This is a genomic window from Ereboglobus luteus (assembly GCF_003096195.1).
Lineage (GTDB): Bacteria > Verrucomicrobiota > Verrucomicrobiia > Opitutales > Opitutaceae > Ereboglobus > Ereboglobus luteus.
Window position 1 is genome coordinate 1584228 of sequence record NZ_CP023004.1, and the last position, 115343, is coordinate 1699570.

Genomic DNA, 115343 nt, shown 5'->3' on the forward strand with positions numbered 1-115343 from the left:
CTCGGACGCAGCTACGAAGTCGTTTTCACCAACGACGGCAGCGTGGATGCGTCCATCGAGCTGCTCACCGAGCAGTTCAACGCGCGTCCCGATGTCACGCGCGTGATCGACTTCAACGGCAACTACGGCCAGCACATGGCGATCATGGCGGCGTTCGAACGCGTGCGCGGCAACGTGGTCGTTACGCTTGACGCCGACCTGCAAAACCCGCCCGAGGAAATCCCGAAACTTTTGGAGAAAACCGACGCCGGCTACGATTGTGTCGGCGGCGTGCGCCAGAACCGGCAGGACAGTATTTTCCGCCGCTACGCCTCGATGTTCGTGAACTTTGTGCGCCGCAGCTCGACGAGCATTGAGATGACCGATCAAGGCTGCATGTTGCGCGCCTACAGCCGCGCCGTTGTCGAGGGCATCGTGCGCAGCGGGGCGATCAACACATTCCTCCCCGCGCTCGCCTACACGCTCGCCAAAAATCCGACCGAGGTGCCCGTCGCGCACGAGGAACGGCACGCCGGCGTGTCGAATTATTCGCTCGGAAAACTCATCCGTTTGAACTTCGACCTTATCACGGCGTTCACGACGGTTCCTCTTCAACTGTTCACCATGCTCGCGATGGCGTGCTCGGCGGGCAGCCTCCTGCTCGTCTGTGTGCTCGCCTTCCGCCGCATCTTTCTCGGCGCCGAGGCCGAGGGCCTGTTCACCCTTTTCGGAATTTTATTCTTCCTCGTCAGCGTCTGCATGGTCGGCATCGGAATCATCGGCGAATACGTGGGAAGGACGTATCAAGTGGTGAGGGGGCGGACGAGGTATCAGGTGAATCGGGTGCTGGAGAATAATCTGACGCATGAAGGAGGAAATTCCAAATTCCAGTGATCAAATTCCAATAAAATTCCAAAATCCAAATACCAAACCCTCTATGCCACATGAGTGAAAACCTTGAAGAACGCACGGAGAAATTTGCGGTTGCGGTCAGGACATTTGTGAGGGCGTTGCCGCGCACGGTTTCCAACATCGAGGATGTCAAACAACTCGTGAGAGCGTCGGGTTCGGTGGCTGCAAATTATATCGAGGCCAATGAATCGCTTGGAGGGAGAGACAAGCTGCTGCATTTCAAAATATGCCGAAAGGAGGCCAAGGAGTCCGGCCTTTGGCTGCGGCTTGTTCATGTGGGCGACAATAATGCACCACTTGAAAACCAACGACAGATTCTGCGCCAAGAAGCACGCGAACTCACACTGATATTCGCCGCCATCTTGAGAAACATGGAGTAATCTAATGCATGCATTGATAATTGGAATTTCGTTGGCATCTGATCACTGGAATCTGAAATTTCTCCCATGAAGCCTCGCATTCTCTTCCTCGGTTATAGCGAAGTCGGCTACGAGAGCCTCTCGCTCTTGCTTTCCCGGGGCGACAACGTCGTCGCACTCGTCACGCACGAAGACAATCCGGACGAAAAAATCTGGTTCAAAACCCCGGCTGTTGCCGTTCGCGAACACAAATCGACCATTCCCGTTTTTGCTCCCGCTTCCATAAACACCCCGAATGGCTCGCGCGCATACGCGACGAAATCCGGCCCGACCTGATCCTCTCCGTTTATTATCGCAATATGGTCGGCGAACGCATCCTCGCGCTTCCGCGCCTCGGCGCGTTCAACATGCACGGCTCGCTCCTTCCCAAATATCGCGGACGCGCCCCTATCAACTGGGCCGTTCTCAATGGCGAGCCGCGCATTGGCATGACGCTTCACAAAATGGTCGGGCGCGCCGATGCGGGCGACATCGTTGACCAGCAAGGCGTGGATATCGGCCCGCGTGATACCGCCGAGCAGGCCTTTCGCAAAGTCCTCCCTTGCGCGCGCGCCATTCTCTCCCGCCAAATCGACGCGCTCCTCGCAGGCACCGCCCAAGCCACGCCGCAGGACGAATCGCAAGCGACCTATTTCGGCGGACGAAAACCCGAGGACGGACGTATCCAATGGACGGATACAAGCGCGCAAATCTTCAACCTAATCCGCGCCGTCACCGATCCCTACCCCGGCGCGTTCACAGATGTTCGTGACGCGGGCGACCAGCCTGCGGATTCGAAAACTTCTCCCCGCCTCATGGTCTGGTGGGCCGAACAAATCGCCGCGCCGCGCCGCGCCGCGCCCGGCGAAATCCTCTCACTCTCCCCGCTCGTCGTCGCCGCCGCCGACGGCGCGCTCGAGCTCACCCGCACCGAATGGCGGGGCGCAGCCGCGGCCCCGTTGCAAATCGGACAAATCTTATAACAAGCTCGCCCCGCCCCGCGCCCTTGCCTTACTTTCTAATTCCTAATTTCTAATTCTTACTTTCCCATCATGCCACTCAAAGTCCTCATCCTCGGTGCCAACGGATTTATCGGAAGCTGCCTCACCGCCGCGATCCTCCAGCAAAAAGACTGGGAGGTTTACGGCATGGACATCGGTGACAACAAACTCATCGGCAGCCTCGGCAACCCGCGCTTTAAATTTGTCGAGGGCGACATCACCATCAACCGCGAGTGGATCGAGTATCACGTGAAAAAATGCGACGTCGTCATCCCGCTCGTCGCCATCGCGAACCCGAAGCAATACGTGCTCGCGCCGTTGCGCGTGTTCGAACTCGATTTCGAGGCCAACCTCGAGATTGTGCGCAAATGTGTTAAATACAAAAAGCGCGTCCTCTTCCCCTCGACCTCCGAAGTTTACGGCATGAGCCCCGACGCCGTGCTCGACGAAACGACCACGAACCCCGTTTACGGCCCCATCGACAAGCAGCGCTGGATCTACGCCTGCTCGAAACAACTCCTCGACCGCGTCATCTACGCCTACGGCATCCACGAAAACCTCGACTACACGCTTTTCCGCCCCTTCAACTGGATCGGCCCGAAACTCGACAACGTTTTCGAAGCGAAGGAGGGTAGCTCGCGCCTTTTCACGCAGTTCATCAGCAACGTGATTTTCAAGAAGCCGCTCCAGCTCGTCGATGGCGGCGCGCAAAGCCGCTCGTTCACCTACATCGACGACGGTGTGGATTGCCTGATGCGCATCATTGAAAACAAAAACGGAGCCGCCTCGCGCCGCATTTTCAACATCGGCAACCCGGCCAACAACGTCAGTGTCGCCGACCTTGCAAAAATCGTGATCGAAATCTTCCGCGAATACCCCGCCTGGCGCGAGCACGCCGATCATGCAAAAATCGAAGTGGTTTCATCCGGCGAATATTTCGGCAAACATTATCAGGACATCCAGACGCGCGTTCCCTCGATCAATGCCGCGAAGGAAGCCCTCGGCTGGGAGCCCAAAACCGACCTCGCCACGGCGATTCGCCTGACCCTCGACTACCACCTCGCCCAAAAAGACCACGACCTCGGCGCGCAAAATTGAGTTGGAAATGTGGCTCTACAGAGTCGCGTCATAAAATTTCGCATGCCCAAACTCGCCCTGAAAATTGATGTTGATACGGAACGCGGGACGCGTGTCGGCGTGCCGGCGCTGGTTGCGCTGCTGCGCGAGTTTGAAGCGTCGGCGTGTTTTTTGTTTTCGCTCGGGCCGGACAATACGGGCAAGGCGATCAGGCGCGTGTTTCGCCCGGGTTTTTTTAAGAAGGTCAGCCGCACGTCCGTTGTGAGCATGTATGGCGTGCGGACGCTGCTCAACGGCACGTTGCTGCCCGCGCCGCACATCGGGCGCAAACACGCGGGCGTCATGCGCGCGGTGCGCGAGGCGGGGTTCGAGACGGGCATCCATTGCAACGACCATTTTCGCTGGCAGGATTACGTGCGCACCATGCCGCTCGAAAAGGTGCGCGCGGAGTTCGGTGCCGCGCGCTCCGAATACGAGCGCGTCTTCGGCACACGCGCGCTCACCGCGGGCGCGCCGGGCTGGCAGACGTGCGTGAACGCGCGCCAAGTTTACGACGAGGCGGACTTGCTTTACTCAAGCGACACGCGTGGACGCGCGCCGTTTTTTCCGCGCATCGACGGGCGCGTTTTTAACACGCTCGAAATCCCGAGCACGCTGCCGACGTTCGACGAATTGCTGGGGCGTCCCGAGTTTCCCGACGACAAGATCGTGGCGCACTACATGAGCCTGTTGCGCGAGGATGCGTTGAATGTGTTCACGCTGCACGCCGAGATCGAGGGCATGATGAAGGCGCCGCTTTTTCGCGCGCTGCTCGAGGCCTGCCGCGAGGCGGGCGTGGAGTTTGTCCGCCTCGACGATTGCGCGCGCGAGTTGCTCAAAACCCGCGGGACAATTCCCGTGCGCGACATCGTCATGGCAGAGATCGACGGGCGCTCGGGGTTCGTCGCGACGGAGGGTGAATAGCGCGGTCGCGGTGGCCGGTTACTGGTTTCTCGGCCAGCTTATTTTAAATCATACCGAAGAAGCGCCGCGTTTTTGTTCTCCTCGGTTACGAAGATGGTTTTTCCGTCGCTCGAAAAACACGCGGCCTCGGCCTGGCCGAGTTTGTGCGGGGGCAGCACGAGCGGGTTGCGCACGAGCGCGGAGAACCAACTTTCGCCTTCGCGTCGCGCATATAAAAGCACGTTGCCGTAGGTCAGCACGACCGCCGAGCGTCCGTCGGGCGAAAAATCCATTCCGGTCGGTTGTCCGCGGAAGCGTCCCGTCGGCACGGGCAGCAGGTTTTGCACGGACGATGTTTGGGGCAACAGGGCGATTTTTCCCAACTCCCACGCAATTTGCGGCACGCCTGCGGCCTCCGGTTTTAGCGGCACGGAGAACAGGCGGTTCGGTGTTTCGCGTTTTGTCAGCAGGTAGATTTTTCCGTCGCTTCCGTCGCCTTTTGCGCCCGGATCGACCGCCACCGCCTCGCAGTCGTGCGGTTTGTCGGGATACAAGATCGGCACGTTCCACGCCACTTGCACCACGAGTTCTTTTGCCGGGGAAAGTTGCGCGATGTCCGGTTCCTCGATCACGTAGAGGCTGCAGTTTTTTCGCCTCGCGTTGTTGTCACCCGTGTCGGCCACGAGCAGATAGGCGCGTCCGCCGATTGTGAACGAGGCCATGTCCTCCCAGTCGATGTTGTCCGCGCCCGCGAGCCAGACTGAGCCGAGAAAACGGCCGTCGGTTCCGATCGCATAGAGCACGGGATCGTTGCCGCTGTCGTTGTGCGTCCAGAGCACGCCGTTTGTTTTTCGCGACGCCGCCAGCCCGCTTGCCTCGTTGATTTTCGGGTTGGCGAGTTTGCCGGCGCGCACGATCTCCGCCGATGTGAATTGGCCGCCCGCGGCAGTCGCAGCCGGAGCCGGCGCGCGCGGACAGCCGGCGTGTATCAACAAAATGGATACGCACATCGCGCGCGCAAAAATTCCGAGGCCGCGCGCGTGTGTGTTGCCCGAGCCCTCGTCTTTTTCCGCCGAAGCCATGCCCGTGGCGTTCACGATCAATACGCGCCCGGCGCCTTTGCCGCCGCGCCGCCCTTGAACTCGGTGAGCAGCGCGCCCGCGTTTGAGGTGCCGAGTCGTGACGCGCCCGCTTCGATCAGGGCGAGGGCGTCCGTTAGCGTTTTGATGCCGCCCGCCGCCTTCAATTTGATTCGCCAGCCGTTCAGGTCGCGTCGGTTTTTTGCCCACAGTTCGATCTGTTCGCGTTTCGCACCCGCGGAGCCGAACCCAGTGGATGTTTTGATAAAATCCGCGCCGGCATCCTCGCACATTTTCAGCGCCTCAAGCATTTGTGTTTCCGTGAGGAAGCAGTTTTCCGTGATCACCTTGATTAATTGTCCGTTGCCATGCGCGACGCGCGTCAGCTCGACCAGCTCCGCCAGCACGTCCGGGCCGCGGCCCGCGCGCAATGCCGCGTAGTCCATCACAATGTCCACCTCGTGCGCGCCCGCCCGCGCCATCGCGTTGATTTCGGCCTCCTTTGCGGCCGTGGTGAAGCGTCCGCTCGGAAAACCGACCACCGTGCCGATTCGCATTTTGGAGCCCGCGAGCACGCGCGCCGCGAGCGGCACGCTTGTCGGGTAAATCATCACGCAGGCAAACCCGCCCTCGACGGCCTCTCGGCAAAGCGCCTCGATGTCGGCCTCGGTGGCGTCGAGGCGAAGGTTGGTGGAATCGAGTGTGGCGGCAAATTCGGCGGGAGTCAGGCTCATGGGAAATGGGAAAAGCGGGTTTGTTTGTTGGATTGCGCCCGATTGAACCTTTTTGCCCATTAATCGCAACTCCAGCTTTACGCACGCGCCCCGCCCGCCTACGCTGCACATTTATTTTACAACCATGATTATTCCGAAACCCGCACGTCTGTCGCCCGAACAACTCGCCGAGATATCCGCAATCGTCGAGCCCTTTGGCTGCCGCATTCAGCCCATCATAGGAGCCGTGCGCAATATTTATGCCATCGTGGGGGATGAGCGCGACGAGCTCATGACCAACCGCCTCGAGGGGCTTCCCTACATTGAGCGCGTGGACAAGATGCAGTCGCCCTACAAGCTCATGGACCGGCGCTCCTCGCTTTCGGGCAACAAGATCAAAATCGGCAACCTCACCATCGGCGAGGATCTGCTCGTCATCGCGGGCCAGTGCACCATCGATCCCAAGAACCCGAATTACTTTTACGAAACCGCCCACGCCGTGAAGGAAGCCGGCGCCAACTCCATCCGCGGCGGCGTTTGGAAACCGCGCACCAATCCCTATTCGTTCCAAGGCGACAACAAGTCGCTCGACATCCTCATGGAGGCGCACCGTCGCACCGGGCTTCCCGTCGATGCCGAGGTGATGGATGAACACCAGCTCCATCTGGCCATTGAGGCCGGCGTGCACATGCTCCAAGTCGGAGCGCGCAACGCCCTCAACTATTCGCTTCTCCGCGCCATCGGCGGCGCCGTTGCCAGCCGCCCCTCGACCGTCGTGCTCCTCAAGCGCTCCATCCACATGGGCCCGCTCAACGAGTTTATTTCCGCCGCCGAGTATATCGCCGCCTTTGGCAACCCCAACATCCTGCTTTGCCCGCGCGGCACCTCGCCCGCCATTGACGGCTACCGCAATCATCCCGACGAATCCATCACGCCCCTGCTCAAGGAAAAAACCTGGGCGCCCGTCGTGGTCGATCCCTCGCATTCCGTCGGCAAGGCCGCCTATGTGCCCGCCTGCGCGCTTGCCGCCGTCGCCTACGGGGCCGACGGGCTTTGCATCGAATCGCACATCTCGCCCAGCAAGGGCATTGGCGACGATCCCAAGCAGGCGCTCACGCCGGAAATGCTCGCTTACACCATCCGCGAAGCCCGCCAGCTCTGGGCCGCGCGCCGCGAAGCGCGCGCTCACGCGCCCGAGGGGATTTCACCAGCAAAATAACAACACGCCCGGTCTGTCCGATCAATTTGGCGGCCGGGCCCGACCGATCATTATGACGTTCCGAAAACTTCCCGCGCTCATCCTCGCAACGCTCGCCATTTCGGCGCTTCAGCCTTTCAGTGTTTGTGCTCCCGTTGGGCCGGAGGGCGCCCCGTCGGAGCCGGCGCCCGCGCCTCGCGTCGCGGACGTTGCGCAGCCGCGCTCGTCAGCCTTTTCCCTCGGGCGTGTCAGGCTCAAGAACGGCTCCGCCATCCAGGGTGACATCATTGCCGAGCGCGCGGACCGGGTCATCGTCGATCTTGGATTTGATGTTGTTGCGATTCCCCGGGACGACATTGACAGCGTCACCACCGAGGCCGCGGACGATTTTTCGGACAACACCGAAACGGAAACCGGCGACTCCGCGCTCTTCCGCACCGCGCCCAACCAACCCGCCCTCACCGTCAAGGAAAACGTCTCCCGTGTCGGCGAAGCTGTTGTGCAAATCCGCACGCCCACGGGGCTCGGCTCCGGCTTCATCATCGATCCCGCCGGCTACATTGTCACCAACCAGCACGTCATCGCCGGCGAATACAATATCTCCGTCACACTCTTCCGCAGCGGACGCAATGAACTCGAAAAAGTCGTTTATCATAAAATCCGCATCGTCGCGCTCGACCCGCGACTCGACCTCGCCCTTCTCAAAATAGAGGACCTCCCCGCCGCCGTGACGCTCCCCACGCTTCCCCTCGGCGATTCCAACACCCTCAATGAAGGCCAGACTGTCTTCGCCATCGGCAGCCCGCTCGGACTCGACCGCACCGTCTCGCAGGGCATCGTCAGCAGCCGCAACCGCCCCCTCGGCGGCCAGCTCTACATCCAGACCACCACGCAAATTAATCCCGGCAATTCCGGCGGCCCGCTCTTCAACCTCCAAGGCGAAGTGGTTGGCGTGAACAACATGAAACCCATGATCACCGGTGTCGAGGGGCTCGGCTTCTCGATTCCCGCCGCCGTCCTCAAAAACTTCCTCCGCAACCGCGACGCCTACGCCTTCGACGCCCGCAACCCCAACTCCGGCTATCGCTACCTGGAGCCCCCGCGCATCCTCAAGACCAGCGGCACCGCCAACTCTGAACAGTGAGCACCATTCCAAATCCAAACCGCATGAAAAAAACATCCACCTCCGCCTTCCGCATCGTCCTTCTCGTCGCCTGCGGTTTTGTTCTCTCCGCCTTCCGCGTGACGGCGGTCGCATCCACGCCGCTCATCAACCTTGTGGGCGAGGACGCGGCCATTGTCATGATCGCGCACGACGCCCCTAAAATAGTGAAATCCTACAAGGACGGTCCGTGGCTCGAAATGTGGAACGACAATCAAATCAAGCGCTTTCTCGCGCCGCTCCACGCCAAATTGAAAAGCGAGGAATGGGATGAAAAAGTGAAAGCCAAAACCGGCCTCACGATTGAGGAGCTTTTGGGCCTTGTTCAGGGCGACTATCTCATCGCGCTCAAAAGCATGCCCGCAAACATCGACAAGGTTTCCAGTGAAGACATGCCCCTGATCATCGCCGCGGAAATCGGCGACAACAAAGCCAGGGTCGAAAAACTCATTGCCACGCTTGTTTCCGAAAAAAGCGCGTCGCGCACAACAGACTCCGAGGACTACGCGGGCGTCACCATCAACATCATCAAAAACACCGGCAAAGCCGACGGCGCCGAAAACACCGCCTGGGCCATTGTCGACAAGACATTCCTGCTCAGCCCCTCGAAGGCCGCGATCATCTCGACCATCGAGGCCATTAAAAACGGCGGCGCGGAAAACGCCTTCGGCAAATCCGAGCGCTACCTGCGCATGCGGCAGAGAACCGGCGACGCGCAAGTCATGTATGCGGTGAACTTCCAGGCGATCTACCCCGCGATCAACGATGCCTTTGCTAAAAAGGCGGCCTCCGGCGGTCGCGACGCCGCTTATATTGATTACACAACCCTCGCGTCCGCCCTCGGCTTCAATGCGCTCAAGGATATTTATTTCGGGGCCAATTACGGCACCGACAACGTCACCGCGAGCGGCGCCATCACTTACACCGAACGCCGCGGCCTCCTGAGCCTGCTCACATTCGGCGACGGCTCCGTGAAAATTCCCGAATACGCCTCCGCCGACTGGCCGACGGTCAATGTTGTCAACTACAGCATCCCGCAGGCGTTCACCGCGCTCGAGCAACTCCTCGAGGCCATCAACCCCGGCGTCTCGATGATGATTCAGGGCCAGCTCGAGAGCGCCAAGCAAGGCCTCGGCATCGACATCAAGCGCGACCTCATTGAAACCCTCGGCGAGCAAATCGTGAGCGCCAACATTCTCCCCGCCGGCGTGACGGCCAACGACACCGGCTTCAGCGAAAAAATCGGCGTCCTCTATGTGATCTCGCTCAAGGACGCGCGCACATTCCAGAATGCGATCGAAACCCTCAAGCGCTCCTCCGGCCTTGAGAATCACCCCATGCTCGTCCAGCGCGAATACCTCGGCAACACAATCACCACGATCAACACGGGCGCCAAGCAAGTCAGCTACACAATTGCGCGAAACCAGCTCGTCGTCGGAATCGGCTCGCCCACGATTGTTGAGTTCCTTGTGCAAAACCTAGCCAACGGCACCACCGCGCCCCTCGCCGAGCGAAACGACGTGCGCGAAAACTTCGCCGCCGCGCCCGCCGACACGGTCTCCTTCAGCGTGCAAAACACCGCCTTCACCTTCCGCCTGCTTTGCGACGCCTTCGCGGCCCTGCCGCAGTTGAGCGAATACGTGGATTCCTCCGCCACACCCAGTGTCGAGTTTTTTGAAAAACATTTCGGTAACAGTTACGGCTGGATGACCTCCGAATCCGACGGACTCTACTTCACGTCAAAGATGTTTTATAAAAAGTAATCCGCGGCCCAAAAGCACGGCGGCAGCCCGGAGGCGAACGCGCGCCTGAATGCCCGAAAATCTTCGACATGACATCAATAATCCCCAGTTCCCTCCGGTTCGCCCTGTGCGCGCTGGCGTTTGGCGCGGCCGCCTGCCTGGCCTCCGCGCCGGTCCGCGCCGCCAACCTCGCCGAAGTCCCGGATGAAAACGCGCCGGTCATCATCATGCTGCGCGACATCCCGGAAATCCTCCGCCTCTGGGAAAAAACTCCGATCGCCGCCCTGATCAACGATCCCGAACTCAGCCAGTTCAACGACCAAATGAACGCGCTGCGCGGCATCGCACCGCTTCCCCCCGACGCCGGCGGCATGGATGAAATCACCGCCATTATAAAACAGGTCTCGAAACTCGCGCCCAACGCCATTGTCGCCCTTGCGGACATCAACTTCACATCACCCGAAACACTATTGGGATCCCTGATTGTCGCGCTGGATCTCGGGACCGGGGCTCGCGAAACCGAAAAGCAAATTTCCATGATGCTGGCCGAAGGGAAATGGGAACGCCGCGTCGAGGATTATTTCGGTCTGCCGATCAACATCGAAGTTGTGCCGCAACCTTCCGGCGGCGAAAGCCTCACGATATACTGGGCCGTCCTTGACAGCACTCTGATCGCCTCCGGCAACCGCGAGCACCTTTGCGCCTCCATCGACCGGGTCAAACGGATCGGCAAAACCATCTCGTTCGCCATGTCGGCGCGGCACAGCCGCATGATGGGCACGATTGGCATGGCCCAGATCGCATACGCCGCCAATATCAAGTCGCTTTTCGCCACCGTCAAAAAAGCTGCGAGCGAACAACTCGCTAAGAACCCGGAAAGCGCCATGGTCAGCATGGACGCCATCGAATCGGCGCTCGGCATCGACGCATTCGGCGACGCCTTTTTCGGGGTTATTCTCGATAACAATGAAATGCAAATCGCGGGAGCCTGCACCCACGACAATCCCCACGGTTTGCTGCGGCTGCTCGCGCCCAAAGCCGGTTCGCTTCCCCGTCCGCCCTTCCTTCCCCAAACTCTTTCCAGCGTCTCCATATCCAACTTCGACGCCGCCGGCACCTTCGCCACGGTAAAGGCATCCGTCCAGCAAATCGCCCCTTTTGTCGGCGCGCTGATTGATGCGCAAATCAACAACCTCAATCAAAACATGGGCGTTAATCTGGAAAACGATTTGCTGGTCAACATCGACGGCTGCATGATCACGGGCATGTTTCCGCCCGCGAAAAACAGCAAGGAAACCAGCATGTTCCTCGCCTTTCCATTGAAAAAGCCGGAAGCCTTCACCGCCGCCCTCGGAAAACTTATCGCGGCCGGCGGCCTCCCTGAAAAAACGCGCCAGCTCGGCGATATCACCATTCGCAGTGTATCCAACGGGACCAACTATCCCGGCTCGAGGTTCGAGTATGCGATTGTCCGCAACTATTTTTTGGCGGCCGGCGGCACGGGCGGCATCGATCAAGCCGTGCGTTGCTGGGCCGGTCAAAGCGCATCGGTTTGGACGGATCCCCGGTTCGTTGAAATGGCGGACACCATGCCCGGAAATCTCTGCGGCATTTCCCGTTATTCCCTGCGCGACATGGCCCGCCTTTGGTTTGTCCCCGCGGGCACCGCCGTGCAGCGCGCGGCCATCGAAACCCGGCCCGCCGACGCCGGGCGCGCAAACACACCGGCCCCCCGCCTGCCAAGTCCTTCCTTTGACTCCCTGAAAGACTACCAAGTTTACAACTATTTCTATCGCAAAAACGACGGCACCTACTTCAGGACAAAAATCACACGCAATTAAAATGATCCCGCGCCTCCGCATCACACTTCTCCTCTTTTCACTTGTAGCCCTTCACTCCCCATCATTCGCGAACGGCGCGTCCGCGCCGCTCGCGCTCACCGGGCCCGAGGTTGTGAAACTCGACTGGGGCACGCGCTCGCTTCAAGTCGCCGACCTCAACGGCGACGGCCTGCCCGACATCGCCGTCGCGAACAATGACCGCTCCACCATCGAACTCCTTTACCAGCTCAAGCCCGGCGAGCCGCCTCCCCGCGTTCCCGCCTCGCTCAGTCCCAATCGCTGGGAGCCCGTTGTCGAGGACGCCCGCTTCCGCAAGGCCACCATCACCACCGGTGTCGTCATGTTCGACCTCTGCGCCGGCGACCTCAACGGCGACAAGCTTCCCGACCTCGTTTACACCGGCTCGCCCCAGGCGCTCACGCTCCGCCTCCAGCAAACCGATGGCTCGTGGGTTGAGAAAAAAATCCCCGAGGCTCCCGCGCCCAACCAGCTTGTTGGCTCGCTCAAAATCGCCGACCTCGACGGCGACGGCCGCGCCGATCTCGCCATGCTCGGCAAAAACGAACTCGCCGTTTTTTATCAAACGGATGGCGGCATCCTCGCCGCGCCCGAGCGCTACACGCTTCCCGACAACAACTGCTACGGCCTCGAAATTTGCGATGTCGATGGCGACGGGCTTGCGGACCTTGTTTACCTCTGCAACGGCGCGCGCCAGACAGTTCGCGTCCGCCTTCAAACTCCGTCTCGCCAGTTCGGCCCCGAGCTTTCCTACGAGATCAAACACTCCCGCTGCACGCTGCAAATCCTGCAACAAGCCGACGCCAAAACCGGCCGCCACGCCATCTTTGCCTTTGCGCAAGACGGCACCGGCCAGCTGGAGGAATTCACCCTCAAGCCCGGCGATGCCTCTTCCGGGAGCGTCGGGTTCCAGCCTGGCACCACGCCGCTTCCTTCCATCAACCCCCGCATCTTCAGCCCCCGTCCCGGTGCAAAAACCCCCGCCGCCTACGCCATCGGCAATTTCACCGCCGAGCCCAAGCCCCGCTCCTCGCTTCCCTCAAAATCAGCCTCGCGTTTTCCCGGTCCCGACATCGTCGTTTCCGATCCCGATGCCGCGCAAATTTATCTCTATGCGCGCCAACCCGACGGCGGTTTCACCACGGCAAAAAAATCACCCGTGTTTTCCGACGCGCGCGCCCTTGCCGCGGGCGATTGGTATGACGAAGGCCGCGACGTGCTCTTCATCGGCAGTCCCAAGGAACAGGCCGTCGGCGTTTCCCGCTACATTGACGGGCGCTTCGAGTATCCCAAGCCGCTTCCCGTCACCGGGCGCCCCCTCGACGTTGCTTACGGTGATTTCGACGGCCTTGGGCAAAAACTTCTGGCCGTTCTTCTTGAACACAAAGGCAAGCGTTCCATCGAACTCTGGTCGCGCGACGGCGACACAGCCAAACTCGAGCACACCATCCCGATCACCAACCTCAAGACCGACCCGCGCGCGCTCCGCCTCCTCGACGCCAACCAGGACGGCAAGCTCGACATCGCCGTATTCACTCCGCTCGACGCCATGCGCCTCTACGTGCAGGGAGACGGTCTCGAATTCACCGAGGCCAGCGCCGACTCCGGGTTCCGCCGCAGCCTTGTGGACAAACTCGAATCCTCCGCGCTCACTCTTGGCGATATCGACGGCGACGGCAAACACGAGCTAGTCACCGCTCATTCCGGGTTTGCCCGCGCACTCCGGCTCGACGCCTCCGGCGGCCTTCAAGTCATCGAGCAATTCAATGCCCGCGATCCCAACACCGAGGTCGCCGCAGTCCTTGCCATTCCCGACTCGCCCTCGCCTGTCACCGCCTCCGACTGGCAAAAACCCGGCCTTGGCGCGACGGTGTCCCAATCCAAAACCCAGGGGTCAAAATCCAGGATCACAGTGGTTCTCTACGATCGCAAATCCGAGCAATTTCAAATCCTGCGCTCCGACGAAAGCGGGTTGTATCAAATAGTGGATACGGTCCCCGCCGGAAAAATCGAGGTCACGGGAGCCGAGGTTCTTCCCGCCACCAACGAGGCGTTTATTTTCGGACGCGACCGTTTCTGGTGGCTTCCGCTGGGACGGCGCGACCTTGCCGTCGCGACACTTTCCACGCACACCACCGACCTCCCCAATATCAGTTATGCCGACGTCATCGCCGGCGACCTTGTTGGCGACGGCCGGCCCGAAATCATTTGCGTCGATCCCGCGAAAAACCTTCTCGAAATCCTGCGTCGCAACGACGACGGCATGCGCTGGGATAGCATCATGCACTTCAAGGTTTTCGAAATCGACCAGCACTACCAGGGCCGACGCGGCACACAGCTCGAGCCGCGCGAAACCGTGATTGCCGACATCACCGGCAACGGAAAAAAATCAATTATCCTCGTCGTTCACGACCGCGTGCTCATCTATCCGCAAGAGTGATCTCATGCCATTTCGAGCGTTAGCGACAGTCTGCCAGCCACCCTGCCGTTGATGGCGCCCAAAGAATAAATCTCCTTCTCGAATGGGCTCACAAAACGCCGGCGCCTGTTTCCCGCCGGCGAATTACGCCGGCGGAAAATCTTTTAACCGGGCGTGTCGGAGCATGCTCCGATCAGCGCCCGGGGGTTCTCATACCATCGCGAAATCCATCTGGCGTTTGAAGCGGTCCACTTTTTTCACAACGACGGTGATGTGTTCGCCAACCTTGAGGTATTTCTTGGTTTTGCGCCCGACGAAAGCCGTGTTGCTCGCGTTCGGGAAATAAACGTCACCCGCAAAACTGTCCTTGTTGATGAAGCCGAAGCTCATCGACTCGGTCAGCTCGATGAAGAGACCCGCGCCGCGCACGTCGGTGATGACCGCGTCAAACTTGGTTTTCTTTTTCTTGGAGAGTTCGCGCTCGAAAAATTCGAGTGTCTTGATCTTCACGCTCTCACGCTCGGCCTCGGCGCTGTTGGTTTCGGTGAGGCTGAGGTGCTCGCCGAGCGAGGCCATGCTGCCGGCGCTGTAGCCGAATTTGTAATCGGCGGGAACGGGATGCCCGGCGTGCTTGATGAGGTAATACGCGAGCACGCGGTGCACGACGAGGTCGGAGTAGCGGCGGATGGGCGAGGTGAAGTGTGTGTAGTCCTTTTTCGCGAGCCCGTAATGGCCGTCGGGTGTGGCGCGGTAGCAGGCTTTTTTCAGGCTGCGCAAGAGCTGGCTGCGGAGCACGTAGCCCTGCGGGTGTTTCTCGAGGGCGGCGAGCACCTTGACGATTTCCTTGCGCTGCGTGAGGTCGCCGGCCTCGACGCCGGCGGTGGCGAGAACCTTTTGGTATTCGATGAGTTTGTCCTCGTCGGGTTCGTCGTGCACGCGGTAGAGCGAAACGAGCTTGTGCGCGCGCGTGAGGCGCGCGACGGCTTCGTTGGCGGCGAGCATGAACTCCTCGATGAGCTGGTGGCTTTCGTCGTTCTCGATGCGCTCGAGCCGGTCGGCGTAGCCCTTTTCATCAACGAAGATTTTTGTTTCGGGCATGTCGAGGTCGAGCGAGCCGTGCGCCATGCGTTCGCGGCGGAGCTTGGCGGCGATTTTCCAGAGGCTGCGCAACCAGTGCTGCAAGTCCACGAGTTCGAGGTCGGTCAGTTCCTTGAGCGCGCGTCCGGTCGAGCCGGTCTGGTGCGCGGGCGGAACGGGGAGCGCGCGGATTTTCGCAATGCTGTTTTCAAACATGAACGCGTAGGCCTGTTTGTAGGTGAGGCGCTTGCGCGAGCGGATGACTGTGCTGGCAAAGGTTGTGTTGGTGATGCGGAGTTTTTTGTCGAAGGTGAGAAAGACCGCCTTGCAGAGGCGGTCCTGCCCCTCGACGAGCGAGCAAAGTCCGTTGGAGAGTTTTTGCGGCAGCATCGGGATGACGGTGCCGACGAGGTAGGTGGAGTTGCCGCGTTTCCGCGCCTCGCGATCGAGCGAGGTGCCGGGGCGCACGTAGTTGGAAACGTCGGCGATGTGAATGCCGACGCGCGTCTCGTCGTTGTCGAGCGTCTCGATGGAGAGGGCGTCGTCGAAATCCTTCGCGTCGTCGGGGTCGATGGTGAACGTCGGCGTGTCGCGGTAGTCGAGCCGCCCGGGAAGTTGCGTCGCGGCGACCTCGGAAGGAAGCGCGGCGACTTCGCGCTCGACGTCGGCGGGAAACTTCGGGTCGAGATTATGTTTTATGAGAATGCCCGCGAGCTCCGCGCCCGGCTCGAAGGTTTTGCCGAGGCATTGCGTGATTTTGCCCTCGAGCGGTTTGTGGCGCGCGGTCCATTCGGCGAGTGCGACGACGACTTTGTCACCCGGTCCGGGCACGGGTTTGATGCCGCTCGCGGCGGGATCGCCGACGGCGATGTCCTGCACGAAGCGCGGATCGTCCACGTTGACATAGAATTTGTTGCGGATGCGCGTGAGGTTGCCGACGACGGTGTTGCTCTCGCGCTCGGCGACGCTGACGACGCGCCCGGTGGGCTCGGGCGGACGGCCGTTGCGCGCGCGCGACATTTGCGGCGAGATTTTCACGAGCACCTTGTCGCCGTGGAGCGCGACGCCGGTGTCCTCGGGCGCGATTTGGATGGCGGGTTCGTCGATGGCGTTTGCGCCGGCGCGTCCGGGCAGCGGGTCGAGAATGACAAATGCCGAGCCGCCCTGCCGGAACATGATTTTGCCCGTGCGCGTGTCGTCCTCGCCCGCGAGCGCGAGCCGGTCGCCCTGCACGTGAACGATGCTGCCCTTGGAGAGGAGCTGGCGGATTTCAAATTTGAGCGAGTTGCGCTCCTTTTTATTGAGCGCGAGCGAGTGCCCGAGCGCCTTGATGTCCTGCGGCCTGTAATGGCGCTGGCGCAGATGTGCGAGTATGCGGTCGCGAAGTTTCATATGAATGCGTAATGTGGATTGTCAGGCTACTTCGTAAACGGAGTGCGGGATGAAGGGGATGCGAATGATTCAATTGCTTGTTGGCGTTTTTTCCCGGGCCAACACTCCCGAATGGATGGAAAAGGATTGGCGCTGGTAACAAGGAATCAGCTCTCATGCGTTGTCACCATGAAAATCTTTCCGGCCCGCCGCGAAAAGGCGCGGCTTGCGAACTGCTAGCGGGCATCGCGCAAACATTCATGCTGGCAAAAACGGCCGCAATCCTGCTACTGCTTTTTTTCATCTGCTGCCCGAGTGGCGGAATGGTAGACGCTGGGGACTTAAAATCCCTTGTCTGAAAAGACGTGCGGGTTCGAGTCCCGCCTCGGGCACCAGTTGTGAAATAAGTGTTGTTTCGCGCGGGCGCGTTATAGTTTTTCCCTGGCGAGGGCGGGGATGTTTTCGCCGCCTTTCAGCGGGCGGAGACGGTATTTGTATTCGAGCGTCCACTGGCCGAGGAGGTGTTCCTTGTGCGGCATGGCGCGCCAGGAGTTGTCACCGCCGAGGCCGCGCTGGTGCAGGTCGAGGTTGAGTGTGACCGTATCGCGGTCGGGGAGCTGGTAGGGATAGAAGTTGTCCTTGTGCGCCGCGCTGAAGAGGTCCTCGGTGGCGGAGTGCAGCGCGTTGGCGCCGAGGCGCGGCGTGACGGCCACCGCAAGCAGGCCGCGGCCGTTGTCGTCGGTGAGCGCGAGCCAGCGCACGTTTTCCTTGTTGCCGGTTTCCTGCGGTTTTATGTAGGGGAAAAATTGGTCGCGCACTTTGCCATTGTAGATGCCGACGCGGGCGTCCTGGCGGTCCCAGTAGGTTTCGTGCGGGCCTTTGCCGAACCAGGCGAGGTTGTCGAAGCCGGCGCGGAGCGTGGTTTGCATGCCGAAGCGCGGGGGCTCGGCGGCGCGCTTGGCGGGGTCGGCAATGAGTTCGCTTTCAACCAGGATGTCGCCTTCGGGGAAGACCGTCCAGGTGAGGCGTTGCGTGCGACGGACGGCCTCGACTTGCCCTTCAACCGAGATCACGACGCGTCCGTCGGCCTGCCTGGCGTCGATGTTGGTCACGCGCCAGGTTTCGTGCGCGTGGCGCCACTGGCCGGGGCCGTTGGCGGGCTTTTTGCCGGAGGGTTTGCCGAGGTCGGTCATTTTGTTGCCGCGATCGTTGTCAACGGGCGCGCGCCAGTAGTGGGGGCCGAGCGGTTTTTCCAAGAGCTCGGTCGAGCCGGTTTTAAGCGAGGCGAGGAAGCCGGTTTTGCGGTCAAAGGCGACGGTGAAATCGGAGCCTTCGACGATGAACCGGTCGGCGGTTTCCTTTAGCGCGGGGGATTTTTTGGAGGAGGTGATTCTTTTCGCGGGGGCCGAGACCGGCAGCGGAAATTGCTCCCATGCGATTTCGTGGCCGGCTTTTGCCCAAGGGGTGTCGGCGCGCAGGGTGAAGATGACTTCGAGGAAATATTCGACGCCGGGCTCGGGCGCGATTGACGCCATGGGAATGCCGGCGCGTTTTGTCTCGCGCGGGGAGACGGTGAGTTTGTCGAGCGTGCCGCGCTGGATTTCAACGCCGTCGGCGGTCACGCGCCACGAGGCTTTGAGCCAGTCGGCGGTGTTCTGGAAATCGGCCCAGTTGGTGATGTCGATTTCGGGGGATTTTTTTGCGAGGCCGCCGGGCGCGGCGTTCATCTGGACGGGTTGGTAAACTTTTTTGACCTCGGCGAGTCCGGGGTGGGGAGTGCGGTCGGCGCTGATGAGGCCGTTGGCGCAGAAGTTGCCGTCGGAGGGGAACTGGCCGGGCGCGCCGAAGGTGCCGCCGTAGGCGAAGAAGGTGCCGAGCTTGGGGTCGAGCGGGATGGATTTTGGGTTTTCCATTTGCACGATGGTGCGCGAGGCGGGGACGGGGGTGCGCAGGCCTTGGTCAACCCAATCCCAGATGAAGCCGCCCTGAAGGTGCGGCGTGCCGGCGTAGATGGGGCGCCAATAGGCCCAGATGTCGCCGTTGCTGTTGCCCATGGCGTGGGAATACTCGCACATGATGAAGGGTTTTGAGCGTGGGAGGGCGGCGTAGTTGAGCACGGTTTCGGGGGGCGGATACATGGGGCAAACGACGTCGGTGAACTCGTTGCTGTGGTCGGATTCGTATTGGACGGGACGGGTGTCGTTTGCCTTGAGCCAGCGGTAGCCGGCGCGGAAGGCTTCGCCGAAGGCGGATTCGTTGCCGAGCGACCAGCCGATGACGCAGGCGTGGTTTTTGTCGCGTTGATACATGCGCTGGATGCGCTCGACGTGGGCGGCGTGCCAGTCGGGTTCGTCGGCGAGGGCGCGCTGGCGTCCGGCGTTGGTTTCGTTCATCTGGGCGTGCGACTCGATGTTGGCCTCGTCGATGACGTAGAGGCCGTATTCGTCGCAGAGCGCATACCATTCGGAGACGTTGGGGTAGTGGCAGGTGCGGACGGCGTTGATGTTGTTTTGCTTCATCAGGCGGATGTCCTCGATCATGCCTTCGCGGGTGAGCGTGTAGCCGTGGTCGGGGTCCCATTCGTGGCGGTTGACGCCGCGCATGAGGGCGGGTTTGCCGTTGACGAGGAAGCGGCCGTCGCGGGTTTCGGTGGAGCGGAAACCGACGCGCCAGGGGATGGTTTCGAGTGTGCGGCCGGCGGCGTCTTTCACGGAGATGAGCAGCGTGTAGAGCGCGGGGATCTCGGCGGACCATTTGGCGGGATTTTTGATGGTGGCGGATTTTTCGAAGCGCGCGGCGGCGGATGCGGCGAGGTTTTGCGCGGGGATGGAGAGGACGGCGATTTGTTTGCCTTGGGGTGAGAGAAGGCGCGCCTCGATGGCGGCGCCCCGGGGTTGTCGGTGAGGTTTTTCAGCTCGCCGGAGAGCGTGAGGGTGGCGTCGCGGTAGCCGGTGTCGAGCGCGGTGGTGATTTTGAAATCGCGCAGGTGCACGCCGGGCGCGCTCCAGAGCCAGACGTCGCGGAAGATGCCGCTCAGGCGCCAGAAATCCTGGTCCTCAAGGTAGGAGCCGTCGTTCCAGCGGATGACTTCGACGGCGAGGATGTTTTCGCCGCCGTCCGTGCGCAGGTGCGGCGTGACGCGGAAGGTGGAGGGCGTGCGGCTGTCCTTATTATAGCCGAGTTTTTTGCCGTTGAGCCAGACGGTGAACAGCGAGCTGACGCCGTCGAAGGTGAGAAAAATTTCACGGCCGCGCCAGTCGGCGGGCGTGGCGAATGCGCGGCGGTAGCTGGAGACGGGGTTGTAATCGCCGGGGATGACCGGCGGTGTCACGTCGCGCCACGGGTAGGTCTGGTTCGAGTAGGTGGGGATGCCGTGGCCCTCAATTTCGACGCAGGAGGGCACGCGGATGGAGCCCCATTTCGCGTCGTCGAAATCTGTTTTCCAAAAATCGAGCGGGCGTTTTTCGGGATGCGAAACCCAGTGGTATTTCCATGCGCCGTTGAGCGTGCGATAAAAGGGCGAGTCCTCGCGGCGCAGCTTTTTGGCGGAGGCTTCGTCGGCGAAAACCGTCATCGACGCGAAGGCGGGCTCCTGGCCCTCGCTTTGCCTCGTGGGATCGGCCCAGAGGGGCTTGGCATCGGAGGCGGCGTGCGCGAGCGGATTGATTGAAATTGCAAGAAGGGCGAGGAGGGCCGGGAGGTGTTTTCTCATGGGTAAAATGACGGAGCGATTGTCTTTCGGCGATTGTTGCAAGGTGGGTTGGGCGGACTGCAAATATGACGATGCCATTGCATGATGCGCCTGAATGTTTGTCACAACATTTCTTCATGGTTTGGTGATGTGACCATGCGCGCGCCCGTCCCGCATTGATGGAGGGATTGACAAAGGCGGGTGTTGTGCCCGCCAATAAAACACCCTCACAACCGAAACCGCCCAAACACGCCGCCAACATGTCCCCATCGTCACGCCGCTTTACTTCGTTGCCCGCGCAGGTTGCCGACGCGCTGCGCCAAGGCATCGATCAGGGGGCGTGGAAGGACTGGTTGCCCGGCGAGCGCACCTTGGGGGAAATGTATCAGGTAAGCCGCAAAACATTGCGCAAGGCGCTGGCGCAGTTGCAGGCAGAGGGGCTCGTGAAGGCCGAGCATGGACTGGGCAACCGCATCATGGCGCCCAAGTCCCGCAAATCGCGGAAGGCCGGGACGGAGCAGGTGGTGGCTTTGCTCACGCCCGATCCGATGGAATACATGCGGCCGCACACGCTGCTTTGGATCAACCGGCTCAAGTCGATGCTTATCGAAAACGGCTCCAAGCTGATCACGCTCGACGGGCGCAAATACTTTGGAAAACAACCGGGCGGCGCGCTGGCGAAGCTCAATGCGCAGCAATCGATCGCGTGCTGGTTGCTGGCCAATTCGACGGAGTCAACGCAGCGCTGGTTTCACGATCACAAGGTGCCGTGCGTGATCGCGGGCTCCTGCCATCCGGGGATCGATTTGCCGCATGTCGATCTCGATCATTATGCGATGTGCCGTCACGCGGCGGGCGTGCTGCTTGCGGCGGGGCACACGCGTGTGGCGTTGTTGAACGAGCGCTCCGGGCGCGCGGGCGACGCGGAAAGCGAGGCGGGATTCATCGCGGGCGTGCGCGATTCGCGCCGCGAGGCGGCGGTGCCGCTGGTGCTTTACCACGACCACACGGCCGCGAGTTTGTCGCGCGCGATCACCCGTTTGCTGGACATGCCGAACCCGCCCACGGCGTTGCTGGTTTCGAACAGCGCGAGTTATCTCACGGTGATCAGCGTGCTCGCGCAACGCGGCTTGCGCGTGCCGGCCGACATGTCGGTGGTGTCGCGCGACGACGAGCCGTTCCTGAGTTTTCTCGTTCCCACGCCGTCGCGATACACGGCGGGCCCCTATACATTTGCCAAAAAAATCCTGAGGCCGCTCATGCAAATTTTGCACGGCGAAAGTGTCACGACGCGCAGCATCCGCATCATCCCCGATTATCACAAGGGCGGCTCGCTGCGTGTGCTTTAGGATGCGGGAGCGCCCTGAAAAGTTTTCGCAAGTTCCTTGAGTCCCAAGTTCAACGTGCGCAGGTCGCCGCCCGGGCCTATGAGCTGCGCGCCGAGTGCGCGAACTTTTTGGTAGTGATCGGGGCCGATTCCAAGCGTCCCCCAAAACTTGCCATGCTGTTTGCAGGCTTCGTCCACGCGTTTCATCGCGGCGAGAACATCGGGATGCCCGATCTGGCCGAGCTTGCCGATGCGGTGCGCGTAATCACCCGGGCCGAAGAAAATGCCGTCCACGCCCGGGGTCGCTATGATTTCGTCCACCTTGCAAAGCCCGAGCTCGGTTTCAACCTGGCAGAGAATCGCGGTCTCGCGGTTTTGATAGGAAACGTATTCGGTCGCGGGAATCGTGCCGTAGCGCGCGTCGATGCCGCCGCCATTCCAGCCGCGCAGGCCCGTGGTTTCACCCGCGGCCGGCGAGGGGTTGTTGAACTTGGCCCAGCTGACGATCCGGGCGGCCTCCTCGGCGCTCTCGACCATGGCGCACATGATGCCGCCGACGCCTGTTTCAAGGACGCGCTGCACGGTCTGGTAGTTCGACGCGTGAAAACGCGCGAGTGTCGTCACCGGGTGCGCGCGGGCGACGAGGTTTAGCACCGCAAGCTGGTCGGTCGGGATGTCGAAATGCTCCAGGTCAAACCAGAGTGTCTCGAACAATTTGCTGTTGCAGATAAAGTCGACATAACGCGGGGTCGCATGGTTGCCGAAACTATAGCAATGCTCGACGCGGCCCGCGCGAACATTGGCCAGAAGTTGGTTGGGTTTTAAAGAGGGCATGGTTTGAAAATTATAATACTTTCGGGACTAAAAGGCGTCCTGCTGATTGTTCTGTGGCATTATTTTGTTCGCAACACCAATGAACTCTGGTGGATTCCTCCGGGTGCCAGTTATACTTGATTGAGCGAATAATGCGCGAAAGATTGTTTTATTTTAATTCAATTTGCGTGTGATTGGCGCAACCGAACCCATGATAAAAAAAATCCCCATTCTGATGACCTGGCTGGCAGCCTGCGGCGTTTGCATGCTTTCGTGCAGCCGCGGGGAACCCCGGGGAGCGGCGCGGAATCGGGAATATAAACAGGGCGTGATTTCATGGGAGCGGGTCGCTGATTTGCCTGATCCAGTTGGACTCAAGGGCATGTTTTCAGGTGTGAGCAACGGGCGGATCATACTGGCCGGCGGCTCCAACTTTCCAACGCCGAGGAACGAGGGCGGCAAGAAGACATTTTCGAATCGCATATTTACCTGTTCGCCCGACAAGGCGCGCGGGGGCGGCTGGGTCGTTGACGCGACTGTGTTGCCGGAGGGGCTGGGCGAAGGCGCATCGGTCACGACCGGGCTCGGTGTAATTACGATAGGCGGAGCCGGCGCCCATGGCGCATCGGCTGATGTGTGGTTGTTGCAATGGGATTCCGCGGCGGCAAAAGTCACCCGCCGGGCATTGCCATCGCTGCCGATGCCGCTGGCAAACGCCGCCGCCGCCTGCCATCAGGGAAAACTCTATGTGGCGGGCGGAGAAAACGCCGGGAAAGTGTCCGGAACGTTTTATGTAATTGATATCGCCGCCGCCGCGGATGCGACAGTCAAAACTGAATGGATGCAGCTGCCTGCGTGGCCGGGGCCGGCGCGCTTTGGCGCGGTGATGGCTGTTCTGGAATCGGATGCGGGAGCGGCTTTGTATATGTTCGGGGAAGGGCCGAATCGAGCGGCCCCGTGAAAGAGACGGATTATCTTGCGGATGGGTTTGATTATAATTTTTCGACGCAAACCTGGGGCATTGCTCCGGCCATGCCGCATCGCGCGCTTGCGGCAACGGGCGCGCGCATCAATGAAAACCAATTTATAGTCATGGGTGGCTCGGACGGGCACGACCTCGATAAGATGAGGGAGCTTGGCGAGCGTTATCGTTTGCCGGACCACATAATGCTCTATGATGCGAGGTCGAACCAATGGCGCGAGATTGGCAAGTTGCCGATCGGCGTGGCGGGTGCCTCGGCAATTCGGCTCGGAAAACAGTGGATGGTTGCGGGAGGAGAGTATTCGCCGGCGCTGCGAACCAATCATGTGTATATGGCAACCTTTTCGGATTACAATTAATGAACACGCTCGATTATATTATTCTTGTTGTATATTTCCTCATGGTGTGCGGGGTCGCCGCCGTGTTTGCGGGAAAGCAGAAGTCGCTGAAGGACTATTTCCTCGGCGACCGCAACGTGCCCTGGTATGCGGCGATGTTTTCCGGAATCGCGACGATCGTAAGCGCGACGTCGTTCATCGGCGGCCCGGCGGTGGCGTTTACCGGCAACCTGCAATTTTTGCAATACCGCCTCGCGCTGCCCATCGTTCTAGGCATCATTTGCGGGTTGATATTGCCGACGTTTTTTCGACAGCAGATTTATTCCATTTATGAATATTTGGAGCGGCGCTTCGATGTGAGGGTCAGACTCGTGGCGAGTGTGCTGTTTCTGCTTTTGAAGAGCATATACCTTGCGATTTGCATATATGCGCCCGCGCTCGTGCTGGCCCGGATGACCGGTCTGCCTGTTATTGGCATTGTTTTGGCCGTGGGCGTGGTGACCGCATTGTATACAATGGCGGGAGGCATAAAGGCGGTCATTTGGACCGACACGCTTCAGCTGGGAATCTTCATAGGCGCGATCGGTTTTGTGCTGTATTTAGTGTGCAGCAGGGTCGAGGGCGGCGCGCCCGCCGTCTGGCAGATCGCCGGCGAGCACGGGCATCTGGATTTCTTTAATTTTTCCACAAGCTTGAAGGAGCCTTATACATTTTTGGGCGGGTTGCTTGGCGGGACTGTTTATACATTGAGCCAATTTGGCGTCGATCAGGCGGAGGTGCAGCGCTACTTGACGACAAAGAACATACGCCAGTCGAACCTTGCGATGATAACCTCCATGCTGGCGGCAACGGTTGTCGGGTTCGCTTTATTTTTCATAGGCGCGGCCTTGTTTGCCTTTTATCAAGCGTATCCGCAAAAACTGGGCGAGGGAGTTGGGCCGAATGATATTTTCCCCAAGTTCATAATCGAGGAACTGCCGCACGGCATCAAGGGCGTGTTGATCGCGGCGATTCTGGCCGCGGCCATGTCAACCGTCAGCGCGGTGCTCAACTCGATGGCGACCGTGACGCTGTCCGATATCTGGCCGCGAGTTTCGCAACATAAACCCGGCGTGCGCGCGGGGCGCATTTGCACACTGGCCTTCGGCGCGATGGCAACGGTGTTCGCATGCTTCGGTAATCACTTTGGCAACATATTGGAGTTGTCACTGATGATCGGAAACCTCTTTGGCGGCAGCTTGGTGGGGACGTTTTTGCTCGGCATGCTGACACGCCGGGTCACCGCACGGGCGGCTTTGGTTGCCATGATATGCGGTTTCGCGAGCGCGCTCTGGCTGGCATTTTTCACAGACGTGGCTCGCATGTGGTATGGCTTTTTCTCAATGCTGGTCGTGTTTGCCGTCGGGTTTGCCGTCAGCTTGCTGGGCCCGAAATCGAGCACCAGGGCGCCCGCAAAGAATTAGGGAAAGCGTTCTTGCGGGCGACGCGGGTCTTTGGTCTAAAAGCGCGGACCCTGATAATTATGAAACTCCCCGCCAGTCTCCATTTTTGTTTGTATAATATATTTCGCGCGGTGCGGCCGCGGCCTTTGTTAATGATCGCTTTGATGGCGGCATGCGTCGCGCAAGCCCAGAATGCAAGGCCGACAGGGGCGCTGATTTCTCATGTCGTGGAAACACGAGTGGAGTTTAATACAAGCGATTCTTTTCTCGGCGATCTGTATGCGGAGGCCGTAAAAGTTTCCAAAACCAACGAAAAGGATTTTTCCGGGCGTCCGGTTTTGATCGAGGGGGGCGGCTACAATGGCATTTGGATCGAAACCCAGCCGATGGGCGGGGAGATGAACGCCAGGCGCAATATGACCACCGCCTTCAACAACACACTGCTATTCATGGAGCATCAGCTCCCCAATGGGCGTTATCCGGGGCTCATCCGTTATCGCGGCGGGAAAATGCTACCGGTTTATTCGCACACGCAGGGCTACAGTTTTCCGTTTCATGCGCTGAATCTTTATTATTGGAATAAAAAACGCGACGACGCCTATCTGCGCCGGCTTTATGATTCCATGGAAAAATTCGATGACTATCTCTGGCGTTATCGCGATTCCGACGGCGACGGATGCCTTGAGACATGGTGCGTTTGGGACACCGGCGAGGATAATTCCAACCGCTTTGCCGGCACCAAGCTCAATCACGGCGGCTGGTCCGGCGAAGCCCCGCCCGACGATCCTGTTTTTCCCGTGGAGAGCATGGACGTCATGGCCTACTCTTACGATACCCGGGCCACGCTCGCGCGGTTGTCCGTCATGCTGGGCAATGGAAAGGAAAGGGAATGGCAGGCCAAGGCCGCGACTGTGCGCGACAAGCTCCGCGAATATTTGTGGGATGAAAAACGCGGCGCCTGCTTTGACCGCGACCGTGATAATAAAGTCATGCCGGCCCTTATACACAACAACCTCCGCGTGATGTATCATGGCATGTTCACACCGGAGATGGCCGGGCGCTTTGTGCGCGAGCACTTGCTCAACCCGGAGGAATTTTGGACGCCCTTTCCGCTGCCTTCCATCGCCATCAACGATCCGGCTTATCGCGTTGGCTCGAACGACTGGAGCGGCGAGCCCATGGGGCTTACTTACCAGCGCGTTATACGCGCGCTTGAGAACTACGGGTTCAACGCGGAGCTTGTTCTCATTGGCGAGAAACTCATCGCCGCCACCGGACGCGACAAGTTTTTCACACAGCAATACGACCCTCGCACCAGCGCGGCGTCGCCGGTCAAGGGACGCAATGATTACGGTCCCACGCTTTTGGCGGCGCTCGAATACATGACGCGGTTTTACGGTGTTAATGTTGAGCTCGATGAATTGCACTGGGGCGCGCTCGGGCGCGAAGGTCACACGACAAGCTATACCCAGCACTGGGCCGGCGACGCCTACACAATCGAAAGCAAGGATGGATCAACCGTTGCGAGCATCAACGGACGCGAAATATTCCGAACCGATTGCGGTGTGCGCGTGGACACCGACTGGCGCGGCACGGTGTTGCGTATCGTCAACCTGCGCCCCGATCCGGTGCGCGTCCGTTTCCAGGCAAACGGACGCGAAACAACGCTCAATTTGAAACGCAACGAAGCGTTTGCCTTTTCCAGCGCGGACAGCGCCGTCGCCTCGCGGCGTGATTTTTAGAAAAGGCCGCTGGCGACGACGCCGACGGCGGTGATGGGGCCGGAGTCGGAGAAGCCGTCCATGGCGCGGTCGACTTTGCGCAGCGTCGCCTTGGCGTCGCGCACGAGGTTGTCGTTCGTGATGAGCTGGCCGAAGCTGCTTTCGTCGCTGTTCATCTTGTTTGTGATGTCGCTGATGTTCTTGACGGCGACTTTCAGGTTTTGCGCGGTGGCCTCGTCGTAGATGAGCGTGCCGATGGCGCCGCGGCCGCTTTTCACGTCGGCTATGATTGTCTGCGTTTCGCCGATGAAACCCTTGGCCTCGGTGGCGGCGTTTTTGATTTCGGTGACCGCGGCGAGGAGCTGGTCGTAGGCCGCGGGGTCGTTGATGAGCTTGGCGAGGGTGCCGTCGCCGGCGCGGATTTTTTCGGTGATTTCGTTGAGGTTCGCGATGGAGGAGTTGAGGTTGGCGCGGTTTTCGTTGACGAGGTTGTTGACGTTGGTGATGAGGCCGGGGGAGCCGTCGGGGTTGTCGCTGAAGGCGGCGCCGATTTTGCCGACGGCGACCTTGATGTCGGCCCCGAGTTCGCCGAGGTCGGACATGATTTTGTTGAAGTCGGGGACTTCGTGCGTGCGGAGGGTGTCGCCGGGCGCGACGATGCCGGAGGCGGGGGAGCCGAGGTCGAGCGAGATGTAGTTCGAGCCGATGAGGCCGGAGGTGGCGATGGTGGCGACGCAGTCCTTGTGGATGGGGACTTCCTTCTTGATGCTGAGGACGGCCTCGGCGCGTCCGTTGTTGATGCGCACCGCCGTGACGGCGCCGATGGTCACGCCGGCCATGCGCACTTCGTTGCCGACTTTGAGCTCGCGGACGGATTTGAAGGGGCGGTGACTTCGTAGCCGTCCTTCACATTGAAACTGCCGGTGTGCAGCGCCTGGAATGTGATCCAGAGCAGCGCGATGCCGAGGACAAAAAAGATGCCCACGCGGGCGTTTGTTTGAGCTTGGTTCATGGTGAGTTGGTTTGCGTTTGGTGTTTAGAGTTGTGTGTGTGATGAAAGGGCGGGGCGGGGGAGCGCGTCAGGCGCCCATGGTTTTGTAGCGCGGGTTTTCGAGGTCGATTTTCGGGTGCATGAAGTCGGCGATTTCCGGGTTGTCGGTGTGCTGGAGTCCGTCGGGCGTGGTGAGCGAGAGGAGTTCGCCGCGCATGAGGATCGCAACGCGGCTCGATATGGTGAGCGCGAGTTCGCGGTCGTGCGAAACGACGATGCTTGTGACTTGATACTGCTCCTTGAGCGTGGCGATGATTTCGCTGATGGTGGCACTCATCACCGGGTCGAGCTCGGAGGTGGGCTCGTCGTAGAGGAGGAGTTGCGGCTCCATGACGAGGGCGCGGGCGATGGCGACGCGTTTTTTCATGCCGCCGGAGAGTTCGGCGGGGGATTTGTTGACGGCGTTTTCGAGCGAGAGGATTTTGAGGGCGCGCATGACGCGGTCGCGGATTTGCGCGTGCGTGCCGATGCGGTGCTCGAGCGGGTAGAGGGCGAGGTTGTCGTAAACGGAGAGCGAGTTGAAGAGCGCGCCGGCCTGGAAGACGAGCGCGATGGCGAAGCGGTCGCGCGTGTCGGGGTCGTGGGGGTCGTGACCGTTGATGCGGATGGTGCCGGAGGTGGGTTGCTCGAGTCCGGCGATCTGGCGCAGGAGCACGCTTTTGCCGGAGCCGGAGGGACCCATGATGGTGAAGATTTCGCCGGGCTCGACTTTTAGCGAGATGTCGGTGAGCACGGTTTGCGGGCCGTATTTTTTGAAGACGTTGGAGACTTCGACGCCCACGGGCGCTCGCGCCTGGCCGATGCTCGCGGGCTGGTGCGGCTCGGATTGGAAGCGTTCCTTTTGAATTTCTTTTTTCATCGTGCGGATGCGTGGTTGTCAGGAGCCGCCGAGGGCCTTGGTGATAAAGTAGTCGAGGCCGAGGATCGCGATGAGCGAATAGACGACCGAGTTGGTGACGGCGAAGCCGATTTCGCGCGGGCCGCCCTTGGTGCGCAGACCGGTGTTGCACGCGATGAGGATGATGACGAAGCCGAAAATCTCGGCCTTGAGGAGGCTGTCGACCATCTTTTGCGTGGTGAGAAAGGCGCTCACGCTTTGGAAATATTCCGCGGGTTCGACGCCGATCACGCCGACGTATTTGCAGACGACCGCGCCGCCAATCCAGCCGATGACGATGCCGACCATCGTGAGTATCGGCATGTAGGAGAGGACGGCGAGCAGGCGCGGCAGCACGAGGAATCGCTCAGGCGGAATGTTCATGGTCACGAGCGCGTCCACTTCCTGGTAAACGCGCATCGAGGCGAGCTCGGCGGTGGTGGCGGATGCGACGCGGCCGGCGACGAGGATGGCGACAAACACGGGCCCGAGTTCGCGCACGAGCGCCTCGCCGACGAGCGTGCCGATGAGTTGTTTCGCGCCGAAGTCCTGCAAGGTGAGGCCGGCCTGGAGCGCGAGCACCGCGCCGATGAAGAAGCTGAGGATCGACACGATGGGCAGCGACGCGTAGCCGCCTTGAAGCACGTGCTCGAAGGTGCGTTTGAGGATGCGCGGCGCTTGCGGCAGCATTCGAAAGGCGCGCAGCGCCATGATAACGGCGCCGCCGAGCCAGTCGAAAATTGTGATGATGCGGTTCATTGGAAATGCGGAGTTCGGAATGCGGAGTGCGGAATTGTGCTTAGCGGCGGGTGCGGACCTTGGGGTAGGTTTCCATCGGGGGCGTGGTGGAAACGCGCGCGGGTTTTGCGGGCGCGACGGCGGCGGGGTTGGCGGCCTCGGCGAGCTGTCGCTGGAGACTCTTGAAGCGGAAGGCGAAGGGGCGCCAGCCGATGCCGGGTGTTTTTAGCGCGCCGACAACGCCGCGGAAGAGCGCGCGGCGTTTGTGCTCGCCCACGCGCTCGCCGCTGTAAATCGGGCCGACGTGAAACTCGCGCAGGCCGGGTTCGCGGCGGTGTGTGATGAAGTTCCAGAGGAAACCGTGACGCGTGCGGCCGGGCGCCTCCTGCTCGTAACGGTAGAGCGCGAAGAACGGCGTGTAGATCAGGCGCGTGGCTTCGTTATTCGGGAGGAAAACCTCGAAGGGGCTGAGCGTTTGGAATTGTTTGCGGCCGCGTCCGTCGGTCCAGTAGGTGTAGAACGGCCAGAGGGAAACTTTGCGCGCGGGCTTGATGGCGTCGATGGCTACTTTTTGCTCGGGCGTGGCGCCGGGCGGGACGAGCGGTTTTTGCGCGACGCTGTGATAGAGGAAATAGAAGAAGCGTTTTCTCACGTAGCTGTTGACCGTGTCGTCATTGCGCTTGTGATTCCAGAGCGGCCACATGACCCAGGTTTTTTCGCGTCCCTTGTGATTCGAATAAGTGTAGAACGGCGCCCAGCGGTTCACGCGATGCTCGGGGCCGCGGCCTTGGACGAAGAGCGGCCAGAGGTATCGGTTTTCTGAATACACATAGGGCTCGACGCGGCGCGAGCGGCCCCAGAAAAGCATGTAACTGTCGGAGCGAAAACCGGGCGCGGTTTCGCGATAATAAAATGGAAACACGGCGAGGGCGCGCGCGGGATCGGCGGCGGGATTGTCGCGATTCCAAGTGGTGTTGTTAAAATAAAACGGCCAGAGGACGAAGGTGTTTTTGTAGAGGGGCGCGCCGGTTTCGATGTCGTTTTTTGTGTCGCGCCCGAAGAGCGGCCACACTTTCACGCCGTCCGCGCCGCCGCCCGTGGTGCGGCGAAAGATGGGCCAGAGAACGGCGCGCGACGTGGTGCCGTTGCGCTCGGACCAGCCGTAGATCGGAAACAAAAACCAGCCGAGACGATCCTGCAAAAGTCGTCCGCTGACATTGCCGTAAATCGGAAAAACGGCGCGATAGCTGGTCGCCGGATCGCCGGTGTTGTTGGAAAAATAAAACGGCCAGAGGTTGAATTGGTTATCGGCATTGTGCTCGGGCGACGGGCGCGTGGCGGGGCCGTGCTCGTGGTTGATGAGATTAAAAATGTCCCAGCGATAGCCGTCGTTTTTCACGGCGCGCCAACTGAAGAGCGGGTAGAGAATGTGGAAATGGGTGCGGCGTCCGGAGGCGTCGCGCTTCTCGACGTAGAATGGCCGGAAGCCTTGGGCGACGACCGCGCCATCGTCAAAGCGAGGCCGCGCGACGAGCGGCTGGCGAAAAATCAGCGGCCCGATCGCATTCCACGAGGCGGCGGGAGCATTCGCGTCGGAAAGCGGATTGTTTGGCTCGGCGCGCCCAACCCAGAACGGCGCGAAGTTGTTTTCCGCGCCGAAAACAAAAGATTGGGACGCGGCGGGCGGTGGCGAAGTATCCGCCCGAGCCGTGGTTGCCGTCTGTCCGGGCGCGCGAATGCCCAGTCCCGCGAGGACTGCAAAAAAAACGAGGGCGGTTGCGCGCCGAGGCTGCATATTGGTGATGGTGCGGATGCGGAAAGTAGGCTTCAGAAGGTCGGACAGAAAACGAATAAACTGTAACACGACGCGCCGGGCAAATGTTATTAAACCGCGACAGGCGGTCAAAATCCCAGTCAGACGGTCGGGGATTCGCCGGGTTCCAAAAGTTTTGGGGATTTGTTCGCGGGCTTGCCGGCGGCACACAGTTTCCCGATGTGCGGAAATGCGATAAGCGGTTTGGGTCGTTTCGGCTTGGCCGGCGGTTTCGCCCCACAAAAAACCACGGAGCGGTTGGGCTCCGTGGTCTGGTGAAAACAGGATTATGCGCGGTTGCCCGCTTACATTGCGATCTGCGGGCGGTTTGCCTTCGGCCAGTCGATGTGGAAGAACTTGCCGCGCTTCTGGTCAACACGCTCGTAGGTGTGCGCGCCGAAATAATCGCGCTGGCCCTGGAGCAGGTTGGCCGGGGTGCGCTCGGCGCGGTAGCCGTCGTAGTAGGCGAGCGCGGAGCTGAAGGTTGGCACGCTGATGCCGTTTTGCACGGCGAGCGCGACGACTTTGCGCCAGTTGTCCTGCGCCTTCTGGATCGTCTTGTTGAAATACGGGTCGAGGAGCAGGTTCGCGAGTTTCGGGTTTCCGCGGAACGCCTCGGTGATCTTTTGCAGGAACGCGGCGCGGATGATGCAGCCGCCGCGCCAGATTTGCGCGATCTGGCCGAAGTTGAGTTTCCAGCCATACTCTTTTTGCGCCTCGCGCATGAGCTGGAAGCCTTGCGCGTAGGAGCAGATTTTCGAGCAGTAGAGCGCGTCGTGGATGGCTTCGAGAAGGGCTTTTTTCGAGCCGGTGTATTTTTTCGCCTTCGGGCCCTTGAGGATTTTCGAGGCGGCGACACGCTCGTCCTTCACCGCGGAGAGGCAGCGCGCGAAGACGGACTCGGCGATCGTCGGCGCGGGCACGCCCATGTCGAGCGCGTTGACCGAGGTCCATTTGCCGGTGCCTTTCTGGCCCGCCGTGTCGAGGATGATGTCAACGAGGGGTTTTTTCGTGACGGGGTCCTTTTGCTTGAGGATGTCGGCGGTGATTTCGATGAGGAAGCTGTCGAGCGCGCCCTTGTTCCATTGCGAAAAGACTTCGCCCATTTCGGGGGCTTTCATGCCGAGCACGCCTTTCATGATGGCGTAGGCCTCGCAGATCATCTGCATGTCGCCGTATTCGATTCCGTTGTGGACCATCTTCACGTAATGGCCGGCGCCGTTTTCGCCGATGTAGGTGGCGCAGGGCACGCCGCCCTTGACGGGTTTGCCGGCGGTGGCGCCGAGGAGGGGTTTGCCGGTTTTTTTGTCAACCTTGGCGGCGATTGCGTTCCAGATTTTTTCGAGCTCCTTGTAGGCGGCCTTGTCGCCGCCGGGCATGAGGGCGGGGCCGAAACGCGCGCCTTCCTCGCCGCCGGAGACGCCGGAGCCGATGAAGCGCAGGCCTTTTTCCTTGAGCGCCTTTTCGCGGCGGATGGTGTCGGTCCAGAGGGCGTTGCCGCCGTCGATGACGATGTCGCCCTGGTCGAGGAGCGGCACGAGGCCGTCGATCACCGCGTCGGTGCCCTTGCCGGCCTGCACGAGGATGATCATCTTGCGCGGCTTGGCGAGGGACTTGACGAAGTCCTTGAGCGTTTTTGTGCCGACGATGCCGCCGGGCGTGGCGGGATTTTCGGCGACAAACTTGTCCACCTTTTCGGTGGTGCGGTTGTAAACCGAAATCTGGAAGCCGTGGTCGGCTATGTTGAGGGCGAGGTTTTGACCCATGACGGCGAGGCCGATGAGTCCGATGTCCGAGTATTCTTTAGGCATAAATGAAAAAAGTGAACAGGTGTGCGAATATTTATGATTTTATGGGAAAACTGAATCTTAAAATAGCGCAACTTTCGTTTTTTTGCCGGGGCGGTTTTTTGATTTTTTAACAATTACTTTCCCGACGGAGCGGGTGCGGCGGGTTGGGCCTGCGGAAAAAAACGCGCCACAAAATCCACAATCGGTGTCATGAACGCCGGCTCATTTCTTTGGCGCACCCATTTGTAGCCGATCACGCCCAGAATGAACAAAACCAACAGCAGCGTGACGATCTGCCCGAGGCGCGCCGCTTTTTTGACCACCGTGAACAACAGGAACAGCACGCCCGCCGCGATGAGTGTTTTTACCCAAAAATCCACCGGCATTTCCATGAAGGTTTGGAAAACATGTTTGACGGTTTCGGACATGGTTTGTGCAAAATTGAAACGTGCGCGAAGTGAAAGCCCGCATACATTGCGCAAAGGGTCCGTTGAAACAAGACATTGCGAACAGAAAACCTCCGCGCCATCTTCCCCGTCATGAGCACCAACCCGGCCGCCGCGCGCCGCACGCAGCACAAAAAACCCAGCTTCCCCATCGGCGAGGAGTTGCGCCGATACCTCAAGCGTTACCGCCGCGAGCGCGAGTTGCCCGTCACCTACGAGCGCCTCCGCCGCTTCACCGAGTGCGCGCCCTACACCGACCCCGAGGGCAACATGACGCTCTGGGAAACCGTCGTTTACGACCACATGGAAATGGAGTCCATCCACGAGGGGCTGAAACACATTTACGCGCTCCTGCGCACCGACGGCGACATGTCCGTCATGCAGCATCTTTACGTGGACCGCATCGACTTTTGCGCGTTCGGCAACTCCGCGCCCTTCCGCGTGCGAATCGTCAACGCCTACAACGACAACCCCGACCACTTCTACGTCAAGAAGGGCGACGCCTCGCGCGTTTACGGCCTCGAGCTCGAGCATCTCCTGTCACCCAACCGCATGCACTTCATGACATGCGGCAACACGCTCGTCGAGGAGCACGTCGCGGGCATTCCGGGCGACATCTTTGTCGAACGCTGGCTCGACCAGCGCTCCGAAATCAAGCCCATCCGCCTCGCCAAGGAACTCGTCAAGTTCAACGAACGCTGCTTCGTGCGCCTTCTCGGCGACATGCGCAGTTATAATTTTGTCGTTGTCATCACACCCGATTTTGAGGGCGCGCAAATCCGCATCCGCGCGATGGATTTCGACCAGCAATCCTACGAGGGCCGCATGAACCTCTACCGTCCGCAGTTCTTCAAGGAAAACCAGTCGCTCGCGCTCTACTGCATGAAGCACCTCAATGTGGCCAGCGCGCGCCAGTATCAACGCGAGGAGCAGGCGCTCATGCTCCAGCGCGCCGACACCGGAGAGGAGCGCCTCAACGCCCTGCTCAGCGCCATGTCGCAAGCCGAAATCGCGCCGCATTCGCACGTCGTCGAACTGCGCGAGGGTTTGGCCGCGCATTACGGCCGCCCGTCCTATTTGCACTGCAACACGATGGGCGAGCTCGTCATCGAAAACCTCACCTCCATCCGCCTCAATGTCGCCGCCCCCATTCCCAGCGAAACCCCGCGCAGCGACGAAGTGGAGTGATGCGGCACGTGGCGCGGACTGCCAAGTCTGCATTCCGGGAATCGTTCGCATCATCGGCGCGGGATACTGGCGAAAAGGAAAGGATTATTATGAAAACTACTGGAAAACGAATTCACGCCAAGCCCGCATTCGATGCGGACGGCTATCAGACCGGCATGAACACGCTGAACAACGAGGCGCTGCCCGCGCTTGATGGCGCGTCGTGGCGTCCGCTTCACGGCGGGGCGAGGCCGGGTGCGGGTCGCAAGCCATCCAAGCGCGAGCCGATCACGCTGCGGCTGCGTCCGGTTGTGGCGCGCAAACTGCGCGCGGCCGCGAAACGTGAAAAAGTTTCGACCTCCGACTTTGCCGAGCGGTGGCTTGTGGACGTGTGAACGGTGTTCGCTTCCTTTGCGATCAAGGGAAAAATCAAAAAACAGCGATCTGTCATCTTCAAAAAAATACTCTTCTCAATCCTTCAATCTTCACGCGACAGCCCGTATAAACTTCCTTGGTATGTTTCCACGTCGAAAAAATTTATCTCTACAAGCTCGTGTCGGAAGCAGTCATGCAGGTCATTTGTTTTCAAGACGTCAAACACAACTTCTCGCAAGTGTAACAAAGCACCGTGTTTTTTTATAAGATCAACTTCCCGCTTCGTAGAATATAAAACATACACACCCGGCACTGAGCCTACGAAAACATATTTTGGTGGGATGTAACCGTCAAATATTTTGATAGACAAGCGATTGATTAGTTCTTTTTTACATGCCCTTATTAATCTATTTAGTAAGTGAGCTCCGAGGTTGTATATGAAAACATACATGTTTGGAGAAAAGTATTTTTCGTTGATGCCGTTGCGAACGCAACAGCGTGTCCATAATGATTGAATCTCCGCTGTTAAAGGGAAGGATCCATTCCAATTGCTATCATGTTCACTTACGGACAGCGATACGAATGCCTCATGTGTGGAAACATAAAGTTTAAGACAGGGCTCGCATTGCCCTGATGTCTTACTGACGGCCCGAGAGTCGGTTTGCGCGACACTTGACACATATTTCACAAAAACCCCAAGACTTTTCAGTGAATCAATAAACTCATCAAAAATAATATGTTGGCTTACCCTCGTTTTAACTAAAACTTCGAGTTCCTCGTATATAAAAAAATTCTTGCTGAATATACCGGGCATATATTTTTTAATATTAAAGATGTGCTAACCACAACTGGCGATATTAAATTGTATAAAAATAAAACCCAAGGAGATCGGTGTTGATTCTCCACATTACACCTTACAAAACATCATACAGCGGCGGCTTGCTCGACTTGGTTTCTGGCGTTTTGGAGCATGAAGTGGAGGCGGTTCATCATGTTGGCCTCGCTGGCGCCGCTGTCCAAATCCAGGAAGAGGAGGCTCATGTCGGGATAGAGGTCGCGAATTCGTTTTTCTATTCCTTTTGACACGAGGTGGTTCGCTATGCAGCCGAAGGGTTGCAGGCTCACGGCGTTCATCACGCCGCGCTCGGCGAAGCCCGCAAGCTCCGCGGGGATCAGCCAGCCTTCGCCGTATTGCGAGGCGATGTTGAGCACGCGCGAGGCCGACTTGGCCTGCTCGTAGGGGTTGTGCGAGGGGTGGAAATACGCGAAGGACGAGGCGGCGCGGTCGAACTTTTTCTCGACGCGGCGGATGAGCGCGAAGGCCGCCGTGTCCAAAAACGGGATGCGCGGCTTGTGCTTGAGGTGCTGCTCAATGTTGGTGCGGTGATTCGGGAATTCCTGGAGGAAGAACGTGGCGACGGAGGGCACCACCGCCTCGGCGCCCTGGTCGATGAGCCATTGGACGACGTTTTTGTTTCCGATGGAATTATACTTCACGTAGATCTCGCCGACGATGCCGATGCGGGGGACGCGGCGGTCGTGGTCGCAGATGGCGTTGAAGTCGGCGGCGGCCTCGGCGAGGAGGCGGTAGAGCGCCTTGGTGTCGCGCACCGCCACGCGGGCGATGGCGGCCTGGATGTATTCGTCGCGGAGGCGCGCGGCGGAGCCGGGTTCGCGTTCGCGGGGCACGGAGGCGTAATACATCTGCGAGATGCGGTCGGCGTAGAAGACCGAGCCGATGATTTCGCTGAGGTTGCCGAGGAGCTTGAGCTTGAAACCGGGCTGGGTGTTCGAGACCGCGCCGCTCGATGTGCCGAGCGAGACAACGGGGATGTTGCCGTGGCCGGTGGCGATCATCGCTTTTTTGATGAGGGCGATGTAGTTTGACGCGCGGCATTGTCCGCCGGTCTGGCTGATGCCGATGGCGATTTCGTCGGGTTTGTATTTGCCGCTGTTGAGCGCGCGGACGATGTCGCCGACGACGAGCGTGGCCGGGTAGCAGACTTCGTTGTTGGCGTATTTGAGGCCGAAGTCGATCGAGGCGGCGTCGCTCGGCGGCATGACTTCGCATTTGTATCCCATGTGCCCGAGGAGCATCGGGATGAAGGGCGAATAGACTTCCGAGAAAAACGGCAGGAGGATCGTGCGATGCCGGTCGGCCTCGGTGAAGATGGGCGTGGTGAGGGGCGTCGTAGCCGTTGCGGCGGAGTTTGAGGTTGTGGAGGCGGGGGCGAGCGATATGCGGTTTTTCTCGCTTGGCTGGACGCGGACGAACGTGCTGGCCGAGTCACTGTTTGTTTCGTCACACGCTCCGTTGCATTCGCAGGGTTCGGCGCGACCGCGGTAGGCGAGGCTTTCGACCAGCGAGCGGATGCGCAGGCGGAGCGAGCCGAGGTTGCTGATGTCGTCGATTTTTAGAATGGTGTGGCTCTTGCCGTTGCGGCGAAGGATGTCGCCCGCCTCGTCGATGATGAACGCGTCGGGGCCGCAGCCGAAGGAGGTGAGTTGCACGAAGTGCACGTTCGAGGGCGCCTCGGCGACCCAGCGAGCGGATTTGAGGATGCGGTTGGTGTAGGCCCATTGGCGGACACTTCCGGGGCCGCCGGCGTCGGTGTCGTCGTCGAGGCGCACAAGGTCTTCGCTGATCACATCGACGCCGAAGCCGGCGATCATGTCGGCGACTTTGTGCTGGATGAGCGGGTCGGCATGGTAGGGGCGTCCGGCGAGGAGGATGGTGATGCGGTTTTCGGCGGCGGCGCGCGCGGCGATGGCGCGGGCTTTTTCGGCGAGGGTGCGGAAGTGTTCGGTTTGCGCGGCGAGCGCGGCGGCGAAGGCGCGCTCGAAGACGCGCGGGGCGACGCCGAGCGTTTTTGTCATGTATTCGCGGCAGGCGCGTTCGAGGAGTTTGCGGTCGCGGAAGCTGAGCGTGGGCGCGTCGAGCGGGATGCCGTGCTTGCCCTCGGGGTTGATGGCGCTGCGGATGACGTCGGAGTAGCCGGTGACGATGGGGCAGTTGTAGGTGTTGACGGCGTTCTTGTCCTCCTGCTCCTCGTAAACGACGAAGGGCATGAGGATGCGGTCAACTTTGCGCTCGATGAGGTCGTAGATGTGTCCGTGGACGAGTTTCGCGGGGAAACAGATGTTGTCCGACATGACGGTGTGCACGCCTTTGCCGTAGAGGTCGAAGGTGGAGCGCGAGGAGAGCGTGACTTTCATTCCGGCGTGCGTGAGGAGCGCGTGCCAGAAGGGATAGTTTTCGTAATAATTGAGCGCGCGGGGAATGCCGATGGTGATCGGCGCGCCGCTGCTGTTTTTTGGGATTTGGGATTTGGGATTTGGGATTTCCGACGAAGTCGGCGCGGTGCGTCCGAAGAGTTTGCTGTATTTGAAGGAGTAGATGCTTTCGCCTTTGCGGGTGTCGGCTCCGCGGTTGGTGAAGATTTTTTCGCACTTGTTGCCCGAGAAAAATGTGTTCGCGTTTGCGAAGGTGTATTTGCGGACAACGCATTTGTTTTCACAACCGGGGCAGGTGCTTTCCTCGGTGGTGGATGTGGCGGGATGGGCTAAAGAAGAGAGAAGAGTGAAGGGTGAAGGGTGAAAATCCGATCCTTTGGAATTTGGAACTTGGGATTTGGGATTTGCGCGCGAAGCGTGTATGGCGGCTCCGTAGGCGCCCATGAGTTCGGGCATGTCGGCGAAGGCGACGTCGCGGCCTGTCAGGTGCTCGAGCGCGCGGACGACGGCGTGGTTTCGCATGGTGCCGCCCTGGACGACAATGTGCGCGCCGAGGTCGTCCACGTTTTTTAATTTGAGAACTTTGTAGAGGCAGTTTTTGACGACGGAGTAGGCGATGCCCGCGGCGATGTCGGGCAGCGTGGAGCCTTCGCGGAGCGATTGCTTGACCTTCGAGTTCATGAACACCGTGCAGCGCGTGCCGAGGTCGCAGGGATACTCGGCGGTGCAGGCGGAGGTGGCGAATTGCGCGGCGGTCTGGCCGAGGGTGTTGGCGAAACTTTCAATGAAGGAGCCGCAGCCGGAGGAGCAGGCTTCGTTGATGTCGAGGCGGACGATGGAGCTGTTCTCGATGAACGTGGCCTTCATGTCCTGCCCGCCGATGTCGAGGATGAAGGTGACTTCGGGGTTGAGTTTGTGCGCGGCGAGGTAGTGCGCGATGGTCTCGACGAGGCCGCTGTCGAAATTGAAAGCGGCCTTGATGAGGTCTTCGCCGTAACCGGTGACGGCGGCGCGGGCCAGGCGGAGCGAGGCGCGTCCGGCGGCGATGGCGGCGTCGTTGAGCCCGGCGAGCCCCTTGGCGACGACGGCGAGCGGATCGCCGGCGTTTTTCTCGTAGAAGGTGTAGAGGACATTTTCGCGCGCGTCGGTGGCGACGATTTTTGTCGTCGTGGAACCGGAGTCGATGCCGAGGTAGATTTCTCCGTCCTCGGGCAGGTCGGCGAAGTTTGCGCGCGGGAGCGCGTAGCGTTGCTTTTCGATTTTCCAGGCTTCGTGCCCGGCGGTGCTGTCGAAGAGCACGCGGAGCGGCTGGCCGTTGAGGAGCGGGCGGCCGGAGCGCGTGGTGTTGGCGAAGCGCGCGAGGAGTTCGTCGATAGTGATTGCGAGGCGCGGGGTGTCGGTCGCGAGCGCGCAACCGAGCGCGGGGATGAGCGCGGCGGCATCGGGCACGACGCAATCGTCGTCGGTGAGGCCCATGACCTTGAGACACGCCTTGCGCAGCTCGGGGATGAACGCGAGCGGGCCGCCGCACAGGAGCGTGAGCGGCGCGATTTCGCGTCCACGGGCGAGCGAGGTGACGAGTTGCAGCGCGACGGCGTGAAACACGGACGCGGCGATGTCGGCCTTGGAGACGTTGCGAGCGAGAAGATTCTGGATGTCGGTCTTGGCAAACACGCCGCAGCGCGAGGCGATGGGATGCAGGGCGGTTGAGTTTTTGGCGAGTTCGTTGAGCTCCGAAACCTCGCAGCCGAGGAGCGTGGCCACCTGGTCGATGAACGCGCCGGTGCCGCCGGCGCAGGAACCGTTCATGCGGATGTCGGGCGCGCGGCCGGGCGAGAAGAAAATCATCTTCGCGTCCTCGCCGCCGATGTCGACGAGCGTGCGGATGTCGGGATAACGGCGCTGGGCGACCTCGCCCGCGGCGACGACCTCCTGGATGAACGGGATGCGGTAGGTTTCCGAGAGGCCCATGCCCGCCGAGCCGGTGACGGTGAGCGAGACGGGCGCGTTGCCGATGCGCGTGTCGCGCGCCTGCGCGAAGGCCGCCCGCAACGCGGCGGGCACGTCGGCGTTGTGCCGGCGGTAATCGGTGAAGAGGATTTCGCCCGCGGAATCGGTGATGACGATTTTAAGCGTGGTCGAGCCGACGTCGAGGCCGGCGAAAAGCGATGGGGATGGTTTGTCTGCGGGTGCAACTGTGTTAGCCGTGCTCATGGCTTGGATACAGATGTGGTTGTTTTGGGGATTAGGCGGCGGCGCGGGCGACCTTGCGTCCGGAAACTCCGGCCTTTGTTTTTTTGCGCGCGGGTTTGCTTTTTGCGGAGGAAGACGCCGGTGCGGATGCGACCGCGGCGCGCTTCATCGACGCAAACAGGGTTTGCATCATTGAAACGATGTAGGGCTTGCGCTCCATCATGAACGCGCGGAAGGCGTCGGGGTTGTTGTCGAAGAAAACCTCGTCGAGCGCGGGCTTGGCGAGGAAGGGGAAAATGAGCATTCCGTAGAGGCTCGTGAAAATGTGCGCGAGCGCGACGTCGGTGTCGCCCTCGATGCAGAGCTCCTTGCCGATTTGGGCCTTGAGGCGCGAGATTTCGCCGAACTCGCCGCGCTTGTCGCGGAAGAGCTGCACGAGCACGCGCGGGTCGCGCTGGATTTCCATCACCATGAAATGCGGCAGGAGCGGGTCCTCGAGCAGGAGCGCGAGGTAGCCGTCCACGAGCAGGCCGGCTTTATCGATAAGCGGGATGTCGAGCTCGATGAGCATGGCGACCTTGGGGATGAACTCGCCGACGGCGCTGTCGAGGATGGCGCGGAAAAGGGTGTCCTTGTTGCGGTAGTAATAGTGCAGGAGCGTGCGCGAGATTTTCGCCTCGGCGGCGATATCCTGCATGGTGGTGGCGCCGAGTCCCTTGCGGAGAAAAACGGTCTTTGCGGCGTGAAGTATGGTCTGTTCGGTCATCCGGTGCTTTTGTAAAGAGGTGGCGAAGGAGACGCATTTTGACAGATGTGTCAAACACGTTTGTCAAACAAATCTTGCAGGCAAAAAACGCGCCTTTTGGCTCACTTTTCGGGCTTATTGCCCTTGAGGACGAACCGCCACGGCTTGGCCGACCAGACGGGACCGGCGTAGTCGATGCCGATGCGCGGAGTGATGAGTATTTGTTTTTTGGGCACGCCCGGCGCGTCCTCGATCCAGAGGCCGCCGGCGGGATCGCAGGCGCTGGCACCGTTGAGCGCGCGGTTGATTTTGAGCGCCTTGGTCAGGCGCCCGGGGCCGGTGACTCCGCCCGCGGCGCGGATGAGAATTGCGCTCGGAAAATCTTCGGGGCCGGTCACGAGGTTGAGCATTTCGTGCACGCCGTAGCAGAGATAAACATACCAGACGCCGCCGGCGCGATACATGACATCGGTGCGCGCGGTGCGGCCTTTCGATGCGTGGCAGGCGAGGTCGGTTTCGCCGTGGTAGGCCTCGGTCTCGGTGATGATGGCGCGTTGAGTTTCGCCGCCGGGCAGGCGACGGGCGAGTGTTTTGCCAATGAGGCGGCGGGCTAGGGCGACGGTGTTTTTGCAACGCAATGCCTCGGGAGACATCACGTTGCCTGTCCGGTTTGGTTTCGCTTTGATTAATTTGCCCATGCGCGTTCAGTCCACTGATTCAGTCACATTTTTGCGTCAACGCATCCTTCATGTCAAAACGCGCCCGTGTTTCAACACCGACGCGATGCCCGGGCTTGGCTTCCTCGTGAAGCATGTCTTGTATTGCCCGCAAAAATCGGCGTCGCGCCGCGCAATAATTCCCAATGATCATCACGCTTACCGGAAACCTCCTTGCTGAACGCACTTTTGAATTTGCCTCGTGGCAACCGGGCGGAACGCAGCGTGCCACGGCGGAGTCGTTTCAGGTCGGAGGGAAGGGCATCAATGTCTCGAAAATGCTCGCGAACCTCGGCGCGCCCACGCTCGCAGTCTGTTTCGCCGGAGGCGAAACGGGCGATGAATGTCTGTGCTGGCTGGAGGCGCGCGGCCTTCCGCATCATGCGTTTCGCGCGGGCGCTCCGACGCGCAGCGGCACGGTGGTGCGCGCGCCCGATCGCGCCGAGACGACTTTTCTCGGCGTCGATGTCGAACCCGGCGAGGCCGCGTTTTCCGAATGCGCCGCGTGGCTCGACGCGCAACCGCCCTCGCACTCGCTCGCCATTTGCGGCAGTTTTCCCGGTTTGCTCGCGCCCGCGGGCGCGCTTTTGCGCGAGGCGATTGTCCGGCGCGTTGCGCACGGCAATGTCTTTGTCGATACCTACGGCCTGCCGCTCGCGTGGCTCGTCAATGAGCCGGTCGCGCTCGTGAAAATCAATCGCAACGAATTCGACCAGCTATGCGCCTCCGTGAAAAACCCGGAGCTGGCGCGCGCGCTTTCTCCGTCCAACCCGATGCCTGACCGGCTTGCCGCCGCGTGCCGCAACTGGCCCGTTCGCGCCTGGGTGATTACCGACGGACCCGGTCCGGTGTGGCATGCCGGCGCCCCGGCGGACGGGCGCGTCCCCGTCCCCGTTTCGCACCAACCGCCGGCAATCCGCGAAGTTTCGGCGACCGGTTCCGGCGACGTGCTCTTTGCCGTGTTGCTGCATAATCTCAAAAACCGTCATTTTTCACTCGCAGACGCGGTTGCAAACGCCATACCTTACGCCTCGGCCAACGCCTCAACCTCAACCCTTGCAGAGATAAACGAAAAACAGGACTGAACCAACCGCCGACTTTCTGGTCTGACACAAAACCCGGGCAAACTTTAAATTCTCACCAACAACCAACACTCAACCGTTAAAAAACAGCCATGAACAAAGCCGTAATCGCAGCCGTCATCATCATCGCCCTGCTTGTCGGAGGCTACTTTGGTTACCAAAGCCATCAGACAAAAAAGGAGAAAGCACTTATTGAACAACGCATCGCGGACGAACAGGCCGCCCATGAGCGCGCCCTCGCCGAGGCCAAGAAAAACGCGGAAGCCGCCGCCGAGGCCGCCCGTCTCAACGACCTCAAGGCCAAGCAGGAAGCCGAGGCCGCCCAGCGTGAAATCGCCCGCCTGCGCGCCGAACAGGCCGCCGCCGAGGCCGCCCGCCGCAACGCCGAGGAGCAAGTCCGCCTTGCCGCCGCCGAGCGCGCCCGCCTTGCCAAGGAAAAGGAGCAGGCCATCGGTGAAGCCCGCCGCATTGCCGAGCAGCGTGAGAGGGAAGCCGCCGCCGCCGAGGCCGCCCGCAAGGCCACCCTCGAAAAGCTTGCTGCCGCCGAGGCCGCTCAGCGCGCCGCCGCCGACCGCGAGGCCGCCCGTCTCGCCGCGCTTCAGGCGCAGCAGGCCGTCGAGCGCGAACAGGCCCAAACCGTGGTCGCCAAGACCCGGGCCGAATACGAGGATCGCGCCGTTTACAACACCGACTACAAGCGCCGTTCGCACTACAACCTCAGCGTTGAAATGAAAAACGCCGAGGGGGAAGGCCAATAAACCGCAAACGCGACCGGTGTTGAACCCGGCAGGGGCTCAAAAATTGCCCGAAAAGCCGCCGCGCGCCCCGCAAAAAGGGGTTCGGGCGGCTTTTCTGATGTTTTTGGCAAATAATCCTTGCTACCGTTTGCGTCGGGCTTCTTATTCCGACCTTTTATTTTCACATGAAAGCCATTATTAAAACGCAAGGACAGCAGTTCGCCGTGAGCGAAGGCGACATCCTCGTCGTCAACCGCTATCCCAAGACAGAAGCCGGTAACACGGTTGAGATCAAAGAGGTGCTCTCCGTCGGCGAAGGCGATTCTTTCCGCGTTGGCACGCCCCTCATCGAAGGCGCAACCGTCACCGCCAAAATCCTTGAAAACAAGCGCGGCGATAAAATCGTCGTCTTCAAGAAAAAGAAACGCAAGGGCATGGAGCGCAAACAAGGCCACCGCCAGGAACTCTCCGTGATCAAAATCGAATCAATCAAAGCATAAGGAACAGTCATGGCGCACAAAAAAGGTCAGGGAACATCCTCCAACGGACGCGAGAGCCATTCGAAACGACTCGGCGTGAAGAAATTCGGCGGCGAGTCCGTCATTGCCGGAAACATCATCGTCCGGCAGCGCGGCACCAAGCTCCACGCCGGCCGCAATGTCGGCACCGGTCGCGACTGGACGCTCTTCGCCCTCAAGGACGGCAAGGTCGTTTACGACAAGCCGCACCGCAAGGTCTCCGTCGAATAAGACGCGAACACGAAACGTCTGCGCAACACGCGCAACCCATTTCAAACGCAGCCCTCGGGCTGCGTTTTTTTGTTTTGGCGGGGTCGGCTCGCCGGGCTTGCGGGTAGGGCGGTTTCGCCGTTTCGAGCGATAACGACAGTCCGCCAATTGCCGCGTTTTGTGTTTCCCGCACCCGGCACCCGCGATTCTTGGAGCGCTTGGCGAAACGACTCGACTTCGCGACAATCCTTTCCATTCTCGGGGACAACCCCGCTTCCCCATGCAAATACCCCCGCTTCGTCTGCTTGCGTCCAAATTGTCGCTGCTGTTGTTTGTTTTCTTGCTCGCTCCGTTTGCTCCCGGTGCCGGCGATGACGCCACTCGCATCGAGCAACTTCGCGTCGAGATCGCGCGCCACGACGACCTTTATTACAAAGCTGCGGCGCCGGAAATTTCCGATACCGAATACGACGCGCTCAAACGCGAGCTGAGCGAACTTGAGACTGCCAATCCCGGGCTCGCTTCCAGGCAATCGCCCACGCGCCGTGTCGCAGGCGACGGGCACGACAATTTTTTCAAACGCCGCTCGCACATCGCGCCCATGCTCAGCCTTGAAAACACCTATGATGAGAACGCCGTTCGCGCCTTCGACCGGAAAATCCGCAAGCAGCTCGCGTCCCCGCCCGCCGCGGTCGCCACGCTTCAATATGTCGTCGAACCAAAAATCGACGGCGCGGGCATCAACATCGTTTATGAAAACGGAAAACTAACCCAGGTAATCACGCGCGGCGACGGCGCGGAAGGGGACAACATCGTCGCCAATGTGCGGGCCGCCCGCGCGCTGCCCGAGCAGCTCGTTGACGACGGCAACGGCCTGCCCTCATTCATCGAAATACGCGGCGAAATCCACATGCCGCTCGCCGATTTCAACCGCATCAACGCGCAACGCGCCGCCGAGGGTCGCCCGCTTTATGCCAACGCGCGCAATCTCGCCGCCGGAAGCATGAAGCTGCACGATCCCGCCGAGGTGGCGCGACGCGGTTTGCGTGTTTTTGTCTTTGGCATCGGCGCGTGCGAACCCGGCACCGAGATGCGCAAGCCCATTGCCAGCCAAGGCGAATTGCACGCGCGTTTTCGCGCGTGGGGTTTGCCCGTTATGGAAAAAACATGGGTTGCCGACTCCCCCGAAAAACTGCTCGCGGCAATTAACGAGCTTTCCGCCATGCGTCCGCAACTCGCGTATCTGATCGACGGCGCGGTCATCAAGGTTGACAGCTTTGCGGCGCAAAACCGGCTAGGCTCGGGCTCCACCGCGCCAAATTGGGCGATCGCTTACAAATACTCGCCGCGCAGCGCCGAGACGCGCGTGCGCGCCATCACGCTCCAAGTCGGACGCACCGGCGCGATCACTCCCGTCGCGGAGCTGGAGCCCGTGATGCTCGCGGGCACAAAAATCACGCGCGCCTCTCTCCACAATCCGCGCGAAATGGTGCGCAAGGGCATCGGCGTTGGCGACATTGTGGTGATCGAGAAGGCGGGCGAAATCATCCCCGAGATTGTGCGCGTGAAAACCGAGGCGCGCTCGCCGGAGAATCCTGTCGCGCCGTTTTCGTTTCCAAAAAATTGCCCCGAATGCGGCACGCCTCTTGTCGGTTCGGGCGACGCCGGTGATGAAATTGCGAACCGCTGTCCCAACACACAGTGCGCCGGGCAGGTGAAGCGCCGCATTGCGCATTTTGCGTCCAAGCAATGCGTCAACATCAGCGGACTTGGCGAGGCGACGATTGGGAAACTTGTGGACGGCGGTCTCGTGCGCGACGCCGCCGACCTTTACGAATTGGAGGCGGCGCAAATCGCAAAAATAATCAGAAGCGAAAAAAACGCCGCGCGTTTGCACGCCTCCATTGCCTCCAGCCGCCGCGCGGATTTGTGGCGAGTGATTGCCGGGCTCGGCATTCCCGACGCGGGCGCGGCAACGGCAAGGGCGCTCGTCAAAAAATACAATTCACTCGCGGCATTCATCGCGGCGGACGAGGCCTCGCTTGTTGCGATTTCCGGCGTCAATAAAAAGTCGGCCGCCAGCATCGCCGCATGGCTTGCCGACCCGGCCAACCGCGCGCTTGTCGAGCGACTCGACAAGCACGGACTCGGTTCGCGCAAACGGTAGGGCGGTTTCGCCGAAACGTGGCGCGGACTGGCACGCCTGCCTCGGGAAAAAATTGCACGATAGACGGAAGGCAGACTTGGCAGTCCGCGCTACGTTACAGCTTGTTTGCCATCCGGTTCTTCCTACGCACTCCGGCTTGGAGCGGTGCCGGCGGCGCGCGCAATCGCATCCGCCATGAACTTTTCTTGCGCGGAAACGAGCGCGGCGTTTGGCGCGTGCGCGACGGGCGTGTAGTTTCCGTTTGAGCGCAACTCGCGCGCGTTTTCGTTGTCGGCCATCTCGGTCGGGAAAAAGCGGCTGGTTATCCATTCGCGAATCGCGGGCGCGTCGATCGGATAAAGCACCTCGACGCGGCGGAAAAAGTTGCGCGGCATCCAGTCGGCGCTGCCTGCGTAGATGAGCGGTGCGGAATCGATGTCGTCGCCGTTGTTGTTCTCGAAATAAAACACGCGGGCGTGCTCGAGGAAGCGGCCCACGATGCTGCGCACGCGGATATTTTCGCTGCGGCCCCGGATGCCGGGCACGAGGCAGCAGATGCCGCGCACGATGAGGTCGATCTTCACGCCCGCGCGCGAGGCGGTGTAGAGATTGTCGATCGTCTCCTGGTCAACGAGCGAGTTCATCTTGGCCATGATGCGCGCGGGGCGGCCGGCGGCGGCGTTGGCCGCCTCCTGGAGAATGAGTTCCTGCATGCGCTCGTGCATTCCGAAGGGCGCGACGATCAACCGGTCAAACGCGGGCGAGCGGCTGAAGCCGGTGAGCGTGTTGAACAGGTTTGCGGCATCCGCGGTGATGGTTTCGCGCGCGGTGAAAAGGCTGAGGTCGGTGTAGAGGCGCGCGGTGTTCGGGTTGTAATTGCCGGTGCCGAGGTGGACGTAGCGGCGGAGCGCGTCGCCCTCGCGCCGGACGACGAGCGAGCATTTGCAATGCGTCTTGTGCCCGACCAGGCCATACACGACGTGCACGCCGGCGTCCTCAAGCTGGCGCGCCCACTGGATGTTGTTGGCCTCGTCAAAGCGCGCCTTGAGCTCGACGAGCGCGGCGACTTGCTTGCCGTTGCGCGAGGCCTCGATGAGCGCGCGCACAATGGGCGAGTCGCCGCTGGTGCGATACAGGGTTTGCTTGATGGCGAACACCTGCGGATCGCGCGCGGCATACGAGACAAAGTCGACGACCGGCGCGAAGCTGTCATACGGATGATGCAGCATCACGTCCTGCTCGCGCAGGATTTCGAAAATGTTTTTGCTGTCGGTGTGATTGGCCCTCGTGTTTCCGGCGGCGGGGATGTCCGGGTTTGCGAGCGCGAGCGGCGAGCAATTCACCGGTGTGAAGGAGGGATACTTGAGCTCGGGCCTGTCGATGGCGGTGAGGCTCATCAGGCGGAAAAGGTTGAGCGGGCCGCGCAGACGGAAAACGTATTCGGGCGCGATTTTCAGGTGCGAGCAAAGGATGCGGTAGATGAAATCGGGCGCGTGGTCCTCGATTTCAAGGCGCACGGCGGCGCCGCGTCGCAGGTTGCGGAGTTGCTCCTCGATGTGTTTGAGCAGGTTGTCCGACTCCTCGTCGTCGATGTAGAGGTCGCTGTTGCGCGTGACGCGAAAGGCGCATGTGTCGCTGATTTCGTAACCGGGAAAAAACGAGGACGCGCACAGCTTGATGATTTCGCTCAGGAAAATGTAATTCTGCGAGTCATCGTCGGCGAGCTTGATGCGCACGAGCCTCGGCAGGATGCGCGGCACGGGAAGGATTGCGATGCGCGGTTCGTTGTCGTCGGGCTCCTCGCCGTTGGATTCCCCGGCGAGCGTGACAAGGACGTTGAGAGTCTTGTTGCCGAGCTGCGGAAATGGATGCGCCTGGTCGATGGCGAGCGGCGTGACAACGGGCAAAACCTGCTCGTAGAAATACGCCTGTATCCACGCGAGCTCGGCGGGGCGTAGGTCGCGCGCGGTTTTTATGACGATGTCGTTTTTTGCGAGCGCGGGGACGAGTTCCCGGCGCCAGCAGCGGTATTGGTCCTCGACGAGCGCGGCCACGAGCGCGTGGATGCGGCGCAACTGCTCCTTCGGCGAAAGGCCGTCGGCCGTCGGCTCGGTGATGCCGGACTCGACTTGCTGGATGAGGCCGGAGACGCGAATCTCAAAAAACTCGTCGAGGTTGGAGCTGACGATGGCGAGAAACTTCACTCGTTCGAGAAGCGGATTTTTCGCGTTGCGCGCCTGGTCGAGCACGCGGCGGTTGAAGGCGAGCCATGAGAGCTCGCGGTTGAAATACGCGCCGCGCCGGGTCGTGCGTTTGCGCCCGGTCGATTTGCGCTTGCGGCGCTTGGACGCGGCGGCGCCCGCGGCGGACTGGCCCGTCGCGCGCGAAGAGTTTTTGCGTTGTGCGTTTGTCTGCATTCCGGCGTCTGGTGAAGTTAAGTGAACTGAGGCGGCAGGTTAGTGATCGCGCGCGCCCAATCCACACAAAACAAACCGCGCGCGCGAATCGTGCGCTGTCGCACAGACATGCAAACGCCGCAAAAGTGCGCATTGTTCATGCGCGGCAAAAAAACACCGCCGACTTGCGGTCGGCGGCGTGGAAAACCAGGCGGATGGATTTAAGAATTTATCTAATTTGCCTTGTTCTTTTTATCCCCCTTCGACGCTTTGCCGCCTTTCTTTTCCTGCTTGGCGACGATCCGATCCTTGATCGCCTCATAGGCATCATTGGTGATGATATTTTTGCTCTTGAGCTGGGTCTTGTTGTTGTAGGGACGGCCTGCGATAATTTTGTTCGCGGTGGCGGCATCGATTCCGGGCAGCGAGGCCAGTTGTTCTGCGGAGGCGCGGTTGATGTCGATTTTAGCGGGCCCCTTGGCCTTTCCGGATTTCTTTTCGGTTTTTGCGGGCGCGGCATTTTGCGCATTGACCACGACCGGCGTGGCAACCAAGGCAAATGCAAAGCAGATCGAGGCGAGCTTGATGAGGAGTTTCATGGTGGGTAATGGGTTGACTGAAGCAATGGCATCAATGCCACAGATATTGTGTGTTTGAAAGAAAATTAAGCGCTGCCCGAAAAGCGGCGTTCCATTTGAAAAAAAATGCCGCTGATGAATTGTGTGAGATATCTGCAACGCGCGCGTGTTTTTTGACAGTGTAGCGCAAAAAACTTGTTCGATTTTGCTAAGCTTTGGGATTATATGGGCAAAAGAACATGCCGACTGATGCTGAACTTCTTTGTGCGTATGCCGGAAAACATTCCGAGGCGGCTTTTACCGAATTGGTGGAGCGGCGCGTCGGCTTTGTTTATAACGCGGCGCTGCGCCAGCTGGCGGGCGATGCGCACATGGCGCATGATGTGACGCAAATCGTTTTTTCGCTTGTCGCCAGAAAGGCGGCGGCACTTGCGCGTCACGAGTGTTTGTCCGGCTGGCTTTACACGACGACAACGCATGTGGCCCGGCGCGCACTGCGCGATGCGCGAAGCCGGCAAAAACGCGAGCAGGAGGCGGTTATCATGAGCGAGATCCAAAAAAGCGAGCCGACCATGCCGGAGGCTGAGTTTGCGAAGTTGCGTCCACTGCTCGATGATGCGCTCGGCGCGTTGAGGGAGAGTGAGCGCGAGGCGGTATTGTTGCGTTTTTTCGACAAATGCAGTTTTGGCGAAATCGGCGCAAAACTGAAAATGTCGGAGGACGCCGCGCGGATGCGCGTGACGAGGGCGGTCGAAAAAATGCGCACTGTGTTTGCGAAGCGCGGCGTGACATCCTCGGCCGCGGCGGTGGGGACGCTGATGACGGCGGAGGCGGCGGCAGGCGCGCCTGCGGGCCTCGCGGTGACGGTGTCAGCGGGCGCGGTTGCGGCAACAGGCGCGAGCCTTGCGGTTGCCGCCGTATGGGGAGGCGTCCTGTCTTTTATGGGCTCCGCAAAAATAACAATGATCACCTTGGCCGTGTTGTGTGTTGCAGGCGGCACGGCATTTTGCGTGACACACCAAGAGCGCGCAGCCGGGGCGAGACTGCGGCAGGCAAAGGATAAAAACAGCAAACTGGTCGAACAACTGGCCGCAGCCAAACGAAAGGTAAATCTTCAAAAAAATCGTGCGCCCGCCGATGTTCGACCACCGCCGTGGGACTCGCCTGAATACGCCGAGGCCGCGCGCATCGCCGGGGAGAAACTTTTGGCTGAGCATCCAGAGATCAGGATGAAATTGGATGCAGTGGGAAGATCATCGAATTATGCCAAGACGTATCGCGTGGCGGATGAGCTGGGATTGACCGCCGGACAGCGTGCCGCGCTGATTGATGCCTGCACCCCAGGACTTAGCATGTCGTTGCGTGATGTGCCGGGATATGGGGCGGTTATAATTGGAGGTAGAAATTCTAGCGATTCAGGAAAATCGGGGGAGGAAATGGCTGGCAGGATTCGCGATTTGTTGGGGATCGAAGGTTTTGAGAAATACAATGAGATAGCGGATCGGCATTTTAAATACGCGAGATATTCGCGCACGATGGCGTCGGCGCTTTATTTTACGGAGATGCCTTTGGCGGGCGAGCAAGCGCGGGCGCTGGAGCGGGTTTGTTCCGACCTGCGGGAGGCGCAGGACGACCCTGTTGACAAGGCGGTTTGGTGGGATGCCTTGGAGTGGCAGTCACAGTCGTTTTTATCGGAGGCGCAGATGGTCGTTTTGCGCAAAATGAAAGAACGCCTTCAGTCAAATTATGAGGGGCAGTTGCGACAGGAAGAGCAATCGAAGCGGCGGAAGAACCGGATAAAATGAAAAGACGCGCTCAAATAAGAAACGCCGTTTTTGTAGTATTCGCTGTTATCGCGATTGCAGTCGCGAGCGTGTGGACAAAGCGCGCGCTGCACGCTGGGCTTGCGCATAACGCGGCGCGCAAAGATTTGGAGGCAAAGAATCTCGCGCTCATTGAGCAAATCCGGCAGATCGGGGTTGTTCGGACGGCTACCGCTTTGGGTGCGGATCCGGCGCAATCGGATGAAGTGCGCAATGCTCGGGAGGAACGACGTCGGAAATTGCGCGAGAGCGCCCAATCGCGGGTCAAGGCACTCAACGAACGGCTGGAAAACGACAGGGTGTTTGCGATCAATTATTACGCGGAAAAACGCGCGGATGTTGATATCAACTACGGACCGTTTCTTCACAGTATTCGGGTGACCGCCGCGCAGCGCGACGCGATTGCCGAGGCTTTGTTTGCGCGCGACATGCGCATTGATTTGCTGATGGATCGAGTGCGCGTTGGCGAGGTGGTTCCTGATGGCGCAGCTTCTCGAGAGGCAAGGGAGACTGCCAACAATGAGTTGCGCGAGAGCGTCGCGGCGATTGCCGGCGAGGACACGGCGCAGGCCTTTGACCGCTACGAACGGGCGCGGCCTGCGTGGAATTCTGTGAATCTGCTTGCGACGGAGCTGGCTTTAACAACATCACCCTTGAGTTTGGAGCAGGCCGCGAATTTGGCGTCGGCGATTGCGGAAGGTAGCGAACCTTATCGAAACGGCGACAAGATGTTGGCGCATAAAATTGACTGGGAGAGTGTGGACGCGAAGGCGCGGGCATTTTTGGACGACACCCAGTTCGAATATTTCTCCAAGGCGCAAACCATGGTGCCCGGCGGCGTGGCAAGGCAGCAAGACGAGTTTACTCAGGCAATCGACAGTCTTCGCGAGAAGGTGAAGAGCGAATGAATAAAAAACGCGAACCGTTGCGGGTTCGCGTTTGGGAAAGGGCCGGCGCCGAGCTGGTGCTCGGCGTGGCCGGCTTACTTTGCCGCGGCTGCGGCGTTGATGAGTTCGAGGAAGCTGCGCGATTCGAGCGCGGCGCCGCCAATCAGGCCGCCGTCGATGTCCTTTTGCGCAAGGAGCTCGGGCGCGTTGGCGGGTTTCATCGAGCCGCCGTAGAGGATGCGGATTTTTTGCGCAAGGGCCTCGCCGTAGAGTTTGGTGAGGAGTTCGCGGATGAAGGCATGGACTTCCTGAGCCTGCTCGGTGGTGGCGACTTTGCCGGTGCCGATCGCCCAGACGGGTTCGTAGGCAATGACTACGTTTGTGATGTCGTCATTGGACACGCCCTCGAGCCCAACTTCGACTTGGGTTTGCACGACTTTGAGGGTGGTGCCGGCTTCGCGCTCGGCGAGGGTTTCGCCAACGCAGAGGATGGGCTTGAGCTGGTTCTTCAGCGATGCGGTGACCTTCTTGTTAATGAAGGCGTCGGTTTCGCCGAAGTAGCTGCGGCGTTCGCTGTGGCCGAGGAGGACGTAGGAGGCGAAGAGGTCGCGGAGCATGGCGGCGGAAATTTCGCCCGTGTAGGCTCCGCTGGCTTCGTGGTGCATGTTTTGCGCACCGAGTTTGACGCTGGAGCCGTCGACGATTTTGCCGACGGTTTCAAGCGCGGTGAAGGGCGGGCACACGACGATGTCCACGTCCGTGTTGCGGCCTGCGGCGGCGACGATTTCCTGCGCGAGGGGCGCGGCTTCGGTCGCGGTTTTGTTCATTTTCCAATTTCCGGCGATGAGTTTTTTGCGAATCATGATGGTGTAATAATTAGGAGTCAGGAGTTAGAATACAGGAGTCAGGAGATTAAAACAGGGGATGGTGGAGTGGCGATAAGTGGAAAGGATGTCAGGATTCTCGGAGTTTTTTAGGATGACGAAGTGGTTTCTTCTGACTCCTGTCTCCTGAATCCTGACTCCTTTCCCCGAAAGCGTCAGCTTTCGAGGAACACGACTCCGGGGAGAGCCTTGCCTTCGAGAAATTCGAGGCTGGCGCCGCCGCCGGTGGAGCAGTGGGTGACTTTGTCGGCGACGCCGAATTTCTTCGCGGCCGTGGCGGTGTCGCCGCCGCCGATGACGGTGGTCGCCCCCGCCGCGGTGGCTTCGGCGATCGCGGCTGCCTGAGCCTTGGTGCCGTCGGCGAATTTATCAAATTCAAACACGCCGGCGGGGCCGTTCCAGACGATGGTCTTGGAGGCTTTGATCGTTTGCGTGAAGAGTTCGTTGCTCTTGGGACCGACGTCGAGGCCCATCCAGCCGGCGGGGATGCCGGTTTCGTCGGTGGCGGTTTGCACGCTGGCGTCGGGGGCGAACTTATCGCCGCAGACGTAGTCAACGGGGAGCACGAGTTGCACGCCTTTGGCCTTGGCTTTCTCGACGAGTTCGGGGACGAGCTTGGCGCCCTCGGCGTCGAAGAGGCTGTTGCCGATTTCCATGTTTTGCGCGACCTTCTTGAAGGTGAAGGCCATGCCGCCGCCGATGATGATGGTGTTGGCTTTGTCGAGGAGGTTGTTGATGAGGGGAATCTTGTCCGCGATTTTCGCGCCGCCGAGGATGGCGAGGAGCGGGCGCTGCGGGTTGTCGAGGACCTTGGCGAAGGCGTTGAGCTCGGCCTCCATGAGGAAGCCGGCGGCCTTTTCCTTGAGCGCGACGCCGACCATGGAGGAGTGGGCGCGGTGCGCGGTGCCGAAGGCGTCGTTCACATAGACGTCGCCGAGTTTGGTGAGGCTGGCGCGGAAGGCTTCGACGGCGGCCTTGTCGGCCTTGACGGAGGTGCCGTCCTCCTGCTTGGCCTTGCCCTCTTCTTCGATGTGGAAGCGGAGGTTTTCGAGGAGCATGACGTCGCCGGGCTTGAGCGCGGCGGCTTGCTGCTCGACAACGGGGCCGACGCAGTCGTCCGCAAAGAGGACGGGTTTGCCGATGAGTTTTTCGAGTTCGGAGGCGACGGGTTTGAGCGAGTATTTCTCGACGCGCGCGCCGTTGGGGCGGCCGAGGTGGCTCATGAGGACGACGGACGCGCCTTTTTCGAGGGCGTATTTGATCGTGGGGAGCGCGGCGACGATGCGCTGGTTGTTGGTGATTGCGCCAGTGGCCTTGTCCTGCGGGACGTTAAAGTCGACGCGGATGAGAACGCGTTTTCCGGCGAGGTCGAGATCACGAATGGTTTTGAATTTAGGCATGGTAGGAAAAAGAACCTCCAAAAAAGAACGGGAATGGCGGTGCTGGCAAGAATTGGTTGCGGTTTGCTAAAAATGCGGTGGCTGAAACTCAGAGGTTATCTCGGGGTAAGATTTTCTGATTTTTCAACCACGGAGGACACTGAGAGGCACGGAGAAATTCATGAAAGCGCATTGGTGAACTCACCTCTCCTTGTCAGATCAAGTCCTGTCTACTACAAGTTAGATATCCTCAAGCAGTGTCTTTCTGGCAATAGTTCCTTGCATATCGCCAATCATGTTTTGTGATTTTCAAGAAACTCGTAAGCGTTTTAGAAAAATTGACGTCTTTTTATGTGCCATAGTCAGAATGGTGTCAGACTGCTCACCCCAGCAGCCGGAAAATGCCATGATATCCGAACAGTTTCGGCTCAACCGGAGGCTTCGCCCTACCATTTGGCTTTCGCATCACTTTCGACAGTGCCGGTGCCTCTCGCGTTGCTGTCATTTTTTGACGCGCAAAAAAAAGACCGGGGCGTTTGCGCCCCGGCCTTGGAAGTAAATCGTGTGCGTTTTTTCGTCCGCCGTTATCAGAGCTTCTCAGCCATTTTCTGGGTGAGCTCGACGACGCGGTTCGAATAACCCCACTCGTTGTCATACCAGCTCACGAGCTTGAAGAACTGCGGGTTCAGCTCGATCGAGGAGCCGGCGTCGAAGATCGACGAGAGCTTGTCGTGGATGAAGTCCGACGAGGCGACTTCGTCCTCGGTGTAGCCGAGGATGCCCTTCATGTAGGTCTCGCTGGCCTTCTTGAGCGCGGCCTTGATCTCGGCGAGCGAGGTGGGCTTGGCGGTCTTGAAGGTGAGGTCGACAACCGACACGGTCGGGGTCGGCACGCGGAACGACATGCCGGTGAGCTTGCCCTTGACTTCGGGGAGCACGAGGCCGACGGCCTTCGCGGCGCCGGTCGTGGAGGGGATGATGTTGATCGCGGCGCTGCGGCCACCCTTCCAGTCCTTCTTGGAGGGGCCGTCCACGGTTTTTTGCGTGGCGGTGTAGGAGTGGATGGTCGTCATGAGACCTTCGGTGAGGCCGAAGCCTTCCTTGAGCATGACGTGCACGATCGGCGCGAGGCAGTTCGTGGTGCAGGAGGCGTTGGAAATGATGTTGTGGTTGGCGTAGTCGATCTTGTCGTCGTTGACGCCGAGGACAACGGTGATGTCCTCGCCCTTCGCGGGGGCGGAGATGATGACCTTCTTCGCGCCGGCGGTGATGTGGCCCTTGGCTTTTTCGGCGTCGGTGAAGAGGCCGGTGGACTCGATGACGAGGTCAACGCCAAGCGCCTTCCAGGGAAGGCCGTCCGGGGTGCGGGCGGAAACGACGAGGATTTCCTTGCCGTTGACAACGAGGACGTCGTCCTCGGCCTTGTCGGCGGCGGATTTCTTGGAGGAAACGGTGCCGGCGAAACGACCCTGCGTGGAGTCGTATTTCAAAAGGTAGGCGAGGTTGTCGGCGGGAACGATGTCACCGACTGCGACGACGTCGAGTGTGGTGCCGAGCAGACCCTGCTCGACAAGTGCGCGGAAGACGAGGCGGCCGATGCGGCCGAATCCATTGATTGCAACTTTGATTGCCATGATTAGCTCCGATTTCTTTCTGAGTGTTGTATTACTGTTTGACTGATGCGGTTTGCGGAAGCGCATCCCGTGATGTGAAACGCAGATAAAATAGCCGCTCGCGCCGCTTGGCAAGGGTTTTGGTTTAAGGATATTTATTCGCGTTTCCACGGTTTGGCGGCGTTTGGCGGCGGCTCCGGCGCAGTTGGAATATCCCGTGCTGTTTCCATTTTGCCAACGCATGCTTGCATTTTTTTTACATGGCGTGCGTTTTTGCGGGCATGCGAAAAAATATGTGCCGACCCTTCGATTTGTCCCCTGCGATTGTCGCGGTTTTGCTATTGTTGCTCGCCCCCGGATTCACGGCGAACGCGGCGCGGGCGGAAACCGCCGGCGGCAAATCCGACTACGAGCTCGATGTCGAGGGAATGATCGCGGTCCGCTTTTATGATTCCGTGCACGAAATTACCCGCGGTGTCCTGGAGTCGCTCGAGCGCGTTGAGAAAAACATAAGCGACGCGGATCGTTACATTCCGAACGCCGACCGCTATAAATCAGGCTACTCGAACTGGCGTTCCATGAGCATCGAGTCGCGCGCCGCCGGCGCGTTGCGCGTTCCCAATTTCTACGAGAAAAAAACCATCGCGGAGTTTCGCTCCGTGCACGAGAATCTCATGTCCTCCCTCACCGAACTGGCGACGCTCAACGACTCGCTGGTCGAGTATTTCAAGGGCGAGGGCGCGAAGGCGGAGAGCTTCAAAAAATACACGGACGCAAAACCGGGGCTCGATGAGTTCGTTTCCAAAACCCGGGACATGGCCAACTGGCTTGATTCCCTCGCGCTGAAAATCGCGACCGCCGGCGAGGCGCGCACGCTCGCGAAAAATCCCCGCGGCGTGTTCATCGTCAACATGCGTGAAGTGCTCGCCGTCGCCGAGTCGGTGATCCCATTCGTCAGCGATCCCGCGCTCAAACCGCGCGATTCCCGCGGTGGCCGTCCGCCGGAAACGGACGACGAAAAAAGCGTGCGCATGGCGCTTGTCGCCAGGACCGCGGAAAAACTCGACACGATCACCGCCCGCCTGAAGGAGCTCGCGGTCGCGCACAAACAAACCGCCACGGACGTGATCGCATACGAAAACAAATCCGCCGTCGAAACGAGCCTTCGCGCGCTGGGCCGGTTTTACGACGACGATATTCCGTCGCTGGTTGAAAACATTGAAAAAATCTCAGCCGAGCTTCGCGAGAAAGGCGCCATTCGCGATTACTCGCGCGTGGAAAGCCACGTGAGAAATCTCAATTATTATCACGACGAATTTGTCGGCATGTTCAACATCTGGGCCGGCGGCACGCGGGCGATGAAACGCGCGCGGAATTAACCATCAAAGCATCATTTTTATGAAATCATTCCGCTATTTTTCCGGCATCATCCTGGTTGCGGCGCTCGCCTGTCTGTGCGGCTGCGACCAGTTGTTCAAGGCGGGGTCGAGAGGCTCCGAAACCGGCGAGCGCAAGTCCGGGAAGCACACGGTGACCACGGGCTCAAAAAAGTCCGCGAAACCGTCCGCCGCCAAGATGAAGGACAAGGCCGAGAGCGAAGCCATCGAGTTTCACAACATCCTCTACGGCGTGCTCGCCGCCGCCAACAAACCGCTCGAAAAAATCTCCAAGGAAATGACCGGGGCGGTGGGCGACGCGCATCGCGATTACCTCTCGGACCGCACGCGCTGGCGCTCGCTGCGCAACTCCGGGCTCGGCAAGGGATTCCCGAAAATCCCCGGCTTCGACCTCAAGCCGCCCGAGACGTTCAGCTCGGAGGACAGGGAGTTTTTCAACGCCGGCATCACGACGGTGCGCGATTCCGTCCGCGAAATCATCGCGCTCATCGACGAGCTCGAAACGTATTACGCCGCCGAGGACTACAAGGACGACTGGTTCAAGAAAGTTTACATGACCGCGCCGCGCATGGAGGCGTTGATCGCCACGATCCGGGACGCCAGCGATCCGCTGCGCGAGCGCGTTGACGAGATCACGGATGAAATCGACGCGCGAAATGTAGCCAAGATTCCCGTCGGCCAGTGGGTGCTCAACATGCGCGGCTTCATGAAAAAATACCGCGCCATGACCGCGTGCCTGTTGCGCGCCGAATTCGCCGATCCCTCGCACGGCACCGGCATCACCCCGGAGCAACGCCGCGCGCGCATCGCCGCTGCCGAGGAATGGGCCGCAAAAGCGGAGGCGTTGTGCGCCGAGCTCGACGAACTCGCCGCCGAGCAGCGCGCGCACGCAATCGCGGATTACGAAGGGTCGCGCTACGAAAAAATCTACCACAAGTTTTACGCCGAATACGACGAGTCAAAAATCGTGATTCGCCGCGTGCTGCGCGGCATGCGCGAGAAGGGTTCGATCTACGATCAAAACAGCATCAAGAGCGACCAGCGCGACATCGCCCGGCATCTCGGCGAGTTTGTCCGGCTGTGGAACGAAAAAGGAAGCCGCGGGAAATAAGATCGCGCGCGAAGTGTCGGGCGCCTTGTTTTGCGAACAAGGCGCAATGTGTGTGGTTAAAATCGTTGCCAGAAAAGATGGTCTCTGCGGATGGGCGCGCTCGCCGGGCGTGCCTGGAATTACGAGGGACAAACACGATGGTTGGAGGAATGTCGCCGGCGCTTGGAACGCGAAACCATCCTGCCCGCTATTCCAGTCACATTTTTAGTAACACTGGCGCAATAAGGGACGTCATTTAGTGCGCACGCGCGGCGTTGGTCGCGTGGATAATCTGCAAAAAGTTTCCTTTGAGTTTCCGGTTTTTTGATTTCTGATTCCGGGGCTTTTTTGAAACAAAACACATCCATGTCCCCGCTCACGCCCATTGCGATTTTTCTTGGTTCGGCCCTGTTGTTTTGCCTGCAACCGATGGTCGGGCGCACATTGCTGCCCGCGTTTGGCGGATCGGCGGCGGTGTGGTCGGTGTGCCTGGCCGCGTTTCAAGTGTTGCTCGTGGGCGGTTATGCGTATGCGCACGGGTTGAACAAGTTGGGCGCGCGAAAACAGCGGCGCGCGCATGTGACGCTGCTTGGCGTGGCGGCGGCGTGGACGTTTGTCACGGCCATGGCGGGGCTGGCGTGGGTGCGCGGAGGTTTGCACGCGGGGGCGCATCCTGCGCTGGGGGTTTTGGGTGTTGTGCTCGCGGGCGTGGGCGTGCCGTATCTGGTTTTGTCGGCGGGCAGTTCGCTGTTGCAGGCGTGGGCAAGCGAGACGGCGCGCGAGCATGGCGGGCGCGGGGTGTATCGGCTGTATGCGGTTTCCAACTTGGGATCGTTTTTCGGATTGTTCGCCTATCCGTTTTTGCTGGATCCGTTCGTGTCGTTGCGCGGGCAATGGCTTGGATGGTGCGCGGGCTTGGTGGTGTATCTGGCGCTGGTTGCGGGCGTGGCGCGGGGGAAGCGCGGGGGCGGGGCGGAGGCGTTGAGCGATCTTGACGCGGCGCTGGCGGCTTCGCGGCAGCCGAAAAAGACGGAGCCGGTGGTGCTGGCGCGCGGGCTTTCCGGCTCGGCGTGGTGGTTTGTGCTTCCGGGCTTGAGTTCGTTCACGCTGGTGGCGACGACGAACCATCTGTCGATGGATGTGGCGCCGATGCCGTTGTTGTGGGTGATTTTGCTGGGCGCGTTTTTGCTGAGTTACGCGGTCGGGTTTTCGCGCGCGGGCGAACGGTGGCTTCCGGTGTGGCGGTTGCTGGCGCTGGGCGCGTTGATCGCGTGCGGGTTCGCCGCGCAGGAATCGGGCGGCGACGCGTTCACGGCAAACATTCTGGCGGGCGTGGCGCTGGTGTTTTTCGGGGGCGTGTTTTTGCACGGATGGCTTTATGCAACGCGGCCCGAGGGCGCGCGGCTGACGCGGTTTTACCTGGGAGTGGCCGTGGGCGGGGCGGTTGGCGGGATGCTGGTGTCGTTTGTCGCGCCGGTGGTGTTTTCGGGATATTGGGAGTATCAGGTCGCGTTGATCGCGTGCGCGGCGGCGTCGCTGGTGTTCTCGGTATTGTCATGGGAATTGGTTTGGCACGCGCGGCTTCTCAACGGCGTGACGGCGGTGGCGAGTGTGTGCGTGTTCATGCTGGTGTGGACGGCGATGACCGTGGAGTCGCGCGGGATCGTGTTGCGCGGGCGCAATTTCTACGGCGCGTTGAAAGTGGGGCAGTCGGACATGATGGTGGCGGGCGACTTGGCGCGCGTTTATGCGCTCACCAACGGCGGCACGATGCACGGGCAGCAGGCGCATGGGCGAAACCCGGAACTGGAAAAAATGCCCACTTCCTATTACGGGTCGCTGGCCGGCGGCTTGTCGGTGATGCTGCACAAAAAATGGACGGGCGGGGCGCGCGGTAAAATCAATTTGGGCGACATGACCAAGCCGGTTTCCGGCGAAAACGGATCGCCGATGCGCGTGGGTGTGATCGGGCTCGGCGTCGGCACAATGGCGACCTGGGCGAGGGCGGGGGACGAGTGGCGTTTTTTTGAAATCAATCCGCTTGTGGACAAGGTCGCGCGCGACGAGCAGTTTTTCACCTGCGTGACGCGGTCGGCGGCGGCTCCGCGCACAATCCTCGGCGACGCGCGCCTGATGCTCGAGCGCGAGCAGTCCGCGGGCGAGGCCGTTTATGATGTGTTGATAATTGACGCGTATTCGGGCGATTCGATTCCGCTGCACCTGGCGACGGCGGAGGCGTTTCAGTTATACGCAAAACGCCTGGCGCCGGACGGGATACTGGCGATGCACATTAGCAACTGGCATCTGGATTTGCTGCCGTTGTGCAAGGCCGCCGCGCGCACGCTCGGCATGTCCGCGCTGGGCGTGCAATCGTTTGACAATCCAAACGAGTTGACCGAGGGCGCGATGTGGGTGTTTTTGACCCGCGAGCCGCTCGATGTGTCGTCGGGCGCCGTGGTGGAGTTGGTGGATTTTTCGCGCGTGCGCGACATTCGCCTGCCGACCGATGAGCGAGGAAGCTTGCAGGGGCTGATTCGTTTCAACTACAGCGCGCCCGTGCTGATCGAGGATGGGTGGCGCGATTATTTGGAAACGGAAACGCGCGCCGACGGGGAATGAAAAGAGTGCCGAAAAAACGGCTGTTTATCACTCCGCCGCCTGGGCGGGGGCTTCCGCCTCGGGGACGATTTGTTTGATGAATGCCATCAGCGGCTGCACCTCGGGGGGAGGCGGAACGAAATTTCCGTATAGCAGCTCGGGCATTGTGTATTCGGTGTTGTAGAATTTGCGGTTGGCGTCGTCGTTGCGGCTCATGTAACCGGCCTTGACGGTGGCGCCCGCCATCAGGCCCTTGTTCTTCACATAAACGAGCACGGGCACCTTGAGGATTTCCTTGCTCACGCTTTCGGCCTCGGCGTATTTCGGTCCGGCAACCGCCTTGGCATCCGCGCCGACGTTGAGGCGTTTTGTGAAGAGCACCTTTGGCGTGGCGTCATCGGTGATGATATAAACGGTTTCGATCGACTTTCCGCCGACTTGAAGTCCGACGCTGGCCTCGCCGGCGCGGATGAGGACGGGAATACTCCAGGTGCCGTCGCCGCGCTTGACCATGATCACGCCGTAGCCGCCCTTCATGCCGAAGATGAGGCCGGCCTCGAACTGGCTTGTGATGACAATGGCGCGCGCCTCCCTCAGCACAGTGTCGGGAATCGCGTGGTTTTTGTCGGCCATGAATTCGCGGATGATGGCCTCGCAATTCTCAATTTGTTTCACGTAGTCGGAGCGACCGTCGGCGCGCGCAAGGGGCATGGCGGCAAACAAGGCTGTCAGGGCGATGAGGATGATTTTTTTCATGGCAAAAAGATAAGGATGGATGCTGCGTTTTTCAAACGGAACACTGTGGAAAAAACGAGGGCATTATGCACGGACGACGCCTGTTGAAAAGCGCGTAGTGAAAAAACGTTGGGACGGGCGCGTGAGGTCCCTTCAAATTTTGAGCAATATCCCGAATTGACGCGGGAGCATTGCGACAAACGCGGACAATTCCGGTGCATGAATCATCGTATATTTCCCCTGTAAATCGCACTTGCCACCGCGCGTCGCGCCGTAAAACTCTTGCGCTTTAATCAACACACAAACCACCGCACCCTTTTGCAGTTACCTCCACGGGCCTCGGCCTTTTTTCATCGATAAAGTCTAATCATGGACGACCAAGCATCCAAAGAGAATCCCTCCAAGGATTTTAACAAACTCGATCTCAGCCAACTCCAAGGGTTCAGCTTCGGCACCCAATGGACGCAGGACAAAACCTCGTCTTCACGCCAAGGCGATTCACGCCGCTCCAGCGAGGGCGGCGAGCGTCCCCAGCGCAGAAACGGTGGCGATGCCCGGAGGGATCGTCGCGGTTTTCGCAAGCCCGCGACCCCCGCGGATGGTGCGGATTCACCCGCCGGCGCCGATGCGCAATCCCGTCCGCGCCGTGATGACCGGGCGCCTCGCCGCGACCAGCGCGAAGGCGACCAACGCGGCCCGAGGCGCGATTTCCGAGGCCCGCGCCGCGACGACCGCCGTCCCGGCGGCTACCAGCGCGAAGGCGCGCGCGAGTTTACCGGACCGTATTTCAGCCCGTATTACACCGTCACGTTTTATCCGGAGGACAACGGCTTCGCCGCGCTCGTGAAAGCGATCCGTGCTTCGTGCCGCACCTACGAACTTTTTGAAATCGCGCGCGTGGTCATTGGCAAAAACGATCGCTTCGTCGCCGCCATCCAGCGCAAGCAACCCGACGCGCACAAGGCTCCCCGCGTTTCCCGTCCGCAGGCCGACGCGACGGATGAAAGCGGCGAGGTCGCGGCGGAAATTCCCGCCCGCGCGAAACTCGCCCCGTTCGCCATCTCGATTCCGGACGGGCTTCCCTTCGATAACGAGGATGCCGCCATCGCGCATGTTCTCAGCAAGCATCTCGACAAATTTTTCGACACCTCCGAGGTCGAAGTCGAGCCCCCCAAGGGCAACTATCAAGTTATCAACAAATGCGGTGTCACAGGCGAGCTTTTGGGGCCGCCGAACTACCACCTCTACAACCAGATTGTCCAGCAGCACCACGCCTCGCGCCTGGGGCGCATGAACATGGACGCATTTCGTTCGCGCATCGAAACCGTGCGCGATCCTGAGGTCGTGAATCAGTGGCTTGAAAAAATGAAGAAAGCCACCCGCTACACGTGGAAACTTGCCCCGCCCGCCGAAGGCGCGACTCCAATCAGTTTTGATTCCTTCGACGACGCGCGCGCCTATTTGCTCGCCAATGCGCGCGACAAAGTTGTCCGCACTGTCGAAACCGCGCGCATGCACGGCAAGCTTTTGGAAATTATGCCGCAGGGCGAAATGCGCCGCGCGGTCGAAAGCACGCTCGAGCGCCAGCGCCGCTTCCCGCTCGACACCGCCAACGCGCTCCGTGGGCGTCTCCGCCGCGAAGGCTTCACCATCTTCAAGAAGGGATCCAAGGGCATCTCCTACGTTTGCGCCGTGAAGCGCAAGTTCCGCGTTCCCGGGCAGACATTTGCCGACAGCATTGACGCGCTCATTGCCTTCATCGAGGCCAATCCGATGGTCAAGGCCAGCGAGCTTCCCGCGAAATTCCTCGGAATCAAACAACTCGAAACGCACGCCGCCACAGCCATCGCCGCGCCCGAAGTCGCCACGATACCCGCGCCGCTCGAAAAAGCGGTTGCGGATGAAACCGCGCCAGCCGCCGAATCGCAACCCGCTGAAACCGCGGTCGAGGAGGTCGTGGCTGCCGAGACTGCATCCGCGTCAACGGAGGCGGCGGAAGAAACCGTGTCCGCAGCTGCTGAGGAAGCACCTGTGGGAACTGTGCCGACGGAGACGTCCGCGCCCGCTATCGAGGCCGCGCCGGAAACCGAGGCGGCACCCGAGTCTGCGCAAACCACTCCGCCGATTATGTCGCCAGCCAGCGGCTCCGTTGCGCCATTCCCGACCGAACCGCTTTCCGCCGAAGAGCAGGCTCGCCTGCACCGGCTCACCGGCGATCTGCGCTGGCTTGTGTCCGAGGGTTACGTCACCGAATACATCGACGGTTCGCTATTCACTTATCCGCCGATGTCCGAGGCCCGCAAAAAGGAGGTCGAAAATGAGGATCGCGACGACCTTCCAACCGCGGAAGCGCACACGGCTTCCGAGAGCGCGTCCGGGCAATCCGAGTCGCCTGCGGAACAACAGCCCGTGGAGACCGATGCTCAGGCACCGGTTGAGCCTTCGGTCGCGTCCGAGCCTGAAATCGCTTCGGAACCGGAGTCCGTTTCCGAGGCGGACGCCGCTTCCGCATCCGAACCGGTTGCGGATTCGAAGGAGGAAAATCCCGGCGAACCCAAAAACGAAAGCTAAGCGCTTGCGCACAGGAACGGCGGTTTTCGGACCGCCCTCCTTGCGGGCGCGCGCCTTCGCGATGTGCTTTGAAGCGGGTTTTTGAGACCAATCACGATGAAATTATGGGAAAACAGGGGGCAATTCTCGAAAAGAGTTTGACACTGAACCTCAATCACGAGGTATTTCCCAATTCTCATTTTTTGGCTTCCTAGCTCAATGGTAGAGCAGTTGACTCTTAATCAATTGGTTCAGGGTTCGAGTCCCTGGGGAGCCACCAAGTTCTTTTCCGCATGTCTGATTTGCGATTGTCCGGGTTAAATAAAAAAATGCCGGACCTTGCCGATGCAGCACAGGCAGTCCGTTCTTTCCCACTCCAACAGACCATGAATGACGCAGAAACGCCGCGCAGGTTTCGCGCAGGGGCAGATTTTTTTGCCGACGTAGCTCAACGGTAGAGCACCTGTTTTGTAAACAGGCGGTTACAGGTTCGAATCCAGTCGTCGGCTCCAGTTTTTCCAATCGCCGCCCGATTCTTGCCCTTTTCGCCCTATTCTCTCTGCCCTCATTTCCTTTTCTTTTTTTTCCACTGCCCGATGGTGTAATGGTAGCACAGCAGATTCTGACTCTGCTTGTCTAGGTTCGAGTCCTAGTCGGGCAGCCAGCAAGATATTGAAAGGAAACATCTTAAGTCGCGTTCAATAAAAAATAAAAGAAGAGCGTTGACTAGGAAACCCGCTGACAGACAAATTCCCGAATTTCTTCACCTTATTTTCACCCAACAATACCAAACCCGCCAATCGCCCTTACACCCTTTTTCCCCTCTCCCAAGCCAAAGGCAGTGAATCCGCCGCATCGCGTGCGTAGTTCCAAGCTGCCGGAAGCACCAAGACAGGAATCCTGAATATTTTTCAAACGAAGATTAATAAATTCCGTCCAACCACGTTATCCAATACAGCTCCCTCAAAAAACAGTAGATTTGTAAAAATATTTCCCTTTAACTCTCACTCCCAAACGAAATCACAAATACTATGATTACAGCAGTCCTCAGCAGCTCACCGCTCGCGTTCTTCAAGCTCATGAATCAGACCCCTATGGAGCTTTTTCTCCATGGCGGCCCAATCATGTGGCCTATTCTTATCACGGCTTTTGTCGGCATCACGGTATCTGTCGAACGCACGATCTTTCTCGTCCGCTCGGCGATGAGCCGCCAGCCGCAAGTCCTTGAGGCCATTTACAAGAAGATTCAGGACGGTGATTTCGAGGGAGCCAAGCAGATCGGCCTCAAGAGCAAGGATCCTGTTGCCAAGACAATTTCGGCGGCTCTTGCCGTGCCTTCTGCCGGTATGATGAGCGCCTTCACTCGCGAGGCCAACAGTCAGCTCCGCCTTTATCAACAAGGCAGCGCGGTGCTCGACACCGTGGTTACGGCGGCCCCTTACCTCGGCCTTCTCGGCACGGTCACGGGCATGATGGAAACCTTCGGCGCCCTTGGCACCGGAGCGGACATCAGCCAGTCGTCCGCCAAGATCACCGGCGGTGTGGCCGAGGCCCTTATCGCCACCATGTGCGGTCTCGCCATCGCCATCCTCGGTCTTATTCCTTACAACACTCTCAATGCGAGCATCGAGCAGGTCAAACACGACATGGCGGATGCCTCCAACACACTGACCATTTACAAGGTAAACAAGGCGGACAAAGTTCACGCCTGATTCGTCCGACGATTTCGTTTGAAACCGCCCGGAATCAATACCCGGGCGGTTCCCCAAAAAAATCATTACTAGATAACAATAAAAAACTTATAAAACTATGGCAGGCGGCGGCTCACATAAAGGCGACGGTCCGAAAAAAGCGCGCATTGAGATCATTCCCCTCATTGACGTTATCTTCTTTCTGCTTGCCACCTTCGTATTGTTCACCCTTTCGCTGAACAAATCCAACGGTTTGTCCGTTCAATTGCCCAAGGTTGAGAACAGCGGACCCCGCGACCCTTCAAACTCGGTCACCATTTCGATCACCGACAACAACGAAATCGGTTGGGATAAAGACACCATATCGCTCGAGGAGTTTGTCACCCGCATTCACAACTACGCGATTCAGGTCGGTCCCGAAAACGCCCGCATATTTATCAATGGCGATGAAAACGCCAACTACTCCTCGGCTCGCTATGTGATCGATCAGATCAAGCGCACGCAAATCCAGAAGATCATGATTGAGACGCGCATCGTCCCCGATGCCGAGCGTCAGAATTAATCAAATCATTTTAAAATACTAGACACCCATGGCTGAAAATCCTGACACACCAGAGTTGGGCACAGGCGGTTCCAAAAAAGCGCGCATTGAGATCATTCCCCTCATTGACGTTATCTTCTTTCTGCTCGCCACCTTCGTATTGTTCACCCTTTCGCTGAACCGCATCGAGTCCATGGAGACCAAGTTGCCGGTGACCAGCAAGGAAAAGCCAGATAGAACCGACGACGAACCACTGATTGTTCAGGTTTCAGACGGAAACACTGTCTATATCGCTCGCGAGCCATCCGATATGGCCGATGTGTATGCGCGTATACTGCATTACAAGGAATCGACAGTCAATCAGGGTAAGGTTCCCCGCGTGCTCATTTCAGGGGATGACCGCGCCAAATACGGTGCCTTAATCAAGGCGCTCGACTATGCGAAAGCCGCCGGCGTCGAGGAAATATCATTTGAAACCAACTATCGCCTTTCCGGCAAATAACCAAAGGAGACCCATACCATGAGACGCGACTTGATTATCGGCACACTGGTTTCCTGCTTTGTCATTGGTGGATTGGGCTGGGGCGAAACCGCCTACGGCAAAATTCGCGACGCACTTTTTGGCCCCAAAAAAGTGGTTGCGGCCCCGCAAACATCGACCGTGGAAGTGGAAATATGGGAGGCTCCTGAAATGCCCGAAGTGCCGCCCGATCCCACGGATACAGTGGATGAGGAACCGGCGGTTGACGTGGCCACCATCGCCCCGCCCAGCCTCATGGACGTCCCCGGCAATGTGCAGGTGGACTCCTTCACGCAGCAAATGCAGCCCCCCCCGCCGCCTTCGCTCGGTCGTCCTGATGGCGGCACGATGACCATTCCAAAGGGTCCCCCGGGCTCGGGTGTGAAAAACACCATGGGTGCTATTTTTGACCTCAAGGATCTCGACCAAAGACCCACGCCGAGAGGCATGCGCGCCGAGCCTCAGTATCCCTACGAAATGAAACGTCAGGGAATCCCAGGGGAAGTGATACTCCAGTTCCTCGTTGATGAGCGTGGAGATGTCCGTGATGTCACGGTCACTCGCTCCTCACATCGCGAGTTTGAGGCACCCGCAATTCAAGCTGTTCAGAAATGGAAATTCCGCCCCGGTAAAAAAGGCGGCAAGGCAGTCATCACTCGCATGCAAATCCCCATCGCATTCAATCTGAACGACGACGAATAATCTCGCCCATCCCATGTCCCGCAATAGACGAACACTTTCATCCTTTCCGGCCAAGCTCGGCATGTTGCTGATCGCGGCCATCACATCCATTTCCCTTGTTGCGCAGCAGGCGCCCAAGCCGGAGCTTTCTGAAAAGGTCTCTGAAAGCATTCAGGCCATCGGCAAAAAAATCGTCGAGGAGCCCCGCGATTTGGATGGTGCGATCAACGATATCAACGCCCTCCTTGTTCAAGTCAAACCGGACAGCTACGATACCGCTTATCTTACGCAATTGAAGGCGCAGGCCTATATCAATAAGCAGGATTACGCCTCCACGATTCCTCTTTTGGAGACGGTCTACCAGCTTTCCAAGGAACACAAGTATTTCGGCGTTGAGCAGGAACTGGGGATTATGTGGATGCTCGCCCAGTTGTATGTGCAGGACGCTGGCACGGAAAAAAACGCGGAAATTCAGAAAAACAAGTTCGCCAAGGCGCTTTCCATGGTGCGCGAATGGCTCTCAAAAACAAAAAAACCGACATTTGAAGCCTACCACTACGCCGCGTCCATTCTCTACCAACAGGCGACAGGCGGTGGTTCTGGAGCGGAGGTTGACAAGGAACTTTTGAAGCAGGCTGCGCAGGAATGTCAAAACGCCCTTACTATGAGCATCAGGGCGAGAGAACAAATATATCAACTGCTGGTTGCCATCGCACAGGCGGCCAACGAATATGAGACCGCTACCAAGTATTTGGAACTCATGGTCGCCGCCAATCCCAAGAGCGCCCAGTATTGGACAATGCTTCTCTCAATGTATCTCGGTTCCGCCGAAGGCCTTCCCGAAGGTTCATTCTTGCGCAACGACGCCTATGCCAGGGCTGTTTACACCATTGAGCGCGCCCAAGCCAACGGCTTCATGACCGCACCGCAGGACTACCAGCGCAAGCTCGCCTGCTATTTTAATTCCGGCCAGTTTGAAGGCACGGTCGATATCCTTGAGGATGGGCTTCGCAACGGAAAAGTTGAGAACACTCAAAAGAACTGGGAGCTCCTTTCAAGTTGTTATCTTCAGCTCAACCGAACCCAGAAGGCCATCGACACGCTTGTTGACGCATCCAAGATTTTCAAGGACTCGGGCGACCTCGACATGCAAATCGGCTATCTCTACTACGGCAACGAACAATACCAAAAGGCGCTTGAATTTATGAAAGTGGCGCGCGACAAGGGCGTGGATAAAAACAGGACGGCGTCGCTTTTGTTCTTCATCGGATATTTGCACTTCGAGCTCAAGGAGCTGGATGAGGCTCTCGCCTCGGTGGAAAAAGCCCTTGAAGTTGACGCCAACAATCAAAACGCCCGCGAGGTTCATCGCGCCATCAAGGAGGCCATTGATGACCGCAATCGCAACCTAAAGAAGGACGAGCCAGCCGAGAAAAAGAAGGCGACGCCAAGGCTGGGGAACAAACCAAGAACGCACAGCAACCCGCCAAATAATCCCGAAAATTACAGGCCATGAAAAAACTCACAGCCCTCTACTTCATAGTCCCGATAATCGGTGTCATCTGCTTTTCCTTTTTCTACACAAGCGTCAAGGCCGAGCTCCACGAACGCGAAGTTCAGCGTAAAAAAGAACAGGAGCAGGCACAGGCATTGCGTGCGCAGAAAGACTTGAAAGACCGCCAGGATGCATATGCACATGCGCGTGCTGAGATTGATCTTCGAATCAAGAAAATCGAGGAACGGAAAAAAGAGGAGGAACGCAAGGCCGCCGAAGTGCAAGCAGCCAAGGATTCGCGTGACCTCGTTTATCGTGAACGCGAACGCCAAAGCAAGCGCCTCACCGATCTTTTGGACAGCCGTTCCGTTGCGAACGATCAACTGGCGGCGGTGCAGGAACAACTCAAACTGCAACGCATCCAATCGGAATATTACGGAACAGCGGCCAGTGAGGTTAGCCAAAACAAGAGGCTCTACGAACAGGCGCTGGCTCGAATGGACGCCGCCGCGGCCGCCGCGATCAAGCAGGCAGAAGCATTGAAAGCACAGGCAAAGAAAAGCTGACCCAACATATTTCGATTTCAAAATGAGAAAACTCTATTTCATTATCCCGATCATACTGGCGAGTATCTTTCTCTTTTTCTATCTAAGCGAGAGAAAGGTTATTCATCAGAGAACCGAGGAGGCCAACGCCAAACAGCAGGCCGAAATTCAAGCCAAGATAAAAAAGGACAAGGAAGACCGTGACCGTGCCCGTGCGATAGCGGTGGCCCAGTCCGAGGAGCGTGCCGCGGAACGCGAAAAAAAGCGTCTTGAGGAAGAGGCGCAAAAAGCCCAGATACAGGCGGCGCGCGATGCGCTCGCGGACGCCTTGCAGGAACGCGAACGTGCGTATAAGCAGAAGCTCAAACTCACGGAAGATCGCAGCACGGGGGATGCCCAACTGCGCCGTGCCCGGGAGCAAATCAAACTGCAGCGCGCCCAGTTCGATTACATCAAAAACTCCGTCAAGGAAGTCACCGCTAAAAAGTCAATTTACGAACAGTCATACGGAAAACTGGAAGCTGCCGAGCGCATTGCCGCGGCCAACGAAGCCGCGCGCCTTGCCGCCGCCACTCCTAAAAATAACCCTTTAAATCACACGTAACATGAATCGTTTACTCTATATCGGAATCCCCGTCGTATTAATGGTCGCCTTCCTCTTCATCTATGCGGACAGCAAGAAGAAGATTGAGGCTGCGCAAGAGAAGGCTCGCATCGAGAAAGCGACGGAAGATAAACGAATCGCCGACGAAAAAGAGGCGCTTCGCATACGAAATAAGGAAAATGCTGATAAGGCCGACGCAAGACGCAGGGCGGATGAGGCCGAAAAGGAACTGAAAAAGAAGCAGGAATATGAGGCCGGCCTTCAGAAGATCCGTGACGAGGAAGCCACTTTCACCGCAGACCTGAACAAATACAAGAAGGAGATTGCGGAGCTTGAGACGGAACTGGACAAGATTCGCGCGGAAAAGGAAAAGCTCAGTCGCGAGTCGATTGATCTCAGCAAGGAGATCGCGGCCGCATACATTGAGCGCCAGAACGCCGAGATGGAAGTCCAGCGCTACGCCGCAATGGTCGCCCGTCGCGCCAACGACAGCCCGCTCGCTCGGCCCCCCGCCGTTGCGCCGGCCCAGTAATTGCCGGGTATTGCGCATCAAAAATTTCAAGCCGCCGGGTTTCTCCAGGCGGCTTTTTTATTGGTGAGATCGCAGAGACTGCGATCGGCAACTGACTGTGATAATGGCCTTTTCTATGGCGTTGAATATCACACCAAGCTCTTACGCACTTGCGCGGCGGCGTCGGCCCAGGTGGGGAGCGGGCGCGCAAGGACCTCGGAACGCAGACGGGTGAGTTCGGTTTCGTCGGTGAGGATGCGGCGCAGCACGGCCTTCCATGCGGCGGCGTGATTCACGGGCGCGGTTACGCAACCGCCGCTGTTGGTGTATTCACGCAGGACGGGCAGGTCGCTGCACACGCAGGGCAGACCCATCCAGAGCGCCTCGAGCGGGGGCAGGCCGCAGCCTTCGGCGATCGTCGGGAAGAGCGCGGCGCGGCATTTGGTGTAGAGCGCCAGCATCGCGTCGTCGGACGCGCTTTCGTGCAGGTGCAGTCCGCGATATTTTTTGCGCATTGTCTTGATGCGGCTCTTGATCGGCTCGCCAAACTCCTCGTTCACGCGACCGACAAAGTTCATTTCAAATTGCAGGCCCTCGTCCCAAAGCGCCTCGCACACATCAAGCAGGAAGTTCTGGTTTTTGCGCGGTTCGAGCGCGCCGACGCACAGGAACGCGGGGTTGGCCGCCGCGGGCGTGTTTGCGGCGCTCGCCCGCGGTGTGTATTTTTGGAAATTTGCGCCGAGTGTGATGCGTTCCACGGTCGCGCGCGGAGCGATGCCCTGGAATCTCCAAAACTCGTGAAGGTCGTTTGCGCTGTAATTGGAAACGGCGAGGATGCGGTCGAAGTTCGAGAGCATCTTCATGTAGTCGGGCGCGCGCAGCACGCTGTTGCGGCGCGTGATCTCGGGATACTTCAGCGGGATGGCGTCATGAAAAACGGCGGCGAGTTTGCATTTGCCCGATTCGATGAATTCGCGGAAGCCCTCGCGCTCGCCCTCGCTGAAAAGCTCGACGGTTAAAAGCCATTCGTTGCGCGCCTTTGAAAAGGTGATCTCGCGGCCGGTCTCGGAATTGCGCCAGCCGCCTTTTTTCCAGACGACCGCGGTGCATCGTTGCGAGGCGAGTTCGTCGAGCAGGCGATGACTCACACGGGTAAGACCGGAACTGTATTTCGCGGGACCTGTTTTGGTAACGTCGAAGTAGATCATGATGCTTCAGGGTGGTGGGAGCTTGCAGTGTTGTCGATTGTTGTTTGCGCGGCCAGTTCAAAGCACGCGTGAAGTTGCGAGGCGTTTTTGTGCGCGTCGAAGTTTTCCTCGACCCAGCGGCGGGCCTCGGCCCGGAGCGATTCGGCGAGAAGGTCGTCGGTTGCGAGGCGCCGCATATCGGTCACCCATGCGCTAATGTCCTCGACATCGGCAACGAGCCCGGTCTCGCCGTGGTGGATGGCCTCGGTGGTCGCGGCGGCGGGCGATGTGATCACAAGCACGCCGGCGGACATGGCCTCGGGGATGACGTTGGGCAGTCCGTCGCGGTCGCCGCTGCGCGCAACCACCCCGGTGTGAATGAGCACATCGGCCCATTGGAGCTGCCGCCAGACTTCGGGCAGGGCGAGATGCCCCATGAGCGTGACCTTGTCGGCGACTCCGTTTTTGGCGGCGGTTTGCTCGAGTGTCTCGCGAAGCGGTCCGTCGCCGATGATGCGCGCCTCGAACGCGACGCCCGCGTCGCGGAGCGCGCCGTAGATTCGCATTTGATGCGTGAAGCCCTTTTTCTCAACGAGGCGGCCAACGCACACGATGCGAATTGGCGAGCGGTCGGGACGCAGCGGATTCATGATGGGGAACGCGTCGAGTCCGCGACGAATCAGGCGGACCTTGTCCGCGGGCACGCCGCGCTGAACGAGCGTGGCCCGTCCCATCGCGGTTGATGTGTGGATGAAGCGCGCGTCCGCCAGTTTTTCGAGAAGCCACCAGTCCCCGCCGTGTTCGTAAATATCATAGGCGTGCGCGGCCGCCGAGTAGGGGATTTTGTTCAAGCGCGAAAGGCACCACGCCGCCGTGGCCGGGGCGCCGCTCCACGCGGCATGAATGAGCGAGGGCGGATCTTTTTTGAATGCGCGGTAAAACACACCCGCGAAGCCCGCGCCGAGCATGTTTTCCCAAAAATTAATCCACGAGGGCGCGCGCCGTGTGAGAAGCCCGCGCAGCAAAATGCCAAACACATCCCAGCGCGTGAACGCGACCCATGGGATGATCCAGAACAACTCCAGCAGCCGCCACTTGTTGAAGGCGCGCACGGGCAGTCCGCAAAATGTCCCGCCGCCACCCCAGAACGAATAAATGCGCAAGTCGGCGCCGAGCCGGTGCATCGCGATGATTTCGCGTTGAAGGAACGTCTCCGTGTTTTTCGGAAACGTCGTGAAAAGATAGGCGATTTTGAGGCGAGGATTGTGCAAGGCTCGACAGACTGGAAAACCTGCCCGCGCAGGCCAAGCAGAAGTTTTTCGCGCATGTTAATTGGCGTGTGATGAACCCTAGTGAAGAACCCCGAAAAAAACGACCATTACTTTTTCCTTGCGCACCCCGATGCGAAAAGTCCTTACTCTGCCCCTCAAAATTACGGACCCTTAGCTCAGTTGGTTAGAGCGCTTCCTTGACATGGAAGAGGTCGATGGTTCGAGTCCATTAGGGTCCACCACTTTTCCGGCCAAAGCCGCTCTTCATGGGGCGGCTTTTGTTTTTGCCCGAATTGTTTGCGACGGTTTGGGGTAACTATGATGCCGGATCGTTTGCGTGTGTTTTTTATCCCTTCCCAAACGTTTGCCCTTTCGTTTAGTTTTCCAGCTTTTCAAAACGCCCAAACCTCTCACCATCCACACCCGCACATTCATCAAACTTCTCATTCCCTCCCGCATTCATCCCATGGCCACACCTGAATTCTTCTACCAAGACACATTTCCGCTCGGCGCGGACGAAACCGAATACCGCCTCCTTTCCAAGGAAGGCATCTCGACCACCACGCTCGACGGCAGGGAGATCGTGAAAGTCGCGCCCGAGGCGCTCGCGTTTCTCGCCCAGCAGGCCATGCACGACTGCTCGTTCATGCTCCGCCCGAAACACCTCGCGCAAGTCGCCGCCATCCTGCAAGACCCCGAGGCCTCGGCCAACGACCGCTACGTCGCGCTCACCATGCTCAAGAACGCCGAGATCGCCGCGCAGGGCATCCTCCCGTTCTGCCAGGACACCGGCACCGCCACCATCGTCGGCAAAAAGGGCGAGCAAGTCTGGACCGGCGCGGACGACGCCGAATTTTTGTCGAAGGGCGTTTACGAGTGCTACACCAAGGAAAACCTCCGCTACTCGCAGACCGCCGCGCTCAACATGTATGAGGAAGTCAACACCGGCACCAACCTCCCCGCGCAGATCGACCTCTACGCCACGCCCGGCTCCGAATACAAATTCCTCTTCGTCGCCAAGGGCGGCGGTTCCGCCAACAAGACCTACCTCTATCAGGAAACCAAGGCGCTCCTTAACCCGAAATCGCTCGAAAAATTTGTGACCGAGAAAATGAAATCGCTCGGCACCGCCGCCTGCCCGCCCTACCACCTCGCGTTCGTCATCGGCGGCACCAGCGCCGAGACCTGCCTCAAAACCGTCAAGCTCGCCTCGACCAAATACTACGACTCGCTCCCCACCACCGGCAACAAGCACGGCCGCGCCTTCCGCGACCTCGAGATGGAGGAAAAGATTCTCAAAATCGCGCAGCAATCCGGCATCGGCGCGCAATTCGGCGGCAAATATTTCGCGCTCGACGTGCGCGTCGTCCGCCTTCCGCGCCACGGCGCCTCGTGCCCCGTCGGCCTCGGCGTCTCCTGCTCCGCCGACCGCAACATCAAGGCCAAGATCAACAAGGACGGCATCTGGCTCGAAAAAATGGAAACCAACCCCGGTCGTTTCATCCCCGAAAGCGAGCGCGTTCTCAAGGACGACAACATCGTCAAAATCGACCTCAACCAGCCGATGGACGCCATTCGCGCCACGCTCTCGAAATATCCCGTCACCACGCGCGTCGCGCTTAACGGCACCATCATCGTCGGACGCGACATCGCCCACGCCAAGCTCAAGGAACGCCTCGACTCCGGCCAGGGCCTGCCCGACTACATCAAAAAGCATCCCATCTACTACGCCGGCCCGGCCAAGACGCCGCAAGGTTACGCCTCCGGCAGCTTCGGCCCCACGACGGCGGGTCGCATGGACAGCTACGTTGACCTCTTCCAATCCAACGGCGGCTCGCTCGTGATGATCGCCAAGGGCAACCGCAGCCAGGCCGTCACCGACGCGTGCAAAAAACACGGCGGCTTCTATCTCGGCAGCATCGGCGGCCCCGCCGCGATCCTCGCCAAGGACAACATCAAAAAAGTCGAGCTCCTCGAGTATCCCGAGCTCGGCATGGAAGCCATCTGGAAAATCGAAGTGGAAGACTTCCCCGCGTTCATCCTGGTGGACGACAAGGGCAACGACTTCTTCGTAAGCGGCTGCGCCGCCTGCGGCACGGGCGCGCCGGAGAAAAAGTAAGCCTTTCAATCGACAACACAAATCTCATCAAAACGCCCGGCGTGTAATAGCGACGGGCGTTTTTTTTGCGCGCGTGGAATCCGATAAACTTTCGCAAGCCTTGCGCGTGGAATCTCAAACCTTCCGCTCATTTTTATCCATCGGCTGATCAAACCTTGCCACCCGGCCGTCTCCAAACAGGCGATTCGGTAAAAGGCATGTTTAGAATTTCGGTTTTCGCGAATGTCCAAAAGTTGGCATCCGCGCTGCTATGACTGATGCTGTTCATATCAGCCCTGCTCCGGCAGGGTTTGGGGTAACATGGAGTCCAGCGTGCATAACTGGACAAAGAAAATAAAGGGCCCGCCGTTAGGGGTTATCGGCGGGCCCGCTTCTTTTTTGAAATGTGGAATCAACGCGGACGTTTTGCCCTGATTGCTTTCGCGTTCCACTCCGCCGTCACGGTCGACGTGAAACCGCCGCGCGCTTTCCATCTCGACACGATCGTGAGCGAGCGCGGTTTCATCACGCGTCCGAGGTCGTCGCAAATCGTGTTGGTCACCGCCTCGAAAAAACTGCCCTCGTTGCGAAACGCGTGGAAATACAGCTTCAGCGATTTCAACTCTACGCACACCTTGTCCGGCACGTAGCGCACCGTGATGTCGGCGAAATCCGGATGTCCCGTCATCGGACACAACGAGGTAAACTCATGATGCGTGTGCTCGATCACATAATCGCGCCCGGGCGCGGGATTGGGAAACGTCTCAAGAATCTTTGGGTCAACCATGACGCAAAACCTACCAACCGCCGTCGAGCCGTGTCCACTCGCAACCGTGCGCAAATCGCACCCGACCCCGAAAGAGGGGAGCGAAACCCTCACATGAACCACGCCTCGGGCAGCTCCAGCTTCCGGCGTTTTGCACCGCGATCCCTTGGATCATACAAACCAAACACCGCGCGTCCCGAGGATTCCAGCGCGCGCAGATATTTTATTTTTCCGGACGCGTGCGATGCGTATGAATAAACGCCGTCGTCCATCGCATCATCCACGCGTTCGCACTCGGCGCGATAACGCAGCTGCTTGTTGATTTTCACATTTGTGGAAACGATTTTGCGCACGCGAAACTCACCCACCATGCCGTTTTTTAACATCCACTGCCGCCGCAAGGGAACGTGGATTGAAACAACCACGATGATCGCGCCGACGAGTGGAAAAATCAGGACAAACAATGTTGCAACCGAACCCGCGCTCAAGCGGGAGCCTTCGATGCGCGCGGTGGATGGATTCCCCTCAATGTATAACACGCCCACCTTGTCGCCTTTGTTCCATGCCCGCCCGGTTGTGTAGCACACACCTTGAACGACCTCGCCGCTTTCACTTGCCGTGAACTCAAAGGCATAACGATAAACTGGTGTTTCATTTATCGACATATTGCTCTTTTCAGCCTCCGAGACGCGTCCGGTTGTCACCAAGTGGCTTCTGTCAAGCTGCCAGTCCTTTCGCAGGTTGTATGGGAAAAATATCCATGTGAAAACTCCGCCCAAAACTAGAAAAAACAGGCCGAATAAAAAAAGTCCGACCGCTTGGGTTTTCATTCCCGCCGCGCGTTTTATCACAGGCGGAATTTCCCGTCTCGGCACAGGCGCGAGCAGGAACGCCGTTAGCGACTCCCCGGCCTCGCGCGTCAAGCTCGGCATCGCATGCTCCGGCTTATTGCCGGAAACATCGCGCGCGCTGTCGCCAAAGCTGCCGTTTTTGTCCATGCCACAAGGCATTCCTCCCCGCCCTCATCGCGTCAACCAACAAAGCGCCGCGCGTCGCCGCAAATCGCGCCACACTCAGAAAAACATTTCCCTGTCCGCGCCCATGCCTCAGCGTCTGGGTTTCTCACGCCATGGATTCCCCGTTCGACTCCGAAGAAACCGACACACCCTTCAGCCCGCCGCCGCAACCCGCGCAGCCGGTCCGCCTTTCCACGTCCACTTTCTCCGCCATTCCGCAATCCGCCGTCCCCGCCATCGACTTTCGCGCCTCGCTCAACGACGAGCAATACGCCGCCGTCACCGCCGAGCCCGGCCCGCTCCTCGTCCTCGCCGGCGCGGGTTCCGGCAAGACGCGCACGCTCACCTACCGCGTCGCCTACCTGCTCTCCAAGGGCGTGCGCCCGGGCGAGATTCTCCTGCTCACCTTCACCAACAAGGCCGCCAAGGAAATGCTCCACCGCGTCAACGACCTCACCGGCGTCGAGCCCAATCGCTTTTGGGGCGGCACGTTTCACTCCATCGGCCACCGCGCCTTGCGCATGTTTGGCGAGGATATCGGCCTGCCGAAAAACTTCACCATCCTCGACGCCGACGAAGCCGAATCGCTTCTCAAGCAAACCGTCGATGCCGAGAGCAAGGGCTTCTTCAAGGACAAGACCAACCCGAAACCCGGTCCGCTCTTCAACGTCATTTCCCTCTCGCGCAACACCCAGCTTCCGATTGGCGACACGATCGAAAAATACTTTCCCCAATACAAGGACATCGCCTACCTCATCCCGCCCTTTGCCGTCGCCTATGAAAAAAAGAAGCGCGAGCAAAACGTCTGCGACTACGACGACCTCCTTGAATACTGGCTGCGGCTCCTTCAAAAATCACCCTCTGTCACCCAGTATTTTTCCGAGCGATTCCGGCACATTCTTGTCGACGAATACCAGGACACCAACACCGTGCAGGCGCAGATCGTTGACTGCATCGCCACGCATCATCGCGTGATGGCCGTGGGCGACGACGCGCAGTGCATCTACTCATGGCGCGGCGCGGATTTCGAAAACATCGCGACATTTATGGACCGGCATCCCGGCACCGCCATCCACCGCATCGAAACCAATTACCGCTCCACGCCCGAAATACTCAATTTTGCCAATCGAATACTCGACGCCCAGCCCCACCGGCGGGCCGAGCTTGCAAAGGAGCTTCGCGCCGCCCGGGGGCACGGCATGCGCCCCCAAGTCGTCCAGACAATGGACGACCGCGAACAAGCCGATTTTGTCATTCGCCGCATTCGCTGCCTTGTTGACGAGGACGGCGTCTCCCCCTCGGAAATCGCCGTGCTCTACCGTTCGCACTTCGTGGCGATGGAAATGCAGCTCGCCCTTTCCCGCGCCGGCATGCCCTACCACATCACCAGCGGCGTGAAGTTTTTCGAGCGCCAGCACATCAAGGACATCGTCGCCTTCGTCCGCTTCGTCTACAACCCCGCTGACGAACTTGCATGGCAGCGCATCGCCTGCCTCCTCCCGAAAGTCGGCGAAAAAAGCGCGCAAAAAATCCACGCTGTCGCGCGCGAACACGCCGCGCTCATGCGGCAGGACTTGATCGCCGTCCTCGAAACCGACGACGTGAAAACCAAGGTGCCCAAGGGCGCGCTCGACGACTGGCCGAGCTTCTGCGCCTCGCTCTCCGAAGTCGCCGAAACCATGCGCGCCGCGCCGCCCGCCAAGGCGTTCGACATGGCGGTCAACGGTTGGTATGGCGATTATCTCCGCGGCGCCTTTGCCGACTACATTGACCGCCTCGAGGAGTTGAAGGCGCTGGTCGGTTTCGCCTCGCGCTATGAAACGATGCAGGACCTCCTCGCGCAAATCGTGCTCCTCAACGGCGAGACAAGCGACCGTCAGGTCGATCCCGACGCCGAGGCGATCAAGCTCACCACCGTGCACCAGGCGAAAGGCTTGGAATACGATGTCGTGTTTGTGATTGGCGTTGCCGACGGCTATTTCCCCGGACGCCGTGCGATTGAGGACGGCGATGTCGAGGAAGAGCGCCGCCTCTTCTACGTCGCCTCCACGCGCGCGAAAAACGAATTGTATCTGTGTTATCCGAAAGTTGCGACCCGAGCCGGCCCCGGCGGCATGCTCCTCGAACCCAGCCGCTTCCTAAAAGAAATCGACGCCAGCCTCTACGACATCCTCAAGCCGCCCCGGCGGAGTTATTGGTAGGGGGGAGCGAAAGAGTTGAGGAAATGTGATGTGCGAAAAGGAATGAGCAGAATAGCGGAAGAAAGTGAGATATTAGGGAAAATCGTTCTTCCGTTAGTAAGCCAACATCCGAGGATTTCACGATCTGCTTAGAAAGGATTTGAAACTCGGTTTTTATCTAAAAAACTTTTGCTAAAACCAACGAAGTTCCTTCACTTTGAATCGAACACCCAAATAACCACCCTAGCTGCAGAAGAAGGAAAACCTCAATCAATGGCCGACGATACTTCACTGTTTTCAGCATCCGAACCCGCTCTCGGTTATTTATATCAAATCCGTTATGCGTTGTTGGAGATTCTTCGTCAACCTGAGGAAATCGCCTGCTATATTGAAAAAGATGACGATGTTGATTTTACAGATCCAGAGGAAGGTCGCATACTGGCTTCGCTTAAACATAAAGCTCCGGGCGATACGCTCACCGATTTATCGCCGGATTTTTGGAAATCAGTGCGCATTTGGCTGACCGACTACCTGAAGGATAAGAATTTGATAATCCCGACCCGTTATTTTCTGGTTACCACCGGGCAAGTGCAGATTGGGTCACTGTTGGCCGCATTTTTGCCGAGTGCAAAAACACCCGACGATCTCCTTTCCCGGATCAAAGCGACGCTTTCCCGCTCTACATCAAAAACGATAAATAAGACTAGCGATCTACTGGCCACACTTCCCAAGGATAAATGGAAATCCTTCTTTTCTCGGATTACCATTTTCGATCATCAAGAGAGGATATGTGATATTCCCGCATTAATAATGGATCGTTTCCGCTCTGTGCGGACACGATTTCGCCGTCCAGTATATGAACGTTTGGAGGGATGGTGGTATAACCAATGTATTGATCTCCTGACTGCTGAGCGAAAAGAGCCCTTTTACGGTAGAGAAGTGTCCGAGAGGCTTAGCTCTTTCTCAGAACAATTTCGCGACGACAACCTCCCCATCGATTTCGAAAGAGCCGAACCCAAGGATGGAGTTCATCCCGACTCTGATGATCGTTACTTCGTCAAGCAACTGCGAGCGATCGGCCTCAGATCTGATCGCATCACCAGAGCTATTCTAGACTATTACCGTGCCTCCGAACAAAGAAGCGCTTGGCTGCGAGAAAACGCGACTCTTGATGGAGAGGTTGAACGATATGAAGAACGTCTTGTGGATGAGTGGGCACGCATTCGTGAGATAATTTTCGAGGACTTAAGCAGCGATGCGCCTGAAGAAATCCTTCAACAATCAGGCAGGAAGCTCCTAAACGATCTTTCAACGCGGGATCATCCCAATCTCCGCATTCGTCGAGATGTTACGGCGAGCTTCGTTGCAATCGGAAGCTACCACATTTTGGCAAATGACGAGCGCCCGCGGGTGCACTGGCATCCTCGCTTTACCGAACGGATCGCTGAGATTTTCCACGGAGGGAAAGCATGAAAACGTGGAGCCAGCGACCTCGAGAAATTCGTAATCTCTTCAACCCCGCATTTTGCGGTTTGGTTTTAGCCAGAGCGATTGAAGGATTCACTGCTGAAGGAAAGCGATCCATGCCATTTTCCCTCACCTTACTGATCCTTCCGCTGTCCCTTCACCAACGCACCCGTGGCATACTGAAGGACGCTAATCGATCTTATCTTACGAGCATTCTACAAGAACATCCGGAGATACGTGTTGATCTGGCTCAAAGAGTTTACGGCCTATTTCCTTACACGATGGAAGCTTTTGCCTACCTTGCGACCTATGGAGTTATAGAGGCCGACAACGACGGAGGAATTACCGTGCGAGAAGGTCGAGTGAAAAAAGTAATCTCCGGCTCACAAGAAACCAAAGACTGTCAAACCGTGGCTCGCGCATTAGGCGGAAAGTTCGCTCGGATAAATGATCGTGCAACCATTTACACAACACTGGGAATCAGACCATGAATATACGTGATATCATAATCTACAGTCACTCTGGGGCCATTAGAAAAATCTCTTTTAAAGTTCACGGCTTGAACATCATCACCGGCCGTTCATCGACTGGCAAATCGGCACTCTCGGAGATTGTCGAATATTGCATGGGACGGAGCGATTTTAACATTCCTGAAGGTCCCATTCGGGATAAAGTTGCCTGGTATGCCGTCATTTTTCAGTTTGCCGGTGAGCAAGTGTTCATCGGCAAACCAGCACCTGCGGCCAATGCGGCAAGTTGCTCCAGAGCGATGATCCTCCGCGGAGCGGCGATTGAGCCGCCTCCACATGAAGAGTTGCAACAAAATGCTGATGACGATACCGTTAGTTCCTTGCTGTCGGAGTTGCTTGGAATACCCGTGGTAAAGACCGACGTTCCTGAGAAACAGAGTCGGGACTCCTACTTCGCATCAATCAAACACACCCTATTCTATCTTTTTCAAAAGCAAGGACTCATCGCCAACAAAGAGCAGCTTTTTTATAGGCAAAATGAGCCATTTATGCCGCAGGCAATTAAGGATACGCTTCCCATCCTGCTGGGCCTAGCAGCGGACAATCGACTAGAAACGGATCAGCAACTCAGAATTGCCCGTCGAGACCTCAAGATCGCACAAAAGCAATTAACTGAGGCTGAGCAATTCAGTGAACAACTCAATATACGGGCGATCTCGCTTATTTCGGAAGCGCAGCAGGTTGGTATTTTGGCCCGTCGACCACCGCCTGAAAATTCCATTGAAGCGTTAGAGATTCTCACTGCCATTACACAGTGGAAGCCTACCGCAGTCCCCGAGGAGGACACCCATAGAATCGCAGCGTTGGAGGATGAAATCGCCGTTCTGCGAAAAGCGAGAGCCGGTGTCAGTGAGACGCTACGGGCAACTCAACTGTTTGTCGATAAAGAGGCTGGATTTACCAACGAAGCAAACGAGCAAAAAAAACGGCTGGAATCCATCCGCGCATTACCTGAGAATCCTGATACCGGAGAATGGCAATGGCCCTTTGCCCCTCAAAATATTGGACTCAATACACCGATTGGGACCGCATTGCTTCGCGAACTTAAGTCGTTAGATCAAGAGCTTAGCACCGTTCAGGGAGAAAAACCGCATTTAGAGCGTTATACTCTCCAAGTGAGGGCGCGGAACGATGAGCTGAATAAGCAGTTGAATAGTAAAAATGAAGCTCTCGCGGCGGCTATTGCGGCCAATGCTGCCATCGCAGAAATGGGAAATCGAAATGCGGCGGCAGCAAGAATCGTGGGACGCGTAAGCCTATTTCTGGAAACGTATCATCCCGACGATGATCTCACACGGTTGAACACACGGGTGGATGAACTGCAGGAAATCGTAAAACGCTTGGAAGCCGCCAACGGAATGGATGACAGTGCGGAGCGCCTCGCATCTACAATCAATATCATCTCGAACCGTATCGGGCACTACGTGAATGAACTAGAGGCCGAGTTTTCAGAGTTTCCGTTTCGTTTTGACTTCGCGCATCTGACAGTGGTTGCAGACCGTCCTGATCGTCCGGTTCCCATGAGTAAAACTGGGGGCGGAGCTAATCATCTGGCCTACCATTTGGGAACTCTGCTAGCACTGCATCACTTTGCGACGAATAATCACAAGCCTATGCCATCATTCCTCTTTTTGGATCAACCGACACAAGTATATTTCCCCTCCGAGCAAGTTTACAAATCGGCAGCGGGAACGATTGAAGAGACGGAGCGTGACTCAGACTTGGAGAAAGTGCGAAAGCTATTTTCCATGCTTTACAAGTTTGCCACTAATGAGGTGCCGGGCTTCCAGATAATCGTTACAGAGCATGCAAATCTTCGCGACCAGTGGTTTCAAGAAGCCATTGTCGAAACTCCTTGGACTAAACCGCCGGCCTTGGTTCCTAGCGATTGGTAAATCATCATGCTTCGGATTCTCCAAAACGATGGACGACGCAACCATGGTCAGCTTTTGAAGAACTGGTTCACCGGTAGTTCGGATGTTTTTATAGCTGTAGCCTTTCTCAAGGCTACTGGCTGGCGAGTCCTTGCAGAGAACATAGAATCGTTTCTTGGGCGTGGGGGGCGGATGCGTCTGTTGGTCGGCACCGACTTTTACCTTACCGAACCTGCTCCTCTGCGTGAATTATTCACCCTTGGCACGGAATTCCCGGCGCTTGATTGGCGGTTGGTTGATTCGGTAGCCACATCCACTTTTCACCCCAAATACTATCGTTTCAGATCAGAAAAATGGCTTTGGGTGATGACTGGATCGGCTAATCTTACCGCAGGGGGACTCACCCACAACATCGAGACATCGGTAATTATCGAGGATGGAATTGATGGGGCGCTGGCGAAAGAGTGCGAGAAGGCAGAGGCGGCGCTTTGGTCACATCCGCGCAATCGGCTGCCGAACGAGGTGCTTATTGGTTCCTATGCGGCTGCATTTAATGTGGCCCGACAATGTGCCGAAGATGCACGTGATCGTGCAGAAAAAACATTGATGCATCAACCGAAGGTAGAGGGTAAACGACTCGAAGATGAACTCGCTGCCTATCGAGGCAACCAAAAGCATCAGGCAGACTTACGTAGTAGGCACTCAAACTATATGGAGGCGATGCGATTGATTCGCAATCTTCTCTCTGAACGAGAGCCCGCATTCGAGAGTTTTGCGGCAATTTATGGGAAGCTGGTGGGCGAGCGTCAGGGCGATAAGCTTTGGCATTCGGGGAGTGTATACCGGAGCAAAACCAAGGTGCTTAACCAATGGCAGGAAGTGATGTCGATGTTGCGCGAGATCGAGAGCAGTGTGAAGTTGGCTCCGGCGAAAATGTATACCATGGGTGAAACATGGATAAAAAAGATACATGGCATTGGGCCGAACATCTTCACAGAATTCTGCCACACTCTTGATCCGAAACGGTTCTCGCCCCTGAACAACAACCCTGTGACCAGTTTACGTTGGCTCGGTGTCGATTATTTTCCACATCCGTCTGCCTTCAACCCTGAAGACTATGGTCGTTTCTGTCGATGCATGGATCGATTGCGTGAGCGCTGCGACCTCGCCAACCTCGGCGAGGCAGATCATTTTTTAAATTTTATATATTGGCGTCATAAGGACGAAGCAGAAGATGTCCCCGCTAACTGATCTCCCAAGCGTCGAGGTAGAAGAGGGTGGATTGTCACGATCATTCGTGTAATCGAACAACCTAAAAAGCTGGCAGTTGACTGGAGCAAGTAAGCGACGAATAGCACTCACCGCCACCAGCGTTGGTTTTCTTTGCGGCGTTGGGTGGCTTCCTCGGATTCGGTGAAGAGGATAGGGGCGTCGGGGCGGGAGTCGTCGCGGATTACGGGGCGCGTGGGGCGGTCGATCATTCGGTAATAATAGGTGCCATCGTCGTCGTTGCCTCCGATGCGGAAGACTTCGACGAAGACGGAATATTTGTTGTCGGCCGGGTTCCAGAAAACCACCTGCGTGGTGTTGTATTCCCACATGGCGTTGACCGACCATTGACGGAAAATCGCGTCCATCACCAGAAGGCTCATGTATCGGGCGTTTTCGGGCGGGGGAGGGGTGTCGGATGGTTTGGGTGTGTCGCTGCCGGAGGCGGTGGCGTCCGGTGCGGGAGATTGCTGGTCGGTTGCGGCGGTGTCGGTTGGTTGCGCGGTGCCGGAGGTTGCCGAGCCGGAGCTCTGTGTTCCTGAAGGGGCGGATGGTTGCTCTTTTTCGGGACGATTCAGGTAATCGCTGACTGTGTAGAAGGTGAGCGCGCCGAGAATAAAACCGACCATGATCCACGAGGGAATTTTCGAGGCCTTTTCGCGCGGCGAGCGCAGGTCTTCTTCGGTGTTATTGTCGGGTTCGGACATATGAAAAGGAGTTGGGAGTCAGAATGCAGGAGTCAGAAGATGATGAATGAGGAAAAGTAGTGGGTGGGTGAAGAGCGGGGATTATTGTTTTTCTGTGTTTGCTTCTGGCCTCTGGCTTTCTGACTTCTGACTCCTGACTCCTGACTCCTGTATTCTGTATTCTATGTTCCATATTCTACATTCTTGCGCGTGTCACGCGCGCACCAGCACCGCGACGGCCATGGCGACGGTGTGGGTGTGCGAGAGGGTGATGAGGACATGCGTCGCGCCGACGCGGGTGAGGAGGTCGCGGGCTTTTTCGTCGAGCTGCACGAGCGGTTCCTGGCGCGTGCCGTGATAGACGGAGACGGAGTGCCAGCCGATTTCGGCGCCGATGCCGGTGGTGAAGGCCTTGGCGACGGCTTCCTTGGCGGCGAAGCGCGCGGCGAGGTGCTGGTGCGGATCGCCCATGCCCATGCAGTAGGCGATTTCGCTCGGCGTGTAAACGCGCTCGAGAAAACGGTCGCCCTGTCGCTCGTGCACGGCGCGGATGCGCTCGATGTCGATCACATCGGCGCCGAGCCCCACGAGCACTCCGCCTTGCGGCATGTCGGGGAAGGGGACGTGCGGGCCGGGCTGCGGGCGTTCGCGAAGGGCGTTAAGATCAGTGTCCATGGGAATTTTTTAAGCCAATGGCCGCAAAGAGGCGCAAAAAAATATCAGCGAAACAGGAGGCTTTTCTTTGCGCATTTTTGGGCCTTTTTGTGGCTAATATTTCTCAGCGGTTCATTCGGGTTTTCATTTCGCGGACGGCCTCGTCGATTCCGGTGAAGAGCGCGCGGCTGATGATGCTGTGGCCGATGTTGAGCTCGTGCAGGTGCGGGAGGTCGCGGATTTGTTCGATGTTGACGTAGTTGATGCCGTGGCCGGCGTTGACGCGGATGCCGCAGTTGTGCGCAAGCGCGGCGCCGGTGGCGAGGCGCTTGTATTCGGTGTCGCGGGCGGTGTCGTCAAAATAGGCGTTGGCGTAGGCGCCCGTGTGCAGCTCGACAAAGGGCGCGCCGAGTTTGGCGGCGAGTTCGATTTGCGCGGCGTCGGGATCGATGAAGAGGCTCGTCTTGATGCCGGCGGCGGTCATCGCGTCGATGGTGGCTTTTACGCGGTCGCGGTTGCCGGCGACATCAAGGCCGCCCTCGGTGGTGACTTCCTCGCGGTTTTCGGGAACGAGGCAGACGTATTCGGGTTTTAGTTTGAGCGCGAACTCGGTCATGGCAGGCGTGCAGGCCATTTCGAGGTTGAGACGCGTGGCGATGGTTTCGCGGAGCCGCCACACGTCGCGTTCCTGAATGTGGCGGCGATCTTCGCGGAGGTGGACGGTGATGCCGTCGGCGCCGGCGCGCTCCGCGAGAACGGCGAGCGTGACGGGATCGGGCTCGACGTTTCGGCCGACGGTGGACGCGGCTTGTTTGTAACGGGCCTGGCGGAGCGTGGCGCAATGGTCGATGTTGACACCAAGGAGAATCATGCGAGCGAGCGTGGCAGCATTGGGGCTGGCAGGAAAACACTAAAGTGCGTTTGTCCCGATGGCGCGCCGGCGCCTTGTTTCCATTTTTTCCTTTCTGAACGGCGGCGTTTGCATAAGCAAGTGGGCGCATGTCCACACCAGATGAGAGCCAGCCCGTCGTTCCCGCAGCCGCATCGCCCGCGTCCGGGGCGTCCGCCAAACCCGCGCCGAAAAAGGAAAACATGCTGCTTAACCTCATCTGCAACATCGCGCTTCCGACGTTGATTTTGATGAAGTTCAGCTCGGACAAATGGCTCGGCCCTCTGTGGGGGCTGCTCGTGGCGCTGGCGTTTCCGGTTTGCTACGGCGCGTGGGACATGGCGACGCGCAAGCATGCCAACATGATTTCGGTCGTGGGGTTTTGCGGCGTGCTGCTCGGCGGCGGACTCGGGTTACTGAAGGTGAGCGGCTTCTGGTTTGCCGTGAAGGAGGCGCTCGTGCCGTCGATCATTGGCATCGCGGTGCTCGTCTCGGCGCGCCTGAAAAAACCGCTTGTGCGCGCGCTCATCTACAACGACCAACTCATCGACACGGCGCGCGTGAAGGCGGCGCTTGAGGAGCGCGGCACGCACAGCGCCTTCGAAAAATTGCTCGCGGGCGCAAACAAGTGGCTCGCGCTGACGTTTTTCGTGAGCGCGGTGCTGAACTTTTTTCTCGCCCGCCGACTGATCACGGCGACACCGCGCACGGAGGAATTTAACTCGCAACTCGGCCAGATGCAGCTCTGGAGCTGGCCTGTGATCGTGCTCCCGAGCATGGTCATGCTGATGGTGATTTTGTGGAAACTGCTTGGCGGTCTGCAACGACTCACCGGCCTGGAGCAGGACGCGATTTTCCGCGGCGGAGAGAAGAAAGCTCCGCCATCATAGTCCGCCCTAGCCGGACGGTTTTTCTTCGGAATCGATTTTCGCGCCCTCTCTCCGAAGCAACGGGCAATAGATCAGCCCAATCGCAAAGCCGACCAGCAGGCCTGCGATATGCCCCGCATTGTCGATGCCAGATCTGGTAAAGCCGAACAGTAGATTGAGACCGACAAATACAAATATGCTCACTAGGACTGCCGTCCCCAATTCATGAACGACGGTTTTCGTGAGTCTCAACGCGAGGAACAAGCCATACATACCGAAAATCGCGCCTGACGCCCCTACGCTGACTATGTCTTCGTTCCACCAATTACTCGCGCAACCCGCAAGAATGCCGGATAGCAAATACGCAATCCAAAATCTCGCCCCTCCAAGCATGGGGCCCAGAAATAAACCAATGAATATCAATCCATACATATTACCGAACAGGTGTATGAAGCCGCCGTGCAAAAACATGCTTGTCAGTAACCGCCATCCTTCGCCCTCCGCTACCAGTGGACGGAAGTTTGCGCCCCACGCCAGCAGATCGCACGCATTGAATGACAAGAACCCGAGTCCGCAGGCAACCATCGCCGCAAACAACAAAATGTTTATATATAATATGATCAACGTGGCAGGGTAGTTTTTACTCGGCCTGACAACAGAGACAGCATTTCTCAAAAAAGAGTCACGATCCTTTGTATAAGATCTATAACGTATCTGTGTCATAGCGTCCTTTCCCATCTTTGGGAATAGAAGCATTATAAACCAAATACCGGAGCCTATCGAAAAGGAGTAGAATATCCATCTGAACGACGACGCTCCTCTTTCGATAAAGGGCGTTTCCCTGGGTATGAGCACGATGTTGTTTTTGCCTTTGAATCTCGGGCTTTTTTTTAGTGCATTCTGAAATCCGTCAGCCGCGGGCGTGTAGCCGGGACGTTCGAGATACTCAAATTGGGCCAGATTTCGGGCGAGAATCTTTTCATGGCAATCCTTCGCAAAAGCGCGGTATGCCTCGTCCTTTTTTACATTAGACCACCTGTTATCTATTGCCTTGCTGTATTCAATGCCCAGCCAGGCAGGGCTGGTTTCCCTCCGCAGTGCGCTGGCAGGGTCTTCCAGAATCGGGAAAACAAAATACAGGTGCATAGTGAAACGCTCGTTGTTCTTGCCACCCGTATCAAACACCGTATGGCGCCCTATGTCGGCTCTGCCTATATGAATTTTTTTTAAAATATAAAATTTCGTTTTTTCTACCGTGCTAATTTCATGAATGCTTTCAAGCTCGATAAGCTCTCCCGCCGACTTGTATAACCAATTCTGGGCGACAATCGTTGGCGTAGAGATTGCAATAACGGCGGCACCCCAGTATGCAAACACGGCATTTTCAGAAAGTTTCAGTAATTTAATGCGTGGCACCAACCAATACCAAACGGGAAGAAACGGGAAAAAACACGGCAGCCAAAATGTGAGCACCTCCTCATGAACCGGCAGAATATCGAGTTTGATAAAAAGAAGCCAGTCGAGAAATGTATATATAGAGATGAACCCCTGCGCTATTACAAAAAAAGGCAAATAAATATGGCGCAGTTTGACGACAAGGGCTCTCATTTCAAAATAACAAATAACGTCATATCATCAGGTTTTTGCGTAAAGGCTACATTCTACTATTGTTTCCCAGGCTTGCGTCTCCGAGCCAATTGTAATGCCGCGCACGAAAACGGCGGGTCATGAATTTGCGCGCAGAACGGTTCATATACGAGTATGGGACGTTAATGAACGGCAAACTATGCTCTGCCGTTCGTGCGCGAGACGCAGATCGCTCAGATTGGAACTGGTCAACAGGCGGCATGCTAAAACTGTGCCTAGCGGAGTGGGTTCGCGCAAGAAAAAGCCTGAGACTAATCATCCCCGCGAAACAAGCCCGCCATCTTGCGCAGGCGCGCGCGGTTTGTGCCGCTGCGGTGCGCGCGGATTCTTGGCAGCGACCAGTTGAAACGCACCGCGATCACGCGCAGTGCCACGATGAACACGATGCACGCCACCGCCTGCCAGTGCCACGTGAGCCGGTCGGACGCCAGCGCGCGCAGAAGAAAATAAAACGCGCCGCCCGCGATCGACACCGACGCGTAGAGTTCTTTTTGAAACAGCATCGGACGCTCGCCCGAAAGCACGTCGCGGATCACGCCGCCGCCCGCGCCCGTGATCGTGCCGAGCAGCACGCACACGAGCGGTGAAAGCCCGTGGTCGATTCCCTTTTGCATGCCCACGAGCGTGAACACGCCCAGCCCCGCGCCGTCGAAAACGATGTTCCACCAGCCGAGCTTGTGGATGTATCCAAGAAACAAGGACGACACGATGATCGCCACCAACACCGTGATGATCGTCGCATAGTCGGACATCCACGAAACCGGCCCGACGCCCAGCATCATGTCGCGCAGTGTGCCGCCGCCGATCGCCGTCGCGAAGCCGAGCACCGCGATGCCGAACAAGTCGTAATCCTTGCTGATGGCGACCGACACGCCCGACACCGCAAACATGAACGTGCCAATGATATTGAGAACGACAAAAAACAGATGGTCCATTTGCGAGAAAATCGGCGACGCTGTCCGATGGACCGCGTCTGTGCAAGCGCGCTTGAATCCAATATTTCAAACTACCCCAACGATGGACGGTTGTCAGAAAAAGCGCACCGACTCCGCTATCACGAACGTCGTTTGTTATTTGCGGACCGGACAGAGTCGGTCCTATCAGCGCCCGCAGTTCTCCAGCGTATTCACAGGTGTGATAAAAAAGCGTGACCGAAAAGGGTGGGGCGCGCTCGCCGAGCGCGCCGAGAATTGCGAGGGACGAACGCGGCGGTTGGCAGAATTGCGCTTTCGCTCAAAACGGCGAAACCGAACTACTCACAGTTCCTGTAACACTTTTGAGCACACCTAGTATTCACTTAGCTTTGAGATTTTTCTTTACTAAGTTAGTAAATTACTAAATTAGTAACGAACTAATTTATGGAACCACTAAAAATACCAACCACCCTCAAGCACAAACCTGTCGTCGTTGCCGAGGATTATGCAAATGTCGACGGTCGTTATGCTTATGATACGGACACACAAGGACTATCGCTTGGCCTCGCCCAATGGAATGACCGTGGCAAAGTCGATATCTCTGCGAAGGTTTGGCGGCACACCGGCGAAAAGTGGTCGCGCCAGTCCGAGGAGCTTCCCCTTCATCGGGTGCTTGATCTCGCGATTTTTGTGTGTCGCGCAAAGCAACATTTTAAGGACGCCTACCGTTTTCCGAAACTTTACGACGAGCAAAATCCCGTCATCGACCGCGTGGGGCTTCAAGGCGACGCCATGACGCTGAAAATCTGCACCGACAACGAAAACCTCGAAGAAGACATTCACCTGTTCCACCAGGCGCTGAGCAATGACGACGAACTTCTGGGCGAACGCCTAAAGGCGCTGGCGGGCATCCTGCGCGAAATGGGCTACTGAAATCTTTGCGAAAAGCCGCGGGCGTTTGTCGCGATTTTGCCGTGTCTGCAAACCGGCGCATCATTTCTTCTGTTGAAAACCCTGGTGTTTGCCGAAAAATCAGCGGCATGAAATCCCATCGCAAGGAACTCTGGTTTGAAGTCCCTCAACGCCGCGGGCTCGTCAACATCACGTCGCAAGTCGAGGCGGCCCTTAAGGAAAGCGGCATTCGCGAGGGCTTGTGCCTTGTGAACGCCATGCATATCACCGCGAGCGTTTTCATCAACGATGACGAATCTGGTTTGCACGCCGACTACGAACGATGGCTCGAAAAACTCGCGCCGGAAAACCCCCACTCGCAATACGCCCACAATGGCGCCGAGGACAATGCCGACGCGCACCTCAAGCGCACAATCATGGGCCGCGAAGTCGTCGTCGCCGTGACCAATGGGCGCCTCGATTTCGGCCCGTGGGAACAGATTTTCTACTACGAGCTCGACGGCCTGCGCCGCAAACGCGCGTTGATAAAAATCATCGGCGAGTGATTCCGAAAAACGGCATGGCTGTTTTGGGGCAGGGCGAACCCTCCGGGTGAGTCGGGAATGTTGGCGCGCACCCGGAGGGTTCCTCCCTACCGCTTTTTTATTTCGAGCATGCCCGTGTTTTCGCGATCGAAAAATCCGGGCACAAAAAAGCAGGCCCCGAAACCTTGGCGGTTTGCGGGGCCTGCGTAAATTGAGAAACAAGAGCGTCGCCGGCTGTGCCGGTGCAAACGCGCGCGGCGATTTTTATTTGGCCTGCGCGTATTTTGCGGCGTGGGACTTGGCGCGAGCCGCGGCGTTCTTGTGAACGACGCCGGACTTGGTGGCCTTGTCCATCGCGGACGCGTAGGCGCTGGCGGCGGACTTGGCGGCGGCTGCGTCGCCTGACTTGGCGGCGGCTTCGAATTTCTTGTGGAGAGTCTTCAGACGGGTCTTGACGACTTTGTTGCGCGCGGTGAAACGCACGGTTTTGCGGGCTGCCTTGATGGCGGATTTAGTGTTGGCCATGACTTATGAATAAAATGTGTAAGTCGCGTAGAAACCCAAACACGGGCGGGCGAGTCAAGGTTTTCTTTGCCGTGCCCAATGCGGGGCGCTTTTCGCCATTCTCCAATGGCGGAAATTAACAAGCAGTTTTTCGCATGGTGTTTTTCGATTTTTTTGAAGTTTGCGTGCCAATGTATTCGACTTGCAAAAGCCAGCTTCGACTTGAGATGTGGCATGTGTTCTGCTCGCATTGTGTCATGAAAGTCGCATTTGTCAGCGGAACCAGCATTGTGAACTCCGATCTTTTCTCGGAATGGGAGGCGCGTTCGGCCACGACAAAATACGGCACGGTTGGTTACAAGGCGCGCGGCGAACATGTGATTTTGAATCGTCACGGCACCGGTGTTCCAAAGCCGCCGCATGCGATCAACTACCGCGCAAACATTCGCGCGCTGGCCGATCTCGGTTTCACGGATGTGGTGTCGTTGAACTCGGTCGGCTCGCTGCGGCTGAACCTGACTCCGGGCACGATTGTCTCGTGCGGCGACTATGTTTGTTTGCAGGACGGGCCGCGGACATTTTTCGACGACGAGTTGAGGGGCGGCTCGGCGGGCATCGACAACAACCTGATTCCGATGCTCGTGGAAAAACTCGCGCCCGAGTTCGAGATTCAGACGGGAAAGGTTTATGTGCAGATGCGCGGGCCGCGTTTCGAGACGAAGGCGGAAATCCAGATTCTCAAAAACTGGGGCGACGTGGTCGGCATGACGGCGGCGCACGAGGCGGATCTGTGCAGCGAGATCGGGCTGCGTTACAACTCGCTCGCGATCATCGACAATTACGCCAACGGGCTGGCGGGCGAGGAAATCGATTTCATTAAATTCAAGGACCTAGTGCGCGACAATCAGATCAAGGTAAACCGTCTCTTCGCGCGGCTTCTGGAGGTCTTTGCCTGAGCCCATGCGGAACTCGCCATACAAATGGTTGATCTTGCTCGCGGTCACACTGATTTGGTGTGGAATAAATTATTTTGGCCTGCTCGACTTCATCGAGGAGGAGACGATTGACTGGCGGTTTCAATATCGCGGCGAGCTGCCGGGGCAGGGGAAGATTTTCTATCTGGATGTTGACGCAAAATCTATCGCCGACATCGGCAACCTGGCGTGGGATCGCGCGTATTACGTGGATGTGTGCGAAGCGGCGTTGAAGGAGGGCGGGGCAAAGGCGGTTGGCATCGACTATGTGTTTTCGGACCGCGGCATGCCGGAGATCGCGGATCGCGATCGTTTTCAAAAGGGCACGTTGCGCATGGCGGGCCTGCTGTTTTCGGAGCCGCCGCCGCCCGTCGTGCTCGCGGCGGGTTACGCGTCGTCGCATGATCGCGATATCAACGGCCTGCCGATCGTGCGCGAGATGCCGCGCGTGCTTGATTCCACGTCAAAGACACAACCTCCGGAGCTTCCCCAAATCCGCGTGCGCAACCGCATCTACACCCCGCCTTATGTGGGGTTGATCGACACGATTGACGGCGCGATGAACCGGGTGCCGCTTTTCGCGCCCGACGAAAACAGGACGTGGTATCACATGAGCGTGGAGCTTGCGCGCCTGGCGTGGAAGCTGCCGCAGAAGGGCGTGCGCGTGCATGCGAACCGGCTGGAGTTTGTGCGCGACGACAACGTGGTGCTGGCTTCGGTGCCTTTGATCGACGGGCAGGATGTGGAGGTGAACTGGTCCACGCGCTGGGATTCGCCGCAGAACGCGCGCGCGAGTTTTTCCGACGCGCTTGTGGCCGCGGGCATGTTGAAATCGGAGAAACCCGAGGAGCGCGAGGCGGCGCATAAACTTTTCGAGCGGATGCGCGACTCGATCGTGCTGATCGGCCCGGTCGATCCGTTGCTGCAGGACCGCGCGCCGACGCGCCTCGACGCGCTGCCGGTGCCGCGCGTGGGCTTGATAGGCACCCTCATCCGCCAGTTTCAATCGGGCGCTTACGTGCGCCGCGTTCCGGGGTGGGCGCAGTGGATGCTGATCATCGGGCTGACCGCGGGCGTGTGCGGGCTGCAACTCGCGAACCTTCGCGGGCGCTGGGGCGTGGTTGCGAAAATCGGGGCGGCGGCGCTCGTGGTGGCGTATGTGTGGTGCGTGTTTTTGGTGTTCCTCAAATACAACCTGATCCTGCCGCTCGTGATCCCGCTGTTCTCGGCGTTCACGACGAGTTTTGCGCTGACGGCGCTGCTGCTGGTGGTCGCGGAACGGATGCGCAGCAGGATCACGAGTTTCTTCGGCACGTATGTGTCTCCCGCGCTTGTGCAACGCATGATCGAGTCGGGCGACGAGCCGCAACTCGGCGGTGTCGAGGTGCCGATCACGGCATATTTCAGCGACATTCAGAACTTCACAATGGTGGCCGAGTCGCTTTCGCCGACACGGCTCGTCGAGTTCATGAACGACTATCTTTCCTCGGCGACGGATGTGATCACCGATCAGGAGGGCGCGCTCGACAAATACATGGGCGACGCCGTGGTGGCGATGTTCGGCGCGCCGGTGGCGAACGTGGACCATGCCCTGCGCGCGTGCGTGGCGACGCAGCTCGTGCATGCGAAAAACATCGAGATTCGCGAACGCTGGCCCGAGATCGTCAAAAAAATGCCCGTGCGCAGCCAGATCGGCCTGAGCACCGGAAAGGCGACCGTGGGCAATATCGGATCGCGCACGCGCTTCGACTACACGATGATGGGCGACACGGTGAACATCGCCGCGCGCCTCGAAAACGCGGCCCGTGTTTACGGCGTGCAGACCTTGGTTTCGGGCGAGACGCGCAAGGGCGCGGAAAAATACGGAAACCAGTGCGTGTTTCGCAATCTGGGAAAAATCGTCGTGAAGGGCCGCCAGCAGCCCGTCGACATTCATGAAATCATGGGGCTGCGCGACCGCATGCCGGCAGCGGCGCTGGAGTGCAAACGAGTGTTCGAGGAGGGGCTGGAAAAATTTTTCTCGCGCGACTGGACCGGCGCGGCGGAGCTGTTTGCGCAGAGCGCGAAGCTGGAATGGTATCCCGTGATCGTCCCCGGGCAGCGCACGCCGTCGGAGGTTTTTCTGGATCGTTGCGAGGCGCTAAAAAAGAACCCGCCCAGCGAGGACTGGACGGGCGTGTATGTGATGGAAACAAAGTGACGGTCGCGCCGTCGTTTTGAGTGACTCAGTAATTCCAGCCAACGGAGACGTTGACGCGGTGATTCATCATGCCGTTGCCGGAGGTGCTGGCCCAGTTGCAGGTGTAGGAGAGCTGGCCGAAAACGTGTTTGCTGAAGTAGATGTTGGCGCCCGCGGTCACGCCGGCGGTGAAGTAAGTGTGGTCGACGGTGGGCGCGTCCCAATAATCCCAGTAATAACCATCATGCCAGTAGCGGCCGTTGCGGATGCCGGTGTCGATATACATGAACCCGATGGAGCCCTGAATGAACGGGCGGAATTTTCCTTTCAGAAAATCATACCGGGCTGAAATATCGCCTGTGAAGACATCGGCGTCACCCCACACATCGTAAGTCCTGCCGTCGTCGGCGGTGAGAACCGCGTCATAATCGGGATTAGCAAAATCGAAACGGGCATGGACGGAAAACTGCTCGGTGACGTTGAAGCCCGCTCCGAATCCAAAGAACCATGAGTCATCCATGTCGATGTGAAGTTTTCCGTTCACACGGTCATGATACCCGGGGCCGTCGTAAACGAGCACGTTGCGGGCGTTCATTTTGGTGTCGTCGAAAAACCACGCGCCGGTGGTCAGGTAAAAGTCCCAAGTGCCGGCGTGCGGCGCTTGATAGGCGTAGGTGGTTTGCGCGGGCGTCGTGGAGACGCTTTGCGGCGGCTTGTAGTCGGGCGCGACGCTTCTGGGCGTGGGCACTGAAGTTTGGGCGTGCGCGGAAAATGCCGCGGCAGCGAACAAAGCGACAAGTAATGAGATTTTAGTCTTCATAGTTTGTGGAGTTCTTGATGGCTGTGGTTTGGAGGTGTGTTGGTGTGATTGTTTGGGATGAGTCACTTGGACACTGCTTATCTGTTTTGGTGCAATTTTTTGATAAAAAGCCGCGCATAAATGTAGTTTTTACGAACCGATGGAGCATTTAAACCAGTGTCATCTATTAAATGACAATGCGTTTCTAATTATTGCATATAAATAAATTACAATTCGCCTGTATTTTCAAATGCGCGAAGTGCCGCGTGTTTTTTATTTTTGAACGGGGGTTGTCGCATTTCATGGATTTGCCGGTGATTTTTTGGCTTTACGCGGAAGGTTGCCCGCGCCCGCGCTGATTCAACCGCAAAATCCCGCATGAAATGAATTTGAAGGCGGGGCGGGCGGCCATGCAACAATCCCCGTGTTGTTCGCCCATGCCTTCGGCGGTCTCCCGACCACCGCTTCATCGCAAGCGCGTCTTTGACTTTCATGGCGGGAGCAATCACGCTCAAATCATGGAACAACTTCACGCATTCTGGCGCATGGATTACATCGAGGCGCCGCGCGCGCCGAAAAGCGCGAAACCTTTCAGCGCGTTGCCCGCGATGGGCGACGACCGCGCCGCGCTCATCGTTTATCGCGGTGCGTTGTCCTACTTGATGCTGAACCGCTTCCCCTACAACCCGGGGCACTTGCTCGCGATTCCCTTTCGCGAGGTGGCGGACATCGAGGAGCTGACGCCGGAGGAAAGCGCGGATTTGTTTCGCACAATTATCCTCGCGAAAAAACTGCTGCGCGTGGTGATCGGGCCGGACGGTTTTAATGTGGGTTTCAACCTTGGCACCGCGTCGGGCGGCAGCATTGAGCATTTGCACGCGCACATCGTGCCGCGCTGGAATGGCGACACGAATTTCATGCCGGTAATCGGCCAGACACGCGTGCTCCCCCAGGCGCTCGAAACGACGTGGGAGAAATTGCACGCGGAAGCCGCGCGCCTCGCGGCCTCGTAAGGTTCGCAACAAGTGTGGCAGGTTGCGGATTGCGCAACCGGTTCAGTTGCGATCATTCCCCGATTACAATCGAGCCGATCTCAAGCTCCTCCTTCTTATCCACGAGCCGCACGGTGATGAGTTTTTCCTTTTCGCTCGCCGTGCCGAAATCGGTGATCAACCGCACCTGCGCCGTCACCGGACCGAGCGCGGTCTGGCGGCTGTCGCCGTAATAATTGATGCGCACCGTGTATTTGCCGGCCTTCGGCGTGCGCACCAAAAATTCCTCCGGCCCGTAGCCGCCGGTGAAGTCGCGCGACATGCGCCCACCCTGATAAGTGAGCGGACGGCTATACATGGCGCGGTCGCCGCTCGGATCGTCAACCCACAGGTCGATGTCGCTGTTGTCGGCGTCCCAAGTCAGGATGACGCGCAAACCGACGGGCATGTTTTTGAGCAGGCGCGCGTCGATTTTGGAAAGGTCGAGCTTGCCCGCGTGTGTCGCGACGATGGCGTTCAACTCGCCGAGCGCGATCATTTCGATCTCGGGGAAACGGTCGTCCCATTTGCGGCTCACAATCTCCCAAAGCAAATCGGCGGTGCGCTGATACTGCTCGAGCTTGGCGCAAACGAGCGCAAGGTCGCGGCGGCTCTGCGGTTCCTCGCCGCGAATCTTCAACACACGCTCGAACACCGGCAGCGCAAGATCGGGCCGCCCCGCCTGCACAAGACGATGGCCGAGCACGCGCAGCAGCGCCGCATCCTCAAGCCCGAGTTCCGCGAGATTCGACAAAATCTGCAACGCGGTCGGCGTGTGTTTTGCCTCGTCAAAGAAGTATTCGGCGACATCGAGATAAAAGCCCGGCTCTCGCGCATGGTCGGCGCGCTCCTCAAGGTAAATTGAAAAACGCTCCGCCTCCGGCGCGCGCCGCAACCGGTCGAGATAACTCGCCGAGGGCGACCAACGCTGGAGGGCGATAAAGGAGCCTGTTGCCGGTTTATCCACGCGACGCCCGTCCTCAAATCCAGACCTGTCTAAATCTGCAGCCTGTCTGGCATCGGAAACCATGAAGCGTTCAATTGCGACAATCTCACCATCGGCATCATTCGCACGCGGTGCCGCAGCCGGTCTTTCTCTCCGTCGGGATTGCTCCTGACGAACCGTATTCTGCCTTTCTGATCCACCCAATATGACTACTTCTGAAGCGGGATGAATAGGTTTTGTTTCGGGTGGTCGTTTTATCGGTTTATCCTTCGGAAATTCCTTCTCCCACCACTGCACGCGCTCATGAAGCATCGTCACGATACGGTCAATTTGTTGCTTGCGGTTTTTGTTAGTCGCGGCGTCGGTTGCGCGGCGTTGCTTGAGCCATTCGTCGCGCAATTCCGCAGGCGGTTCGATGTCGTAGCGGATGTAATCGGCGAGCGTTTCCAAAACGATCAGTGATGTGTCCGGCGTGACGATGCGGAACTCGCGGCTTGTGCGGCGGATGTCCTCGCGGTTGTCGCCAGGGGCGGCGGCTAGGTGGTTGATTTTCGTCGTGGCCCATGCGCGCGCGGCGAGCGAGCCCGTGTTTTCGCCGGAGTTTATCGCGACTTCGATCGCTTGCGCGTCGTTTTCATTGGAGCCGATTTTCACACGAACAGTTGCCGATTGTTGCCGCAGAATGCCGGTGACAACAAACGTGCCGTTTTCAGTATTCACTGGCGCGCCAACTTCGGGAAAGATTTGCGCGACGGCCTCCGGATCGCGCTCAACGGCGAGCACGCGCGGCGAAATCCGGCGCAGGCGTGATGTCGCGGTTTTTGCGTCGAGTGCCATCAAGTCCGCGAATTCGCCGCCGCCTTGTGCCGCCAGTCTTCGCAGAAATGCGGGTGCGGCCTTTGCGCTGGCGTTCACTGCGTGGACGGGTGCGCGAAGCGGAAGTTTTTCGAGGTTTTGCGTCGTGCCGAAATTCACCACCCCGTCGGAAAACAGCAGCCACTCGTCCACGCTCGCGTCGTCAATCAATCCGTCGAATGATGTCGCGCCGTCGTAGATTGTTTTTTCGAGCGCGGCGCGAAGCTCGGACCACTTGCCCCTGCGCACTTTGAACGTGATCGGGGCGGCGGCGGTGTTGCGCAGGCAAACGAGCTTCACCTCGACATTGCGCACCGCTGCAAACCACGCGTCGAGCAGGGCGAACTCGCGTTTATGGTTGCGATCTCTTCCCGAGCCGGAGGCGTCCCACAAGATGCCGACGCATTTCGGCTCGGGGCGCGCATTCGCTTTCAGCGCGGTGGCGGGCAGCGCGGCCTCCGCATAAAAATATTCGCGTCCGTTAAATGTTTCCGTGATCACGGCGGGGCGGGCGGAGGTTGAGATGGCGGGCAGTTTGAGATCGAGCACGCCGCGCGCGGTGAAGTTTTCTTTTTTCACCTGAAGCACATGCCCGTCGCTCCATGCGGGCAGTTTAAGGGCGAGCGAGGTGCTCGCTTGCGCCGGTTTCGCGCCGGGCGCGGCGAAAACACTCGCGGTGAGATTGAAGGTTCTCAGTTCATTCGGAAAATTGAGCGCGAGGCGGTAGCGCGGCGCTTTGTTCGCTGCGGTCGACGCGGTCATCAAATCCTCCTGATACGCGATCACGATGCGGCGCGTGCCGTTGGCCGGAATTGGGAAAATACGCGCGCGGTAATTGTTGCCCGCGGTTTGTTCGAGCAGGCCGGGATCAACCTGGCGGCGCTCGATTTCCTCGAACACCACGCGGCCCTTTTCCTTTTCAACCGGCACGGCCTCGCGGAGCGCGCCGTTGATATCGAGCGCGAAACGCACCACGCGCTGCCCGTCGAGAAGAGGAAACTCGAACGTGCCTTCGAGATCGCGTCCGTTGGGATTGGCGAAAACAAGGTCGAAAGTTGTCACCGCAAAACGTCCCGTGATTTCGGTGGAAATGTCGGCGGAGCGAATGAGCACGCGCTCGGCTTTTGGGTCGGTGGGGTTGAGTGCGATCTGCGCGCGGGCAATCGGCGTCAATATCAGCAGAAAAACGGCGAGAAGGGCAAAACCGCGAGGCAACGGGCAGAATTTCATAATATGAAATATGGACATGCTTTTTTTACGGGCGAGCAGGGAATTTATTAATTGGGTGATTATCAGGAGGCCGCTGCTCCATTAAAATGCTCGCGCCCCCATGAAAAGCTTACTTAGTTAAACGTTTTTTTTGCCATGGCTCGCTCTCAGTGGGGTTCACGTTTCGGGTTTATTCTGGCGGCCGCGGGTTCGGCTGTCGGGCTTGGCGCGGTGTGGAAGTTTCCCTACGTCACGGCCACGAATGGCGGCGGTGTTTTTCTGTTCATTTACCTGGCGATCAGCCTGACGCTCGGGCTTGTGCTCATGGTCACGGAATGGGCGCTCGGGCGCGCCGCGCAATCCGGGCCGGTCGGTGTGTTCAAGCGCGCAACAAAAAACGGCGCCAGCCCCGCGTGGGCGCTCATCGGTTACGGCACCATACTCACCTGCTTTTTAATTCTCTCGTTTTACTGCGTCGTGGGAGGATGGACGGTCGCCTACTTCCTGAAGTCGCTCGGCGCCGGCGGGCCGTTGCTCACCCCGGACGCGGAGGTGCTCAAGGCGCAATTCGACGCGTTTGTGGGCAATCCCCTGTGGTCGTCGCTTTCCTTCGTGACGTTCGCGGCGCTCACCACGTGGATCGTGGTTGGCGGCGTGAGCAAGGGCATCGAAACGCTTTCGAAATACCTGATGCCCGTGCTGTTTTTGCTGATGCTCGTGCTTATCGTGCGCGGGCTCACATTGCCCGGAGCGACCGACGGCCTGCTGTATTATTTGCGCCCGGATCTTTCGAAAATCACCGGCAAGATGCTGGTCGACGCGATGGGGCTCTCGCTTTTTTCGCTTTCGCTGGGCATGGGCATCATGGTGACCTACGGCTCCTACATCACCAGCGAAACCAAACTCGTGCGCTCGTCGCTGTGGGTGATTTTTCTGGCGGTGACGACGTGTTTTCTCGCGGGGCTGATGGTGCTGCCGCCCGTGTTCGCGTTTGGTTTCAGTCCGACGACGGGGCCGGGCCTGACGATGGTCACGATGCCCGCGGTGTTCGCGCACCTGCCGGCGGGCAGCATGTTCGCGATGGCATTTTTCTTTCTGCTTCTCGTGGCGGCGCTCACGTCGTCGGTGTCGATTTTGGAGGTGATCGTGAGTTTTCTGATCGACGAATTCGGCTGGTCGCGCAGCAAGTCCGCGTGGCTCACGGTGGCGGCGTTTTGCGTGACGGGCCTGGGCGCCTGCCTGTCGCAGGACGGCGGCTGGCTGGGCGGTGCCACCGTGTTTGGAAAAAATCTTTTCAACCTCTATGATTACACGACCTCGAACCTTCTCATGCCGCTTGGCGAGCTGGCGCTGGCAATTTTTGCCGGCTGGGTTGCCTGGCCCCTGATCGAAACGCAGGTGGGCGCGAGCGACTCGCGCTCGGTGTTGATGCGCGCGATGAGAGTCTTTTTGCGCTTCGTCCTGCCCGTGCTGATCGTGATCGTGATGATCAGCGGATTATAGGCCGCGATTCCGCATCCGCGCTTTACTGGCTTGCCTAGGGGCGCCCGGACAGCGTTTTTTCTTGAGGCACACTTTTACTATTCATGTCCGATTCGCTCATACCACGTTTGAAACAGATCATCATCACAACGCTCAATCTCGAGGGAATGACTCCCGAGGAGATTGACGAGAACGCGCCGCTCATCGGCTCCGGGCTGGCGCTCGACTCGATCGACGCGCTCGAGCTCGTTGTGAAACTCGAAAAGGAATTCGGCATCAAAATCTCCAGCAGCGAGGAATCGCGCGCCGCCCTTGCGAGCATCACGAGCCTTGCCGAGTTCATTCGCAATCGCGCCGACCCCTCCAAGCTCTCCGCCTGACCGCCCGCTTCTTTTCCCCGAATTGCAATCCGTGCCGCACACCTCCCTGGAAACAGCCGCGCCCGCCGTCCGCTTGGCGGCCTGCGAATGCCTCACGCCCTTCGGCGGCACAAACGAGACCCTCGCCGCGTTGCTTCGCGGTGAAAGCGCCTTGCGCGCGACGCACGTCCTCGGCGCTGATGGCGGCGATCTCGTGCCACTGGCCTTGCTGCCGGACCGCGCGCTCAACGAGGAATCGCCGCCCGCGTGGCTTGCGCGGTTGCGCCAGTTTCTCGCGCCCGTGACCGGCCCGATGTGGGGCACCGCGCGCCGCCCCGTCATCGTCACGAGCAGCAACTTTGGCGTCGGCAGTCTCTACGCGTATCATCACGCGCAAACCGCGGCCGATGCGAACCACGCGCCTTACGGCCCCATCCACAAATCCGTCGCCAGTCTTCGCGATGCCTGCGAGTGGGGGCCGAACATCACTATTTTTTCTCACGCCTGCGTCTCCGCGCACCTCGGCCTTGTGCACGCCGCGCGGCTGCTTGCGCTCGGCGGTGGCGATGCCAATGACAGCGGCGCCGGGCGCGCCCCTGTCGACGAGGTGCTCGTCGTTTCCTACGATTTTCTCAGTCCGTTTGTCGCGGGCGGGTTTCATTCGTTGAAAATTCTCAACACCGAATTTCCCGCGCCCTACATGGATCGCGCCACCGGCTCGATCGGGCTTGGTGACGGCGCGGGTTTTGCCGTGCTCGCGCGCGATCGCGGCGCGCACCGGATTGCCGCGCAAAGCCTGCACAACGAAATGCATCACTTCACCGCGAACCGGCCCGACGGCGCGGGTTTCGCCTCCGTGTTCGCGCCCATTGCAAAGGCCGCCGCCGGAATGCGTGTGTGGATAAAGGGTCACGGCACCGGCACGCTCGAGGCGGGTCGCCTCGAATCAAGCGCCGTCGCCGCCGCGTTTCCCGGCGCGCCGCTCGTCAGTTGGAAGGGCGCGCTCGGCCACACGCTCGGAAGCTGCGGTCTCGTCGAGCTCGCCATCGCCGCCGCGTCCATGCGCAATCCCGCCAGTGACGGGCAACCGTTGCGCGCGCCCGGCACCGTCGGCACCAGCGCCCCCGTCTTCACATCACAAGTCGCCACATCGCCTTTCGACACGGCCGCGTTCGACGGAGTCGTCTGCGCCAGCAACGCATTCGGCGGCGCCCACGCCGCGTTGCTTTTGTTGAAAGACGGAAAATAGAATGCAGAATACAGGAGTCAGGAGTCAGAATGCCGGAAAATCAGAAACTTAAACTTTTCAACTTAAACTCATTTCACCGACGCGCCTCTGTTCGAATTCCGTTTTTTCACCATTCACCATTCTTCATCTCCTGACACCTGTATTCTGACTCCTGACTCCTTTCTCTCCTCCATGCTCGAACGCCACATCATCACACTTCGCACCGACGACGCCGGTCATGAGGACGCCGCCGCCACACGCGAGCGCCTCAAGGCCGGATTCCCGCCGGGCGCCGTCCGGCGCATGACGCAACTCGGCATGTTGATGAGCACCATCCTCAACGACCTCGCGCCCGCGCCCGACGACGCCATCGTCTACGCCAGCCAGTATGCCGAGGGCCGCACGCTCGAAACCTACCTGGAAAGTTTTCCCACGGCCAGCCCCACCGGATTCCAGACATCGATTCATCCCGGTGCCGTGCAGCAGGGCATGATTCGCCGCGCGCAACCCGCCGGTGATTTTTTTCCTATGGCCGGCCGCGATTATCTTGTCGGCCAATCCTTGCTCACCGCGTTGCTCGCGCCCGCCGCCCGCGTCGTTCTGTGCGGAGGCGAGGAGCGCGGCACCTGGCTTGCCACCATTGACGGCGCGAGCGAACGCGCCTTTGCCTACGGAATGATACTCGCGCAACCCGCCGCGGACGGCGACGCGCGGCCGCTTGGCCGCATCGCCCTCGAGCCGGGCGACGAGGCTGTTTCGCCATTGCTCTCCGGCGCGTGGTTCGACCTGTTGCACGCGCGCAAAAATTTCTCCGGCGTGCTCTCGCCCGGCTGGCGCGCCACGATTGAGTGGCAATAATCGCCGCGGAAAACAAATCCGCGCATCGCCTGGTCGCATCGATGTCAACGCCCTCCGCCACACGCCGTCGCAATCCCGGCCCCAGTTGGGGTTACGGTTTTTTGCGCGCGGTTGATTTTCTTCTGCCCGAATTTGTTTACAAGCCCATCCGCGGCATCGGCACGCTCATCGCGATGGCGTTCATGCCCGCGCAACGCCGCCACTCGCGCGAATACCTCGCGCTCGCGCTCAACCGCCGCCCGACGACGCGCGATGTGTTCCGCCATTTTTTCGCCTTCGAGGAATCGCTCATGACCAAGCTGCGCGTCCTCAACGGGCGTCCGCACAAAACCGTTTATGCGCCCGGCGCGGATGACGCGCGGCAGTGGATGGAAAACGGCGGCCCCGCATTTCTCGGCACTTTTCATGTGGGGGATTCCGACCTTCAGGGTTTCCTTATCGGCGACGAACTCCACGCGCGCGTTCACAACAAAGTCCACATCGTGCGCGAACGCGTCGGCAATTCGCACGACACCGAAAAGCTCGCCGAAAAATTCGGCGGACGCATCGAGTTTATCTGGGTCAACGACCCGCGGGAAATGATCTACGCGATGAAGGACGCCGCGCTCACCGACAACGCCATCGCGCTCCAATGCGACCGCTGCGAGCACAGCGCGCGCACCGCCGAGTTCGATTTTCTCGGCGTCAGGCGCCGCTTCCCGATCACGATTTACATCCTCGCGGCGATTTTTAAACGCCCCGTCATCCTCACCTTCGGCGTCCCTCAAACACCCGGCCTCGCCGTCCTGCATTCCCCGCCGCGCTTCGACCCCATCCCCGGGGAACCGCGCTCCGCCACACTCGCCCGCGGCCAGAAACATTTTCAGGATTTTCTCCATCACCTCGAAAAAATTCTGCGCGAAAAACCGTATGTCTGGTTTAATTTCCTTCCGTGGAATTCGAAACCCTCCGAGTGAATGGCGGGTCGCGATAAACACTGGAAAAGAGGACTGCGTAAATAAACAACACGGCCGCCTTGTTGTGTTTTCCTCGTGTGTGTTTTGCGCGGGTGCCGCCCCGGGTTGCGCGCTGATTTCAGGTTGTGTTCATTTATAATATCGGCCGTGATTTGCGTGTCATGAATATACGCACAATTGCAGTTGCCCTTGCCCTGATTCTGCTAAGCGGTGCCATTCACGCCGCGTCCCCCGTCGTTGTCACGCACGAGAAGGATATTGTTTACGCGCGCAAGTTCGGCCTCGCGCTCACGATCGACGTCATGCAACCGGCCAAGCCAAACGGCCGCGGCGTTCTCGCGCTGATTAGCGGCGGCTGGAAGTCGTCCAACGCCCCGGTGAATCCCGCGAACTACGCCGAGTTTCTCGACCATGGTTACACGGTGTTCGCCGTGCGCCATGGCTCGCAGCCCAAGTTTGTCATTTCCGAGATCGCGCAGGATATTCACCGCGCCGTGCGATTTGTTCGGCATAACGCGGCGCGCTGGAACGTGCGCCCGGACCGGTTGGGAATCACCGGCGGTAGCGCGGGCGGGCACCTTTCGCTCACCATCGGCACGAAGGGCGGCCCCGGCGATCCCAATGCCAAGGATCCCGTGGATCGCGAGTCCAGCGCCGTGCAGGCCGTGGCGTGTTTTTATCCGCCGACCGATTTTCTCAATTACGGGAAGGAGGGTTTCGACGGCGCGGGCACGGGAACCCTTAAAAACTACATGAAGGCGTTCGGCCAGAAAGCGGAGACGCCCGAGGGCCGCCAGGAGCTGGGCCGCGAACTCTCGCCGATTTATTACATAACCGAAAAAATGCCGCCGACCTTTATCGTGCATGGCGACGCCGACAAACTCGTCCCCTTGCAGCAATCCGAAATCTTTATACAACGCGCCGCCAAGCTCGGCGCGGTAGTCCGGCTCCACATAAAACCCGGGGCGGCCCATGGCTGGAAAAACAAGGGACCCGAGCGCGCCCTGATGGCCGACTGGTTCGACAAGCACCTGGCCGATTGATTTTTTCGCGTGTTTGCGCGGGCCGAATTTCAATCCCGCGGATTGTCGCGGATTACGAAGGCAAGCAAACAACCCGGGGCGCATTTACCCCGGGTTGTTTGGCATCGCGCGCGCTGGCCGGGTGCTTGTTTTTCCGATCTCTCCCCGGTTGTTCAAAACGCCGTTTCGCCCCGGACATTGGATATTGAGATTTTTTGGGGATTTGGGATTTTGAAATTTGAATTTTCCCGCGCCCCGGCTTTCGCCGCTGGTGCGACCCGCCAATGATCCGCACGCTCAAACATATCTACTACGCCGTCGCCTACTATATTTCGTGGGGGCTTTTCATGGGCGTGGGTTTTTTGATCAGCGTGCTCAGCCTGCCGTTTTATCCGTGGCGCAAGCGCGAGGGGCTTCACAAAAAAATGCGCGCCGTCCAGCGCGCGCTGTTTCGCGTCTGGATTCGCTGGTTCCGTGCGAGCGGCGTGGTGCGCATAACGTGGAAAAACTTCGACGAACCGCTCGCCCCGGGCACGGTTTACATTTCCACGCATCCGTGCCTCATCGACGCGCCGCTCCTGCTCGGCCGCCTGCCCGACACGATTTGCGTCGTCAAACCCGCCATCATGAGCAATCCCGCGCTGGGCGCGGCCGCGATTGTCGCGGGCTACGTGACCGGCTCCAACGATGTGGACATGGTGCGCGCCGTTGCTGAAAAAGTTCAGGCCGGCGCGTCGCTGCTCATCTTCCCCGAGGGCACGCGCACCGAGCCCGGCACGACGCTCAATCCTTTTAAGCCCGGCTTCGCGCTCATCGCCAATCGCGCCGCCGCGCCGGTGCGGCTCATCATCGTGCGGGCGTCGGCCGGCTTCGTCACGCGCGGACGCCCCTGGTGGAAGATTCCCGACGTGCTGCCGGCGACAATGGAGCTCTCGCTCGACCGCGAGTGGCCGCACGATCCGCAAAAATCCGCCGCCGCGCTCTCCGCGGAAATCGAGTCTTACGTCCGGGGGAAAATATCCGAATGAACGCGCCCGTTTCAAAGACACACCTCGTGCTCATCCCGAGCTACAACACCGGCGCCCGGCTCCTGCTCGAAACCGTGGGCAATGTGCTCGCGCATTGGGCGCCCGTGTGGGTTGTCATCGACGGCAGCACCGACGGCAGCGGCGAGGCGCTGCAAATTTTCGCCGCCTCGCAGCCCGGCCTCCGCGTCATCGTGCGCGATAAAAATTCCGGCAAGGGCGCGAGCGTTCTTCACGCCGCGCGGCTCGCGCTTGCGGAAGGTTTTACGCACGCGCTTGTGATGGACGCCGACGGACAGCATCCCGTCGGGCGCATCCGCGATTTCATGGCGGTGTCGCAGGCCGAGCCCGCCGCGCTCGTGCTCGGCAAACCCGTCTTCGGTCCCGAGGCGCCGCTCGTCCGGCTCAAGGGCCGCAAGCTCAGCATCGGCCTTGTGCATTTCGAGTGCCTCGGCGACGGTATCGACGATCCGCTTTTCGGCTTCCGCGTGTATCCGCTCGCGCCGCTCGTTGACGTGATGCGGCGCACGTGGTTTGCGCGGCGCTATGATTTCGACCCCGAGCTCGCCGTGCGCCTTTTCTGGGCCGGCGTCCCCGCGATCAACCTCCCCGCCGCGTGCAAATATCTCTCGCGCACCGAGGGCGGCATTTCCCATTTTCACTACCTGCGCGACAACCTCCGCATGATCTGGCTGCACACGCGCCTCATCACCGCGCTCCTCCTCCACAAATGGCCCGCCGCCCGCCGCGCCCAAAAAAAACGCAAACAACAATCTTCCGCATGAAATCCAATCCGCGCATCGCCGCGCTTCTCCTCCTTTCACTCTTCACCCTTCACCCTTCACTCTTCCTCTCCGCCGCCCCGCCGGCGGAGAGGGGCTCCGTTATCGAACGCGGTTCCAGCGCCGACGAGTGGCAATGGCTTTTTTCCGCGCTTGCCGCAAAGGGCGCGACTTTCTCGACCTTCACCGAAAACCGCTACTTCACCGCGCGCAAGGAGCCGATCACCTTGCAAGGCGAAATGCGCCTCGCGCCCGAGTGCGGCCTCAGCCTCCGTTACACCGCGCCCGGGGAAACGCTCACCATCATCGACTCGGAGGGCCTGCTGCTTCGCGACGCGAAGGGTCGCACTCGCCAGATCAAGGCCGGCACGCGCGACGCCGGACTCGTCACCGCGCTCCTGCCCGTCATGCGTTTCGACAGCGAGCAACTCTTCAAGCAGTTCACCGTTTACGCCGCGCGCGACGGCGGCGACTGGCGCTTCGACTTTGTTCCGCTCAATGAAAAACTCGCCTCGGCGCTCGGCGCAATCGTCGTCACCGGCGCCGGCGCCGAGATAAAAAAAATCGCCTTCAACACCTCGCCCAAACTTCGCGTCGAAGTGCTCGTCGGCGAAAGCAAAACGGGCGTCGTGTTCACCGCCGACGAACTGAAAAGCTATTTCCGCGCCGATAAATGAGCCTTTTGCGCAAAACGCCCGCCCGCCTCCTTTTGATCGCCGGCCTGCTCGCCGGCGCCGCGTGGCTTGCGTCGCTCGACTTCGGCAAAAAATTCACCTCGGACATTCTGGAACTCATTCCGCCCACCGAGCGCTCGCCCGAGCTCGCAGTGGTCCGTTCCCTCGCCAACGAAAAGCAAGCCCGAGTCGCGCTCTTTGCGTTGAACGCTCCCGGAAGCGATGACGACACGCGCGAACGCGCGGCCCGCGCTTTCACCGCCGCGCTTCTCGCGAGCGACGCGTTTGCCGAGGCCGAAATCCTCTCCGACAGCATTTCGCGCAACGACCTCGCCAAACAAATTTTCAACCAGCGCCTCGATCTCCTGCTTCCCGGTTGGCTCGCGAAAAACGAAATTGCATTCCTGGGAGCGCGGGCGTCCCGCCCGCAGGACAACCCTTCAAACGGCGGGCGGGACGCCCGCGCTCCCGGGGACAACGCCTTCGCCGAGTGGCTCGCCGAAAAAACCGCCGCCGACCTCGAACACTTCATGGCCAGGCCCGAGGCGCTCGCCTTTGCCGAGCTCATTCCCGCCGACCCGCTCCTCCTTCTCCCCGAACTCGTCGAAAAAGTCCAGGCGCTCGACACCTCCTCCGACGCGCCCGTCGACACCGCGCTCATCTGGACGCTCACCCGCGAAAACCCGCTCCACGACGCCGGGCAAAAACCCGTGTTCGATGCCGTTGATGCCGCGCGCGCCGCCGCGCAAACTGTCGCGTCCGGCACCGAGATACGCTGGGCGGCGATCAGCCGCTTCGCCGCCGAGAGCAAACGCAGCATCATGCAAGAGCTGTTTGTCGGCACGCCGCTCACCCTGTTTGTCGTCCTCGGCATCGCGGTGCTTTGCCTGCCGCGCATTCTCGGCGCGCTCAATCTCGCGCCGGTTGTTTTCGGCGCGCTGCTCGGCGCGTGCATCGCGGTCACGCTGTGTTTCGAGCATGTGCATTTCCTTGTCTTTGTGCTCGGGCTGATGCTCGCGGGCGTCTCGATCGACTACGGATTTTATCTTTACCTGCAGCCGCAAAAAAATCCCGGCGAACCCTACGCCGCAAAAGTTCGCCGCCTGATGAAGCCGCTTCTCGGCAGCGCGCTGACAACCGTGCTCGGATTTTCGCTGCTCCTCTTTTCCGACCTCGCGCTCATCCGGCAGCTCGGCGTGTTTGTGAGCGCGGGGCTGCTCTGCGCGCTCGTCACCGCCGTGCTCTGGTTCGCGCAAATTAAAAATCCCAACATGCAAGCGCGCGCGTTTGCTAGCGCGCAACTCGAGCACTCCCCGCGCGCGCGCCGCGCCGCCATCGCGCTGCTTTGCGCCGGCGCGCTCGTGGCGTTGCTCGGCCCGTGGCGCTTGCACTGGCACGACAGCACGCAGGATCTCCAGCCGCGCCTGCCGCAGCTCGCCGGCGAGGCCATTGATGTCCGCCAGCTTTTCGGAGACTCGGCGGCGCGCACCGTTTATCTCACGCGCGGCGAAACCATCGCCGACGCGCGCGCCTCGCTCGAAAAATTCACCGCGTGGCACGGCGCGCAGTTTCCCGACGCCGCCACGGCCTCGCTCGGCTACGCGCTTCCGCTTCGCGCCGATTATGACGCGCTGCCGGCGCGCATCGAAACGCTGCGCGGGTTTCCCGACGCGCTGCGCGACGCGCTCGGGCGGCACGGTTTTGACGCGGCGGAGTTCGCGCCGTTTTTTGCGGCGTGGGAAAAATTCTCGTCGTTTGAACGCGAGGGCGCGCGCAAGGCGCGCCCCTACGACGACGTTGTCGCCAATCTCTCCTCGTCGCTTCACGGACAAACCGCGCTCCTCATGGCCGACACGCCCGGCGCGAGTTTTTTGCTCACCGTCGCCGACCATCCCGCGCCCGCCGATGATCCTCCCGCCGAGCTCGCCACCACGAGCCTCAACCAGCTCGAGTCGCTCAACAAACTCTTCGCGCGCTACCGGCTTTCCGCGCTTCGCCTCAGCATCATAGGCCTCGTGCTCGTCGGCCTGAGCATGTGGGCGATTTACGGTGTGAAGCGCGGTTCGCTCATTTTCACCACGCCGGTTTTCTCGTGCCTGTTCACCTTCGGCGTGCTCGGGCTGTGCGGCGTGACACTCAATCTTTTTCACCTGCTGGGCGCGTTTCTCGGCGTCTGCCTCAGCCACAACTACGCCATTTTCACCGCCGAAAACGACGCGCGCAAGGAACGCCCGCCACCCTCGATCCGCCTCTCCGCGTTCAGCACCGCGGCCTCGTTCGGCGTGCTCGCGTGCAGCGGCATCCCCGTCGTGTCCGCGCTCGGCGTCACCGTCGCGCTCATCGTGCTTTCCGCGCTCGCCATCGTGGAGTTGAAGCGCGTCGCAAAATTCCAAAAACCACACCAAACGTAATCGATTCCATGGAAACAAACCGTCCGCAGGGCGCCGCGCAGCCGCGCGTGTTGCTCGTCAACCTCAACACTTATGACCAGCCGTATCCCGTTTATCCGCTCGGGCTCGCCTACATCGACGGCGCGCTGCGCAAGGCGGGCTACGAGACGCGCCTCTGGGATTCGCGCACCAGCGGCGAGCCGGTCGAGCAATGCGCCGCGAAGATGAAACCCGACTATGTCGCGCTTTCGCTCCGCAACATCGACAACGCGCAGAGCCACAACCCGCTTTCCTTTGTCCGCAACCTCTCCGATTGCTGCTCCGTGTTGCGCAAGGTCACCACCGCGCCGCTCATCGTCGGAGGCAGTGCATTTTCGCTCTTTCCGACCGAGCTACTCGAGCTTACCGGCGCCGATTACGGTGTGCGCGGCGAGGGCGAGGCGCCGCTTGTGGAACTCCTTTCCGCGCTTCGCGACGGGCGCGCGCCCTCCGAAATTCCCGGTGTCGCGTGGAACGAATCCCCTCACGATTCCCGCTGCAACGAGTGCGCCGCCATGCAGGCCGGTTTCACCGCCGAGCCCGCGCACGATCCCGACATCATCAACGCCTATGTTTCCACCGGCTCGATCATCGGGCTGCAGACGCAACGCGGTTGTCCGCTCAAATGCTGCTACTGCGCGTATCCGCACATCGAGGGCCGCCGCAGCCGCTTCCGCACCGGCGCGCAAGTGGTCGAGGAAATGGCCCGCCTGCGCGCGCTTGGCGTGCGTTACACATTCATCGTCGATTCCGTTTTCAACACCAGCGAGAAACACATTGTCGATGTGTGCGAAGCCATGATCGCCGCCAAGCTCGACATGGAATGGGAATGTTTCCTGAGCCCGCGCGGGCTCACCCGCGAACACTTGGAGCTCATGAAACGCGCCGGCTTGAAGGACGTCGAGTTTGGCTCGGACAGCTTCAGCGACCCCGTGCTCGCCGCCTATGGAAAATCGTTCACCTTCGACGATATCAAGCGGGTCAGTGACGACGCGCAGGCCCTCGACATCAACTACAGCCATTATCTGATTTTCGGGGGACCCGGGGAAACTCCCGAGACAATCGAGGAAACTCTTGCCCGCGCCGAAAAAATGCCGCGCGCGTTCTTCTTCGCCACGCTTGGCATGCGCATTTATCCCGGCACGCGCCTTTGGGAAAAACACGGTCCGCCCGCCACGGGTGAAACACGCGAGGCCTTCCTCGCCACGCCGCGCTTCCACATCGAGCCGCCGCTCACCGTGCAGGGCATGTATGCGCGCCTGCGCGCCTTTCGCGAAACCGCGCCCAACTGGGTCGTGGGCGACCCGCCGCCGGCATTCGTTGCGACGATGAAAAAGCTTCGCGACCGAGGCCTCAGCGGCCCGCTCTGGGAATACATCGAATTGCTCCAGCGCTACCAGGCACACGAGACACAAGGGTGACGTGGCGTTTGGCAGGGTTTGCCCTGCCTTAAAATGCGACAGGGCAAATCAAGCCCGCGCTAACTTTCCACGCGCACTTCCCTGATGATTGCATGCTCGGCGCCGTTGGTGGCGGCGATGTCGATGCGCACGGCTTTTGCATTCACCGAATCGAAGGTGTGGACGCGGAGGGCTTGGTAATTGTTGGTCACCTCGGCGAGCGGGCGTTCGGAGCCGTCGGGCAGGATCGCGGTGATCGTGTAGTCGCGAACCAGTTCCGGTTGCACGCCCACGACCATGGTCTTGATCACGGATTGCTGGCCGGTTTGCGTGAGGCGTCTTTTGCCGCCGTCGAAGGCGAGGCGCACTTGGGAGATTCGCACCGGCGCGTTCCATTCCAGCTTGAGCCAGGGTTTGGCGGCGGCGGTTGCGAGCCAGCGGTTGCGGTTTGTTTTCGGGCCGTCGAGCAGGATTCCCGAGATCGCGTTTTCGGGTTTCGACTCGAGCGCCGATTCCGAGGCGGTGACTTTCGCCTTCGGCGCGAGGTCGCGGGAATCCTCGTTTTTGATGTCGAGAATGGTTTGGTTGTCGCGCAGGAGTTCCTGCTGAAGGCGCTTCAGCATGGTTTTGTCGGCGCGCAGTCGGGCGGGCGAAATGTCCGCGTCGAGGCACATCGCCGCGGCTGTGCCCACGGCCTGGCCGATGGCGGCGCAGGTGGACATGACGCGCGTGGACGTGAAGGCCACGTGCGACGCGCTGATGTTGCGGCCCGCCATCATGAGGTTCGTAATTTTTTTCGAATAGAGGCAGCCGAAGGGAATGTTGTAGTAGGGTTGCTTGCCGTGGATTTGGCGGCAGCCGCGGCGGTCCGACGCCCAGAAACCCTCGGCGGGATGGTCGTCCATGGGCCAGCCGCCGACGGCGATGGCGTCGTCGAATTGTTTCCAGCCGCCCTCAATGTCGAGCTGCGTTATCACATGATCGCCGACGAGACGGTAGGTGTCGCGGCGGCCGGGAACCATGCCGATGGTTTCGAGCACGCGGTTTGCGGCGTTGGGGAACTTGCCGCTGTTTTTCACGTAATCCCAAATGCCCATCACGATCGAGAGGAGTTCGAAGCGCAGTTGCTCGTTGTCGCGGATGGCGTCGTAAACGCCGCCGAGTTCAATCCACCAATAACCATATTCGAGGCTCTTGTCGGAGATGCGGCGGAGCTTGAGGTGCTCGGCGGTGATTTTTTTCGCCCATGTCGGCGGCTGGAACGGCATGGGTTTGTCGTATTCGCGCGACGTGATCATGAGCGTGGAGCCCTGGCGCGTGCCCTCGGGTCGTAGCCCGAGAGTGATTCGCCAAATGTCTCCTTGGTTTCGCGGCCCGAGAACACCGGCGCGCCGGCTTCCCGTCCGAGCCGGCAGTCGCCCGTGGCATCGACAAACAGCGCGGCCTCAATCCGGCACGCGTTGAGCGTGGTGTCGCTGCGCGTCCAGGCATGGGTGATTTTCTTGCCCTTCGTTTCCACGCGATAAACCGATGTGTCGAGCAGCAACTGGATGTTCGTTTCCGATACGACTTTGTCGTAGAGTATGAAGTCCCATATTTCCCACGAGAGGCCGGGATTTTTGCAGGCGTTTTCGAGTTTGAGTTCCTCGATGATGCCGCCCTCGCGCCAGCCGGTTTTGCGCGGATCGACGCCGAGCGGGTGCATTTTAATTTCGGAGGAACTGTTGCCGCCGAGTCGCGAACGGTCCTGCACGAGAATCACTTTTTTGCCGCGCCGCGCCGCGGCCAGCGCGGTTGCGATTCCGGAGAGTCCGCCGCCGGCGACAAGCACGTCGCACTTGAGCTCGAGCTGACGCATCAACGGCTCGCCCGCGAGCGCCTTGTAGGATGCATGGGTGCTGCCCTTGACGAGCGGCGGGAGCTTCGAGCTTTTGCCGCCGGACGCTGGCGTTGGCGCGGGCGCGCCGCCGCTTGCAGATGCCGCCGCGAGGGTTGCGGCGCAGAGTGTTTGCGGCGCGGTCACGACAATTGAGCAACCGAGCATCGAAACTGCCGATTGGGTTAAGAATTTTCTTCTGCTGATTTCGTTGGGTTTCATTGAGGGGAAAGGGTTTTGGTCCAAGGCAAAAATGTTTGGGGTGGGAATCGAGCGCGGCAAACAATTACTGCGAAACAGGTGGAAAAACAAAGGCGCGGGGAAAGCCGTGCCTTCCCCGCGCCTTTGCGCATTTCGAGGCAGGGCGAACCGTCCCGGTGAGACGGGAATGTTGCGGCTCACC

97 protein-coding genes, 5 tRNA genes and 2 pseudogenes (1 of these 104 only partly in view) are annotated in these 115343 nt (G+C 59.2%); 65 read left to right on the forward strand and 39 right to left on the reverse strand.

Annotated features, from left to right (window positions below; genetic code table 11):
* The 6 genes from CKA38_RS05830 to CKA38_RS05850 form a co-directional block, all read left to right on the forward strand.
* A protein-coding gene (locus CKA38_RS05830; RefSeq protein WP_108824648.1) for a glycosyltransferase crosses the window boundary here: on the forward strand, window positions 1-873 show its 3' portion. The gene continues 141 nt to the left of window position 1, outside the view; the window shows 873 of its 1014 coding nt (coding positions 142-1014); its start codon lies beyond the left edge, outside the window; it ends in the stop codon at window positions 871-873.
* A gap of 50 nt (window positions 874-923) precedes the next feature.
* On the forward strand, window positions 924-1271 hold the full coding sequence (locus CKA38_RS05835; protein ID WP_108824649.1) for a four helix bundle protein: 348 nt from the start codon (window positions 924-926) through the stop codon (window positions 1269-1271).
* 66 nt (window positions 1272-1337) lie between these two features.
* On the forward strand, window positions 1338-1586 hold the full coding sequence (locus tag CKA38_RS16330; protein WP_236919181.1) for a formyl transferase: 249 nt from the start codon (window positions 1338-1340) through the stop codon (window positions 1584-1586).
* Window positions 1559-2272 (forward strand): formyltransferase family protein, encoded by a 714-nt coding sequence (locus CKA38_RS05840; protein ID WP_236919263.1) that lies wholly within the window; start codon window positions 1559-1561, stop codon window positions 2270-2272. The genes CKA38_RS16330 and CKA38_RS05840 overlap by 28 nt, the downstream gene beginning before the upstream one ends.
* A 69-nt stretch (window positions 2273-2341) precedes the next feature.
* Window positions 2342-3388: a bifunctional UDP-4-keto-pentose/UDP-xylose synthase gene (locus tag CKA38_RS05845; protein ID WP_108824650.1), complete on the forward strand. Its 1047-nt coding sequence runs from the start codon at window positions 2342-2344 to the stop codon at window positions 3386-3388.
* Window positions 3389-3430: 42 nt separating this feature from the next.
* Window positions 3431-4330, forward strand: coding sequence for a polysaccharide deacetylase family protein (locus CKA38_RS05850; RefSeq protein ID WP_108824651.1), 900 nt, complete (start codon window positions 3431-3433; stop codon window positions 4328-4330).
* Window positions 4331-4368: 38 nt separating this feature from the next.
* On the opposite strand, the gene CKA38_RS05855 is transcribed toward CKA38_RS05850, so the two are convergent.
* Both CKA38_RS05855 and deoC read right to left on the reverse strand, forming a co-directional pair.
* Complete coding sequence (locus tag CKA38_RS05855; RefSeq protein ID WP_108824652.1) at window positions 4369-5406, reverse strand: SdiA-regulated/phytase-like domain-containing protein; 1038 nt, start codon at window positions 5404-5406, stop codon at window positions 4369-4371.
* A gap of 2 nt (window positions 5407-5408) precedes the next feature.
* Complete coding sequence (gene deoC / locus CKA38_RS05860; protein ID WP_161554759.1) at window positions 5409-6122, reverse strand: deoxyribose-phosphate aldolase; 714 nt, start codon at window positions 6120-6122, stop codon at window positions 5409-5411.
* A gap of 124 nt (window positions 6123-6246) precedes the next feature.
* Here deoC and CKA38_RS05865 point away from each other — a divergent pair, with 124 nt between their 5' ends.
* The 5 genes from CKA38_RS05865 to CKA38_RS05885 all read left to right on the forward strand — a co-directional run bounded on the left by CKA38_RS05865 (window position 6247) and on the right by CKA38_RS05885 (window position 14502).
* Complete coding sequence (locus tag CKA38_RS05865) at window positions 6247-7320, forward strand: 3-deoxy-D-arabino-heptulosonate 7-phosphate synthase (RefSeq protein ID WP_108824654.1); 1074 nt, start codon at window positions 6247-6249, stop codon at window positions 7318-7320.
* A gap of 52 nt (window positions 7321-7372) precedes the next feature.
* The gene (locus tag CKA38_RS16730) at window positions 7373-8443 is read left to right on the forward strand and encodes a S1C family serine protease (protein WP_108824655.1); all 1071 of its coding nucleotides are present in this window, start codon (window positions 7373-7375) and stop codon (window positions 8441-8443) included.
* A gap of 23 nt (window positions 8444-8466) precedes the next feature.
* On the forward strand, window positions 8467-10224 hold the full coding sequence (locus CKA38_RS05875; protein ID WP_108824656.1) for a hypothetical protein: 1758 nt from the start codon (window positions 8467-8469) through the stop codon (window positions 10222-10224).
* 68 nt (window positions 10225-10292) lie between these two features.
* Window positions 10293-12044: a hypothetical protein gene (locus CKA38_RS05880; protein WP_108824657.1), complete on the forward strand. Its 1752-nt coding sequence runs from the start codon at window positions 10293-10295 to the stop codon at window positions 12042-12044.
* Window position 12045: 1 nt separating this feature from the next.
* Complete coding sequence (locus CKA38_RS05885; RefSeq protein ID WP_108824658.1) at window positions 12046-14502, forward strand: FG-GAP repeat domain-containing protein; 2457 nt, start codon at window positions 12046-12048, stop codon at window positions 14500-14502.
* A gap of 189 nt (window positions 14503-14691) precedes the next feature.
* Here CKA38_RS05885 and CKA38_RS05890 read toward each other — a convergent pair whose 3' ends face one another.
* Window positions 14692-16950 carry a ribonuclease R family protein gene (locus CKA38_RS05890; RefSeq protein ID WP_108824659.1) on the reverse strand — a complete coding sequence of 753 codons (2259 nt, stop codon included), beginning with the start codon at window positions 16948-16950 and terminating at the stop codon, window positions 14692-14694.
* A gap of 288 nt (window positions 16951-17238) precedes the next feature.
* Between CKA38_RS05890 and CKA38_RS05895 the strand changes: the two genes are divergently transcribed.
* Window positions 17239-17324 (forward strand) — tRNA-Leu (locus CKA38_RS05895).
* A gap of 33 nt (window positions 17325-17357) precedes the next feature.
* Here CKA38_RS05895 and CKA38_RS05900 read toward each other — a convergent pair.
* The 3 genes and pseudogenes from CKA38_RS05900 to CKA38_RS05905 form a co-directional block, all read right to left on the reverse strand.
* Entirely contained in the window at window positions 17358-19640 is a 2283-nt protein-coding gene (locus tag CKA38_RS05900) for a glycoside hydrolase family 2 TIM barrel-domain containing protein (RefSeq protein ID WP_108824660.1), read from the reverse strand.
* Window positions 19641-19643: 3 nt separating this feature from the next.
* Window positions 19644-19973: pseudogene (locus CKA38_RS16955) on the reverse strand (hypothetical protein); the annotation flags it as partial.
* Window positions 19937-20719 (reverse strand): annotated as a pseudogene (locus CKA38_RS05905) (sugar-binding domain-containing protein); the annotation flags it as partial. The pseudogenes CKA38_RS05905 and CKA38_RS16955, both read right to left, overlap by 37 nt.
* 161 nt (window positions 20720-20880) lie before the next feature.
* On the opposite strand from CKA38_RS05905, the gene CKA38_RS05910 reads away from it, so the two are divergent.
* Complete coding sequence (locus CKA38_RS05910) at window positions 20881-21969, forward strand: GntR family transcriptional regulator (protein ID WP_161554761.1); 1089 nt, start codon at window positions 20881-20883, stop codon at window positions 21967-21969.
* Here CKA38_RS05910 and CKA38_RS05915 read toward each other — a convergent pair.
* Complete coding sequence (locus CKA38_RS05915) at window positions 21966-22781, reverse strand: HpcH/HpaI aldolase family protein (RefSeq protein ID WP_108824663.1); 816 nt, start codon at window positions 22779-22781, stop codon at window positions 21966-21968. The genes CKA38_RS05910 and CKA38_RS05915 overlap by 4 nt on opposite strands.
* Before the next feature lie 190 nt (window positions 22782-22971).
* Here CKA38_RS05915 and CKA38_RS05920 point away from each other — a divergent pair, with 190 nt between their 5' ends.
* From CKA38_RS05920 to CKA38_RS05935, 4 genes are all read left to right on the forward strand, one after another.
* Window positions 22972-23721 carry a hypothetical protein gene (locus CKA38_RS05920; RefSeq protein ID WP_108824664.1) on the forward strand — a complete coding sequence of 250 codons (750 nt, stop codon included), beginning with the start codon at window positions 22972-22974 and terminating at the stop codon, window positions 23719-23721.
* Window positions 23718-24101 (forward strand): Kelch repeat-containing protein, encoded by a 384-nt coding sequence (locus CKA38_RS05925; RefSeq protein ID WP_161554762.1) that lies wholly within the window; start codon window positions 23718-23720, stop codon window positions 24099-24101. The genes CKA38_RS05920 and CKA38_RS05925 overlap by 4 nt, the downstream gene beginning before the upstream one ends.
* Window positions 24101-25543: a sodium:solute symporter family transporter gene (locus CKA38_RS05930; RefSeq protein WP_161554763.1), complete on the forward strand. Its 1443-nt coding sequence runs from the start codon at window positions 24101-24103 to the stop codon at window positions 25541-25543. Before CKA38_RS05925 ends, CKA38_RS05930 begins: the two co-directional genes overlap by 1 nt.
* Window positions 25544-25749: 206 nt before the next feature.
* Window positions 25750-27264 (forward strand): MGH1-like glycoside hydrolase domain-containing protein, encoded by a 1515-nt coding sequence (locus CKA38_RS05935; protein ID WP_202863971.1) that lies wholly within the window; start codon window positions 25750-25752, stop codon window positions 27262-27264.
* Here the strand turns inward: CKA38_RS05935 and CKA38_RS05940 are convergent.
* The 7 genes from CKA38_RS05940 to CKA38_RS05970 all read right to left on the reverse strand — a co-directional run bounded on the left by CKA38_RS05940 (window position 27261) and on the right by CKA38_RS05970 (window position 34090).
* Window positions 27261-28082, reverse strand: a complete 822-nt coding sequence (locus CKA38_RS05940) for an MlaD family protein (RefSeq protein ID WP_108824666.1) — start codon at window positions 28080-28082, stop codon at window positions 27261-27263. The genes CKA38_RS05935 and CKA38_RS05940 overlap by 4 nt on opposite strands.
* Complete coding sequence (locus tag CKA38_RS05945) at window positions 28070-28255, reverse strand: hypothetical protein (protein ID WP_108824667.1); 186 nt, start codon at window positions 28253-28255, stop codon at window positions 28070-28072. The genes CKA38_RS05940 and CKA38_RS05945 overlap by 13 nt, the downstream gene beginning before the upstream one ends.
* 67 nt (window positions 28256-28322) lie before the next feature.
* A complete protein-coding gene (locus CKA38_RS05950) occupies window positions 28323-29153 on the reverse strand; it encodes an ABC transporter ATP-binding protein (RefSeq protein ID WP_108824668.1) in 831 nt (276 codons plus the stop codon).
* Between the two features lie 18 nt (window positions 29154-29171).
* Entirely contained in the window at window positions 29172-29930 is a 759-nt protein-coding gene (locus CKA38_RS05955) for an MlaE family ABC transporter permease (RefSeq protein WP_108824669.1), read from the reverse strand.
* Between the two features lie 40 nt (window positions 29931-29970).
* Window positions 29971-31704, reverse strand: a complete 1734-nt coding sequence (locus CKA38_RS05960) for a hypothetical protein (RefSeq protein ID WP_152032698.1) — start codon at window positions 31702-31704, stop codon at window positions 29971-29973.
* 323 nt (window positions 31705-32027) lie between these two features.
* The gene (gene gndA / locus CKA38_RS05965) at window positions 32028-33533 is read right to left on the reverse strand and encodes an NADP-dependent phosphogluconate dehydrogenase (RefSeq protein ID WP_108824671.1); all 1506 of its coding nucleotides are present in this window, start codon (window positions 33531-33533) and stop codon (window positions 32028-32030) included.
* 113 nt (window positions 33534-33646) lie between these two features.
* Window positions 33647-34090 carry a hypothetical protein gene (locus tag CKA38_RS05970; RefSeq protein ID WP_152032699.1) on the reverse strand — a complete coding sequence of 148 codons (444 nt, stop codon included), beginning with the start codon at window positions 34088-34090 and terminating at the stop codon, window positions 33647-33649.
* Here CKA38_RS05970 and CKA38_RS05975 point away from each other — a divergent pair.
* Both CKA38_RS05975 and CKA38_RS05980 read left to right on the forward strand, forming a co-directional pair.
* Complete coding sequence (locus tag CKA38_RS05975; RefSeq protein WP_108824673.1) at window positions 34052-35146, forward strand: hypothetical protein; 1095 nt, start codon at window positions 34052-34054, stop codon at window positions 35144-35146. The genes CKA38_RS05970 and CKA38_RS05975 overlap by 39 nt on opposite strands.
* A gap of 89 nt (window positions 35147-35235) precedes the next feature.
* Window positions 35236-35520: a hypothetical protein gene (locus CKA38_RS05980; RefSeq protein ID WP_108824674.1), complete on the forward strand. Its 285-nt coding sequence runs from the start codon at window positions 35236-35238 to the stop codon at window positions 35518-35520.
* Window positions 35521-35603: 83 nt separating this feature from the next.
* Here CKA38_RS05980 and CKA38_RS15690 read toward each other — a convergent pair whose 3' ends face one another.
* From CKA38_RS15690 to CKA38_RS06000, 4 genes are all read right to left on the reverse strand, one after another.
* Window positions 35604-36314, reverse strand: coding sequence for a hypothetical protein (locus CKA38_RS15690; RefSeq protein WP_161554765.1), 711 nt, complete (start codon window positions 36312-36314; stop codon window positions 35604-35606).
* A 110-nt stretch (window positions 36315-36424) separates the two neighbouring features.
* Window positions 36425-40948 carry an acyl-CoA dehydratase activase-related protein gene (locus CKA38_RS05990; protein WP_108824676.1) on the reverse strand — a complete coding sequence of 1508 codons (4524 nt, stop codon included), beginning with the start codon at window positions 40946-40948 and terminating at the stop codon, window positions 36425-36427.
* Between the two features lie 31 nt (window positions 40949-40979).
* Window positions 40980-41693 carry a TetR/AcrR family transcriptional regulator gene (locus tag CKA38_RS05995; protein WP_108824677.1) on the reverse strand — a complete coding sequence of 238 codons (714 nt, stop codon included), beginning with the start codon at window positions 41691-41693 and terminating at the stop codon, window positions 40980-40982.
* A 101-nt stretch (window positions 41694-41794) separates the two neighbouring features.
* Window positions 41795-42370 (reverse strand): DNA-3-methyladenine glycosylase, encoded by a 576-nt coding sequence (locus CKA38_RS06000; protein WP_236919183.1) that lies wholly within the window; start codon window positions 42368-42370, stop codon window positions 41795-41797.
* 164 nt (window positions 42371-42534) lie between these two features.
* Between CKA38_RS06000 and CKA38_RS06005 the strand changes: the two genes are divergently transcribed.
* The 5 genes from CKA38_RS06005 (at window position 42535) to ligA (ending at window position 47102) form a co-directional block, all read left to right on the forward strand.
* Window positions 42535-43473, forward strand: coding sequence for a PfkB family carbohydrate kinase (locus tag CKA38_RS06005; RefSeq protein ID WP_108824678.1), 939 nt, complete (start codon window positions 42535-42537; stop codon window positions 43471-43473).
* Window positions 43474-43562: 89 nt separating this feature from the next.
* Window positions 43563-44228 (forward strand): chromosome partitioning protein ParA, encoded by a 666-nt coding sequence (locus CKA38_RS15695; RefSeq protein WP_108824679.1) that lies wholly within the window; start codon window positions 43563-43565, stop codon window positions 44226-44228.
* Window positions 44229-44392: 164 nt separating this feature from the next.
* Window positions 44393-44707: a 50S ribosomal protein L21 gene (gene rplU, locus CKA38_RS06015; protein WP_108824680.1), complete on the forward strand. Its 315-nt coding sequence runs from the start codon at window positions 44393-44395 to the stop codon at window positions 44705-44707.
* A gap of 9 nt (window positions 44708-44716) precedes the next feature.
* On the forward strand, window positions 44717-44956 hold the full coding sequence (rpmA, locus tag CKA38_RS06020; RefSeq protein WP_108824681.1) for a 50S ribosomal protein L27: 240 nt from the start codon (window positions 44717-44719) through the stop codon (window positions 44954-44956).
* Window positions 44957-45215: 259 nt separating this feature from the next.
* Window positions 45216-47102, forward strand: a complete 1887-nt coding sequence (gene ligA, locus CKA38_RS06025) for an NAD-dependent DNA ligase LigA (RefSeq protein WP_108824682.1) — start codon at window positions 45216-45218, stop codon at window positions 47100-47102.
* Window positions 47103-47224: 122 nt separating this feature from the next.
* Here ligA and ppk1 read toward each other — a convergent pair whose 3' ends face one another.
* Together ppk1 and CKA38_RS06035 are read right to left on the reverse strand one after the other, a co-directional pair.
* Window positions 47225-49498, reverse strand: a complete 2274-nt coding sequence (ppk1, locus tag CKA38_RS06030; RefSeq protein WP_108824683.1) for a polyphosphate kinase 1 — start codon at window positions 49496-49498, stop codon at window positions 47225-47227.
* Window positions 49499-49710: 212 nt separating this feature from the next.
* Window positions 49711-50076 carry a ComEA family DNA-binding protein gene (locus tag CKA38_RS06035; RefSeq protein ID WP_108824684.1) on the reverse strand — a complete coding sequence of 122 codons (366 nt, stop codon included), beginning with the start codon at window positions 50074-50076 and terminating at the stop codon, window positions 49711-49713.
* Between the two features lie 218 nt (window positions 50077-50294).
* Here CKA38_RS06035 and CKA38_RS06040 point away from each other — a divergent pair, with 218 nt between their 5' ends.
* Entirely contained in the window at window positions 50295-51860 is a 1566-nt protein-coding gene (locus CKA38_RS06040; RefSeq protein ID WP_108824685.1) for an RNA polymerase sigma factor, read from the forward strand.
* A complete protein-coding gene (locus tag CKA38_RS06045; protein ID WP_108824686.1) occupies window positions 51857-52786 on the forward strand; it encodes a hypothetical protein in 930 nt (309 codons plus the stop codon). The genes CKA38_RS06040 and CKA38_RS06045 overlap by 4 nt, the downstream gene beginning before the upstream one ends.
* 74 nt (window positions 52787-52860) lie before the next feature.
* Here CKA38_RS06045 and tpiA read toward each other — a convergent pair whose 3' ends face one another.
* The 3 genes from tpiA to gap form a co-directional block, all read right to left on the reverse strand.
* Window positions 52861-53628 (reverse strand): triose-phosphate isomerase, encoded by a 768-nt coding sequence (tpiA, locus tag CKA38_RS06050; RefSeq protein ID WP_108824687.1) that lies wholly within the window; start codon window positions 53626-53628, stop codon window positions 52861-52863.
* A 176-nt stretch (window positions 53629-53804) separates the two neighbouring features.
* Window positions 53805-55049, reverse strand: a complete 1245-nt coding sequence (locus CKA38_RS06055) for a phosphoglycerate kinase (protein WP_108824688.1) — start codon at window positions 55047-55049, stop codon at window positions 53805-53807.
* Window positions 55050-55615: 566 nt separating this feature from the next.
* A complete protein-coding gene (gene gap / locus CKA38_RS06060; protein WP_108826444.1) occupies window positions 55616-56662 on the reverse strand; it encodes a type I glyceraldehyde-3-phosphate dehydrogenase in 1047 nt (348 codons plus the stop codon).
* Window positions 56663-56922: 260 nt separating this feature from the next.
* Here gap and CKA38_RS06065 point away from each other — a divergent pair, with 260 nt between their 5' ends.
* From CKA38_RS06065 to CKA38_RS06075, 3 genes are all read left to right on the forward strand, one after another.
* Entirely contained in the window at window positions 56923-58020 is a 1098-nt protein-coding gene (locus CKA38_RS06065) for a hypothetical protein (RefSeq protein ID WP_152032701.1), read from the forward strand.
* Window positions 58021-58039: 19 nt separating this feature from the next.
* A complete protein-coding gene (locus CKA38_RS06070; protein WP_108824690.1) occupies window positions 58040-59149 on the forward strand; it encodes a YiiG family protein in 1110 nt (369 codons plus the stop codon).
* A gap of 345 nt (window positions 59150-59494) precedes the next feature.
* Window positions 59495-61747 (forward strand): fused MFS/spermidine synthase, encoded by a 2253-nt coding sequence (locus tag CKA38_RS06075; RefSeq protein ID WP_108824691.1) that lies wholly within the window; start codon window positions 59495-59497, stop codon window positions 61745-61747.
* A gap of 27 nt (window positions 61748-61774) precedes the next feature.
* On the opposite strand, the gene CKA38_RS06080 is transcribed toward CKA38_RS06075, so the two are convergent.
* On the reverse strand, window positions 61775-62482 hold the full coding sequence (locus tag CKA38_RS06080; RefSeq protein WP_108824692.1) for a lipid-binding SYLF domain-containing protein: 708 nt from the start codon (window positions 62480-62482) through the stop codon (window positions 61775-61777).
* Window positions 62483-62830: 348 nt separating this feature from the next.
* Between CKA38_RS06080 and CKA38_RS06085 the strand changes: the two genes are divergently transcribed.
* The 12 genes from CKA38_RS06085 (at window position 62831) to CKA38_RS06140 (ending at window position 71620) form a co-directional block, all read left to right on the forward strand.
* Window positions 62831-65032: a hypothetical protein gene (locus CKA38_RS06085; protein WP_108824693.1), complete on the forward strand. Its 2202-nt coding sequence runs from the start codon at window positions 62831-62833 to the stop codon at window positions 65030-65032.
* Window positions 65033-65216: 184 nt separating this feature from the next.
* Window positions 65217-65291, forward strand: a tRNA-Lys gene (locus tag CKA38_RS06090).
* 157 nt (window positions 65292-65448) lie between these two features.
* Window positions 65449-65523 (forward strand) — tRNA-Thr (locus CKA38_RS06095).
* A 78-nt stretch (window positions 65524-65601) separates the two neighbouring features.
* A tRNA-Gln gene (locus CKA38_RS06100) sits at window positions 65602-65675 on the forward strand.
* 367 nt (window positions 65676-66042) lie between these two features.
* Window positions 66043-66723 carry a MotA/TolQ/ExbB proton channel family protein gene (locus tag CKA38_RS06105; RefSeq protein WP_108824694.1) on the forward strand — a complete coding sequence of 227 codons (681 nt, stop codon included), beginning with the start codon at window positions 66043-66045 and terminating at the stop codon, window positions 66721-66723.
* A 97-nt stretch (window positions 66724-66820) separates the two neighbouring features.
* Entirely contained in the window at window positions 66821-67264 is a 444-nt protein-coding gene (locus CKA38_RS06110) for an ExbD/TolR family protein (RefSeq protein ID WP_108824695.1), read from the forward strand.
* A gap of 28 nt (window positions 67265-67292) precedes the next feature.
* On the forward strand, window positions 67293-67745 hold the full coding sequence (locus CKA38_RS06115; RefSeq protein WP_108824696.1) for an ExbD/TolR family protein: 453 nt from the start codon (window positions 67293-67295) through the stop codon (window positions 67743-67745).
* A gap of 18 nt (window positions 67746-67763) precedes the next feature.
* On the forward strand, window positions 67764-68465 hold the full coding sequence (locus CKA38_RS06120; protein WP_108824697.1) for an energy transducer TonB: 702 nt from the start codon (window positions 67764-67766) through the stop codon (window positions 68463-68465).
* A gap of 13 nt (window positions 68466-68478) precedes the next feature.
* Window positions 68479-69960 (forward strand): tetratricopeptide repeat protein, encoded by a 1482-nt coding sequence (locus tag CKA38_RS06125; RefSeq protein WP_108824698.1) that lies wholly within the window; start codon window positions 68479-68481, stop codon window positions 69958-69960.
* Complete coding sequence (locus tag CKA38_RS06130; protein ID WP_108824699.1) at window positions 69957-70505, forward strand: hypothetical protein; 549 nt, start codon at window positions 69957-69959, stop codon at window positions 70503-70505. Before CKA38_RS06125 ends, CKA38_RS06130 begins: the two co-directional genes overlap by 4 nt.
* A gap of 22 nt (window positions 70506-70527) precedes the next feature.
* On the forward strand, window positions 70528-71088 hold the full coding sequence (locus CKA38_RS06135; protein WP_108824700.1) for a hypothetical protein: 561 nt from the start codon (window positions 70528-70530) through the stop codon (window positions 71086-71088).
* A 1-nt stretch (window position 71089) separates the two neighbouring features.
* The gene (locus tag CKA38_RS06140; RefSeq protein ID WP_108824701.1) at window positions 71090-71620 is read left to right on the forward strand and encodes a hypothetical protein; all 531 of its coding nucleotides are present in this window, start codon (window positions 71090-71092) and stop codon (window positions 71618-71620) included.
* Window positions 71621-71748: 128 nt separating this feature from the next.
* On the opposite strand, the gene CKA38_RS06145 is transcribed toward CKA38_RS06140, so the two are convergent.
* Window positions 71749-72807 carry a glycosyltransferase gene (locus CKA38_RS06145; RefSeq protein ID WP_108824702.1) on the reverse strand — a complete coding sequence of 353 codons (1059 nt, stop codon included), beginning with the start codon at window positions 72805-72807 and terminating at the stop codon, window positions 71749-71751.
* Window positions 72804-74057: a glycosyltransferase gene (locus CKA38_RS06150; protein WP_236919185.1), complete on the reverse strand. Its 1254-nt coding sequence runs from the start codon at window positions 74055-74057 to the stop codon at window positions 72804-72806. Before CKA38_RS06150 ends, CKA38_RS06145 begins: the two co-directional genes overlap by 4 nt.
* A 165-nt stretch (window positions 74058-74222) precedes the next feature.
* On the opposite strand from CKA38_RS06150, the gene CKA38_RS06155 reads away from it, so the two are divergent.
* Window positions 74223-74299, forward strand: a tRNA-Val gene (locus tag CKA38_RS06155).
* A 224-nt stretch (window positions 74300-74523) separates the two neighbouring features.
* On the forward strand, window positions 74524-76176 hold the full coding sequence (locus CKA38_RS06160) for a fumarate hydratase (RefSeq protein WP_108826446.1): 1653 nt from the start codon (window positions 74524-74526) through the stop codon (window positions 76174-76176).
* A gap of 391 nt (window positions 76177-76567) precedes the next feature.
* On the opposite strand, the gene queF is transcribed toward CKA38_RS06160, so the two are convergent.
* Window positions 76568-76942 (reverse strand): preQ(1) synthase, encoded by a 375-nt coding sequence (queF, locus tag CKA38_RS06165; RefSeq protein WP_108824703.1) that lies wholly within the window; start codon window positions 76940-76942, stop codon window positions 76568-76570.
* 89 nt (window positions 76943-77031) lie between these two features.
* Window positions 77032-77919 carry a DUF3592 domain-containing protein gene (locus tag CKA38_RS06170; RefSeq protein WP_161554769.1) on the reverse strand — a complete coding sequence of 296 codons (888 nt, stop codon included), beginning with the start codon at window positions 77917-77919 and terminating at the stop codon, window positions 77032-77034.
* A gap of 131 nt (window positions 77920-78050) precedes the next feature.
* On the opposite strand from CKA38_RS06170, the gene CKA38_RS06175 reads away from it, so the two are divergent.
* The 5 genes from CKA38_RS06175 to CKA38_RS06195 all read left to right on the forward strand — a co-directional run bounded on the left by CKA38_RS06175 (window position 78051) and on the right by CKA38_RS06195 (window position 85239).
* Window positions 78051-80138, forward strand: coding sequence for an ATP-dependent helicase (locus tag CKA38_RS06175; protein ID WP_108824705.1), 2088 nt, complete (start codon window positions 78051-78053; stop codon window positions 80136-80138).
* Window positions 80139-80390: 252 nt separating this feature from the next.
* Window positions 80391-81590, forward strand: a complete 1200-nt coding sequence (locus CKA38_RS06180) for an ABC-three component system protein (protein ID WP_152032702.1) — start codon at window positions 80391-80393, stop codon at window positions 81588-81590.
* On the forward strand, window positions 81587-82075 hold the full coding sequence (locus CKA38_RS06185) for a three component ABC system middle component (RefSeq protein WP_108824707.1): 489 nt from the start codon (window positions 81587-81589) through the stop codon (window positions 82073-82075). Before CKA38_RS06180 ends, CKA38_RS06185 begins: the two co-directional genes overlap by 4 nt.
* Window positions 82072-84009: a DUF3732 domain-containing protein gene (locus tag CKA38_RS06190; RefSeq protein WP_108824708.1), complete on the forward strand. Its 1938-nt coding sequence runs from the start codon at window positions 82072-82074 to the stop codon at window positions 84007-84009. The genes CKA38_RS06185 and CKA38_RS06190 overlap by 4 nt, the downstream gene beginning before the upstream one ends.
* 6 nt (window positions 84010-84015) lie before the next feature.
* The gene (locus tag CKA38_RS06195) at window positions 84016-85239 is read left to right on the forward strand and encodes a phospholipase D-like domain-containing protein (protein WP_108824709.1); all 1224 of its coding nucleotides are present in this window, start codon (window positions 84016-84018) and stop codon (window positions 85237-85239) included.
* 107 nt (window positions 85240-85346) lie between these two features.
* Here CKA38_RS06195 and CKA38_RS06200 read toward each other — a convergent pair whose 3' ends face one another.
* The 3 genes from CKA38_RS06200 to CKA38_RS06210 form a co-directional block, all read right to left on the reverse strand.
* Complete coding sequence (locus CKA38_RS06200; protein WP_108824710.1) at window positions 85347-85964, reverse strand: hypothetical protein; 618 nt, start codon at window positions 85962-85964, stop codon at window positions 85347-85349.
* A 192-nt stretch (window positions 85965-86156) separates the two neighbouring features.
* Window positions 86157-86618, reverse strand: a complete 462-nt coding sequence (acpS, locus tag CKA38_RS06205) for a holo-ACP synthase (RefSeq protein WP_108824711.1) — start codon at window positions 86616-86618, stop codon at window positions 86157-86159.
* 103 nt (window positions 86619-86721) lie between these two features.
* The gene (locus tag CKA38_RS06210; protein WP_108824712.1) at window positions 86722-87468 is read right to left on the reverse strand and encodes a pyridoxine 5'-phosphate synthase; all 747 of its coding nucleotides are present in this window, start codon (window positions 87466-87468) and stop codon (window positions 86722-86724) included.
* A gap of 128 nt (window positions 87469-87596) precedes the next feature.
* Here CKA38_RS06210 and CKA38_RS06215 point away from each other — a divergent pair, with 128 nt between their 5' ends.
* The gene (locus tag CKA38_RS06215; protein ID WP_236919187.1) at window positions 87597-88376 is read left to right on the forward strand and encodes a VC0807 family protein; all 780 of its coding nucleotides are present in this window, start codon (window positions 87597-87599) and stop codon (window positions 88374-88376) included.
* A gap of 6 nt (window positions 88377-88382) precedes the next feature.
* Here the strand turns inward: CKA38_RS06215 and CKA38_RS06220 are convergent, their stop codons facing one another.
* The gene (locus CKA38_RS06220; RefSeq protein WP_108824713.1) at window positions 88383-89963 is read right to left on the reverse strand and encodes a rhomboid family intramembrane serine protease; all 1581 of its coding nucleotides are present in this window, start codon (window positions 89961-89963) and stop codon (window positions 88383-88385) included.
* Between the two features lie 290 nt (window positions 89964-90253).
* Window positions 90254-90937 (reverse strand): trimeric intracellular cation channel family protein, encoded by a 684-nt coding sequence (locus CKA38_RS06225; RefSeq protein ID WP_108824714.1) that lies wholly within the window; start codon window positions 90935-90937, stop codon window positions 90254-90256.
* Between the two features lie 423 nt (window positions 90938-91360).
* Here CKA38_RS06225 and CKA38_RS06230 point away from each other — a divergent pair, with 423 nt between their 5' ends.
* Entirely contained in the window at window positions 91361-91849 is a 489-nt protein-coding gene (locus CKA38_RS06230; RefSeq protein WP_108824715.1) for a DUF6530 family protein, read from the forward strand.
* Between the two features lie 107 nt (window positions 91850-91956).
* A complete protein-coding gene (locus CKA38_RS06235) occupies window positions 91957-92373 on the forward strand; it encodes a secondary thiamine-phosphate synthase enzyme YjbQ (RefSeq protein ID WP_108824716.1) in 417 nt (138 codons plus the stop codon).
* Window positions 92374-92616: 243 nt separating this feature from the next.
* Here CKA38_RS06235 and rpsT read toward each other — a convergent pair whose 3' ends face one another.
* On the reverse strand, window positions 92617-92877 hold the full coding sequence (rpsT, locus tag CKA38_RS06240; protein ID WP_108824717.1) for a 30S ribosomal protein S20: 261 nt from the start codon (window positions 92875-92877) through the stop codon (window positions 92617-92619).
* A gap of 236 nt (window positions 92878-93113) precedes the next feature.
* Here rpsT and CKA38_RS06245 point away from each other — a divergent pair, with 236 nt between their 5' ends.
* Both CKA38_RS06245 and CKA38_RS06250 read left to right on the forward strand, forming a co-directional pair.
* Entirely contained in the window at window positions 93114-93812 is a 699-nt protein-coding gene (locus CKA38_RS06245) for an MTAP family purine nucleoside phosphorylase (RefSeq protein ID WP_108826448.1), read from the forward strand.
* A 4-nt stretch (window positions 93813-93816) separates the two neighbouring features.
* Window positions 93817-96030 (forward strand): CHASE2 domain-containing protein, encoded by a 2214-nt coding sequence (locus tag CKA38_RS06250; protein WP_108824718.1) that lies wholly within the window; start codon window positions 93817-93819, stop codon window positions 96028-96030.
* A 25-nt stretch (window positions 96031-96055) separates the two neighbouring features.
* Here CKA38_RS06250 and CKA38_RS06255 read toward each other — a convergent pair whose 3' ends face one another.
* Window positions 96056-96757 carry an outer membrane beta-barrel protein gene (locus CKA38_RS06255; protein WP_161554770.1) on the reverse strand — a complete coding sequence of 234 codons (702 nt, stop codon included), beginning with the start codon at window positions 96755-96757 and terminating at the stop codon, window positions 96056-96058.
* Between the two features lie 278 nt (window positions 96758-97035).
* A complete protein-coding gene (locus tag CKA38_RS15345; protein WP_152032703.1) occupies window positions 97036-97302 on the reverse strand; it encodes a hypothetical protein in 267 nt (88 codons plus the stop codon).
* A gap of 24 nt (window positions 97303-97326) precedes the next feature.
* Here CKA38_RS15345 and CKA38_RS06260 point away from each other — a divergent pair, with 24 nt between their 5' ends.
* Window positions 97327-97821, forward strand: coding sequence for an HIT family protein (locus CKA38_RS06260; RefSeq protein ID WP_108824720.1), 495 nt, complete (start codon window positions 97327-97329; stop codon window positions 97819-97821).
* A gap of 52 nt (window positions 97822-97873) precedes the next feature.
* Here CKA38_RS06260 and CKA38_RS06265 read toward each other — a convergent pair whose 3' ends face one another.
* Entirely contained in the window at window positions 97874-100870 is a 2997-nt protein-coding gene (locus CKA38_RS06265) for a VIT domain-containing protein (protein WP_161554771.1), read from the reverse strand.
* 135 nt (window positions 100871-101005) lie between these two features.
* Between CKA38_RS06265 and CKA38_RS06270 the strand changes: the two genes are divergently transcribed.
* The 11 genes from CKA38_RS06270 (at window position 101006) to CKA38_RS06325 (ending at window position 113085) form a co-directional block, all read left to right on the forward strand.
* On the forward strand, window positions 101006-102352 hold the full coding sequence (locus CKA38_RS06270) for a sodium-dependent transporter (protein ID WP_108824722.1): 1347 nt from the start codon (window positions 101006-101008) through the stop codon (window positions 102350-102352).
* A gap of 83 nt (window positions 102353-102435) precedes the next feature.
* Window positions 102436-102711 (forward strand): phosphopantetheine-binding protein, encoded by a 276-nt coding sequence (locus tag CKA38_RS06275; RefSeq protein ID WP_108824723.1) that lies wholly within the window; start codon window positions 102436-102438, stop codon window positions 102709-102711.
* A gap of 31 nt (window positions 102712-102742) precedes the next feature.
* Complete coding sequence (locus tag CKA38_RS06280) at window positions 102743-103939, forward strand: beta-ketoacyl-[acyl-carrier-protein] synthase family protein (RefSeq protein ID WP_152032704.1); 1197 nt, start codon at window positions 102743-102745, stop codon at window positions 103937-103939.
* A 171-nt stretch (window positions 103940-104110) separates the two neighbouring features.
* Complete coding sequence (locus tag CKA38_RS06285; protein ID WP_108824725.1) at window positions 104111-104776, forward strand: hypothetical protein; 666 nt, start codon at window positions 104111-104113, stop codon at window positions 104774-104776.
* A 41-nt stretch (window positions 104777-104817) separates the two neighbouring features.
* The gene (locus tag CKA38_RS06290) at window positions 104818-105732 is read left to right on the forward strand and encodes a hypothetical protein (protein WP_152032705.1); all 915 of its coding nucleotides are present in this window, start codon (window positions 104818-104820) and stop codon (window positions 105730-105732) included.
* A gap of 161 nt (window positions 105733-105893) precedes the next feature.
* Window positions 105894-106775 carry an alpha/beta hydrolase gene (locus tag CKA38_RS06295; RefSeq protein ID WP_108826449.1) on the forward strand — a complete coding sequence of 294 codons (882 nt, stop codon included), beginning with the start codon at window positions 105894-105896 and terminating at the stop codon, window positions 106773-106775.
* Window positions 106776-107038: 263 nt separating this feature from the next.
* Window positions 107039-107782 carry a lysophospholipid acyltransferase family protein gene (locus tag CKA38_RS06305; protein WP_108824728.1) on the forward strand — a complete coding sequence of 248 codons (744 nt, stop codon included), beginning with the start codon at window positions 107039-107041 and terminating at the stop codon, window positions 107780-107782.
* Complete coding sequence (locus tag CKA38_RS06310) at window positions 107779-108564, forward strand: glycosyltransferase family 2 protein (RefSeq protein WP_108824729.1); 786 nt, start codon at window positions 107779-107781, stop codon at window positions 108562-108564. The genes CKA38_RS06305 and CKA38_RS06310 overlap by 4 nt, the downstream gene beginning before the upstream one ends.
* The gene (locus CKA38_RS06315) at window positions 108561-109238 is read left to right on the forward strand and encodes a LolA-related protein (protein ID WP_108824730.1); all 678 of its coding nucleotides are present in this window, start codon (window positions 108561-108563) and stop codon (window positions 109236-109238) included. Before CKA38_RS06310 ends, CKA38_RS06315 begins: the two co-directional genes overlap by 4 nt.
* The gene (locus CKA38_RS06320; RefSeq protein WP_108824731.1) at window positions 109235-111646 is read left to right on the forward strand and encodes an MMPL family transporter; all 2412 of its coding nucleotides are present in this window, start codon (window positions 109235-109237) and stop codon (window positions 111644-111646) included. Before CKA38_RS06315 ends, CKA38_RS06320 begins: the two co-directional genes overlap by 4 nt.
* Before the next feature lie 8 nt (window positions 111647-111654).
* Window positions 111655-113085 carry a lipid biosynthesis B12-binding/radical SAM protein gene (locus CKA38_RS06325; RefSeq protein WP_108824732.1) on the forward strand — a complete coding sequence of 477 codons (1431 nt, stop codon included), beginning with the start codon at window positions 111655-111657 and terminating at the stop codon, window positions 113083-113085.
* A 59-nt stretch (window positions 113086-113144) separates the two neighbouring features.
* On the opposite strand, the gene CKA38_RS06330 is transcribed toward CKA38_RS06325, so the two are convergent.
* Together CKA38_RS06330 and CKA38_RS16650 are read right to left on the reverse strand one after the other, a co-directional pair.
* Window positions 113145-114362, reverse strand: a complete 1218-nt coding sequence (locus CKA38_RS06330) for an FAD-dependent oxidoreductase (protein ID WP_108824733.1) — start codon at window positions 114360-114362, stop codon at window positions 113145-113147.
* Entirely contained in the window at window positions 114359-115162 is an 804-nt protein-coding gene (locus CKA38_RS16650; protein WP_152032706.1) for an FAD-dependent oxidoreductase, read from the reverse strand. Before CKA38_RS16650 ends, CKA38_RS06330 begins: the two co-directional genes overlap by 4 nt.
* Window positions 115163-115343 lie beyond the last annotated feature (181 nt).

Excerpts from the sequence above, each read along its gene's own strand:
- CKA38_RS05835 (WP_108824649.1), top strand. The coding sequence starts at position 924 with ATGAGTGAAAACCTTGAAGAACGCACGGAGAAATTTGCGGTTGCGGTC.
- CKA38_RS16330 (WP_236919181.1), top strand. The coding sequence starts at position 1,338 with ATGAAGCCTCGCATTCTCTTCCTCGGTTATAGCGAAGTCGGCTACGAG.
- CKA38_RS05845 (WP_108824650.1), top strand. The coding sequence starts at position 2,342 with ATGCCACTCAAAGTCCTCATCCTCGGTGCCAACGGATTTATCGGAAGC.
- CKA38_RS05850 (WP_108824651.1), top strand. The coding sequence starts at position 3,431 with ATGCCCAAACTCGCCCTGAAAATTGATGTTGATACGGAACGCGGGACG.
- deoC (WP_161554759.1), bottom strand. The coding sequence starts at position 6,122 with ATGAGCCTGACTCCCGCCGAATTTGCCGCCACACTCGATTCCACCAAC.
- CKA38_RS05865 (WP_108824654.1), top strand. The coding sequence starts at position 6,247 with ATGATTATTCCGAAACCCGCACGTCTGTCGCCCGAACAACTCGCCGAG.
- CKA38_RS16730 (WP_108824655.1), top strand. The coding sequence starts at position 7,373 with ATGACGTTCCGAAAACTTCCCGCGCTCATCCTCGCAACGCTCGCCATT.
- CKA38_RS05875 (WP_108824656.1), top strand. The coding sequence starts at position 8,467 with ATGAAAAAAACATCCACCTCCGCCTTCCGCATCGTCCTTCTCGTCGCC.
- CKA38_RS05880 (WP_108824657.1), top strand. The coding sequence starts at position 10,293 with ATGACATCAATAATCCCCAGTTCCCTCCGGTTCGCCCTGTGCGCGCTG.
- CKA38_RS05885 (WP_108824658.1), top strand. The coding sequence starts at position 12,046 with ATGATCCCGCGCCTCCGCATCACACTTCTCCTCTTTTCACTTGTAGCC.
- CKA38_RS05890 (WP_108824659.1), bottom strand. The coding sequence starts at position 16,950 with ATGAAACTTCGCGACCGCATACTCGCACATCTGCGCCAGCGCCATTAC.
- CKA38_RS05910 (WP_161554761.1), top strand. The coding sequence starts at position 20,881 with ATGTCCCCATCGTCACGCCGCTTTACTTCGTTGCCCGCGCAGGTTGCC.
- CKA38_RS05915 (WP_108824663.1), bottom strand. The coding sequence starts at position 22,781 with ATGCCCTCTTTAAAACCCAACCAACTTCTGGCCAATGTTCGCGCGGGC.
- CKA38_RS05920 (WP_108824664.1), top strand. The coding sequence starts at position 22,972 with ATGATAAAAAAAATCCCCATTCTGATGACCTGGCTGGCAGCCTGCGGC.
- CKA38_RS05930 (WP_161554763.1), top strand. The coding sequence starts at position 24,101 with ATGAACACGCTCGATTATATTATTCTTGTTGTATATTTCCTCATGGTG.
- CKA38_RS05940 (WP_108824666.1), bottom strand. The coding sequence starts at position 28,082 with ATGGCCGGCGTGACCATCGGCGCCGTCACGGCGGTGCGCATCAACAAC.
- CKA38_RS05945 (WP_108824667.1), bottom strand. The coding sequence starts at position 28,255 with ATGAACCAAGCTCAAACAAACGCCCGCGTGGGCATCTTTTTTGTCCTC.
- CKA38_RS05950 (WP_108824668.1), bottom strand. The coding sequence starts at position 29,153 with ATGAAAAAAGAAATTCAAAAGGAACGCTTCCAATCCGAGCCGCACCAG.
- CKA38_RS05955 (WP_108824669.1), bottom strand. The coding sequence starts at position 29,930 with ATGAACCGCATCATCACAATTTTCGACTGGCTCGGCGGCGCCGTTATC.
- CKA38_RS05960 (WP_152032698.1), bottom strand. The coding sequence starts at position 31,704 with ATGCAGCCTCGGCGCGCAACCGCCCTCGTTTTTTTTGCAGTCCTCGCG.
- gndA (WP_108824671.1), bottom strand. The coding sequence starts at position 33,533 with ATGCCTAAAGAATACTCGGACATCGGACTCATCGGCCTCGCCGTCATG.
- CKA38_RS05975 (WP_108824673.1), top strand. The coding sequence starts at position 34,052 with ATGAGCACCAACCCGGCCGCCGCGCGCCGCACGCAGCACAAAAAACCC.
- CKA38_RS05980 (WP_108824674.1), top strand. The coding sequence starts at position 35,236 with ATGAAAACTACTGGAAAACGAATTCACGCCAAGCCCGCATTCGATGCG.
- CKA38_RS15690 (WP_161554765.1), bottom strand. The coding sequence starts at position 36,314 with ATGCCCGGTATATTCAGCAAGAATTTTTTTATATACGAGGAACTCGAA.
- CKA38_RS05990 (WP_108824676.1), bottom strand. The coding sequence starts at position 40,948 with ATGAGCACGGCTAACACAGTTGCACCCGCAGACAAACCATCCCCATCG.
- CKA38_RS05995 (WP_108824677.1), bottom strand. The coding sequence starts at position 41,693 with ATGACCGAACAGACCATACTTCACGCCGCAAAGACCGTTTTTCTCCGC.
- CKA38_RS06000 (WP_236919183.1), bottom strand. The coding sequence starts at position 42,370 with ATGGGCAAATTAATCAAAGCGAAACCAAACCGGACAGGCAACGTGATG.
- CKA38_RS06005 (WP_108824678.1), top strand. The coding sequence starts at position 42,535 with ATGATCATCACGCTTACCGGAAACCTCCTTGCTGAACGCACTTTTGAA.
- CKA38_RS15695 (WP_108824679.1), top strand. The coding sequence starts at position 43,563 with ATGAACAAAGCCGTAATCGCAGCCGTCATCATCATCGCCCTGCTTGTC.
- rplU (WP_108824680.1), top strand. The coding sequence starts at position 44,393 with ATGAAAGCCATTATTAAAACGCAAGGACAGCAGTTCGCCGTGAGCGAA.
- rpmA (WP_108824681.1), top strand. The coding sequence starts at position 44,717 with ATGGCGCACAAAAAAGGTCAGGGAACATCCTCCAACGGACGCGAGAGC.
- ligA (WP_108824682.1), top strand. The coding sequence starts at position 45,216 with ATGCAAATACCCCCGCTTCGTCTGCTTGCGTCCAAATTGTCGCTGCTG.
- ppk1 (WP_108824683.1), bottom strand. The coding sequence starts at position 49,498 with ATGCAGACAAACGCACAACGCAAAAACTCTTCGCGCGCGACGGGCCAG.
- CKA38_RS06035 (WP_108824684.1), bottom strand. The coding sequence starts at position 50,076 with ATGAAACTCCTCATCAAGCTCGCCTCGATCTGCTTTGCATTTGCCTTG.
- CKA38_RS06040 (WP_108824685.1), top strand. The coding sequence starts at position 50,295 with ATGCCGACTGATGCTGAACTTCTTTGTGCGTATGCCGGAAAACATTCC.
- CKA38_RS06045 (WP_108824686.1), top strand. The coding sequence starts at position 51,857 with ATGAAAAGACGCGCTCAAATAAGAAACGCCGTTTTTGTAGTATTCGCT.
- tpiA (WP_108824687.1), bottom strand. The coding sequence starts at position 53,628 with ATGATTCGCAAAAAACTCATCGCCGGAAATTGGAAAATGAACAAAACC.
- CKA38_RS06055 (WP_108824688.1), bottom strand. The coding sequence starts at position 55,049 with ATGCCTAAATTCAAAACCATTCGTGATCTCGACCTCGCCGGAAAACGC.
- gap (WP_108826444.1), bottom strand. The coding sequence starts at position 56,662 with ATGGCAATCAAAGTTGCAATCAATGGATTCGGCCGCATCGGCCGCCTC.
- CKA38_RS06065 (WP_152032701.1), top strand. The coding sequence starts at position 56,923 with ATGCGAAAAAATATGTGCCGACCCTTCGATTTGTCCCCTGCGATTGTC.
- CKA38_RS06070 (WP_108824690.1), top strand. The coding sequence starts at position 58,040 with ATGAAATCATTCCGCTATTTTTCCGGCATCATCCTGGTTGCGGCGCTC.
- CKA38_RS06075 (WP_108824691.1), top strand. The coding sequence starts at position 59,495 with ATGTCCCCGCTCACGCCCATTGCGATTTTTCTTGGTTCGGCCCTGTTG.
- CKA38_RS06080 (WP_108824692.1), bottom strand. The coding sequence starts at position 62,482 with ATGAAAAAAATCATCCTCATCGCCCTGACAGCCTTGTTTGCCGCCATG.
- CKA38_RS06085 (WP_108824693.1), top strand. The coding sequence starts at position 62,831 with ATGGACGACCAAGCATCCAAAGAGAATCCCTCCAAGGATTTTAACAAA.
- CKA38_RS06105 (WP_108824694.1), top strand. The coding sequence starts at position 66,043 with ATGATTACAGCAGTCCTCAGCAGCTCACCGCTCGCGTTCTTCAAGCTC.
- CKA38_RS06110 (WP_108824695.1), top strand. The coding sequence starts at position 66,821 with ATGGCAGGCGGCGGCTCACATAAAGGCGACGGTCCGAAAAAAGCGCGC.
- CKA38_RS06115 (WP_108824696.1), top strand. The coding sequence starts at position 67,293 with ATGGCTGAAAATCCTGACACACCAGAGTTGGGCACAGGCGGTTCCAAA.
- CKA38_RS06120 (WP_108824697.1), top strand. The coding sequence starts at position 67,764 with ATGAGACGCGACTTGATTATCGGCACACTGGTTTCCTGCTTTGTCATT.
- CKA38_RS06125 (WP_108824698.1), top strand. The coding sequence starts at position 68,479 with ATGTCCCGCAATAGACGAACACTTTCATCCTTTCCGGCCAAGCTCGGC.
- CKA38_RS06130 (WP_108824699.1), top strand. The coding sequence starts at position 69,957 with ATGAAAAAACTCACAGCCCTCTACTTCATAGTCCCGATAATCGGTGTC.
- CKA38_RS06135 (WP_108824700.1), top strand. The coding sequence starts at position 70,528 with ATGAGAAAACTCTATTTCATTATCCCGATCATACTGGCGAGTATCTTT.
- CKA38_RS06140 (WP_108824701.1), top strand. The coding sequence starts at position 71,090 with ATGAATCGTTTACTCTATATCGGAATCCCCGTCGTATTAATGGTCGCC.
- CKA38_RS06145 (WP_108824702.1), bottom strand. The coding sequence starts at position 72,807 with ATGATCTACTTCGACGTTACCAAAACAGGTCCCGCGAAATACAGTTCC.
- CKA38_RS06160 (WP_108826446.1), top strand. The coding sequence starts at position 74,524 with ATGGCCACACCTGAATTCTTCTACCAAGACACATTTCCGCTCGGCGCG.
- queF (WP_108824703.1), bottom strand. The coding sequence starts at position 76,942 with ATGGTTGACCCAAAGATTCTTGAGACGTTTCCCAATCCCGCGCCCGGG.
- CKA38_RS06170 (WP_161554769.1), bottom strand. The coding sequence starts at position 77,919 with ATGGACAAAAACGGCAGCTTTGGCGACAGCGCGCGCGATGTTTCCGGC.
- CKA38_RS06175 (WP_108824705.1), top strand. The coding sequence starts at position 78,051 with ATGGATTCCCCGTTCGACTCCGAAGAAACCGACACACCCTTCAGCCCG.
- CKA38_RS06180 (WP_152032702.1), top strand. The coding sequence starts at position 80,391 with ATGGCCGACGATACTTCACTGTTTTCAGCATCCGAACCCGCTCTCGGT.
- CKA38_RS06185 (WP_108824707.1), top strand. The coding sequence starts at position 81,587 with ATGAAAACGTGGAGCCAGCGACCTCGAGAAATTCGTAATCTCTTCAAC.
- CKA38_RS06190 (WP_108824708.1), top strand. The coding sequence starts at position 82,072 with ATGAATATACGTGATATCATAATCTACAGTCACTCTGGGGCCATTAGA.
- CKA38_RS06195 (WP_108824709.1), top strand. The coding sequence starts at position 84,016 with ATGCTTCGGATTCTCCAAAACGATGGACGACGCAACCATGGTCAGCTT.
- CKA38_RS06200 (WP_108824710.1), bottom strand. The coding sequence starts at position 85,964 with ATGTCCGAACCCGACAATAACACCGAAGAAGACCTGCGCTCGCCGCGC.
- acpS (WP_108824711.1), bottom strand. The coding sequence starts at position 86,618 with ATGGACACTGATCTTAACGCCCTTCGCGAACGCCCGCAGCCCGGCCCG.
- CKA38_RS06210 (WP_108824712.1), bottom strand. The coding sequence starts at position 87,468 with ATGATTCTCCTTGGTGTCAACATCGACCATTGCGCCACGCTCCGCCAG.
- CKA38_RS06215 (WP_236919187.1), top strand. The coding sequence starts at position 87,597 with ATGTCCACACCAGATGAGAGCCAGCCCGTCGTTCCCGCAGCCGCATCG.
- CKA38_RS06220 (WP_108824713.1), bottom strand. The coding sequence starts at position 89,963 with ATGAGAGCCCTTGTCGTCAAACTGCGCCATATTTATTTGCCTTTTTTT.
- CKA38_RS06225 (WP_108824714.1), bottom strand. The coding sequence starts at position 90,937 with ATGGACCATCTGTTTTTTGTCGTTCTCAATATCATTGGCACGTTCATG.
- CKA38_RS06230 (WP_108824715.1), top strand. The coding sequence starts at position 91,361 with ATGGAACCACTAAAAATACCAACCACCCTCAAGCACAAACCTGTCGTC.
- CKA38_RS06235 (WP_108824716.1), top strand. The coding sequence starts at position 91,957 with ATGAAATCCCATCGCAAGGAACTCTGGTTTGAAGTCCCTCAACGCCGC.
- rpsT (WP_108824717.1), bottom strand. The coding sequence starts at position 92,877 with ATGGCCAACACTAAATCCGCCATCAAGGCAGCCCGCAAAACCGTGCGT.
- CKA38_RS06245 (WP_108826448.1), top strand. The coding sequence starts at position 93,114 with ATGAAAGTCGCATTTGTCAGCGGAACCAGCATTGTGAACTCCGATCTT.
- CKA38_RS06250 (WP_108824718.1), top strand. The coding sequence starts at position 93,817 with ATGCGGAACTCGCCATACAAATGGTTGATCTTGCTCGCGGTCACACTG.
- CKA38_RS15345 (WP_152032703.1), bottom strand. The coding sequence starts at position 97,302 with ATGAAAGTCAAAGACGCGCTTGCGATGAAGCGGTGGTCGGGAGACCGC.
- CKA38_RS06260 (WP_108824720.1), top strand. The coding sequence starts at position 97,327 with ATGGAACAACTTCACGCATTCTGGCGCATGGATTACATCGAGGCGCCG.
- CKA38_RS06265 (WP_161554771.1), bottom strand. The coding sequence starts at position 100,870 with ATGAAATTCTGCCCGTTGCCTCGCGGTTTTGCCCTTCTCGCCGTTTTT.
- CKA38_RS06270 (WP_108824722.1), top strand. The coding sequence starts at position 101,006 with ATGGCTCGCTCTCAGTGGGGTTCACGTTTCGGGTTTATTCTGGCGGCC.
- CKA38_RS06275 (WP_108824723.1), top strand. The coding sequence starts at position 102,436 with ATGTCCGATTCGCTCATACCACGTTTGAAACAGATCATCATCACAACG.
- CKA38_RS06285 (WP_108824725.1), top strand. The coding sequence starts at position 104,111 with ATGCTCGAACGCCACATCATCACACTTCGCACCGACGACGCCGGTCAT.
- CKA38_RS06290 (WP_152032705.1), top strand. The coding sequence starts at position 104,818 with ATGTCAACGCCCTCCGCCACACGCCGTCGCAATCCCGGCCCCAGTTGG.
- CKA38_RS06295 (WP_108826449.1), top strand. The coding sequence starts at position 105,894 with ATGAATATACGCACAATTGCAGTTGCCCTTGCCCTGATTCTGCTAAGC.
- CKA38_RS06305 (WP_108824728.1), top strand. The coding sequence starts at position 107,039 with ATGATCCGCACGCTCAAACATATCTACTACGCCGTCGCCTACTATATT.
- CKA38_RS06310 (WP_108824729.1), top strand. The coding sequence starts at position 107,779 with ATGAACGCGCCCGTTTCAAAGACACACCTCGTGCTCATCCCGAGCTAC.
- CKA38_RS06315 (WP_108824730.1), top strand. The coding sequence starts at position 108,561 with ATGAAATCCAATCCGCGCATCGCCGCGCTTCTCCTCCTTTCACTCTTC.
- CKA38_RS06320 (WP_108824731.1), top strand. The coding sequence starts at position 109,235 with ATGAGCCTTTTGCGCAAAACGCCCGCCCGCCTCCTTTTGATCGCCGGC.
- CKA38_RS06325 (WP_108824732.1), top strand. The coding sequence starts at position 111,655 with ATGGAAACAAACCGTCCGCAGGGCGCCGCGCAGCCGCGCGTGTTGCTC.
- CKA38_RS06330 (WP_108824733.1), bottom strand. The coding sequence starts at position 114,362 with ATGATCACGTCGCGCGAATACGACAAACCCATGCCGTTCCAGCCGCCG.
- CKA38_RS16650 (WP_152032706.1), bottom strand. The coding sequence starts at position 115,162 with ATGAAACCCAACGAAATCAGCAGAAGAAAATTCTTAACCCAATCGGCA.